Annotated in this window: 97 protein-coding genes (2 of these 97 running past the window's edge); 49 read left to right on the top strand and 48 right to left on the bottom strand. The window is 50.0% G+C overall.

Annotation, left to right across the window (positions count from 1 at the left end; all coding sequences use genetic code 11):
* From LZD49_RS26295 to LZD49_RS26220, 16 genes are all read right to left on the bottom strand, one after another.
* Positions 1-150 carry the 5' end (the start) of a hypothetical protein gene (locus LZD49_RS26295; RefSeq protein WP_234670676.1) on the bottom strand. It extends 207 nt beyond the left edge of the window, so only the first 150 of its 357 coding nucleotides appear in the window; its start codon is at positions 148-150; the stop codon falls past the left edge of the window.
* A 103-nt stretch (positions 151-253) separates the two neighbouring features.
* The gene (locus LZD49_RS26290; protein WP_234670675.1) at positions 254-487 is read right to left on the bottom strand and encodes a hypothetical protein; all 234 of its coding nucleotides are present in this window, start codon (positions 485-487) and stop codon (positions 254-256) included.
* Positions 487-741 (bottom strand): hypothetical protein, encoded by a 255-nt coding sequence (locus LZD49_RS26285; protein WP_234670674.1) that lies wholly within the window; start codon positions 739-741, stop codon positions 487-489. Before LZD49_RS26285 ends, LZD49_RS26290 begins: the two co-directional genes overlap by 1 nt.
* On the bottom strand, positions 731-1,225 hold the full coding sequence (locus LZD49_RS26280; protein ID WP_234670673.1) for a hypothetical protein: 495 nt from the start codon (positions 1,223-1,225) through the stop codon (positions 731-733). The genes LZD49_RS26285 and LZD49_RS26280 overlap by 11 nt, the downstream gene beginning before the upstream one ends.
* A 9-nt stretch (positions 1,226-1,234) precedes the next feature.
* Positions 1,235-2,152 (bottom strand): hypothetical protein, encoded by a 918-nt coding sequence (locus LZD49_RS26275; protein WP_234670672.1) that lies wholly within the window; start codon positions 2,150-2,152, stop codon positions 1,235-1,237.
* On the bottom strand, positions 2,149-3,060 hold the full coding sequence (locus tag LZD49_RS26270; protein ID WP_234670671.1) for a hypothetical protein: 912 nt from the start codon (positions 3,058-3,060) through the stop codon (positions 2,149-2,151). Before LZD49_RS26270 ends, LZD49_RS26275 begins: the two co-directional genes overlap by 4 nt.
* 28 nt (positions 3,061-3,088) lie before the next feature.
* Positions 3,089-3,394 carry a hypothetical protein gene (locus LZD49_RS26265; protein WP_234670670.1) on the bottom strand — a complete coding sequence of 102 codons (306 nt, stop codon included), beginning with the start codon at positions 3,392-3,394 and terminating at the stop codon, positions 3,089-3,091.
* Between the two features lie 79 nt (positions 3,395-3,473).
* Complete coding sequence (locus LZD49_RS26260; protein ID WP_234670669.1) at positions 3,474-3,854, bottom strand: hypothetical protein; 381 nt, start codon at positions 3,852-3,854, stop codon at positions 3,474-3,476.
* Between the two features lie 31 nt (positions 3,855-3,885).
* The gene (dnaN, locus tag LZD49_RS26255) at positions 3,886-5,040 is read right to left on the bottom strand and encodes a DNA polymerase III subunit beta (RefSeq protein WP_234670668.1); all 1,155 of its coding nucleotides are present in this window, start codon (positions 5,038-5,040) and stop codon (positions 3,886-3,888) included.
* 6 nt (positions 5,041-5,046) lie between these two features.
* Positions 5,047-5,853, bottom strand: a complete 807-nt coding sequence (locus tag LZD49_RS26250; protein WP_234670667.1) for a hypothetical protein — start codon at positions 5,851-5,853, stop codon at positions 5,047-5,049.
* A 5-nt stretch (positions 5,854-5,858) separates the two neighbouring features.
* Positions 5,859-6,020 (bottom strand): hypothetical protein, encoded by a 162-nt coding sequence (locus LZD49_RS26245; RefSeq protein ID WP_234670666.1) that lies wholly within the window; start codon positions 6,018-6,020, stop codon positions 5,859-5,861.
* 39 nt (positions 6,021-6,059) lie between these two features.
* Positions 6,060-6,779, bottom strand: coding sequence for a hypothetical protein (locus LZD49_RS26240; protein ID WP_234670665.1), 720 nt, complete (start codon positions 6,777-6,779; stop codon positions 6,060-6,062).
* Between the two features lie 63 nt (positions 6,780-6,842).
* Positions 6,843-7,178 (bottom strand): hypothetical protein, encoded by a 336-nt coding sequence (locus LZD49_RS26235; protein ID WP_234670664.1) that lies wholly within the window; start codon positions 7,176-7,178, stop codon positions 6,843-6,845.
* Between the two features lie 105 nt (positions 7,179-7,283).
* Complete coding sequence (locus LZD49_RS26230) at positions 7,284-7,538, bottom strand: hypothetical protein (protein ID WP_234670663.1); 255 nt, start codon at positions 7,536-7,538, stop codon at positions 7,284-7,286.
* Between the two features lie 24 nt (positions 7,539-7,562).
* Positions 7,563-8,339: an antA/AntB antirepressor family protein gene (locus tag LZD49_RS26225; RefSeq protein WP_234670662.1), complete on the bottom strand. Its 777-nt coding sequence runs from the start codon at positions 8,337-8,339 to the stop codon at positions 7,563-7,565.
* 725 nt (positions 8,340-9,064) lie between these two features.
* Positions 9,065-9,289, bottom strand: coding sequence for a hypothetical protein (locus LZD49_RS26220; protein ID WP_234670661.1), 225 nt, complete (start codon positions 9,287-9,289; stop codon positions 9,065-9,067).
* Between the two features lie 340 nt (positions 9,290-9,629).
* Here LZD49_RS26220 and LZD49_RS26215 point away from each other — a divergent pair, with 340 nt between their 5' ends.
* Positions 9,630-10,400 (top strand): helix-turn-helix transcriptional regulator, encoded by a 771-nt coding sequence (locus LZD49_RS26215; RefSeq protein ID WP_234670660.1) that lies wholly within the window; start codon positions 9,630-9,632, stop codon positions 10,398-10,400.
* A gap of 83 nt (positions 10,401-10,483) precedes the next feature.
* Complete coding sequence (locus tag LZD49_RS26210) at positions 10,484-11,029, top strand: hypothetical protein (RefSeq protein ID WP_234670659.1); 546 nt, start codon at positions 10,484-10,486, stop codon at positions 11,027-11,029.
* 19 nt (positions 11,030-11,048) lie between these two features.
* On the opposite strand, the gene LZD49_RS26205 is transcribed toward LZD49_RS26210, so the two are convergent.
* The 9 genes from LZD49_RS26205 to LZD49_RS26165 all read right to left on the bottom strand — a co-directional run bounded on the left by LZD49_RS26205 (position 11,049) and on the right by LZD49_RS26165 (position 25,455).
* Complete coding sequence (locus LZD49_RS26205; RefSeq protein WP_234670658.1) at positions 11,049-12,287, bottom strand: site-specific integrase; 1,239 nt, start codon at positions 12,285-12,287, stop codon at positions 11,049-11,051.
* 234 nt (positions 12,288-12,521) lie between these two features.
* Positions 12,522-13,943 (bottom strand): efflux transporter outer membrane subunit, encoded by a 1,422-nt coding sequence (locus tag LZD49_RS26200; RefSeq protein ID WP_234670657.1) that lies wholly within the window; start codon positions 13,941-13,943, stop codon positions 12,522-12,524.
* A 53-nt stretch (positions 13,944-13,996) separates the two neighbouring features.
* Positions 13,997-17,158, bottom strand: coding sequence for an efflux RND transporter permease subunit (locus LZD49_RS26195; protein WP_234670656.1), 3,162 nt, complete (start codon positions 17,156-17,158; stop codon positions 13,997-13,999).
* A 131-nt stretch (positions 17,159-17,289) separates the two neighbouring features.
* The gene (locus LZD49_RS26190; protein ID WP_234670655.1) at positions 17,290-18,471 is read right to left on the bottom strand and encodes an efflux RND transporter periplasmic adaptor subunit; all 1,182 of its coding nucleotides are present in this window, start codon (positions 18,469-18,471) and stop codon (positions 17,290-17,292) included.
* Positions 18,472-18,563: 92 nt separating this feature from the next.
* Positions 18,564-19,163 carry a TetR/AcrR family transcriptional regulator gene (locus LZD49_RS26185; protein WP_234670654.1) on the bottom strand — a complete coding sequence of 200 codons (600 nt, stop codon included), beginning with the start codon at positions 19,161-19,163 and terminating at the stop codon, positions 18,564-18,566.
* 135 nt (positions 19,164-19,298) lie between these two features.
* Positions 19,299-20,984 (bottom strand): murein L,D-transpeptidase, encoded by a 1,686-nt coding sequence (locus tag LZD49_RS26180; RefSeq protein ID WP_234670653.1) that lies wholly within the window; start codon positions 20,982-20,984, stop codon positions 19,299-19,301.
* Positions 20,985-21,522: 538 nt separating this feature from the next.
* Entirely contained in the window at positions 21,523-24,252 is a 2,730-nt protein-coding gene (locus LZD49_RS26175; protein ID WP_234670652.1) for a right-handed parallel beta-helix repeat-containing protein, read from the bottom strand.
* A gap of 473 nt (positions 24,253-24,725) precedes the next feature.
* Complete coding sequence (locus LZD49_RS26170; protein WP_310590505.1) at positions 24,726-25,022, bottom strand: tyrosine-type recombinase/integrase; 297 nt, start codon at positions 25,020-25,022, stop codon at positions 24,726-24,728.
* A gap of 226 nt (positions 25,023-25,248) precedes the next feature.
* The gene (locus LZD49_RS26165) at positions 25,249-25,455 is read right to left on the bottom strand and encodes a hypothetical protein (RefSeq protein ID WP_234670650.1); all 207 of its coding nucleotides are present in this window, start codon (positions 25,453-25,455) and stop codon (positions 25,249-25,251) included.
* A 151-nt stretch (positions 25,456-25,606) separates the two neighbouring features.
* Between LZD49_RS26165 and LZD49_RS26160 the strand changes: the two genes are divergently transcribed.
* From LZD49_RS26160 to LZD49_RS26140, 5 genes are all read left to right on the top strand, one after another.
* Positions 25,607-26,920: a Gfo/Idh/MocA family oxidoreductase gene (locus tag LZD49_RS26160; protein WP_234670649.1), complete on the top strand. Its 1,314-nt coding sequence runs from the start codon at positions 25,607-25,609 to the stop codon at positions 26,918-26,920.
* A 17-nt stretch (positions 26,921-26,937) separates the two neighbouring features.
* A complete protein-coding gene (locus tag LZD49_RS26155; RefSeq protein ID WP_234670648.1) occupies positions 26,938-28,062 on the top strand; it encodes a YncE family protein in 1,125 nt (374 codons plus the stop codon).
* 118 nt (positions 28,063-28,180) lie between these two features.
* Positions 28,181-28,846 carry a cation transporter gene (locus tag LZD49_RS26150; RefSeq protein ID WP_234670647.1) on the top strand — a complete coding sequence of 222 codons (666 nt, stop codon included), beginning with the start codon at positions 28,181-28,183 and terminating at the stop codon, positions 28,844-28,846.
* The gene (locus LZD49_RS26145) at positions 28,821-29,099 is read left to right on the top strand and encodes a hypothetical protein (protein ID WP_234670646.1); all 279 of its coding nucleotides are present in this window, start codon (positions 28,821-28,823) and stop codon (positions 29,097-29,099) included. The genes LZD49_RS26150 and LZD49_RS26145 overlap by 26 nt, the downstream gene beginning before the upstream one ends.
* Before the next feature lie 89 nt (positions 29,100-29,188).
* Positions 29,189-30,172, top strand: a complete 984-nt coding sequence (locus tag LZD49_RS26140; RefSeq protein WP_234670645.1) for an NAD(P)-dependent oxidoreductase — start codon at positions 29,189-29,191, stop codon at positions 30,170-30,172.
* A gap of 74 nt (positions 30,173-30,246) precedes the next feature.
* Here LZD49_RS26140 and LZD49_RS26135 read toward each other — a convergent pair whose 3' ends face one another.
* Positions 30,247-31,746 carry an arylsulfatase gene (locus LZD49_RS26135; protein WP_234670644.1) on the bottom strand — a complete coding sequence of 500 codons (1,500 nt, stop codon included), beginning with the start codon at positions 31,744-31,746 and terminating at the stop codon, positions 30,247-30,249.
* A 111-nt stretch (positions 31,747-31,857) separates the two neighbouring features.
* Between LZD49_RS26135 and LZD49_RS26130 the strand changes: the two genes are divergently transcribed.
* Positions 31,858-33,603: an ABC transporter ATP-binding protein gene (locus LZD49_RS26130; RefSeq protein WP_234670643.1), complete on the top strand. Its 1,746-nt coding sequence runs from the start codon at positions 31,858-31,860 to the stop codon at positions 33,601-33,603.
* A complete protein-coding gene (locus LZD49_RS26125; RefSeq protein WP_234670642.1) occupies positions 33,548-35,344 on the top strand; it encodes an ABC transporter ATP-binding protein in 1,797 nt (598 codons plus the stop codon). Before LZD49_RS26130 ends, LZD49_RS26125 begins: the two co-directional genes overlap by 56 nt.
* A 240-nt stretch (positions 35,345-35,584) precedes the next feature.
* Here the strand turns inward: LZD49_RS26125 and LZD49_RS26120 are convergent, their stop codons facing one another.
* From LZD49_RS26120 to LZD49_RS26100, 5 genes are all read right to left on the bottom strand, one after another.
* Positions 35,585-36,580, bottom strand: a complete 996-nt coding sequence (locus LZD49_RS26120) for a TolB family protein (RefSeq protein WP_234670641.1) — start codon at positions 36,578-36,580, stop codon at positions 35,585-35,587.
* Positions 36,581-36,645: 65 nt separating this feature from the next.
* Complete coding sequence (locus LZD49_RS26115) at positions 36,646-37,365, bottom strand: hypothetical protein (RefSeq protein WP_234670640.1); 720 nt, start codon at positions 37,363-37,365, stop codon at positions 36,646-36,648.
* A 74-nt stretch (positions 37,366-37,439) separates the two neighbouring features.
* Positions 37,440-37,688: a hypothetical protein gene (locus LZD49_RS26110; RefSeq protein WP_234670639.1), complete on the bottom strand. Its 249-nt coding sequence runs from the start codon at positions 37,686-37,688 to the stop codon at positions 37,440-37,442.
* 9 nt (positions 37,689-37,697) lie between these two features.
* A complete protein-coding gene (gene xth / locus LZD49_RS26105) occupies positions 37,698-38,471 on the bottom strand; it encodes an exodeoxyribonuclease III (protein ID WP_234670638.1) in 774 nt (257 codons plus the stop codon).
* 12 nt (positions 38,472-38,483) lie between these two features.
* Positions 38,484-39,029 (bottom strand): ATP-binding protein, encoded by a 546-nt coding sequence (locus LZD49_RS26100; RefSeq protein WP_234670637.1) that lies wholly within the window; start codon positions 39,027-39,029, stop codon positions 38,484-38,486.
* 73 nt (positions 39,030-39,102) lie between these two features.
* On the opposite strand from LZD49_RS26100, the gene LZD49_RS26095 reads away from it, so the two are divergent.
* Positions 39,103-39,303, top strand: a complete 201-nt coding sequence (locus LZD49_RS26095) for a hypothetical protein (protein WP_234670636.1) — start codon at positions 39,103-39,105, stop codon at positions 39,301-39,303.
* Here the strand turns inward: LZD49_RS26095 and LZD49_RS26090 are convergent.
* From LZD49_RS26090 to LZD49_RS26080, 3 genes are all read right to left on the bottom strand, one after another.
* Positions 39,269-40,294, bottom strand: a complete 1,026-nt coding sequence (locus LZD49_RS26090; RefSeq protein ID WP_234670635.1) for an ankyrin repeat domain-containing protein — start codon at positions 40,292-40,294, stop codon at positions 39,269-39,271. The two genes, LZD49_RS26095 and LZD49_RS26090, sit on opposite strands and share 35 nt — an antisense overlap.
* Before the next feature lie 79 nt (positions 40,295-40,373).
* Positions 40,374-40,856 carry a hypothetical protein gene (locus LZD49_RS26085; protein WP_234670634.1) on the bottom strand — a complete coding sequence of 161 codons (483 nt, stop codon included), beginning with the start codon at positions 40,854-40,856 and terminating at the stop codon, positions 40,374-40,376.
* Positions 40,857-40,985: 129 nt separating this feature from the next.
* Positions 40,986-41,555, bottom strand: a complete 570-nt coding sequence (locus LZD49_RS26080; RefSeq protein ID WP_234670633.1) for a collagen-like protein — start codon at positions 41,553-41,555, stop codon at positions 40,986-40,988.
* Positions 41,556-41,722: 167 nt separating this feature from the next.
* Here LZD49_RS26080 and LZD49_RS26075 point away from each other — a divergent pair, with 167 nt between their 5' ends.
* From LZD49_RS26075 to LZD49_RS26035, 9 genes are all read left to right on the top strand, one after another.
* Positions 41,723-44,776, top strand: coding sequence for a metallophosphoesterase (locus LZD49_RS26075; RefSeq protein ID WP_234670632.1), 3,054 nt, complete (start codon positions 41,723-41,725; stop codon positions 44,774-44,776).
* A gap of 359 nt (positions 44,777-45,135) precedes the next feature.
* Positions 45,136-48,264, top strand: coding sequence for a SusC/RagA family TonB-linked outer membrane protein (locus LZD49_RS26070; protein ID WP_234670631.1), 3,129 nt, complete (start codon positions 45,136-45,138; stop codon positions 48,262-48,264).
* Positions 48,265-48,280: 16 nt separating this feature from the next.
* Positions 48,281-50,035: a RagB/SusD family nutrient uptake outer membrane protein gene (locus tag LZD49_RS26065; protein ID WP_234670630.1), complete on the top strand. Its 1,755-nt coding sequence runs from the start codon at positions 48,281-48,283 to the stop codon at positions 50,033-50,035.
* Positions 50,036-50,120: 85 nt separating this feature from the next.
* The gene (locus LZD49_RS26060; protein WP_234670629.1) at positions 50,121-51,818 is read left to right on the top strand and encodes a polysaccharide lyase family 1 protein; all 1,698 of its coding nucleotides are present in this window, start codon (positions 50,121-50,123) and stop codon (positions 51,816-51,818) included.
* A 7-nt stretch (positions 51,819-51,825) separates the two neighbouring features.
* Complete coding sequence (locus tag LZD49_RS26055; RefSeq protein ID WP_234670628.1) at positions 51,826-54,981, top strand: DUF6298 domain-containing protein; 3,156 nt, start codon at positions 51,826-51,828, stop codon at positions 54,979-54,981.
* 26 nt (positions 54,982-55,007) lie between these two features.
* Positions 55,008-56,531, top strand: coding sequence for an MGH1-like glycoside hydrolase domain-containing protein (locus tag LZD49_RS26050; protein ID WP_234670627.1), 1,524 nt, complete (start codon positions 55,008-55,010; stop codon positions 56,529-56,531).
* Positions 56,532-56,581: 50 nt separating this feature from the next.
* On the top strand, positions 56,582-57,670 hold the full coding sequence (locus LZD49_RS26045; RefSeq protein ID WP_234670684.1) for an exo-alpha-sialidase: 1,089 nt from the start codon (positions 56,582-56,584) through the stop codon (positions 57,668-57,670).
* Positions 57,671-57,679: 9 nt separating this feature from the next.
* A complete protein-coding gene (locus tag LZD49_RS26040) occupies positions 57,680-58,570 on the top strand; it encodes a sugar phosphate isomerase/epimerase (protein ID WP_234670626.1) in 891 nt (296 codons plus the stop codon).
* 117 nt (positions 58,571-58,687) lie between these two features.
* Positions 58,688-60,928: a DUF5703 domain-containing protein gene (locus LZD49_RS26035; protein WP_234670625.1), complete on the top strand. Its 2,241-nt coding sequence runs from the start codon at positions 58,688-58,690 to the stop codon at positions 60,926-60,928.
* Here the strand turns inward: LZD49_RS26035 and LZD49_RS26030 are convergent.
* On the bottom strand, positions 60,921-61,241 hold the full coding sequence (locus LZD49_RS26030; RefSeq protein ID WP_234670624.1) for a hypothetical protein: 321 nt from the start codon (positions 61,239-61,241) through the stop codon (positions 60,921-60,923). The two genes, LZD49_RS26035 and LZD49_RS26030, sit on opposite strands and share 8 nt — an antisense overlap.
* Positions 61,242-61,387: 146 nt before the next feature.
* On the opposite strand from LZD49_RS26030, the gene LZD49_RS26025 reads away from it, so the two are divergent.
* The 4 genes from LZD49_RS26025 to LZD49_RS26010 all read left to right on the top strand — a co-directional run bounded on the left by LZD49_RS26025 (position 61,388) and on the right by LZD49_RS26010 (position 66,654).
* The gene (locus LZD49_RS26025; RefSeq protein WP_234670623.1) at positions 61,388-62,899 is read left to right on the top strand and encodes a glycerol kinase GlpK; all 1,512 of its coding nucleotides are present in this window, start codon (positions 61,388-61,390) and stop codon (positions 62,897-62,899) included.
* Positions 62,900-62,901: 2 nt separating this feature from the next.
* The gene (locus LZD49_RS26020; protein WP_234670622.1) at positions 62,902-64,488 is read left to right on the top strand and encodes a DUF5060 domain-containing protein; all 1,587 of its coding nucleotides are present in this window, start codon (positions 62,902-62,904) and stop codon (positions 64,486-64,488) included.
* Positions 64,489-64,663: 175 nt separating this feature from the next.
* Complete coding sequence (locus LZD49_RS26015) at positions 64,664-65,335, top strand: aspartate/glutamate racemase family protein (protein ID WP_234670621.1); 672 nt, start codon at positions 64,664-64,666, stop codon at positions 65,333-65,335.
* Complete coding sequence (locus tag LZD49_RS26010) at positions 65,332-66,654, top strand: bile acid:sodium symporter family protein (RefSeq protein ID WP_234670620.1); 1,323 nt, start codon at positions 65,332-65,334, stop codon at positions 66,652-66,654. The genes LZD49_RS26015 and LZD49_RS26010 overlap by 4 nt, the downstream gene beginning before the upstream one ends.
* On the opposite strand, the gene LZD49_RS26005 is transcribed toward LZD49_RS26010, so the two are convergent.
* Genes LZD49_RS26005 through LZD49_RS25990 form a run of 4 tightly spaced genes read right to left on the bottom strand, consistent with a single transcriptional unit; the run spans position 66,635 to position 70,027 of the window.
* Entirely contained in the window at positions 66,635-67,081 is a 447-nt protein-coding gene (locus LZD49_RS26005) for a DUF86 domain-containing protein (RefSeq protein ID WP_234670619.1), read from the bottom strand. The genes LZD49_RS26010 and LZD49_RS26005 overlap by 20 nt on opposite strands.
* Entirely contained in the window at positions 67,068-67,346 is a 279-nt protein-coding gene (locus tag LZD49_RS26000) for a nucleotidyltransferase family protein (protein WP_234670618.1), read from the bottom strand. The genes LZD49_RS26005 and LZD49_RS26000 overlap by 14 nt, the downstream gene beginning before the upstream one ends.
* Before the next feature lie 36 nt (positions 67,347-67,382).
* Complete coding sequence (locus tag LZD49_RS25995) at positions 67,383-68,768, bottom strand: four-carbon acid sugar kinase family protein (RefSeq protein ID WP_234670617.1); 1,386 nt, start codon at positions 68,766-68,768, stop codon at positions 67,383-67,385.
* On the bottom strand, positions 68,765-70,027 hold the full coding sequence (locus LZD49_RS25990; protein ID WP_234670616.1) for a ribulose-bisphosphate carboxylase large subunit family protein: 1,263 nt from the start codon (positions 70,025-70,027) through the stop codon (positions 68,765-68,767). The genes LZD49_RS25995 and LZD49_RS25990 overlap by 4 nt, the downstream gene beginning before the upstream one ends.
* A 248-nt stretch (positions 70,028-70,275) precedes the next feature.
* On the opposite strand from LZD49_RS25990, the gene LZD49_RS25985 reads away from it, so the two are divergent.
* The 5 genes from LZD49_RS25985 (at position 70,276) to LZD49_RS25965 (ending at position 80,366) form a co-directional block, all read left to right on the top strand.
* Positions 70,276-73,422, top strand: coding sequence for a TonB-dependent receptor (locus LZD49_RS25985; RefSeq protein WP_234670615.1), 3,147 nt, complete (start codon positions 70,276-70,278; stop codon positions 73,420-73,422).
* Between the two features lie 10 nt (positions 73,423-73,432).
* A complete protein-coding gene (locus LZD49_RS25980) occupies positions 73,433-74,845 on the top strand; it encodes a RagB/SusD family nutrient uptake outer membrane protein (RefSeq protein ID WP_234670614.1) in 1,413 nt (470 codons plus the stop codon).
* Positions 74,846-75,035: 190 nt separating this feature from the next.
* The gene (locus LZD49_RS25975) at positions 75,036-76,460 is read left to right on the top strand and encodes a glycoside hydrolase family 140 protein (protein ID WP_234670613.1); all 1,425 of its coding nucleotides are present in this window, start codon (positions 75,036-75,038) and stop codon (positions 76,458-76,460) included.
* Positions 76,461-76,464: 4 nt separating this feature from the next.
* Complete coding sequence (locus LZD49_RS25970) at positions 76,465-78,300, top strand: exo-alpha-sialidase (RefSeq protein WP_234670612.1); 1,836 nt, start codon at positions 76,465-76,467, stop codon at positions 78,298-78,300.
* Between the two features lie 44 nt (positions 78,301-78,344).
* Positions 78,345-80,366, top strand: a complete 2,022-nt coding sequence (locus tag LZD49_RS25965; RefSeq protein WP_234670611.1) for a glycoside hydrolase family 127 protein — start codon at positions 78,345-78,347, stop codon at positions 80,364-80,366.
* Between the two features lie 15 nt (positions 80,367-80,381).
* Here the strand turns inward: LZD49_RS25965 and LZD49_RS25960 are convergent, their stop codons facing one another.
* From LZD49_RS25960 to LZD49_RS25950, 3 genes are all read right to left on the bottom strand, one after another.
* Positions 80,382-80,582, bottom strand: coding sequence for a hypothetical protein (locus LZD49_RS25960; RefSeq protein WP_234670610.1), 201 nt, complete (start codon positions 80,580-80,582; stop codon positions 80,382-80,384).
* An 8-nt stretch (positions 80,583-80,590) separates the two neighbouring features.
* On the bottom strand, positions 80,591-80,884 hold the full coding sequence (locus LZD49_RS25955; RefSeq protein WP_234670609.1) for a type II toxin-antitoxin system HigB family toxin: 294 nt from the start codon (positions 80,882-80,884) through the stop codon (positions 80,591-80,593).
* A 102-nt stretch (positions 80,885-80,986) separates the two neighbouring features.
* The gene (locus LZD49_RS25950; protein WP_234670608.1) at positions 80,987-81,748 is read right to left on the bottom strand and encodes a DUF1080 domain-containing protein; all 762 of its coding nucleotides are present in this window, start codon (positions 81,746-81,748) and stop codon (positions 80,987-80,989) included.
* 251 nt (positions 81,749-81,999) lie between these two features.
* Between LZD49_RS25950 and LZD49_RS25945 the strand changes: the two genes are divergently transcribed.
* The 18 genes from LZD49_RS25945 to LZD49_RS25860 all read left to right on the top strand — a co-directional run bounded on the left by LZD49_RS25945 (position 82,000) and on the right by LZD49_RS25860 (position 103,527).
* Positions 82,000-82,767, top strand: a complete 768-nt coding sequence (locus LZD49_RS25945) for a DeoR/GlpR family DNA-binding transcription regulator (protein WP_234670607.1) — start codon at positions 82,000-82,002, stop codon at positions 82,765-82,767.
* A gap of 85 nt (positions 82,768-82,852) precedes the next feature.
* The gene (locus LZD49_RS25940) at positions 82,853-84,313 is read left to right on the top strand and encodes an L-fucose/L-arabinose isomerase family protein (RefSeq protein ID WP_234670606.1); all 1,461 of its coding nucleotides are present in this window, start codon (positions 82,853-82,855) and stop codon (positions 84,311-84,313) included.
* Between the two features lie 59 nt (positions 84,314-84,372).
* Positions 84,373-85,200, top strand: a complete 828-nt coding sequence (locus LZD49_RS25935; RefSeq protein WP_234670605.1) for a transketolase — start codon at positions 84,373-84,375, stop codon at positions 85,198-85,200.
* Positions 85,201-85,243: 43 nt separating this feature from the next.
* Positions 85,244-86,206 (top strand): transketolase family protein, encoded by a 963-nt coding sequence (locus LZD49_RS25930; protein WP_234670604.1) that lies wholly within the window; start codon positions 85,244-85,246, stop codon positions 86,204-86,206.
* Positions 86,207-86,291: 85 nt separating this feature from the next.
* Positions 86,292-87,740 carry a DUF1593 domain-containing protein gene (locus LZD49_RS25925; RefSeq protein ID WP_234670603.1) on the top strand — a complete coding sequence of 483 codons (1,449 nt, stop codon included), beginning with the start codon at positions 86,292-86,294 and terminating at the stop codon, positions 87,738-87,740.
* A 27-nt stretch (positions 87,741-87,767) separates the two neighbouring features.
* The gene (locus LZD49_RS25920; protein WP_234670602.1) at positions 87,768-88,724 is read left to right on the top strand and encodes a D-ribose ABC transporter substrate-binding protein; all 957 of its coding nucleotides are present in this window, start codon (positions 87,768-87,770) and stop codon (positions 88,722-88,724) included.
* A gap of 2 nt (positions 88,725-88,726) precedes the next feature.
* On the top strand, positions 88,727-89,365 hold the full coding sequence (locus LZD49_RS25915; protein ID WP_234670601.1) for a DUF2291 domain-containing protein: 639 nt from the start codon (positions 88,727-88,729) through the stop codon (positions 89,363-89,365).
* Positions 89,362-90,927 carry a sugar ABC transporter ATP-binding protein gene (locus LZD49_RS25910; protein WP_234670600.1) on the top strand — a complete coding sequence of 522 codons (1,566 nt, stop codon included), beginning with the start codon at positions 89,362-89,364 and terminating at the stop codon, positions 90,925-90,927. The genes LZD49_RS25915 and LZD49_RS25910 overlap by 4 nt, the downstream gene beginning before the upstream one ends.
* 15 nt (positions 90,928-90,942) lie before the next feature.
* Positions 90,943-91,992 carry an ABC transporter permease gene (locus LZD49_RS25905; RefSeq protein ID WP_234670599.1) on the top strand — a complete coding sequence of 350 codons (1,050 nt, stop codon included), beginning with the start codon at positions 90,943-90,945 and terminating at the stop codon, positions 91,990-91,992.
* A gap of 319 nt (positions 91,993-92,311) precedes the next feature.
* Positions 92,312-92,842, top strand: coding sequence for an HD domain-containing protein (locus LZD49_RS25900; RefSeq protein WP_234670598.1), 531 nt, complete (start codon positions 92,312-92,314; stop codon positions 92,840-92,842).
* A gap of 230 nt (positions 92,843-93,072) precedes the next feature.
* Positions 93,073-93,684, top strand: coding sequence for an RNA polymerase sigma factor (locus LZD49_RS25895; RefSeq protein WP_234670597.1), 612 nt, complete (start codon positions 93,073-93,075; stop codon positions 93,682-93,684).
* A gap of 93 nt (positions 93,685-93,777) precedes the next feature.
* The gene (locus LZD49_RS25890) at positions 93,778-94,887 is read left to right on the top strand and encodes a FecR family protein (protein WP_234670596.1); all 1,110 of its coding nucleotides are present in this window, start codon (positions 93,778-93,780) and stop codon (positions 94,885-94,887) included.
* Between the two features lie 173 nt (positions 94,888-95,060).
* The gene (locus LZD49_RS25885; RefSeq protein ID WP_409021354.1) at positions 95,061-98,405 is read left to right on the top strand and encodes a TonB-dependent receptor; all 3,345 of its coding nucleotides are present in this window, start codon (positions 95,061-95,063) and stop codon (positions 98,403-98,405) included.
* A 19-nt stretch (positions 98,406-98,424) separates the two neighbouring features.
* Positions 98,425-99,945: a RagB/SusD family nutrient uptake outer membrane protein gene (locus tag LZD49_RS25880; RefSeq protein ID WP_310590504.1), complete on the top strand. Its 1,521-nt coding sequence runs from the start codon at positions 98,425-98,427 to the stop codon at positions 99,943-99,945.
* Between the two features lie 502 nt (positions 99,946-100,447).
* Positions 100,448-101,002 (top strand): carboxymuconolactone decarboxylase family protein, encoded by a 555-nt coding sequence (locus LZD49_RS25875; RefSeq protein WP_234670594.1) that lies wholly within the window; start codon positions 100,448-100,450, stop codon positions 101,000-101,002.
* 67 nt (positions 101,003-101,069) lie between these two features.
* Positions 101,070-101,975 carry an AraC family transcriptional regulator gene (locus tag LZD49_RS25870; RefSeq protein ID WP_234670593.1) on the top strand — a complete coding sequence of 302 codons (906 nt, stop codon included), beginning with the start codon at positions 101,070-101,072 and terminating at the stop codon, positions 101,973-101,975.
* Between the two features lie 80 nt (positions 101,976-102,055).
* Positions 102,056-102,955: an oxidoreductase gene (locus tag LZD49_RS25865; protein ID WP_234670592.1), complete on the top strand. Its 900-nt coding sequence runs from the start codon at positions 102,056-102,058 to the stop codon at positions 102,953-102,955.
* 107 nt (positions 102,956-103,062) lie between these two features.
* Positions 103,063-103,527 (top strand): hypothetical protein, encoded by a 465-nt coding sequence (locus LZD49_RS25860; protein WP_234670591.1) that lies wholly within the window; start codon positions 103,063-103,065, stop codon positions 103,525-103,527.
* A 64-nt stretch (positions 103,528-103,591) separates the two neighbouring features.
* Here LZD49_RS25860 and LZD49_RS25855 read toward each other — a convergent pair whose 3' ends face one another.
* A complete protein-coding gene (locus tag LZD49_RS25855; RefSeq protein ID WP_234670590.1) occupies positions 103,592-103,975 on the bottom strand; it encodes a hypothetical protein in 384 nt (127 codons plus the stop codon).
* 214 nt (positions 103,976-104,189) lie between these two features.
* Between LZD49_RS25855 and LZD49_RS36150 the strand changes: the two genes are divergently transcribed.
* The 3 genes from LZD49_RS36150 to LZD49_RS25845 all read left to right on the top strand — a co-directional run bounded on the left by LZD49_RS36150 (position 104,190) and on the right by LZD49_RS25845 (position 110,120).
* On the top strand, positions 104,190-104,513 hold the full coding sequence (locus tag LZD49_RS36150; RefSeq protein ID WP_409021353.1) for a DUF6660 family protein: 324 nt from the start codon (positions 104,190-104,192) through the stop codon (positions 104,511-104,513).
* 83 nt (positions 104,514-104,596) lie between these two features.
* The gene (locus tag LZD49_RS25850) at positions 104,597-108,958 is read left to right on the top strand and encodes a CusA/CzcA family heavy metal efflux RND transporter (RefSeq protein WP_234670682.1); all 4,362 of its coding nucleotides are present in this window, start codon (positions 104,597-104,599) and stop codon (positions 108,956-108,958) included.
* Positions 108,948-110,120: an efflux RND transporter periplasmic adaptor subunit gene (locus LZD49_RS25845; RefSeq protein ID WP_234670589.1), complete on the top strand. Its 1,173-nt coding sequence runs from the start codon at positions 108,948-108,950 to the stop codon at positions 110,118-110,120. The genes LZD49_RS25850 and LZD49_RS25845 overlap by 11 nt, the downstream gene beginning before the upstream one ends.
* 60 nt (positions 110,121-110,180) lie before the next feature.
* Here LZD49_RS25845 and LZD49_RS25840 read toward each other — a convergent pair whose 3' ends face one another.
* From LZD49_RS25840 to LZD49_RS25820, 5 genes are all read right to left on the bottom strand, one after another.
* Positions 110,181-110,783: a TetR/AcrR family transcriptional regulator gene (locus tag LZD49_RS25840; protein WP_234670588.1), complete on the bottom strand. Its 603-nt coding sequence runs from the start codon at positions 110,781-110,783 to the stop codon at positions 110,181-110,183.
* 60 nt (positions 110,784-110,843) lie between these two features.
* On the bottom strand, positions 110,844-112,082 hold the full coding sequence (gene fahA, locus LZD49_RS25835; RefSeq protein ID WP_234670587.1) for a fumarylacetoacetase: 1,239 nt from the start codon (positions 112,080-112,082) through the stop codon (positions 110,844-110,846).
* Between the two features lie 13 nt (positions 112,083-112,095).
* Positions 112,096-112,824, bottom strand: coding sequence for a phenylalanine 4-monooxygenase (phhA, locus tag LZD49_RS25830; protein ID WP_234670586.1), 729 nt, complete (start codon positions 112,822-112,824; stop codon positions 112,096-112,098).
* 18 nt (positions 112,825-112,842) lie between these two features.
* Positions 112,843-113,973 (bottom strand): 4-hydroxyphenylpyruvate dioxygenase, encoded by a 1,131-nt coding sequence (gene hppD, locus LZD49_RS25825; RefSeq protein WP_234670585.1) that lies wholly within the window; start codon positions 113,971-113,973, stop codon positions 112,843-112,845.
* A 211-nt stretch (positions 113,974-114,184) separates the two neighbouring features.
* Positions 114,185-115,343 carry the 3' portion of a homogentisate 1,2-dioxygenase gene (locus tag LZD49_RS25820; protein ID WP_234670584.1) on the bottom strand. It continues 5 nt past the right edge of the window, so the window shows 1,159 of its 1,164 coding nt (coding positions 6-1,164); the start codon falls outside the window, past its right edge; its stop codon occupies positions 114,185-114,187.

The following is a 115,343-nucleotide window of genomic DNA, read 5'->3' as shown; positions in this document are numbered from 1 at the left end:
GTAGATTTCATTGCCGGGCACGGTGCCAAACATGTAAGATATCCAGGTGGTGCCACTAAATGCCGGGTTCTCCGGTGTCAGCAGAGGTTTGTCTTTGCATGCTGAGGCAAGGATTGTCACCAGGGCGAGGATCAGCGTTTTCTTTTTCATTGAGTGAACTGTTTTTAAGTTGTTGGAAATGTTTTTCGTAATTATCCCACGAGCCGAATTCGTCGAGGATGTCGTCGATGTGCCGGACGATACTACCCATAGGTCAAAACTTGTATTCGTTGATCGTCCAGGTCGGATGGCTTTTCCGGAGCTGATCGAGCGCCCTGCGCGAATGGACTATGTAAGGCTTTTGTCCTGGCTCGATGACTTGAAATTTTGGAGCCGATTCATAGCTACGATTGATAAGTCCGTCGAAGGTTTCCCTGTGCTGGATGAAGTTTTGCTTTGGCGCTGGCGTGGTGGGCTTTACAGTGCCGCGTTTTGTTTTCTGTCCCATTATTGTTTTTCGCAGAAGATCGGTATGTACTTATTGATGAATTTGTCTAGGTCTTCCTGGTTTTTCAGTTTCCACTGTTGCGACTTGATTGAGGCATAGGCAACCGGCTCGGAAAACTGTATCCTGGGCACCGGATCCCAGCCATGCAGGACAAGCAGTCCAGTTTCTTTTTTCTCGCCGGACCAGTGCGCCACTGTTTCGGTTTTGAATCCCGCAGCTGATAGCGCTTCGGCTGTGATAGGCTTATTTTCCATTTTGTTTTGCTGATTGAATGATTGATTGTTTGCGCATTAGGATGAGGTAGATGGCGTCGCGCTCTTCGTCATTGAGCCTGCCGGTGATGCCGGAGTTTTCCTGGATGAATTTGCGTCCTGCCTCCGTCCATGATTTCCCTTTTAGCGGGCCCTTTGGCAATGGCTTTTGCTCGATGACCTGGTATCCGGATGAGGACAGTACTTCGGATAGGTTTTTTCCGGTAGCCTGATTCTCTCCGACGTTCTTGCTGATGCGGTCTGACTTCTGCCTTGAAAATCCCTTTCGGAAGTTTGATTTGGCATTGAGCCAACCGGCTTCGAGGACGATTACTGTGTCTTCTTTTTGACAGAGCATTGTTACCCGTAAAATGAGCTCTGAGAACGAAACGGCTTTATGGAACACCCATTTGCCCGACACGTCCCAGATCGCGAGGCCAGAGCGATTTAAATCGGGGTCTATGCCGACGATGTGCTTTACTTGCATGAAGGAATTTTAAGATTGTTGATTGTACTGTTCTGGTGATTTGAGATCGATGCACAGGTATTCGACCCGTTCGGCAACCAGTTCCAAATAGGCGGTCTGGTCTTCTTCATACATTTCGATTAGATCTGCAAGCCTTTGGGTGACCAGTAGCCGGCGCGCCCGGTCAATGATTTCGTTGCCTTGGTATCCCAAGTCGGATTGTGAGACAAGCTGTGATACCCTTCTGACCTCTGATTTTCTCACGGCGACGTCCGGACTCTCCAAAGCATCTTTCATCATTTGCCGCTTTGCGAATTCAAAAGCCTTCCACTTGTCCTCCTTTTGCACGACCATAAAGCCGATATTGTCCAGGAATGTGTAAACCGAGTTGCCCCAATCCTCGTAGTCTTCGCCTGCGAGAACGCGCTTCACGACCGACAAAAAAAACTCGTGGGAAACTTTCAAACGCTCGGATTCAGGTATGATCCATTCATCATCTTTCTGGTCCTGCGCGAGCCGCGCAAGCTTCTTCTGAACGGGCGTTTTTGTTTGGGCTATGTAAGCCTTAATCCACTGGACAAAGTTTGATGGTGTGAAGATTATGGGGTCTTCCGGGCGTCTCTGGTATTCGCCGTCGAGGCCGTTTTCGAGCGCCTCCATAACTTCCCTTTCGGTGAGCGTCGGGAATTTTTTGATCAGGTCCCTGTTTATTTCCATGTCGATCAAGTCCTGTTCTTCTTCTTCAATCGGCTTCCTGCCAAGGCGAACGGCCACTTTAAGCCCAATTGCGGAAATAATTTTGGCTATTTGCGGCCCGCCCATGCTCGAAATTCTCGGGTTTTCGATTGATGCAAATGAGCTCATCGCCGTTCCGCATTCCGATCGCGTCAACTTTCCAGAAGCGTAAGCGGGCATTCCGTCGTTTTTGATTACTGTGAGATTGTTCATTGGTTGAGATCGTCGAAGGTTAAGAATTTGTCACTCCTGCTTGCTGTCCGGGCGGCGGCTTCCACTGATTTGGTTAGTTTCCCCTTTTTGTCGCCGACGTCAGGTTCTTCCCAGAGGCGCTTTCGTGACCAGTTCATGAAATGCTGAGTGATATCCTGCTCGTTTTTGGCTTGATGGTTGACGGCCCGTTTATCTGCGAAGAATTTTTTAACTGCTTTCCGGAAACTTTCCTCTGAAATTTTCAAGCTCATGCAGGTTGTTTCGAGCAAGCCTCGGTTTTCCGTCAATTTGACTTCGTACTCGTCGAGGGTAAGGGGGGCGGCGCGCAACTCGGGGGGATCAATTTTTTTTCTTAATTCATCGAGCTCGTCGCGAACAAACGACGGCGGCGAAAAATCCTTTTCTTCTTCGTTTATTGGTTTGTTGGTTTGTTGGTTTATTGGTTTAATTATACTACTACTGCTTTGGCAAGTGCTTTGTACAGTGCGTTGCAAGTGCGTTGTCAAGTGCGTTGTCAAGTGCTCTGCATCTGCGTTGTCAAAAAATGACAGAGCATCACCTTGCTTTGTCAAGTGCGTTGTCAGTGCTTTGTCAAGTGCGTTATCAAGTGCTTTGTCAAAATTTGACAACGCAATGATGCAAGCGGAGTGCTGGTTTTTTGACTCCTGAACTACTTCTATGAATCCCCACTGAACCAGGTCTGAGAATATCTTTTTGTAGGTATTGTAGGATTTAATTCCGTTTGCCATCATTGCCTGTGAGGCGGGTGAAGCAAACTTTTTTACCCACCCTAAGCGGTTATTCAGCTCTACATTCCATAAGTATACACCGGTGTGGTTTCCACTGACGACATCAGTATTTTCAAAAGCAAAGTCGAACCATGCCCGTGTAAACTCGTAACTGTTCATAAAAAACTACTGATATGGTAGGTTATCGCTATTTCTTAATTCTTAATCCGAGGCTTACCGCCTCTTCCATACTCAGGACGTCGTGAATGATTCGGTGGCAGTTGGGGCATACGGGACGCCAAAGCCTTTTCGCATTGAGCAGGGATCCGCGACCAGCCAGGTGATGCACTTCGGTAGATCGCTTGGTGCATCCTTCGAGCGTGGCAAAACAACCCGTGTTGAGGCGAATGAATTCTTTTGCGTCAACACGGTATTGATCTAGTTCTTTGCGGTACTTTTTACTTACTCTCCTGATAGGCTTGCGCTTGACTCCCTTTTTACAAGAATGCTTCATTGCATATCGTTTCCCGCAATGCTCACACACCTGCCAATTAACGAACTCGATCATAAGGGTTCGACGCTGTTAAGGATTATCAATCGTGAATAAGGATGTAAGGCATTCCTCCTGGTAGATACGACCACATTTCACGCGGCATAGGAAATGATACTTTCCCGATCGCTGATCCGAGGCATACAAGTTGATCCATTGTTCGATGCGCGCCTGTCCATAGATTCCCCTCTTTGCTCTCGCACATATTCATGAATGACATACCGCCCCCACCTGATCTCTTGAATGTATCCGGGAGCTCCGAAAGCATCGCGTCGATTGTTTTAGCCTGGGCCAACAGCCTATCTGGATGAAACCCTACTTTGATATTTACGCCATACCCAACGATGTAATTGTCGGTTCCCTCGCCGTCCTGAAAGAGGCACGACTTAAATACTTCGTTTACTTTATCGGCATTTAAAATCATGGGTTCGACTCGTTTAAGGTTAAAAACCTGATTACTGATAGGGATGTCCTAACATCACCGGCATTAATAGCAACTGCACGGACTTTGCATGTTTGGCCTGGGGAACAAATACGGCCGGTCTGTTCGGTGCAGACATTTGCAGTTTAACAGTGCCGCTAAACGGGGCCAGTATCGTAGTTATAAACCTGGCATTGAAACCAATTTTTATATTGGGTGCGGACTGATCAACATTTATCGACTGTTTGCTCTTTAATCCGTAATCGAAGTATTCGGATTCGAGGCTAAGCTTTCCTTGCGAGAAATTGAAGGCCATTTGGGAGGTGGTTCGATTTGAGAAGAGTATCCCAATTTGAATTCTCGCCTTGACTTGCGCGATATCGAGCTCGACTTCATGTTCGAACTTAGATGGCATTGCGGCTTTGTAGTCGGGAAAGAATGTGTCGATAGCGCGGGAAAGCACTACGCAGCTTTCAAACCTTACTACAACGTTGATGCCTTTCAACCCGAAAGAAACTTCTTTGTCTTTCAGCGATGTACTGTGCAGCAAAAAGTCCGCAAAGTTGGCCGGCAATGTAAACGGCAGGATTGTTTCGCATACCGGAGCCGTGGTTTCGTACTTGGTCAACCGGTGGCCGTCTGTTGAAACTAGTTTAATATTGCCCTCCGCGATATCAAAGTGGATACCGGTCATTCCCGGGCGCAGATCGTCGGTAGAAACTGTTTTCCGCGTCAGTAGAAGTCCTTCTCGGAGTTCGCTCATATTGATGCGGAAATGAGATACCGGCGACCAGGAAAGGGCTGGATAGTCGCCAACCTTGTCGAGGCCGCCAAATCTAAATTCTCCGTATTCGGTTGTGATCGCCACTTCGATATCATCCTCTTCGGTGCCAATCGCCTGGAAAACCATTTTTCCGGCTGGCGAAAGGGATACCAACGCTTTGATTCGACGGTAAGGGAGCAGGAACGATCCAGCTTTACAAAAATCTACCTCCTGAATAGAAGTAAATACCGTTGTGACCAGGTTTGATGCGGTCAGGTGAAGGGTGCCCAGCTCGAAATGAAACAGCACGTTATCGAGAATAGGCAGGATAGGGGAGTCGCGCACCACCTTTGTGAACAGGTTTAGGGCGCGTTTGAGATCGGCGGTCTCAACAGATCCGCCGATTACGATTTGTTCTGCAACCATTTAAGTCTATTTATTTTGTGTTTGAGATTTGATTTCCTCCTCAGCGCAGCGCTTCATATCGGCCATGGCCACTTCGTTGGTCTCGTAGAAACGTGTAGGGCTTACGCGTATCTCCGATGAGGCCTTGTATATCATCATCGCTGCGAATCCGGTGGTAGTCCGCCGTTCAAGCTTGCGGCCCTCTTCACCGGCCAATGTAACTACCCAGCCAGCACGGCAATGCGTTGTGTCGCATGTATGCCATGTTGCCATGTCCAACGCATCCGGAGCAGAAACCGCATCTAACACCTTTTGGTGTATGTTTTCAATTACCGGATAGTACGGCGCTTCTGACTTTTCAGCCGAGGCAACCGGCTTTGCATTTTCCAAGTCGGAGCAGCCGGAGCAGCCGGAGCAGTCGGAGCAGTAGGAGCAGCGGGAGCAGCCGGAGCAGTCGGAGCAGCCGGAGCAGTAGGAGCAGCGGGAGCAGCCGGAGCAGTCGGAGCAGCCGGAGCAGTCGGAGCAGTCGGAGCAGCGGGAGCAGCCGGAGCAGTCGGAGCAGCCGGAGCAGTAGGAGCAGCGGGAGCAGCCGGAGCAGTCGGAGCAGCCGGAGCAGTCGGAGCAGTCGGAGCAGCGGGAGCAGCCGGAGCAGTCGGAGCAGTAGGAGCAGCGGGAGCAGCCGGAGCAGTCGGAGCAGCTCCAGCAGCCCTTATTCGTTTCGTTTTGCTTTTCAAATTCCGGGTTTTCGGCGGCAAATTCAGTCGAAACACCGTTCACGGTCTTATCTTCCCTTTGATAGAAATCAAAGTAGCTTTTAAAAATTTGTGTTGACATTATTGTTAGAAGTTAGAGAGAACGTAATTGATGAAACTGTCGGGGGCTATGTACTGAACAGCCAGTATGCCGATCCCGACTATGAATACAGCGCAGGCGATGATTGCTGCGGCCTGAATAAAATAATAGATCAGGACGATCGATTTCCAGTCGTTTGGCTCATTCATGTAACCGGGTTTTAGGGTTGATGAAATGTAATTGACACGCTAAAAAGGCAAATCGTCGTCGTCTGAAACCGCAGCGAATGGTAGTGTAGTAGCTGCGGCGGTAGGCATTAACGTTGCCGGAGCTATCGAGGTTGCGGATGTTGCAATGGGTTGAGCCTGTGGGGCGCTGATCCCTTTGTAGTACTCCTCCAATTCTTTGTACAGATCATCGCTGCGCTGCCACATTTCTTTCGATATTGATCCGCCAAATTCAAAGGTCGGCCAGGAGAATGGCTTTTCGTCGTAAAAGTCCTCTTGGTAGCCATTTACAACTATCCATTCATCTCGCTGACGTCGCTGGCTCTTGCCGATCGTGTCGCCCCACGCCTGTAATCCTTTGCCACGTATGCGCAGGCAGATCATTGATCCAGCAGCATCCATCGCAAAGATTATCTTAGTATAGTGACCGCCGAACGAATTGACCTCCTCTTTAATTTCGGACCAATATCCGGTAGATAATACCTTGCCGTCTCTCAGGCGAACGTTCAGTGGCTCCTTACTTACGCTGCGCACCTCGTTGCTGAGGATCTGCTGGTTTGTCTGTTTGTCTACGCCTGTAATCCGGATCGATTGGCGAAGGATGAGGAAATTGAAGGGCAATGGCTCTGCAATGCGCGCCTCGGACTCTTTGTCGTAGAAGCAAAATGCATTCTCATCGCTGCGCCAATCATAAAAGCGCTCGGCAGGGTTTGACGGTCGAAATTCGTCGGCTCTTCCCATTTCTGTATTTGGTTATAGATTTTAAATGATTAAAAAACGGATTTATATATACGTAAAGACTTTTTACGATAATTCGGATGATCTGCGGCTGATCAGGCTCTTGATCTCGGCCGGTGTCAGGAAGGTGTACTTTTGCTTTTTGAGCCAGAGGATTTCCCGTAGAAGGAACTTGTTTGCCCGGCACTGAGGATTGTCGTGGTGGCGAATGATCCCGTACCTGGTCCACATGATCACGGTCGGCGCAGAAACCGAAAGGATCCGCTGCACCTCACTGGCATTAATGAATATGTCGGGTAGCTGCTCCGGCTTCGGATGCATGCCTATCAGGGATGAGTTCAACGACTGCATGAATGCCGCGTTTTGGCTCATGTGCTGCTCGATGCGTTCAAGTACGTCCATGGTATTCGTGTTTGCTTCAATGAGATTTCTTAAACCGTTCTGCGATGAAAGGAGCGGCTATAACTGCGGATAGCAGGATGACGGCGATCAATGACCAGCTCATCACTATGCGGCCGCTAGTGCCCTGCGCTTTTTTCTGGCCTCCTTTTCTCTCTGCGCCTTTACCTTTTTTATGATTCGGTAAATCTGCTCGTAAGAGTGAAGGAATGTTCCTCCAATGCTTTCAGAATGCTGCTGGATGTGCTTAACCGCGGCGTATGATGGCGTTCCCGCCGACATTAGCCTTTGGTATTCAGAATAGATTTTGTCATTTCTGATAGCCAGCTTTTGGGTTGCGGTAAGTTCGACTGTTGCCTCCATTGGGTTGTACGATTGATAAATTTATTACGATGCTTGTCTGCGTGCCACTTCCGAGAACTGTTGTAACATCGGGTTCAGTAGGCGGTGTATGAATTCTTTGCCGATTTCAGTCCACACCAGGTATGTTCTGGTATGCGTCTGGCTGGTCGATTTGCTGACAAATGGGAATGTCCGCTGTCTTGCAAATCCTTTGTCCTGGTACCGGGAATAAAGCATGTAAGTGCCGTCGTGTTTGTACTGAACCTTCATTTGGCAGAGCAGGCTGTTCAATTGTGCCGCCGACATATTCAGGCCCTTGGCGATCGTTGTCGTCGTCCACTCATCAACCGAGGAAAGGACCATATCCGTGTAGGCGGCTTTCGGGCGGAGCTCTGCGTTTTCCTTCAAAAGTCGGTCCTCGGACTCTACTTTCTCGGCCAGCTGCCGGAGAGCGTCAGCGTAGGTCGCGGGTAGCTGGTGGGTTGGCGTCATTGATGTCAGCATCTTTTCGCAGGCGATGAAATATTTCCGGGCCTGCTTGCCTCTTTCGTTTCCCTCTACCATTGCTAACTCTTTGGCCATGTCCAGGGTAAGCGCGAAATCCGTCTCCACCGTAACTCCTGTTCTTCCCTGTGCTGTTTGGGTTACTCTGTTTTGAGTAAGCCTGGCGTAGTCCTCGTGCTCGGAAAATCCGTACTTCTGGATCCTGCGCTCAATCCAGTCGTTAAACCTGGTTCCGATTTGCAGGAATTCGTACAGCTCCCGGGCGGAAACGACATTCTTGCCGCCTTTGCTTTTCTGAATCTGAATTAGCTCTTGCATTGTGCTTGATTGATGAAGTGAAATCCCGGTGTTCTTGGTTGCGGCACACCGGAAAGCCTACTCTCGGTCCAATAAGGAAAACTCCACAATGTCCGTGGCGGGAATTGAACCCGCGGCCTCCTCCATTATGCATGTGTTGCTCTAACCATCTAAGCTACACGAGGCACTGCAAAGCGCATCTGGCGTTTTAACGGATCACCAGTAACCTTTTCTCGCCTTTTCGTCTTACAACTTGGTAGGCCAGCTGAACCAGATGTTTAATTTCTTAGTGATTTTATGCGTCCGCTCGGCGGCATTGATGTAGATTTTAAAAACTTTAAAATGAGTCCAGAAAACAAGCCATTGAAAGGCGGTCCTCGGTAGTGTAAACTTCATAGTGTAAGCGTTGATATACTTTCCGCGCTTGACGACGTGCCGAATTGTTCGTCTGTTTTTCAAATAATCGGCTGCCGAATCGGCATACAGGTCAAAGTCCATTTGAAATTTGCTTTTTTTGTAAAAGTTGGCGGCATTCAATCGATCGCCGCCAAGCTGTTCCAATATATATACCACAAAATTCCTAGTACACGGGGCAGGACCCGAACCTGCAAACCTTGCTCTCCCGACCGAACGGGCTTAATCTATCACCAAGTTCTTATGTTTATGGTGCAAGGTTTAGGATACTTTCAGCGTCTACCAATTCCGCCACCTATGTGTTTTGCCTTCGCCCCGTCGGCTCTTAAATACTAGTCCTTCCAGGTAAGCGCTTTTACTGCCCACATTTGCGCGCTCTGCGTTTCAGTGATCGCGATCGAAGCCAGGCGCTTTACCTCCGGCGTTCCTGTATTGCGAAGCTCATTGAGCTGATCGATCGCGTCTGCAAATATTTGCTTTGCTTTCGAAACCGCGTCGTCGCCTGACGGATTGAATGATAGACCTACCGCCTTCTGTCCAAATGATTGTTGACTCATTGTTTATGAAAATTTATTGATGAAATGCTTTTCTGGTATTTTTTTAAACTGGTAGCAGGAAAATCCCGCTACCAGTGTCAATCTATTCCTCAACTCACCTTTAACTCGTTTTTTGGCGTGTTTTCCGCAGAAAACAACATGTCACTATTCATGTCAAAAATACCAATCAACAAACCGCAGTACCGTTCGGCCAGAACGTTTGCCTATACGGCGCTTCTGATATACATTTGTCAGTAATTCGATCATGACATATGCAAATATAATTATCGAATACTAACATTTGCAAGTAGTGTGCTACTATTTGTACTAACATTTGTGTTATTTATATTAATTCTAAACAATGAAGTCATTTGGAGAGCGTTTAAGGCATATTATGGAGCTTAAAAGTCAAAGTGCCTATATCGTCTCCAAGCACACAGGAGTTTCTGAGGCTACTATCGGGCGCCTTTTGAAGGATAGTAATAAGCCCAACCAAGCGACAATATCAACGCTGGCCGGTCATTTTGGTGTAAACGTGTCATGGTTGGGCGAAGGAGAGGGGGAGATGATGAAGGAGCCAGGCTCAAAATCGGCAACTGAATCAAATGCGGTGCCTATCAACATTCCAGAAACGCCATTTGAGACTATTAAGCGTGAAGATGGAACCGAATTTCTGGATATCGGCGAAGGTAGGTTTTTGATGGTTACGCCTTTAGTAGAGCAGGTTGGGTATGCTGGATATGTTTCAGGCTGGGCGGATCCTGAATATGTTGAGGAGCTACCAAAGCATGCGGTTGTAGTTAATAAGCTGCACTTTGGGACGTACAGAACCTTTCAGGTAAGAGGAGATTCGATGAATAATGAATCAATAGGTTCGATTGCGAGCGGTGACCTGGTGACTGGTCGGCGACTTCAAAGAAAGCATTGGACAAGTAAGCTTCATTTCAATAAGCACCCGTATTGGGTAATTGTGAAGTATGACGGCATTATCATCAAGAAGATCGTTGGGCACGATGTTGAAAGTGGTGTCATTACCTACGAATCACTGAACCCTAATTATGGCGGAGGGGCTGTCCACTTGGATGAGGTGCAGGAACTTTATAATATCCTTTTGATAACTCGCGAAACATAACGTGTTTATTTGATATAATCGATTGTACTATTGTACTTTAACTCATGAAATGAGTAAGTAATTAACTCAACTGTAATGATAATATGAAGAACATTTTTTTTGTACTATTCCTCTTCCTTTCGATTGATTCAATTGGTCAAAATTCAAGTGCTGAGCTTCCATTTAAGTATCTTAAGAAGGACAATAATCAGATATTTTTCGAAAAGGTATTTGAGGTAGATAGTGCAAATTCTTCTCAGATAGAACAGATGTTGATAGCTAATATCCCAAAAACCAAGGATGTTAGAGACTTTCAAAAAAATTCAAATGTTATAACTGCCTATATATCAAACTGTCTGATAGATTATAAAAAATATGGAGGCAAATGGGGGAATACTCAGGTTTTTATGAATCATCCATTTTTTAGCAATGTAACGGTGGTGTGGAAGGATGGCAAGTACAAGGTGACTTTGTCTAATATGGAATGGCACACAAGCTTAGGGAATCTTACCATGACTGAGGCTCTGACAAAGTGGGCCCAAGGGAAGGAGTGGGACTTGTCAAAAAGTAAAGTAAAGGCAGGCCAATACGTTGAGCAGTATTTTTCAGATTTGTTTTCATTTTCCGAAGTGAATAAAAGCGACTGGTAGTGTCAACGTGCTGTCTCCTTCAAGCTTTCTTAAAAAACGGATGGCTGGCGAGCTTGGTCGCGGTGTCTTCCTCTGCGATATCGATGTATCGATTGAATGCGTCTTCTGTGGTCCATCCACCGACTGTCATCACGTCGCTGCGCGCGATGCCCTGCTTGATCATGTTGGTGGCTCCTGACCGCCTGGCGGTGTGAGTGGTCACGGTCTCGAACTTTGATTTTATTTCATGGATGCGCTGACCTCCGCGAGTGGAGGAAACTACGACCTCGTTCGTAATGCCGGCCAGCTCGGCAATTTCTTTGATCCTCGCGTTGATAACATTCCGGTGCATCTGTCGAGGAAGTTCGCCGTTTCGTTTGTTGAGGATCTCCTGGACGATCCAGTGTACAGGGACCACCACGTTTGCGCCCGTCTTTTGGGTCTTCCGGTATATTTTACCGTCCTGGAAGTGTGCTCTGTTCAGTGTGCTGTAATCCGATACGCGCATAAGGGAAAACGCTCCGATGAGGAAGGTGTCGCGGACCTCTTCAAAGCTCTTCGGGAGGCCGGACAAATCCACCTCGTAGATTTTGATCAGCTCTGATTCTTGCAGGGCGTAATGCTTGACCTTTTCCGGCCGTGCTGAAAATTTCTTGCTGCGAAAGTGGTGGTGTGGGTTGAGTCCTTCCTCCTGTGCCTGGATGAGGATGATGCGCAGCGCGGAAAAATAGGTTGATATCGAGTTTTGCCTGAGGCCTTCCTCTTCCAAATAAGCATTGAATTGATCCCGAAATGTCAGGGTCATGTCTTCAAAGCTGAGTGGTTTTCTGGTCTGTTGGCAGTACTTTTTAATTTTAGTGACACAGGCCTTGATAATGCGCACATCCGAGGTGTTGACGCGCTCTTTGAACTCGACAATGTAGTCGAGGTACTGCATAAAATTAAGTGGCTTGGCGGTCTTCTTTTTGTCCTTATTGAGCTCCTTGTCCATCGCGGCTTTCAATAGCTCCCTGTTGACTTCATTGTTTTCGGTGAGAACCCGGAAGTAGACTTGGCTTGCCAGGGCTTGCAGCTTGCTGAGGAAGGCATTGCATTCGACGCAGTCGGGAATGCTTCGTTTTTCCCTGACGCGCTGTCGGTCAATATTCCAGTCGGATGGAAGAACAGAGAAGCCGGTGGCGTATTTGAAAGGAGAGCTTGCGCCGTAGTTGAGGAATAAATTAATCGGCGTTTTTTTGGAGGATTTGGGATCCTTCAAGTAGAAGTTTATGGTAGCCATTTTGGTTTGTGTTTGGTGATTCGGGGGATTGAATTGGGGAATCCTCCTTCTCAAAACTACCTAAAATGGTTTTACATATGCAAGAGGTGTGTTTTTGTAGATAGCTGGTTTTGAGCCTGTTTTTATGTTTATTTAAAGACTTTTATATACAGCCGAAAAATATTTTCGGCTGTATATCCTAACTACACTTAACAAAGTTGTTTATCATAGTGTGTACCAGTCTGATTGGAATTTTTATTTCCAGCCGCCGCCGAGGCTGCGGTAGAGGTCTACGCGTGCTACGAGCGACTGGCTCCGGATAAATGCGAGGTTCAGTTCGGCCTGCAATGCGTTGCCTTGCGCGGTGATCACTTCCAGGTAATTCGCCATATCGCTTTGGTAAAGCAGTTGCGCATTGGAAATGGCTTGTTGCAGGATATTGACCTGATTGCTCGCAATGGCTTCCTGCTCTTTCAGTTTTTTGGTTTGAACCAGTGAGTTCGAAACTTCTCCTACCGCATTCAACACCGACTGACGAAATTCCAGTACCGATTGCTCGCGCTCGATCTTGGCGACTTCCAGGTTGGTTTTCAGCTCTCTCCGTGCAAAAATCGGACGGGCGATGGTTCCAGCTGCAATACCGAACAACGATCCCGGAATATTGAACCAGTTGCTCGATTTGAACGATTCGATACCGCCGCTCGCCGAGATGATCAGCGAAGGATACATGCTCGCCTGCGCCACGCCTAGTTGTGCATTCGCGATGAGGACGGACATTTCGGCGGCGCGCACATCCGGCCGCCGGCTCACGAGCGCTGCCGGAACACCGGTGGCAAGGCTATCCTGAGCTTTAAAATCGGCCAGTTTCACTTTACGGTCGATCGCATTGGGCATCTGTCCGGTCAGGATTTGTAACGCATTTTCCTGAATCGTAATGTCCTGTTCCAACTGCGGGATGAGCAATGCAATGGCCTCACGCTGCGCTTCGGATTGCTGCACGGAAAGCGATGTTACTTCGCCGGCATCTTTGAGCAAGGTTGTCAGTTTCAATGTGTTATTGCTCAGTTCGAGGTTGTGTTTGGCCACTTCCAGCTGCTTATCGAGCATCAGGAGGTTGAAAAAGCCTTTTGCAATATCAGCGACCAGGCGCGTTTGCACGGCCTTGGTGGCTTCATAAGTTTGCAGGTATTGGCCCAATGTCGCTTGTTGCTGGCGGCGGATCTTGCCCCAAATATCAGCTTCCCATGACAGATCGAAAGAAGTAATGTAATTTTCGATGTGGTTCGATTTGAGGAAACTGCTGGCGCTGATCCCGTTCAAGCTGTTTTTCGACGGGCGGTTGTATGTTCCGGCCAGTCGCAGGTCGAGGCTTGGCAGTTGCAGCATTTTGGCCTGTTTTACTTGCTGTTGCGCGATATCAATGCGTTTCAGCGCGATTTGCAGGTCATAATTGTAAGTTACTCCACGTTCGATCAGCTTTTGCAGCGTGGTATCGGGGAAGAACTCTTTCCAGCCCATGTCCGCGATGGTAGCGGTGTCGCCATAAGGCACATTCCGGTATTCGTTGGGCAGGGTGAGCTCGGGGCGCTGGTAGTCCTTGCTCACCTTGCAAGCGGCGAGCAGGGTTACCAACGTGAGCAGAACGGGTATTTGCGTTAATCTAAATATATTTTTCATGATGTTTTTTGAATAAAACCAGTCATCGCTTTTCGGTGCCGGGAGAGGCGCCACTAGTGCGCGTCTGCCTCCGCCAGTTTTGGCTGAACCGGTTTTTTGACGACTTTTTCCTGCAAATACTGGAATATCACGTACAGTACCGGGATTACGAATATCCCTAAGATCACACCTGTGAGCATTCCACCTACGGCACCGGTTCCGATAGAACGGTTACCAAGCGCCGAGCCACCCGTTGCGCGCATCAGCGGCAACAGACCGACGATGAATGCGAAGGACGTCATCAGGATCGGGCGCAGCCGGAGGCGGGAGGCTTCCAGTGCCGATTCGACGATGGTCATACCGGCCTCACGACGCTGAACAGCGTACTCGATAATCAGGATCGCATTTTTCGCTAGCAACCCGATGAGCATGATCAGCCCGACCTGTACATAGATATTGTTTTCAATACCCATCCAGTTGATAAACAGCATGGATCCGAATACCCCCAGCGGGATTGTAAAGATCACGGCGAGTGGCAGAATGTAGCTTTCATACTGTGCTGCGAGCAGGAAGTACACGAATACCAAACTGAGTACGAAGATCAGGATGATCTGCGAGCCGGAGTTGATCTCTTCACGTGTCATACCCGTCCATTCAGTTTTGTAATTATTAGGCAAAACCTTCTCAGCAGTTTCCTGCACAGCGCGGATGGCGTCACCGGTACTGTAACCGGGTTTCGGCGTTCCGTTAATCGCTACGGCATTATACAAGTTGTTGCGGGTCACGGTTTCAGGACCGAATACGCGTTTCAAAGTCACGAGCTGATTCGCCGGTACCATTTCGCCCTCGGTGTTTTTAACATAGATACCATCCAGCGACTGTGGATTCTGACGGTACAAAGGATCGGCCTGTGCCATCACACGGTAGTATTTTCCAAACCGGTTGAAGTCTGACACGAAGCTGGAACCGTAATAGATTTGCAGCGTTTGCAGCAGGTCGTTCACAGGAACATTCAGCTGTTTAGCCTTCGCATTGTCAATTTCCAGTTGGAATTGCGGGTTACCGGTCGCGAAAGTGGTGAATGCATAGGCTATCTCCGGGCGTTGCATCAATGCGCCGAGGAATGCATTGGTCGTCGTGCTGAGTTTTTCCAAGGAACCATTTCCACGGTCTTGCAACATAAACTCGAAACCACTGACGTTACCGAAACCATCCACGGTAGGGAATGTAAAGAAGAATGCATTCGCATCGTTCACCGCCCGTACCTGCTGCGACATCATACCCACGATCTGGTTGAAATCCTGTACTTCGCCACGCTCTTCCTTCGGTTTCATGCGGATAAATCCTACACCGTAAGGCGATGCGTTGGAGTTAGAAATGATGTTCATACCTTCCACAATGTAGCGGTGGTCGGCAATAGGGGACTTTTTCACAATGCTATCCACCTGTGCCATCGCTTTTGAAGTACGGTCGAGGGAGCTCCCCGGAGGCGTGTTGAGCGCATATAGGAGGAAGCCCTGGTCTTCGGTTGGGATAAAGCCGGTAGGGGTTGTTTTGGTTAACCAAAGTGTCGTTCCTGAGATTACTAACAAGCCAATGATGGTCACCCATTTGCGGCGGATCAGGAATTGCAGGCTTTTCACATAACGACCGGTCATCGATTCAAACCCTGCATTGAATGCGGAGAAGAAACGGGCCGAGAAACCTTTGCGGCCATGCGTACCGTCTGCTCCTTCTGCATGGGGATTTTTCAAAAATAATGCACAGAGCGCGGGGCTGAGCGTCAACGCGTTCAATGCGGAAATCAAAATGGCTATGGCTAACGTAAATGCAAACTGCCGGTAAAACACCCCCGCTGGTCCCTGCATAAAACCAACCGGTACGAATACCGCGGCCATTACCAGGGTGATCGAAATGATCGCGCCTGAGATCTCATTCATGGATTCGATCGTAGCGGGCTTGGCGGCCAGGTTCGTTCGCTCCATTTTCGAGTGCACCGCCTCCACGACCACAATCGCATCATCGACGACAATACCGATAGCCAGTACCAATGCAAAGAGCGTCAGGAAGTTGATCGTAAACCCGAAAAGCTGCATAAAGAAGAATGTACCTATAATGGCCACCGGAACCGCGATGGCAGGGATCAACGTAGAACGGAAATCTTGCAGGAATATAAATACGACGATAAACACGAGGATGAATGCTTCCAAAAGCGTCGAACGAACCTGGTTGATCGACTCGTCGAGGAAGTCCTTCGAGTTGTACATGATGGTCGTTTTCAGGCCTTTGGGTAGCGTTTTGGAAAAATCCTCCACGAGTTTTTCGGCCTGGATCAGAATGTCGTTCGCATTGGTACCGGCGGTCTGGAACACAGCCACACCGGACGACGCATTGCCATCCAGTTTACCATTGGAAGAATAAGTGTAAGAACCGAACTCGACGCGCGCTACATCTTTGAGGCGGATCACAGAGCCATCACTGTTCGCTTTGATGATAATGTCCTCGTACTCTTTATTTTGCGTCAGTTTTCCTTTGTATTTCAAGACATATTCAAAAACCTCCTTGCTGGCTTCTCCCAAACGGCCCGGAGCGGCTTCAAGGCTTTGCTCGCGGATGGCTGCGGTTACTTCCTGAGGTGCAAGTCCCAATGCTGCGAGGCGGTCGGGTTTGAGCCAGATACGCATCGAATAATCGCGTGTGCCGAACGGCTGTGCCTGACCGACCCCCGGTATACGTTGCAGCTGGGGCACGAGGTTTATCTTAATATAGTTCAGCAAAAACGTTTCATCGTAAGTGCTGTCCTCACTAGAAAGCGCAACGAACATGATGATCGAGTTCTGTTGCTTTTGCGTGGAGATACCGGCTTGCACCACTTCCTGAGGAATTTGGCTTACAGCTTTCGAAACGCGGTTTTGTACGTTTACGGCAGCAATATCAGGATCGGTACCCTGTTTGAAATACACATTCAGGGCCATGGTGCCGTCGTTATTGGACGACGACGTCATATAAGTCATGTTTTCAACCCCGTTCACGGCCTCTTCAATGGGCGTCGCTACCGCACGGGCTACGACTTCTGCGTTTGCTCCCGGATAAACGGCTGTCACCTGTACGGTCGGCGGCGCGATGTCGGGGAATTTGGTGATCGGTAACGTTGTAAGCGATATGATCCCGAGTAGTAATATCAGGATTGATATTACCGTCGAAAGGACGGGCCTTTCTATAAATTTCTGAAACATAAAATTTGGATTTGTCCCCGTTCGCGGGGCTAATGTTCAAGTTTCTTGGCAAAGCGGGAGCGGTCCATCGCATTTTTCAATGCGATGGTGCTCAGTCAATTGGTGTAGATAGTTGTAAACTGCTCTGGTACTCAGATCGGATTCGCTTGCAGCAGACTGTCCATCGACATTTTCTGCGGAGCGATGGCCATACCGTCACGCAGCCTGTCCATGCCGGCGTATACGATCTTTTCTCCCGGTTTTAAGCCTTTGGAAATCAGATAGTAGCGTCCGCTGCGATCGGCAATCGTCACCGGGCGGCCTTCCACCTTGTTGCTGTCGAGCACGGTGTAAACAAACACCTTGTCTTGCAACTCAAATGTAGCTTCCTGCGGGATCAGCACCGATTTGGCAAGCAAATGCGGAATGCGGATCCTCCCGGTATTACCCGAGCGCAGCAGCCCGTTTCCGTTCGGGAATGTCGCACGGAAGTTGATGGCACCCATTGTCTTGTCAAACTGACCTTCAACGATCTGTACCTTCCCTTTTTGCGGATAAACGCTGTTATCGGCGAGTACCAGTTCCACAGGAGGCATCTGCTTGATTTTTTGCTCGATGGTATTGCCCTCAAATTCCTGCTTGAAATCGAGGAAATCGAGTTCGCTCATTGAGAAGTATACGTGTATGTCCTTTGTCTCGGACAGGACAGTAAGCGCTTCCATCGTGCCCTTACCCACCAGGCTGCCGGTTTTAAAAGGAATTGTCCCGATGTAGCCGTCGGCCGGAGCGGTGATTGCGGTATATCCTACGTTGATCTTCGCTGCATCTACGGCCGCCTGTGCCTGAGCGACATTCGCCTTGGCGGCATCATAAGCTGCCTTCGCACTTTTCAGCTGAACATCCGATACAACCTTGTTCGCGACTAACGGCGTTAGCTTCTCAACGTTGATCGAAGCACTTTCCAGCGAGGCCTTCGCCGATTGCAGGCTGGCCTTGGCGGTATTCAGTTGCTCGGTGTACGGGCGTGCATCGATATGAAAAAGGACCTGACCTTTACGGACATAAGCACCTTCGTCTACGGAAATGCGATCCAGGTAACCATCCACCTGTGGGCGGATTTCGATATCGCGGCTTCCCTGGATGGAAGCTGTGAACTCACGGTGTGAGGTAACTTCGTGATCGCTCACGGTCAATACCGGCAACGCCTGTGCAGGCGGTGCCGAGGCGGGTGCATTGGCGGTGGTTGAACCACAGCTGTATATGGCTGCGGAGCCCGCGGCTAGTAACAGGAGTGTAGCTAGTCCCTTGGCTGTTTTTACTCGGTTCATTTTCATGGATGTGGACTTTTGTGGTGATAATCAGTTAATTATGAATAGGTAGTGAAGTTATTAATGCTAACGGTGTTAGCCAAAATTCAAAAAAATAATCAGAGGTTTTTGATGAAAGCGTCAACAGATTCATCCATTACTTTTTTGTTCATTTGTGAGTCGTCAATATCAGAGCAGCGCATCATTACGATCGAAATCAAGCCGTGTATTACCGACCACAACGCATGAATTTTAAAGCAAGTTTCCTCCTTGGAAGTTTTTTTATCTTTCACGATTCCTTCAATCGCTTCTCCTATGTGGTCTCGGAAGCTATTAAACTCCGGTTTTGCCTTACCCGGGCTCGAACAGGGCATGCCGAGGCCGTACATCAATTGATAGTATTCCGGATTTTTAAAAGCAAAGTTCCAGTAAGTTTCGGCGTGGGCCCTTAGCCGTTTTTCCGGATCTGCATATTTTCGCTTGTCCTTTTCCAAAGATCTATCGAGTAACCGGAAACCATCCATAGAAAGTTCAAACAAGATCGCTTCTTTATTTTCGAAGTGATCGTAGATCACCGGTACGCTATATTCGATGGCATCGGCTATCTTCCTGATTGACAGTGATTGCCAACCTTCTTCTTTGACCAATTGCAAGGCTACCGCCAGGATATTGGTCCGCATATTTTCTTTTTGCCGTATTTTTCGTTCGAGGATTCCCATGGTAATTTACATCTACCTAACGATGTTAGCAAAGGTACTGCGGGTTTTTCACAATAGCAATCCACAGGTCGGTAACATCCCGGTTACCTTTGCCTCGTTCAGGTGTTGGACTAAAACCATGCCGGGTATGGAGTGTCAGCGAGGCAATGCCTGTGCGACAGGCATTGCGGTACTTCCAAAGAGCCTTTCCTCCATTTTGCGATCATGGCCATACACATCTTTGCGAAACTGCAAATTGCCATACTGATCGACCCAGGAGGTGAAATAGCCGATAAAAACCGGTATTTCGTTTTTGCCGCGCAGTCGCACATATTTTTCTTTACCTGCATTCATCGCAGCGGTGATTTTTTCGCTGGTCCATGTACTGTCGCGGCGCAAGAGCCATTCCGCCATTTTTTTTGGTTCCGATAACCGAATGCAACCATGGCTGAATGCACGCTGGCTTTCATTAAAGAGGCTTTTGCTCGGCGTGTCATGAAAATAAATACTGTAGCTGTTCGGGAAAAGGAATTTTACAAGTCCCAGCGAATTCGACTTACCGGGTTTCTGCCGCACCGAGCCGCCATTCCATTCCATATTGTGCCGTGCCAGGTAATTGGGGTTCTTTTTAATGCCCGGCAAAACTTCTTTTTTCAAAATGCTTGCTGGCACATTCCAGTAAGGACTGAAAACGATCTGATTGAGCGTGCCTGAAAAAATGACAGTACTATTTGCCTCTGAACCCACCACAACTACCATATCGAATGACAATTTGCCATCCTCGTAGGCATGGAGCGTAAACTCGGGAATGTTGACAAGCACATAATCGGTAGGAGGGGCAGCAGGCATCCAGCGGATCCGCTCCATATTGACGAGCATCTGGCGGATTCGACTCGCTACTGGGACATTGAGTTCCTTAAAGAATGCGGGGCCGGTGATGCCAGTTTGTTTCTGGCCAACTCGCTGCTGGAAATGCTTCACGGCGCTGGTGAGCGTGGTGTCAAAACGCGTGGTACTGTCCGGCTCAGGAAAATCGCCCAGCAAATGCAGGCGGTTTTTTAATGCAACAATGAGTGTATCGCGGTCGCCTTCACGGAATTTCTTTTCGGTATCGACAGTGGCCGGCTCGCCGTTTTTGGTCAGTGTGTAGTATTGTAATACTTTTTCTTTCAACTGGTTGTAGTGCCGGTTCACGGGCTCGTAGGCCGCTATGTTCTGCCCTTTGTTTTTTAAAAGTGAATCCAAAAAAACTTCCGGGTTCAGCTTCCGGCGCGGTATGAACCAGTTGAGCTCCTGCGTATTGATCTGGTGGTCGCCGGAATAGGCACGGTCGGTATAGCGAAAGAACTGCTCCGTTAGCGCAAGCTCTGCATCAACGACCAGTGGATTATCAGGCGTGATCTTTTTCAGTTGTGCCAATGAATCGATGGTCTTGTCAAGCGACGGACTGTACAACGAACTATCGCCGGAATAATGAATATAATCGTTTCGCAGACTCCTGAAAATCGGCACAAATTCGGCCATGCCATCAGGGAAGAACCAGGCATACTGATAATTCCTATGGTTGTAAAAACTGCGCAGTTTACTGGTAAGGCTGTCGTCGAGCGCATGCGCGGTGACGTAGGAGGCCAGCGCTGTTGTATCGATAAACAGCTCAGTAAAAGAGTTTTCAATCGTAATGGTGGTGTCGCGTTTGGCGATCTCCGTTTTCTTTTCCGAACCTTTGCGGCAAGCAGTGCCAGCCAGGGCAAGGACAAGGAACAATGCGATTTTCTTCATATTCAAAAAAGCGTCACAGACGGTAGCCAATATAGCCGCTTTACCGTTAGAAATCTCATTCAAACCAAAGGATTATCAAAATCCTGTCAATTCGATGTCATAGATATCTTAGCAGGAGATTTGGTTTTTTTGTTGTTGATTCTACCCGGACACCATGGTCCCCATGCCTGGTTCCGGGTTTTTTATGGATGGAATGCAATGATCCTGTCAAAAAACTCCGGGTCCCAATTTGCGGAACATGCCATGGCCTTTAAATCGGCATTGTCGTATTTATTGAAAGGAAGTTTTTTTCAACCCCACCCATTCTTTTCCATCCACTCTTTAAACTCAATCAGCTTGTTGATGCCGTGGATCCGGATTGGCTTTCATTGAAGAAAGCCGCCCTTCAGCAAAAAAGGCTGGATCGGTGATTCAGGTAGATTTAAGCATCCATACCGGCTCTTCGCTGGCTCCCGGCCTTTAAACCATTTTTCAATTTCCTGTGCTGTAATCACTCAAATGTTGTTTCAAAACCAAAAGCAATTCGGTCATCCCGTAGACCTTTCAGGGGATCCGAAATCGAACCCTTAGGATCGATTTCGGATGATTTCTCGACATTTCCTTATAGAGCCAAAGCCTTATTTCCTGTCGACCACTGTGTTTGAACCCAGTCGGAGGTATTGCTGTCCGACAATTTTCTATATTCATACGCCCCTGTGGGAATCGAGTTGCACGTAATTGTACTCCCTGCTTTTAGTGTTCCATAATTAGCGTTCAAAGTTGCCTTCGTGAGAGCCGTGTTTGATGGGTCTGAAATAAAGCTTGGAGGAGTAGTAAGCAACACCCACTCTGAACCATTCCAATATATCTCTTTATTCAAGGTTGTGTCGAAATAAAGGTAACCAACTTGCGACGTTGAAGGTCTTTGAGCCGTTGTTCCTCGTTGTAGGCTTATACTTTGTCTAGCGGCAGATAAATTTCCATCAGATAGTGCGATTGAATAAAACAGGTTGTGCCCGGCCGAGAAATCTGCGACTCCGCTCGCAAATTGAATAGGTGTGACAGTATTCGTTTTGGAAAACCGGCAACCAAAAACCTCAACCTTTGAAACTTGGATTACTGTATTTTCAAACAGACCTTGCGAAAGATCATATCCGTCGAAGTCGGAATTTTCCAAAACAAACTCAGTCCCTGCTCGCCTTATGTCGTGAAATCGGACATTTCGGAAAGTACTGTTTGTAACCTTCGTCTTGGAAAATCCGCTGTCTCCATAAAAAATTCGTGTTGGGGATGAAGATGAGATTCTACAATTATCGATGGTTAACTCATTTCCACAAGCGCCAATTTGAGCGACATTAGGCACAATCATATCGCAGTCCGTGAAGGTTGCTTTTCCGCTGCCTGATCCGCTGACGTTTGCAAAAAAATACAATGCGGAAAGTGACGAATAGTCTAAGAGAGTGTTTGAAACTTTAATATTGCCTGTCATTGCCCTGTTGCCTAAAACAAATGCAAAGTTTCCAACACAGTCACTGATTGAGATATCACCCTGCTGTCCGAACACGTCTGATATGCGTAAAGGTAACCTAGTAGTATAATTTATGTTGTTAATACAATTGGATATTTTGAAGACCGATTGCCACGTGTGTGCCGAAAGCGACGGAAGTAGAAATATATTATCAACAAACCAGGTTTCAAGCTGTTCTTTACGGTCGAAGGTGTTGCCAATTATATTACATACCTTGGGATACCCGACTTCCATACCTCGCCGACAATCAGTTATAATGTTATTGCTAACTGTCATAACCTGATTTTCGGCAGAACTCATGGCGATACCAGTGCCCGTATATCCAGGCTCATCCACTACGCTGGTTATCTTGTTTCCGGAAATTATGTATTGAAATGATTCAAAGTCTCCAATATTTGGTGTAACAACAATGCCTCTTGCATGTAGACCAGAAACAGTGTTATTCGATACTATTGCGCCGGCAACGTTTTCGCACCAAATGCCACCGTTCGTGTAAGGATTTGGCTGTGAAGATTGTATGGAATTAATAACTGTATTGCCAATAATGGAAGCATCGCGCGTATATATTCTTGTGGTGCCTCCACCGCTAGTATCATCACCCTCACAAATTATTCCAATACGAGTAAACTCGCTTACATGGTTCCCTATAATTAACGGATTTAAACTGTATCTAATGTAAATTCCATCTCCATTAAGGCCCCGACAGTTCCTAATGGTGCAATTTGCCACTTTGATATTAGATCCGCCGATGATGTAAAAGCCGCGCTCTACGATATTGGAAACTGTAATATTATCGAATATGACATTGTTCCTTGATTGGCAATAAATAGCCCTTCCAGAAGGTGCACCCGCTGCGGAACCGTCAATTGAGCCATTGAGGCTTATGTTCTTAACTACAATATTATCGACAAGGATTTGAAGTTTGCCCGCCCCTCTGGTGAATATCGTTCCGGACCCGGAGACATTACAGGTTACATCAACTGTATTGTCGATCATATAAGTAGAGACTAGGAATAATTCTGCCCTTCTAGCCGATGCAGCAAAAATAGCTCGACTTAGTGGCCTTAAGTCGTTTGCAATCCCATCGCCAACAGCTCCCCACCATTCAGGATAGAAAATATTGTCGTGTTTTCTTTTGAATCTCGCCTGGCCATACATTGTGCTTGATCCGAGAATAAGTGCAGTATCCGCAGTCGTGGTAGTATCAGAAGGATCTTTGATGAAAATGCCCGACCTCTTTCCTTCATTGATGTAAATCACCTTGGAAGTGTCTGCCATTCCCGCGTTAAACTGGGTAATGGTCATGTATGGGATATATGACTGGATGATGGCTGTAATGCGAGCCTCATATTCCTCTTTATTCCCGAGACCGGTTTTAAATGCGAAGAAAGCGATTTTGCCGACAAGAATAAACTCACTGTCAGCATGTGCATTTTTATTCCCTCGTAGCAGCAAGAATGATCCATCCTCAGACTCTTTTGTGAATTTTCCTTTGACTGTGTATGACACCGAAGGTTGTGATGACGAAAGGTCAGCCCCGATAAAGTCATGATATGTTCCTCCTGTTTGTTTGAACCCATCCGGAAAAACTACTTTTACTTTAAAGGAATTGGCTCCCTCGAAGACGTATGCAATATTTGGGCTGATGTTCTGATAAGTGGCAGTGATTTTAAATTCGAATTCTTCGTTTAGAGCAATCGATTCTGCTACTGTTGTTAAGGTAAATTTGATTGGGTCCAATTTTGGAGCAGCCGCATTGACGTTTACTTGCAGTAGTACGGCAAATACCATTTGCAGAACAATGGAGATAACGGATTGTTTCATAGCGTATTTGTTTCGTGAAGTAGAAATATATGAAACGTTCGGTTACTTTCAATAAGTAATTATTAAGTGATAATTTTGAATTAATTTAATAGTCTCTCACAGTTATTTATGGACGCCAAAGACATCGCCAGAAATCGATCAGAATTGCAGGAGGCGATTCGTGAATCGAGGATCGTGGAGATTATACTTTTGCGAGCTGAGTTTGACCGAGATCCCCAAACGGAAGGATATGAAACTTTTGAATTCCGCCCAATAGCTTATTTCAGGAGAGATGTATATGAAATGTAAAAACATCTTGAAAACGGATCGACGAACCACCCCTATCCCAGAGTCCTTTGTTATTTTTCTGTCTTGACTATACGTTTAACTTTACTATCAGGAGTTGAAGCTCTGCTCACACTAATGGTTTAATATCGCTATTTTCTTGTTTCCGAGGTATCAACGCACTCAAATACTTCTGCGTCTGCTCATACTCAACTGAACCCAGGTATTTCTTCAGTGGTGGTTAGGCTCGAATGTCCCAATCCTTGTGATATAAACGCTAAGGGCACCTGCGCCCGCGCTAGCATTGTCGCGTAGCTGTGGCGGGCTTCATAGGTTCGAATTTTGGCCTGAATGCCAAGTTCTTTCAAGATGAGAACGAGCATGCGGTTGACGCGCTGGGTAAGATTATAAACAGCCAGGTAGATTTCCTTCTCGTTCACTTGTTGATTCAGCTCCGGAAAAACGAACTCATTTTGATCGCTACTTGATTGTCCCCATTTTTTGATAATTTAGTTAGTCTCGGGAACTAGGGGAAGAGCGGTCTCCAAACCTGGGTTGGCCTTGTTGGTCCGTGTCTTTCTCCGAATAAATGAAACTTGGTTGTGGATCAAATCTATGTTCCGCCATTTTAACCGCGCAAGGTCAGCCATGTTCATCCTGCCGCAGAAGTAAGGGAGCTTCCGAATACCTAGACAATAATCGTCACCTGATTTCTCAATGCTAGACTTTATTTCACAAATTACGAAGCCCTTCATCGCGAACCTTTCCCGTGAGGCCGGCTTTATTTTTAGCTAGAAAATCAAGCTGCTTGTCATTAAGTATAATTCCGGTAGCGTATTGTTTTTGTTGTGAGTTGTAGTAAATCGACAGCTTGACGGACGCGCATCCCCCCTCATCCTGCGCTTGTCGAAGAAAACTGTCGCACAAGGTTTTTTTCATCTAAGTAAAGGTCTGATAGGTGGATTTTTCACAATGTAAATATAACAAATGGCCCTATTTTGATTACAATTTATAGAATGGTAGAATTTGAAAATGTCCTTTTCGGCTTAATTAAGGTTTTTTTATACGTTCTTGTATTTAACCACATATTATGACCCATTCAAGACGCGACTTCCTCAGCACCGCAACCACCCTCGCGGCTGGTGCCGGCCTCTCGGCCATTGTTCCTTCCCCTGTTTCTGCATTTGCGCAAGTTTCAGCGGCCGATAAGATCTGCATCGGTGCCATTGGAGTCAATGGGATGGGCTGGTCAGATTTGAATGCGATCCTTAAAAATCCGGGGACGGAATGTGTGGCGCTTTGTGATGCCGATAAAAATGTCCTCGACAAACGTGCCGCCGAATTGGCCAAGGGTGGGGCCAAAGTTAAGACTTATGGAGATTACCGGCAGTTGCTCGCGGATAAAGATGTCGATGCGGTTGTGATCGGCACGCCCGATCACTGGCATTGTCTGATGATGGTCGAGGCGTGTCAGGCAGGCAAAGATATTTATGTTGAAAAGCCAATCGGGAATTCCATTGCCGAATGCCGTGCCATGGTGGCGGCGCAGCAACGGTACAACCGTGTGGTGCAGGTGGGGCAATGGCAGCGCAGCCAGAAGCATTTCCGCGACGCTATCGATTTTGTGCATTCGGGCAAGTTGGGGAAAATCCGGCTGGTGAAGGTCTGGGGCTATTTCGCCTGGGTAAACCCGATCAGCAAATTGCCGGATGGTAACCCACCGGCGGGCGTCGATTACAATATGTGGCTCGGACCGGCGCCAAAACGGCCGTTCAACCCCAACCGTTTTCATTTCAATTTTCGGTGGTTCTGGGATTATGCCGGCGGCCTGATGACCGACTGGGGCGTGCATCTGCTCGATTATGCATTGCTGGGCATGAAAGCCGCTAACCCCAACAGCATCATGGCGGCCGGTGGCAAGTTTGCCAACCAGGATTCCGGTGCCGAAACGCCCGACACGCTTACGACCGTTTTCGAATTCGACGATTTCAATATCCAGTGGGAACACGCGATGGGTATTGATGGCGGTCCTTACGGTCGCCAGCACGGCATTGCCTACATTGGCAACAATGGCACCCTGGTCCTGAGCCGCGATGGCTGGGAGGTGATACCAGAAGGCAAGCGGATGGAATCCGTTCCATTCCAGAAATCGATCGATAACGGACTGGACCTGCACGCGAAGAATTTCATCGACGTCATCAAATCGCGGAAAATGGCGGATCTGAATGCACCCATCCAGGTTGGCTCCGACATTGCGGTGTTTTCTCAAATGGGAAATATCGCTTACCGGACCGGCAAGAAGATTTATTGGGATAAAGAAAAGGGGAAATTTACAGATGACGAAGCCAACAAGCTCATTACGAAAGAGTATCATAACGGCTATAAGATACCTTCTGTTTCATGATTTTTAGTATTTCAAAAATGAAGAGGATTTGTTCTGTAACGCTATCCCTGCTACTTTGTGTCAGTCAGCTGGTTATATCCCAATCTGCTAAAAAGCCGGCTACAAAGCGGTACCTCTATGTCGCTACACCGGGAGTCCGCGATTACCTGGGCTATGGCGGGCATGGGCTGCTGGTTTTTGATATGGATAACAATCATCGTTTCGTCAAAAGGATCGCCACAGGTGGTTTACATCCTAATGGAAAACCATCGAACGTAAAGGGAATTGCCGTCAGCTTGCCGCTCAATAGCATTTATGTCAGCACGCTGGAAGGCCTGCAACGCATCGATCTGACGACGGAAAAAGTGATTTGGGAAAAACCGTTTGAAGGCGGCTGCGACCGGATGGCGATTTCTCCCGACGGCCGCACGATGTATCTTCCTTCCCTGGAAAAAGGGTTTTGGAACGTGGTAAATTGTGAAACGGGTGATATTATCAAGAAAATCAACGTCCACAAAAGGGCGCATAATACGATTTACGGAGCTTCGGGCAATGCAGTTTACATGGGCGATATTGCGAGCCCCTGGCTGCATATCGCCGATCCTAAAACACACGAACTGAGCCGAAAAGTCGGTCCGTTTGCAAACTATGTGCGTCCATTCACCATTACCGCCGACGAATCGCTGGCTTACATCACGGTCGACAGCTTACTTGGTTTCGAAGTAGGGGATATTCAAAAAGGCACGAAAATAGCCCATATCGGTGTGGAAGGATGGGAGCGCGGCCCGGTACGGAGACACGGCAACCCTAGCCACGGCATTGGCCTCACGCCCGATGAGTCAGAGATCTGGCTTTGTGACGGCCATAATATGCGGATGCACGTTTTCAGCGCAAAACCACCTTACCAACAACTTACCACTATTCCCGTTCAGGATATGCCGGGCTGGGTAACTTTCAGCCTGGATGGGCACTATGCCTATCCTTCGAGCGGAGAGGTGATCGATGTGAAAACGCGCAAAATCCTGATGATATTAACAGACGAATTTCATAACAGCGTAGGAAGTGAGAAAATGGTAGAGGTACAGTTTGTTGGCGGGAAACCTGTACGTGCGGGCGATCAGTTCGGTGTCGGGCGACGAAGTTCGCAGGTGAGCAGGAAATAGCCTCGGCACGGGAATTTCCCAAAATGGTAATGCACCCTTTGGAACTTGCTTTGAGCCTCAGGTCTTTTTAACTTATTCAGGGTGATCGCGCCGATATTCCTGCGCTCGCCCAAACGCCATGAATGAGAGACAAAAACGCCTTCGTGAGCGACGGCTCATAAAGCTTTCGATCGTCACCGGTTCGGTATTTACCATCTGGGCTATCATCGTCGGGATAGCGGGTGGTTCGAAATCGATCATTTTCGATGCCCTGTTTTCGATGGTTGGCATCAGCCTGTCGGGTGTATCGTTACTGGTCAACAACTTCGTCCGCAAGCCCGATGACGATGATTTGCCATTCGGCCGGGCGCAGTTCGAGCCGTTCTCGATGACGCTGCAATCAGCCGTGATCATTTTCCTTTGTTTGTATTCGCTCGCTACCTCGGTGATGGACATCATCAATGGAGGGAAGCTTGTCGAGCTCGATATTGCATTGCCTTACCTCATTGCCTCTATCGTCGGTTGCTTCCTGCTTTGGCTGTACTTCCGGAGAATGGCGCTGCAAATCCGTTCCGAATATGTGCGCATCGAAGCCACTGAATGGCAGCTCGACGCATTGTTGAGCACGGGCGTGCTTATAGTTTTGTCGCTTGGATATTTTTTGCGCGAAACATCGCTGTCGTATCTAATCCCCTATCCTCGACCCCGGTATGGTCATTATCATTTCCATTCTTTTCCTGCGAATCCCCGTGGGCACATTCTGGAAAAACATCCGCGAATTGCTGCAATTCGCACCCGACGATGAGGTGGAGGAAATGATCCATCAGCAGGCGGAAGGGATTTCGAAGCGTTACGGTTTTATCGACGAATACGTGCGGGTAGCCAAAACCGGTGGCAGTTATACCGTTGAAATTGATTTTCTGTTACCCCAAGCGCTCGCACATACACAGGTGAAAGAGCTGGATGGAATCAGGCAGGAGCTGTATGACCATATCCGGGGCGAATATAAAATGTGGCTCACTATTTCTTTTACCACCGAGCGAAAATGGATGATCTGACGGTCATTGCAAGCGATTTTTATCGGCTATCCCAGTATTTTCGATGTCGGACGCACATACCTTTGCCGAAAATTAGTTTTAAAACATTCATGAGTATTTTAATAACGGGCAGCGCGGGTCATTTGGGCGAGGCGCTGATGCGTACGTTCCGGGCGCAAAACGTGCGGGCAATCGGGTTGGATATTAAACATTCAGCCTGTACGGATATGGTCGGCAGCATTGCAGACAGGGATTTTGTAAAAAATGCCATGAAAGGCATCCGCACCGTCATTCACACTGCTACATTGCATAAGCCGCACGTGGCGACACACAGCAAGCAGGATTTTGTAGACACCAACATTACAGGGACGCTCAATTTGCTGGAAGAAGCTCTTTTACAAGGCGTTTCGGCGTTTATCTTCACAAGTACGACCAGCACATTCGGCGCTGCCATGAACCCGGCAAAAGGCGAGCCGGCGGCCTGGATCACCGAAGAAGTGGTGCCGCAACCCAAGAACATTTACAGTGTCACCAAACTCGCCGCGGAAAGCCTTTGCGAGCTGTTTCACCGCAAAAGCAAACTGCCGGTGATGATCCTGCGCACGTCGCGTTTCTTCCCGGAAGATGATGATAATGCCCAAACCCGCGAGCTTTATGAAAAGCCCAATGTCCAGGCCCTCGAACTGCTCTATCGCCGCGTTGATATTGCTGACGCCGTCACAGCGCATCTCTTAGCCATGGAGAAAGCCGGGTCGATCGGATTTGGCAAATATATCATCTCGGCTACCACGCCGTTTTTGCCCGCACATCTGGCAGAATTACATACGAATGCAGCAGGAGTGATTCGCGTACTCTACCCGGAAAGCGAAGGACTTTTTGATGCAGCAGGCTGGAAGATGTTTACAGAAATCGATCGCGTGTATGTGAATGAGCGCGCGCGGCACGAACTGGGCTGGGAGCCAGTGTATGATTTTACGTATGTGTTGCAATGCCTGCGCGGCGGAACGGATTTCAGAAGTGAGTTGGCACGGGAGGTTGGTAGTAAAGGGTATCATGAAGAGGAGTTTGAGGACGGGCCGTTTCCGGTCGATTAGATAATGTGTTTGTCGACCAATATTGCGTGCCCGACGGTACTTGCATTGGGTGATGCCTGTGGAATCTGCCAGTTCTACTTATTACTCGCCGCAATCACCGGCATTACAAACTGCCACGCCGCATTGGCGGGTTCCTGATGTTCCTTTTTGACAATTTCGTCCATTTTTTTCAGAAGATCGGGATGTTGGGCGGCGAGGTCGGTGGTTTCGTTGCGGTCGGCCTTAAGGTTGAAGAGCTGCCACGGGTTGCCCGCATTTTTGCGTAGATCTGTTTTGACGCCTTTCCAGTCGCCTATCCGAACGGCTATCTGTCCGCCTTTTTCGGGATATTCAAAATAGAGGTAGTCGTGCTTTTTCTGCCGGTTGGTCTGTCCCAGTAATTCGGGCAGGAAGGAAATGCCATCGGTTGGCGGGGTGGGTTGGGCGGTTAGCTCGGCAAGCGTTGCCATCAGGTCGAATTGGGCGGAAATATGGTCGCTTACCCTTCCTGCTTTGATTTTTCCGGGCCAGCGCGCGATAAATGGTTCGCGTATACCGCCTTCATAAACATCCATTTTGAGCCCGCGTAACCCAGCCACGCTGTTAAAAAACTGCGGATTTACACCGCCATTGAAAGTGGCGCCATTATCGCTGCTGAACATAACAATTGTATTATCATCCAAACCCAGGCTCCTGAGTCTTTCCAAAATAATACCAACCTGATCGTCGAGATAGGTAATCATGGCTGCATAAGTCGACAGCGGGTATTTGGTAGAAGCGTAATTCTTCTCGCCATAATAGGGCTTTTCGTCGAATAGGCCGATGTACTTTTTAACGTATTCATCCGGTGCCTGCAACGACACATGGGGGATGGTGTAAGGCATGTAAAGGAAAAATGGGCCGTCTTTGCTCCGTTCGATAAATGCCAGCGCTTTTTCGGTCATTTTTGCCGGCGCATATTCTTTTCCTTTGAAAGATTCAAAATCGGCGTCGGTGGCTGTGGCGGGATCGAGTTTGCGATGGACATCCTGCCAGGGTTGTGCGAGCGTGTCCCATCGGTCGTTTTCCCACAAATGGGATGGGTATTGGTTATGGGCTTGTTTCTGGTCGAGGTAGCCGTAATAATAGTCGAAACCCTGCTTGGTGGGCGTGCCTTCGGTGTTGTTCATGCCCATGCCCCATTTGCCCGTTAGTGCCGTGGCATAGCCTTTTTGTTTGAGCAGTTCGGCAACCGTGAATTCATTTGCCGGCAAAGGCATCTGGCCGCGTTCCTCATCATCCTTGAAAGTTCCCAGCTCAAAATTGCCGCGAATGGCAGAATGCCCCGCGTGCTTGCCTGTCATGAGCATCGCGCGTGCTGGCGCGCATACTGGCGTACCTGTGTAATGCTGCGTAAAGCGGATGCCCTCTTTCGACAGCCGGTCAAGGTTCGGTGTTTTGATCTTTTGCTGGCCATAACAACCCAGCTCGCCGTATCCAAGGTCGTCGGCGTAGATATAGATGATGTTTGGAAGCCGCGTCTGGCTTTTGTTTTTTTGAGCAAAAACGGCAGTGGTAACGAATAGTGAGAATAAAAACAGGTTCAGGGATCGCATGGGGTATGGTTTTGACGGACGGGAATTTAACCAAAATTTAACCATCACCACGGAGAGTGATTCAAAAACATACCTTGCTATATTTGTCGCCGCATTTAATACTAAACCCATATGTCTGAAAAGGCCACTCCGGGCATTCCTAAGCAACCGGGCATATTTAGTTTGCTGACTCCCTACAAGGGTTTGATAATCTCGCTTTTACTGTTTGCATTGCTCAGTAATGGCATTAATCTATGGCTTCCCAAACTGGTGGCCGACGGCATCGACGACTACACTCACCGGCGGTTCGACCTGAACAAAATCCTGATCGAGTTTACCGGCGCGGTGATCTTTGTATTTTTGTTTGCCTATCTGCAAAGCATTATTCAGACTTATGCATCAGAGAAAGTCGCGCGGGATTTACGCACGAGGCTTTCTGACAAGATATCCAAGCAGAGCCACGCGTTTATTGAACAAACCACTGCCGCAAAGCTGCTGACCAACCTTACAGCCGATATCGATTCGATCAAATTGTTTGTGTCCCAGGCTATTGTTGCAATCGTATCCTCTATATTCATCATCATCGGAGCGAGCATTTTGCTACTGACTATCAACTGGAAACTGGCATTGACCGTGCTGGCGATCATACCGATTATCGGTGGGATGTTTGCCATTACTTTGAAAAAAGTCAGGACGCTCTTTGTACAAAGCCGGGAGGTAATAGATTGGCTCAACAAGATCATCAACGAGAGCATTCTAGGTTCGGCGCTGATCAGGGTCGTTAACTCCCAGCAGCTTGAATATGCGAAGTTTCTCGAAGCGAATGCCAAAGCGAAAGGCTTCGGCCTCGCCATTCTGAACCTTTTTGCGGGATTGATTCCCGTGATCACTTTTACGGCTAATGTGGCTGGGCTGACGATACTGGTCATGGGAGGGCATTTTGTGATTGAGGGGGATATGACTTTGGGCAGTTTCGCGGCGTTCAACAGCTATCTCATGATGCTGATTTTCCCGATTCTCGTGATCGGGTTTATGAGCAACGTCATCGCACAGTCGACGGCTTCCTACCAGCGGATTTCGGCCGTTTTAAACACCGACGAGCCGGTCGCGGGCGGCTCGTCCAAAGAATTGCTGCAAGGTGAAATCGAATTGCAGAATATAACTGTGCGATATGGCGAAAAGCCTGCATTGAAGGGTGTCAGTCTTTCTATTCGTGCGGGCTCACATATCGCGATCATCGGGCCAACGGCGGCTGGGAAAACACAATTGCTGTATTTACTCACTGGCCTTATCCAGCCGCAGGAGGGGAGCGTCGCGTTCGATGGTCATCCTATCGATTATTTCGATAGCGAATCGTTTTACCGGCAGGTTGGTTTTGTGTTTCAGGACAGCATCATCTTCAACATGAGTATTCGGGAGAATATCGCATTCAGCACAACGGTAAGTGATGAGTCCCTGCAAAAGGCCATCGATACCGCCGAACTGACCGCATTCATCGAAACCCTTCCAGATGGGCTGGATACCATTGTATCGGAACGTGGGTCGAGCCTCTCAGGCGGACAAAAACAGCGTATCATGCTCGCCCGGGCATTGGCAATCAATCCGAAGATATTGTTGCTCGACGACTTTACGGCACGTGTGGATGGCAATACCGAAAAGAAGATCCTGGAAAATATGGAGCAGAACTATCCCGGTATTACGCTGATTTCGGTAACCCAAAAAATTGCGGCCATTGAACATTACGACCAGATCGCCGTGCTTATGGAAGGCGAGTTGATCGGCTGCGGCACGCACGACGAGTTGATGCAAACAAGCCCGGAGTATGTTCAGATTTACCATTCGCAACAAAGTACCAGCAACTATGAACTACGATCTTAACAAACTTTCGGAGGAGCAGCAGAAAACCTCTACAATCAAAGCGTTGGGAAAGTTGCTAACCTTGATTTCCCACGAACGGGGCAATCTCGCGCTGGCGATCGGGGCCATTACGCTGAATACGACCGTGAACCTGGTCGGTCCCTACCTGATCGGTCACGCGATCGACCGTTATGTAGTGACCAAACAGTTTCACGGTTTGCTCGTTTTCGGAGGCATTTTGCTGGCTATGTACCTGCTCGGGCTTGTCACAGCTTACCAGCAGACCAAACTTATGGGCGGGGTAGGACAGCGGTTGTTGTTTACGCTTCGTAACGCGATTTTTAACAAATTACAGCAATTACCCGTCGCATTCTTTAACCAGAACAAAGCCGGAGACCTGATATCCCGCGTCAATAACGATACCGACAAGCTGAACCAGTTCTTCTCGCAATCGCTTATGCAATTCATCGGCAGCATTTTCACAATGTTGGGTGCCGGGATTTTTTTGTTGGTCATTAATATCAAACTGGGTGCGGCGGCATTGGCTCCTGCGATGGTTATCCTGGTTTTTACGCTGTTGCTTTCGCCATGGGTAAAAGCTGCCAATGCCAAAAACCTGAAAAGTACCGGTGCGTTGAGCGCCGAAATCCAGGAAAGTCTGAACAACTTCAAGGTGGTGATCGCATTTAACCGGCGTGATTATTTCCGGCAACGGTTTCAAATAGCAAACCTTGAAAATTACCGGACGGCAATCCGGGCCGGCCTGGCCAACAATATTTTCCTGCCAACGTATTCTTTTTTTTCCAATGTCGCGCAGCTTGTCGTGCTGACGTATGGTATCTACCTGATCAGCATCGGAGAATTCAGTATCGGGTTGCTGGTGAGCTATATCGCTTATGCGGTCAATTTTTACAACCCGCTGCGACAACTGGCGGCATTGTGGACGAGTTTTCAGGTGGCCATGGCGGGCTGGGACCGCGTTTCGCAAATCCTGGCCCTTGAAACCGACCTGGTTCCGGTGGCAGCAACAGTCCCTGAAACCGATGCCGCGTTACTGGAATTCCGCGACGTGCGGTTCGGATACGACAGCCGGGAAATCCTGCATCAGGTCAATTTTAAACTCGAACGCGGGAAAATATACGCGCTAATCGGCCCGACCGGTGGCGGTAAAACCACCACAGCCTCGCTCATAGCTCGCCTGTACGACCCGCGTGAAGGATCTGTCCTGCTCGACGGCCGAGACATACGCACCTACACGCCGGAAGAACGGACGCAAAAAATCGGTTTCATTTTACAGGAGCCATTCCTTTTCACGGGCACCATCCGGGACAACATCCTTTACGGCAACGAGCGGTTGGAGGAGTATTCCAATGAGAAGCTGGAAGAGGTAATCCGCGGTGCAAATCTGGGTGAGATACTGGCCCTTTTTGAAGACGGGCTTGAAACCAAGGTATCCGCCACGAGCGATAGCACGAGCCTCGGCCAAAAACAGCTCATCGCATTCATGCGGGCAGTCCTCCGCAGCCCCGAGCTTCTTATCCTCGATGAAGCCACTGCCAACATCGATACCGTCACCGAAAAACTGCTGGGCAATATCCTGAAACAACTCCCCGAATCCACCACGCAAGTGATCATTGCCCATCGCCTGAATACCATCGAAAGCGCCGACGAAATCTTCTTCGTCAACTCCGGCGAAGTAAACCGCGCCGGGTCCCTGGACGATGCGATGGCGATGTTGTTGAAAGGGAATAGGGCAAGCTAGGTGTTACAGGCGGATGAGCACCAGCGGAGATTTTCTTCGGCAATATGGGACAGCTCTCAAAGTCCATGTCACTAACTTCCCTAGTTATACGTTCAAATAAAATGATGGACGAATCATGGCTCGCAATGCCGGCACCTTCCTTTTTCCTGCCTGGATACCCGCCGCACCGGCGTTTTTGGCCTGTCCGGCTTTCTGCCGGACAAGCGAGGGTAATGGCTTTATAAACTGGTAATGGCCGGTTTAGTACCAGTTTTGTTTCAGGCCGGTCATGTGGAGGTCGTAACCTCCCTTGCCACCGGGACGGTTGGACGAAAAGATCATTAATGGATAGGTGAAGTTGTACCCCCGTGACAGGATAGGCCGGTATTCGTTATATGCGGTGTTTATTCTGGGACCTGCATTGATGGGTGTCGACCATTTGCCGTCTGCATATTCAGAGTAATAAATATCTTCACCACCTTGCCCGCCCGGACGGTCCGAAACGAACACCATCAGGTCCTCTACCATATACGGACATTTGTCGTTATGGGGCCCTGAAAGTTCTTCCACTTTCCTCAGCTCATACTTCGCCGGGTTGATCAGGCTTTCCAGCGTAATTTTTTCCTGCTCTTCCCGTGGGATTTTTACTTCATAGATATCGAAATTGCCGTCGCGGTCAGAGCAAAAGTATATACGGTCGCTCATGTTGGAAAAGGTCGGGTAGGCATCGTTCGCGCTGGAATTGAGGTATTTGACTGGCTCGGGATCGGATGTGCCTTGCTTTGTATATTTGATGTCCATCTTGCCGGAAGCGTCGTCGGCATAAAACAGAAAAAGGTCGTCTTCGCCGTCGTAATTGTGTAAATCGTCGTGGAGGGATAACATCCGAGGGCCATACACATTGAAATTCCCATTGACCTTATTGATCACATGCTGCGCGTTGTTGTAAACACCCATATAAGTTCCGGACGAGTTACTACCTTTTTTTAGGTTCAACCGCTTGTCATATTCCAGATACGCAGGCATGTACACGAGGTTAAGGACATCTTTTCTCTCGCGTCTCGATGAAAATACCAGCCGGAATTGTCCGTGGCGGTTGCTCGGCAGGTCCGAATTGTAGTCATCAAATTCCGAGTTGATCTCTTCCAGATTCACGACCTCGGAAAGGAATTTGCCGTCTTTCTTGTCGGGATCCATACCTGGCGGCCAGCAGCTGAACACGAGAAACAGGACGATAACGGGCGTGAATTTTCTCATATGCGCATTGGTTAAGAGCTTGTATACGCTGAGACACAAAATTACCTTGAAACGTTGCAGTGAAACTACTTTGGTAAGCTGCTGCAATGGGCCAACAGCCGCAGCAGATCTTGCTCTTTGCCGAAGTCGACCGGATTTTCTTTCAGATACCGATCGATCTGCTTCTTGTTCGCGGGGTAAAGTTTCCGGATACTTCCGGGTGTAGGGATATAGAAACGGTTATTATTGTCGATCAGGTAATGGCCTGTGCGATAGGTAAAGACGCCTTCTGCGTTGAGATTCAGTTTCTTGCTGGTCGCAGCCTGGTCGCTGGAATAGGAGCGGTAGGTCGTAACCGATGAAGCTGTGTAAGAAATGCCGTAAGGACCACCCTTTTCGGTTCCTATCCTGGCCAGTACCTGGCGCTTTCCAAGACTCGCCCTGTCGAATGTTGCGACTATTTCGCTGTAACCAAAGCGTTTATCGAACCGGTACGACTTTTCTCCAACCGTTATTTGTTTTAGTAACGCCTGGTCTATGATTTCAAGCGTATCCCGTTTTACATCTATAAAAAGGATATGTCCGCCGATATAGTTGTAGTTAAAACGGGCCTGGGAGCTGCGGCCATCGATGAACTCCGCTTTGCCTGGCACAAATTCGCTGAACTGGTACCGGTCGGCATAAGGAATAACCTTGTCGGGATACTCGCCGGCCTTTACTTTGAAAACTTTGGGCACCTGTGCCTGGGCCAGAAAGGGGTAGCATGCCAGTACTGCGAGGAATGTCCGGACAATCATGGTTTTCATGGCGAGTTATTGGAAGTGTTATTCCAAGAAGGAACTGCGGGCTGCAATCTACGCGCCTGTATGCCCACTATTACTCAGGTAAAACTGATAAATGCCAGATAAGCGATGATGATCACCGGAAATCCGCTTACGGTGAGTGCCCAGCCCGCATGCCCGGCTCCAAGCAGGAAATACGCCCCGACTGCACACGCGATCAGCGCCAGGATCGGCAGGAAGACCATTCCTTTTCCCGCGGAATCCTGCCCGCTGCTGAAAAGTGTAAAAACCAGGAACAATGCCGTAATGGCATCTACCAGCATACATCCGTAAACGATTGTTTTCATAAGGAGGTTTTAATCTTTTAATTCGATCCAGACAGGCGCGTGATCACTGGTTTTTTCCCAGCCGCGTACTTCCCTGTCTACACCCGCTGCCACGAGCCTGGGAGCAAGTTGCGGGCTAAGCAGAAAATGGTCGATACGAAGGCCGGCGTTGCGCGCGAACGCATTGCGGAAGTAATCCCAGAAAGTGTAAATTTTTTCGTTCGGATTGAGCGTGCGAAGAGCGTCGGTCCATCCCTGGGCGGCGAGTGCTGCGAAAGCAGCGCGGGTTTCCGGGCGGAAAAGCGCGTCATCGACCCAATTTTCGGGCTTATACACGTCCATTTCGGTCGGCATTACGTTGAAGTCCCCTGTGAGCAGTGTGGGTTTTCCGGCCGCCAGCAGACCTTCGGCATGGGCAATGAGCCGGTCGAACCATTTTAGCTTATAATCAAACTTGGGCCCTGGTGCCGGGTTGCCATTGGGCAGGTATAGCCCGCCGATCGTCAGTCCGCCAATTTCCGCCTCAATATACCGGCTGTGGGTATCTTCAGGGTCGCCTGGGAGAATGCGGCGTATTTCCCGGGGCATTTCACCGCGCGAAAGTATCGCTACGCCGTTCCAGCTCTTCTGCCCGTGCCAGATTGCTTTATAACCAGCGTCGATAATGGCCTGCTCCGGGAATTTTTCCTGCGGCGCTTTCAATTCCTGTAAACACACAATATCGGGTGTTGTCTCGGTCAGCCAGCGAAGCAACACAGGCAGGCGACCGTTCACACCATTGACATTATAGGTAGCTACTTTCATGTGATAAGGCTTTTAGTTGGGTAATGGCAGCGTAACCACAAATGTTGTGCCTTTTCCGGGATTGGGCTCGGCTTTAATGATACCCTTATGGTTACGTACGATCTTACGGCAATAGGCCAGCCCTACCCCTTCACCCTGTTTGAAATTCCCGGTTGGCAACCGTGCGAATATATCGAATACTTTTTCCAGTTGTGTATCGTCGATCCCAATTCCATTGTCTTCGACCCTGATCTGCGCATAAGTCATTTGTAGTGGTTCAGGCAGCAGGTCCTCAATTTCATGTAATGCCAGTTCCTGGGCGGAAATGCTGATACGCGGAGGCTGTTCGTGGCCTGCGAACTTGACGGCGTTGTGCATGAGCTGGTAAAAGAGTTGCTCTATTTGCTCGGGTATGGCTTGCACGGCGGGCAGTGGCCCGGTTTGTAAAACAATGTTCCGGCGTTCGATGTGTGGCAGCAGCTGGGTGGTGACGTCGGCCACAATGTCACTGAGTTGTACTTTTTCAAACGGGCTGTTGTTGTTGAGGTTGGAAAGGTCGGAGAGGTCTTTGATCATCATCGAAACAATATTCCATAGTGGGTGGATTAGTAAATTTAGGTGCCGGGTTCCGGATAACCTACACTTACTCCTCATGAAAATTTTCCTTCTCTCCCTGCTTATTGCAATCGCGGCGTATCTGGTTGCAGCCGGGGGATATTTTCTGATCACGAAATTGTCGTCCAACACCCACGACAAGTCCATGGAAGCGAGTGTGACCACAGCCTTTGTGCTTGGCCCCATTGCAGCCATTTTTGCATTTATTGTAGCGTTTCTGATGTTAAGGGCAAGTTGAGCCGTTTTGCCAGCCGGGTCAGGTCTTCGGGTGGCATTTTCCCCCACAAATGGTGCTGGTGCAGCTGATATTTCACCCTGTCGGCGATTGTAGAACCTCCGGGTGTCCTGTAACCGGCGTCGGCACCATAGTCTAGCAGCATTTCGCATATGGTCCAAAGCTCCATATCGGCAGCGGTCATTAATATCGACGATTCGATCGTAAGGTCGTCCTGTTTGGGGACATTTGCATTGGGATCGGCCCCATGTTCGAGGAGCATCCGCACTCTTTCCATTTTCAACGGCCGGGCAGGTTCAGAATTTTCACCGCAAACGGCCAGAAACAGAATGGGGTGTTGGGTTCTGGCTTCCCGAGCGCCGGCATCGGCTCCGTTTTCAAGGAACCATTTTAGCAGGGATGGGGAATATTCCAGTATGCGGAAATGGGTAGGGGTGTGCGCAGGATCGCCGTTGTCGATCTTTGCACCGCTTTTCAGTAGTATTTCAAAACATTCGACCATTTTCGCGGGGTCTGCGTTCAACCCTTGTTTAGCTGCGAAATCGAACAGGGTGATCTGCTCCCGGCCTGTCTTATTCAGCTCCGCTTCCGACTGTTCAAGGTCTGTACGTAGTTTTTGGTTGTCAAGGACGGCGATATCGGCAGCCAGTTTTTGCAGGTTCTTATCTCTAAAATAATACGAACCATTTTCCTGCGCAGCGTCCTCCCGTGCCCAAATCCCCTGTCGGACCTTACTTACAATCGGAGTGGCTATGAGCATCAAAGTGCCCATGACCACCGGAGCAATGCAAAGCACCAGCACCATGACCCGCGTAAACTGAAAGGGCAGCAGGTTAATGACCGCGAGAATGCCTAGCGGCACAAAAAGCAACATGACATAGCCACTGGCCATGCGGTTATCGGACGTGCCTGTCCGGCCGAAAAGCAGCAGTCCGACGAGGATCGCAGCGTAGAGCGCGAGCAGGCACCAACTGGCGAGGGTAATTGTTTTCATACCCCAAAATTAACCAGTCGGTATCGCGCCTAGCGATTTGTAAATCAGTTTCTTATTTAGCGGCTCAGTGCCTTCGCCGCTATTGCGCGGCAATATACTGATCGAGTAGCGCCTTCACAGGATGGTAATAAATCTCGGCCCGACGGCTTGGGCGGATGTCCCAGCCGCGGTCGTAATTGACGATGCAGGCGCCGATGAAATTGTTGGTGGCTTTCCTGACGGCCGGGTCCCAGATCGACAGTTTGGAGATCCGGCCCCTGTCCATGCCTGTTTTGGCAGGCGTTTTGAGGATTAGTGCCGAGAATTCGTATTGGTTTACAGTACCCGACACCCACACCGCACCTTCGATCTGTGGATCGTTGCTTTGATCTTTTACTTTTGTCCGGATCTGGGCCTGGCTTTTGGCCGGTACGTCCGTCTTTTTGTTTTTCAAATAAGCGTCGATCGCCCGCATGGCATGTTCCGCCGGGTCGACTCCGTCGAACTCACTGAGTTCATATAATTTTTTAACTTGAAAATCAGTCAGTTGTATGTGTTTTCGATAGACTTTTTGCTTTACCATATCCCTTCTTAGTAGCGTCTATTCCAAACATACGCAGCTTCCCGGCAGGATTCAATGGGTGAAGTACTTTTTGTGCGTTATGGATAGAAATTTGGATTTATACCGATTCTTGATAAGCCGGTCGGGTTGTCAATCCACCAATCCGAGGTCGGAGCGCACCGCTTCGTAGTCCGTCCAGTCAACCTTTTTTATCCGTCCACCGGCATCAGGTGGGACGATGATCCAGCGGAATTCAAGATCGAAATCGATGGGTTCTTTCCGGGGCTCGAAAAAAGTGAGATCGAAGTTGATCCTTCCCTGGTTGTTGAGAAATTCCATGTAAAAGCCCAGGCTGAGTTCATTGGTTACCGATGGCAGGGGGAAGACAATGTTTTCTCTTCCAAAGTTGCGGTAGTAGGCCATTACAAGGCTACTGTCGAGCATCTTGCGGTTAAGTCGTGTGTCGGTCACAGATACCAGGTAATACGTACAATCGCGGTTGGCGACCCAGGCCGAGTCCGGGACTTTGGTCCACGGGGAAGCGATCACATTGGCATTGCCAGGTTTTCCCTGGATGCCTTGCGTACCCTGGGCTCCTTGTGGCCCGGCCGGCCCCGCAGGACCCGTCTCGCCATCGGGGCCTTCACAAGAGATAGTAAATAGAATGCTGCAGAAGAAGAGCAAAATCAGACTGATACGGATGGAGAGATGCTTTTTCATGAGTGTGATAAGTGAGGGGTGATAATGCAGGAAATTGCAATGAGGTTACATATAAATATACCAATAAATATTTGTATAATTTCTTATAAACGGTTATATTTTCTTTGCTTTCCCGCCTCCTACCGAGAGACCCGAATCCGTATCATCAACCTTCATACCTCTCTATCATGAAAGCACCTTTATACCTCGTATTGCCATGCATGTTGTGCGCCGCTGCTGCGACCGCGCAGAACCCCGTATTGACCCGCGGCCCTTATTTGCAGATGGCCACTCCAGAGCAGAATGAAATAGGAAAACCTTATGTATCAGCGGGTATAACCATTCGCTGGCGAACGGAGCTGGCTTCGAAAGGACTCGTGATGTATTCCACCGATCCTGATTTTCGTACCAACGCAGTTGTGAAGGAACCAGCAGCCGTTAAAGACCATTCGGTACGGTTGACCGGCCTGAAATCCGACACCCGCTACTACTATTCGGTGGAAGCTTATGATCCGTTCTGGAAAATCGAGTCCACGGAAGAGCATTACTTTACCACACCGCCTGCCAAGGGCGTCCAGAAGAAGACGAAAATCTGGGTACTTGGCGATTTCGGCACCGACCCGCCTACTGTATTCAATTCCCGGCAGGACAGCACGATAGACGCCATGAAAGAGTATATGCGGCTCAATAACACGGGGCCAATGGATTTGTGGCTTTGGCTCGGTGACAACGCTTACGACATTGGGTCCGATACGGATTTCCAGCGGAACGTTTTTGACAAAACCAGGGCCCGGTACGATTGGGCTTTCCGGCAAACGCCTTTTTATGCCACACCCGGCAACCACGATTATCGCGATGGTGGGGAACCCAGCCGGCTATCGCACCAAATACACTATTTCTCCATCGTGGACAACTTTAAGAATGGGGAGGCCGGCGGTGTGCCGTCTGGCAAGGAGGAGTACTATTCTTACGATTATAGCAATATCCATTTCGTGAGCCTGGACAGCTACGGTTTCGAAAAGGCCGGTGACAATGATTACAGCATTTTAGCACCCAAAACTGTGCAGTACCGCTGGTTAAAGGCCGATTTGCAACAGGCGCGTGCAAATCCTGCCATTAACTGGATCATTGTGTATACACACATGCCCCCATATACGGGCGGAACGCATAATTCGGATACCGAGGATCAGCTGATTGCCATTCGACAAAATCTGGTGCCGTTACTGGACTCCAACAAGGTAGATCTCCTGATGACCGGCCACAGCCACAACTACGAGCGGTCGAGGCTGATGCGCGGGCATTACGGGCTGTCTAACACATTCCGGAAAGCGATCCATAATCCGATGGATGGCAGCAATGCCAAATCCAGCGGAAAATACGATGGTACGGCCAATTCCTGTTTTTACTACAAAACCAGCGCGGCTGTGACGAACGAGGGCATTATTCATATAGTTAACGGCGGCGGCGGGCGAGGGGAGTATTTTACGCGTAACCGTCCCTTGATCGATTCGGTGATGTACATGTCTTCGACGACGGGTGGTTCCATGTATATCGAAGTTGAGAACAAGAAGCTTACCGCCAGATATATCGGTACTAACAAGAAGGTCGTCGATCAGTTCGTAATTTATAAAGACCTGGATAATTTCACAGTACCAGCCACGGAAGGGACAGCCAAAACCGCCGTGTGCGAATGCACGGAAGATCTGGGGGGCAACCTGAGCTTTACGCATTATCTGGACAGCAAAGCAAACGTGCTGTTGTCCATTAATAAACACGGCACGAACATTGGCAAAACCGGTGTGGCCCCTTTTGAAGTCAAACTGGATGGTGCTGCGGGGCGGACGAACGTCGGGGCCTTTTACCCGTCCAATTATGTAAGAGCTGTCCAAACGAGGACTTTCAGTTCGGGTTGGAGGGTTATGAACCGCTTCTGGTCTGTCAAGCCGGCCGTCGAGCTCCCGGCAGGCAGCCAGGTTACTGTAAGGCATTATTTTAAATCCGCCGACGTAGCGGCACTCAGTTCCACGGACGTCAACGACCAGTTGCATGGACAGATGCTGAAGTTTTACAAAGTGAACCAAACGGCGGCCACTTACAACCTCGATCCACGCAGCGGAAGCCATGCCGCCATGTCGGGAGCGACTGCGTATAACAGGGATGGCATTTGGGTTTATGACGGAGCCTTCGTGGCGACGCCCACGCAATGGCAAAGCGGCTTCATAGGGAAAACCTATACATTGAAAACGGATTCCTATTACGGCGAAATGGTAGTAGGTAAACTGAGTGGCGGCGGCGGGATCGGCGGACAGGCGAGTTGGACGAGCCCGCGCGGTTCCGTGACGATCTTAAGGGCGGGCGACATGTGGCATTACCTCGCCAAAGGCACGGCCCCGGCGAAAGGAACCTACACCTGGAAAGACGCCAATTTTAGCGTAGACCGCTATTACGACCTCTCGGCCTGGGAGGAGGGAAACGCACCGTTTGGCTATTCTACTAATGGTGAGGATGGCGAAAAACGGATTATACCCGCCTGCCAGGCCGAGCTGAATTGTTATGAAGCCGACGAGGACGAAGCGCATTTCATTCCCGGCTGTCTGACCGGCCCTTGTGCTTCGAAATGGATCACGTCGTATTACCGCAATGCGATGTTCAATTACTGGGGAGCCGATCCGTTCTATAAATCTGTGATAATCCATTACAGGCGCGATGATGGCGTCATTATTTACATCAATGGTAAGGAACTACTCCCGCGCGACCCGAATATGCCTGCTACCACCATTACAGATGCGACGACAGCCAACAACGCGGCGTCCCCGGAACATCAGTGGCATACGATTGTAGTGCCGAATGATAACCAGTATTTTAGGTACGGATTGAACATTATCGCTGTAGAATTACATCAGAACAACGACACGAGTTCGGACGCATATTTCGATATGGAAATTGTACTTAGTCCGGATGTGCTCACCTCGCCCGCACGAATGGGAATTGCCGAGGAATCACCGCAGGAGCCGGTGGCGACCTTATATCCGAACCCTTCGGATGGCAGAAAGGTATACTTTAATGTACCGCTGATTTATGACAAGTTTCAGATTACAGATGAGAAGGGGATTGTATACCGGCGCGAGGAAACACCGGGCAATTTGAGCGAACTGGACATATCCGCCCTGCCGGCGGGTATTACGATGCTTAGCAGCTGGAACGGTGGTAAGGTGGTGACGTACAAAATCTTAAAAAAATAGCCAAAGCTGGCTCGTACAGGGGCTGAGAGGTTAAAAGGTGTGTTGCCCGGGAAAAATGCCGGGTGGTACACCTTTTTCTATGATGTTATTCGAATAGTGCAATAATTATTTCGTTTTGTTTTTAATTTTCTACTAAAAATAAATAATCGAAATTGTGTCTACTTCACACTAATGGGCCATCAAGTAGAAGTTATACTATCCATTGCAAACGTTCCCGGTATCGTGTGCAGAAAAAAATCTAGGCAAATGTTTGGCAAGAATATGACATGTAAATAGACTTGATCGTGGTTTCGATTGGACTTTATCAATGAAATCCGGCGATTGTATTGAAATAGTTATATTCTAAATGACCCAATTACATGAAAAGAGGACTTCTACTCATCTTCACTCTGTGTCTGGTAGCTTTTGCTGCACAGGCACAGAACCGCGTACTGAAAGGCGTTGTGATCGATGACGTTTCGAAGGAACCGATGCCCGGGGTTTCGATCCTGCTTTCGGGCACTACTACCGGAACGGCCACTGATGCAGAAGGGAAATTTGTTTTGAATGTGCCCGAAAATGGCGGCACAGTGATTGTCAGCTACGTGGGGTTTGTGAAACAGACGATCGACGTTGCCAACCGGGGCTCGCTCACGGTGGTGCTCGAACAGGATGTGAAGGCATTGGAAGATGTGGTGGTGGTAGGTTATGGCGAGCAGAAACGTTCACATCTCACAGGCGCTGTGGCTACCGTTAGGATGAAGGATGTAGACGAACTGCCGGTGGGTGATATCTCTTCCGCATTGGCCGGAAAACTTCCCGGCGTCAACATCAGTGGCGGTACAGCGCGGCCAGGTACACCTGCCTCTATCGTAATCAGGAACCCGACGAAGGCATCCAAAGACGGAGGCAGCAATTCGCCGCTGTACATTATCGACGATGTGATCCGTTCCGAAGCCGATTTCCAGTTACTGGATGCCTCCGAAATCGAGAACCTTTCGATCCTGAAAGACGGTGCTGCAGCCGTGTACGGAGCGCGGGCGGCTTTGGGTGTGGTGGTGGTCAGGACAAAGCGCGGGAAAGCGGGCAAACCCACTGTCAACTACACGACCACAGTGGGCGTTTCGGATGCTTCTTATAAATCCAAAATGATGAATGGCAGCCAGTTGGCGACTTATCTGAACGATTTCAACCGCAGTCGCGGACTCGCACCGACTGATCCCGAATACTATTCGCCGGATGAGCTCGAATATTTCAAAAACAACAATCATAACTGGTTCGATATGGCCTGGAAACCTTCGCTGAATACGCGCCATGCGGTGAATATCAGCGGTGGTACCGAGCGGGCGACTTTCTTTGCAGGTGCCACTTATTTTTATCAGAATGGGAACGTCGACAATATCACCTACAAGAAATGGAATTTCCGCGCGAGTACGGATGTGAATGTGACGAAGCATATTAAAGTAGGTCTGGGCGTGAGCGGCAACCTGTCCGACAACAAGCTGTTTTACCTCAAACAAGGTGGTGAGAATGCCGAAAAGGACGTAACCAACCTGCTTAATACACCCCAGTTCATCCCGCCTTATGTGGACGGTCTGCCGGTGCTCTTGCCGGGTGGATCCGGGACGACGGGTTTCCATTTCTCCGAAGCCCAGAAGCTGAACAACTACACCCGGGCGCGCAATGTGGTGCTCAATGTGAATGCTTACCTCGAATACAATGTGCCGTTTATAAAAGGCCTGAAACTGCGTACGGTTTACAACAAAAACCTGGGCAACGACTGGGGCAAGCAGTTTGGGACTTATTATAAGACCTATGGTTTTTCGATGCTGGGTGATAACAAACACATTTACGGAGGCACGCCCAATGCGCCCACGCGCCTGAACAACGGCGACCGCCTGCGCTTCAACCCCGGTTATACCGACGGCTACCAACTGAACTTCAATCTGAGCTACGCACGCGATTTCGGGCGGCATTCGGTGAGCGCGCTGGCGCTCGTGGAGCAGTCGGAGATTTATACCGAAAGCATTGCCACGATGAAGGAAGGTATTTTTGAAGGCGGTAACGATTACCTGATGTCGGCTTTCGGAGCAAAGGATATTGGTCCTAATGCGGCGAATGAAAGCGGCATCCTTTCCTATGTGGGCCGTTTGAATTATAGCTTCGCGGACCGCTACCTGTTTGAGGTTTCGTTCCGTCGGGATGCTTCCACCAAGTTTGCACCCGAATATCGCTGGGGCACATTCCCACAGCTCTCGGCAGGGTGGGTGATGTCCGAAGAACGCTTTTTCCGTGAAAAATTACCTTTCATCAACAACCTGAAACTACGCGCCTCGATCGGTTTCCTCGGTGGCGACCGCACTGCCGCCTGGCAATGGCTCCAACGCTACACCCCCCAAGCTTCCAATGGTGCGGTATTTGGCGGCAACAGCGACCGTACGGTGGGTATCAAGCTCGAAAAGCTGCCCAACTATTACGGGCGCTGGGATGATGTTACGAAAAAGAACGTCGGTATCGATGCGGCTTTCCTGAACAACCGTTTGTCGACGACCATCGATGCGTACCACGATCATGGGTATAACCTGCTGACGACACTCGCTTCGTCGGTTCCGCTCACAATCGGCTCGGTCATGCCAGCTGAGAACTATGAGACCGTGAACTCGTTCGGGCTGGAATTTGCGACCGGCTGGAGTGACCGCATTGGTAAGAATCTTGACTACAACGTCGGCGCATTCCTCGCGTGGAGCGACAATAAGAACATTCTTGTGGATGTAGCTGCCACCAACCGTAATACCTGGCTCGATCCGACGGGCCAGTCCAGCGACCGGGGTTTGCAGGGGTATCGCTACCAGGGCATGTTCCGCTCGCAGGAGGAGGTGGACCGTTACCTCGAAAAGAACCCCGATTACACCATCATGGGTTACGCGCCCAAGCCGGGTATGCTCTATTATCAGGATTTGCGCGGACCGCGCCAGACCGACGGAAGCTATGCGGCACCCGATGGCAAGATTACCGAAGACGACCAGGAATTTCTGACAAAAAAGGAAAACAACCATTATACTTTCGGCCTTTCGTTCGGATTTGGGTTTAAAGGATTTAAGGTAGATGTGGTGACGGCGGGCTCATTCGGCGGGCAGGGTATTGTGGACGGCGACGCGCGTAAAAAGGCCGCGAAAGACATTTCCCGCCCGGTTTTCTGGGCAGATCATTACACTGCCGAAAACCCGGGAGCGAAGTATCCCGATCCTTACTATGAAGAAACCTATTCGATCGTTTCCTCATTCTGGTTCCGCAATGCATTCGCATTCAATATGCGCAGCCTGAATGTATCTTATCAGCTGAATCAGAATGTGGCTAAAAAACTGGGGATCAGTTCGATGAAGATCATCGCTGTGGGTATGAACCCGTTCACTTTTGTCAACCCGTTTGACTACAAGGCTGCTTCGGGCGCCTACAATGTATACCCGCAAATGCGGACCTGGTCACTGGGATTAAACCTTTCACTTTAATTAAATCGGGATATCCATGAAAAAGCATTGGATAATAGCAGCATTGATCGGCATTGTATTGACAGGCTGCGAAAATATATTGGACAAAACAGACCTTTCCGCATTCAACGAGGAGGAGGTTTTTAACGACACGCTGCTCGCGAAAGGTTATGTGGATTATGTGTATGACCAAAATCTGCCAACCTGGCCATCGACCGATTTTCTGAAATGCACCGATGAAATTGGTGGGGAAAGCCGGTTTTTCGAAGGCACCGTGCAGGTTAATACTGTTCAGGACTTCGGGATAGGCGTAAATGCGACAAACAATTATGGTAAGATACGCTCTATCAACCAGTTCCTGGTCAAGTTGGCGTTGGGCTCATTGAGTGAGGATGTCAAAAACCGTTTGATGGCGCAGGTTACATTCTTCCGCGCCCATCGCTATTGGGACCTGGTACAACTCTACGGAGGCGTTCCAATGGTGCTTCAACCGCTTGAAGGTGTGGGCGAAGAGGCCAAAGAAGAAGCCGCGATCCCGCGCAGCAGCACGTCTGAGAGCATTGCCCTCATCGTGAAAGATCTCGATTACAGCATTGCCAACCTCCCGGGCCGGTGGGGCAACACCAACGACTGGGGCCGTATTACCAGCGGCGCGGCGGCAGGCTATAAGGGTCGCATTCTGCTGACTTTCGCCAGTCCGCAGTTCAATCCGAATGACATGCCCGAGCGCTGGCAGGCGGCTTATGATGCCAACAAAAAGGCTATCGAACTGCTTTCCGCTAACGGGTTCAAGTTACACGGCAGTTTTAGTGATCTCTGGTTTCAGGAGGTGAACAACCCCGAAGCGGTGTGGGTGACCTGCTATAACAATAAGGTCGGCGACCAGATCAATAAAAACATGACCTGGGACAACAATACCCGTCCTTCTTACCTGGGTACCGCTGGTGGCTCCAACCAGCCTACCTGGGAAATCACACAGGCGTTTGCGATGAAAAATGGCAAGCGTATCACCGAAAAGGGTTCGGGTTACGACGAAAAGCTATTTTACAAAAATCGCGACCCGCGTTTTAACCAAACTATCGCATTCAATGGTGCTACCTGGCAGATGAACGGCAATACGAACTATCGTTTGTGGACCTATTTTGTAAACAACAAAACCGTGGAGCAGAAAGCCACGACTACCGGATTTTATTGTCGCAAAGCCATTGATCCGAACCTTCCTGCGGGATCGGTCGCCAATGCAGGCACCGATTGGATCGAAATGCGCTATGCCGAGGTCATGCTCAATTTTGCCGAAGCGGCTTGTGGGGTGAACAAGTTGGATGAGGCCTACGCACAACTGACCGAGCTTCGCAAGCGGGCCGGTATCGAGCCGGGCGCGGATGGGTATTATGGTTTGGACCCTAAAATGTCACGTACGGAGATGTTTGAGGCTATTTTGCACGAAAGACAAGTCGAGCTGGCATTTGAAGGAAAGCGCTTTTACGACCTGCGCCGGTGGAAGAAATTTGAAACCGTGTTGAATGGCAAAAGCCGAAACGGGGTGACCATTAATCTGAAAACCAATGCCATTACGCCGGAAGAGTTTGCGACAAAACGCGACGGCATGAACCTCGATTCCGTTTACAAAAACTATTTTGAAATAATACCTAAAAAACTGGATACCAAATACCTGGTGAACTGGAAACCAGAATATTACTTCTTCGCACTCCCGCAGCAGGCATTGACCAATAATCCAAAATTGGAACAAAACATAGGCTGGCCATCGGGGACGTTCGACCCGTTGAAGTGATGTTCAATTTTGGTGTGAGAAAATGTACAATGTCGGTCTGAGCGCACTCGACAAATAATTACAAATCCTAAGACTTAAAATAAATATGACATCTATCCCAAAACTTTCACTCCGACTTGCATTAGCCAGCTTCCTGCTCGGCCACAGCGCATTTGCCCAATACCCGAAAATCCCTGCTGCGGCTAAAAAAACGAGCGATTCGCTGCTGGCGGAAGCTGAACGCAAGTCGGAAATCGCGTGGCAGAAAGCATTGCCTATTATCGAAGCCGAGGCAAAAAAGGGCAAGCCTTATATTCCCTGGGCGGCGCGGCCGGTGGATTTGCCGCAGTCCGACATTCCGGCGTTCCCGGGTGCGGAGGGCGGAGGTGCATTCAGTTTTGGCGGTCGCGGAGGCAAGGTGTATGTGGTGAAAAGCTTGGCAGATAGCGGTCCGGGAACATTGCGCGATGCGTGTGAGCAGGGCGGGGCGCGCATTATCGTGTTCAATGTGGCAGGCATTATCCGTCTGAAAACGCCGCTCATTATCCGCGCTCCTTACATTACGATTGCCGGCCAAACTGCGCCTGGCGACGGCGTTTGCGTGGCGGGAGAAAGTGTGTGGATCAACACCCACGACGTGGTGGTGAGGCATATGCGTTTCCGCCGGGGTGAGACTTTCGTGGGCCGTCGCGATGATTCGATTGGTGGTAACCCTGTGGGCAACATCATGATCGACCACGTTTCGGCCAGCTGGGGATTGGATGAAAACATGTCGATGTACCGGCATATGTACAACGACAGCACCGGTGTGCAAGAGCAGAAACTCCCGACCGTAAACATTACCATTCAGAACTCGATCTTCTCCGAGACACTCGATACCTGGAATCATTCATTTGGCAGCACATTAGGCGGGGAGAACTGTACGTTCATGCGGAACCTCTGGGCGAATAATGCGGGCCGCAACCCATCGATCGGTTGGTTCGGGGTATTCAATTTTGTAAACAATGTGGTGTTCAACTGGGTGCACCGCTCCATCGACGGCGGCGATTACCGCGCGATGTATAATATCGTCAATAATTACTTCAAACCGGGTCCGCAAACGCCAACGGACTCGCCGATCGGTTACCGCATTTTGAAACCGGAGGCGGGACGCAGCAAACTGAAATACCAGGTTTACGGACGTGCCTTCGTGAATGGCAACATCATGGAAGGCCACGACAAGATCACCAAAAACAACTGGGACGGCGGCGTGCAGGTGGAAGATCTGCCGAACGCAGGCAAATACACTGACAATATCAAATGGGGCGAGCCGCTGCCTATGCCACAGTTTCCGATCATGAGCGCGAAAGAATCGTTCGATTATGTGATCGCGAATGCAGGTGCCACGCTCCCAAAACGCGATCCGGTGGATGCGCGCGTGACCACACAGGTACGTACAGGAAAGATCAATCCGATCGATGGCGTAAAATTGCCGGAGAAGCAGTTTGAGCACCGTCGCCTGCCGATCGATTCTTATAAAAACGGCATTATCACCGACATTTCGCAGGTAGGAGGCTATCCCGAATATAAAGGCACGCCTTATCCCGATTCGGACGATGATGGTATGCCCAATGACTGGGAAATGAAATACGGTTTGAATCCGAAAGATCCATCAGATGCCCGGAAAGACATGAGCGGGGACGGTTATTCCAATATTGAAAAGTTCATCAACGGCATCGATCCCAAGAAGAAAATGGATTGGAAAAACCCAAAAAACAACCACGATACCCTGGCATCGCTGAAAGGTGCGCCGGGTCAAAAATAGGATTCCATTGGACAGACTGAGATACTTGGTTAAGGTGATGAAACCGGATACGGTCCTGTCTCTGGCAGGATTGTATTTTCTTTTGATGCCCATGGCCTTCTGCCAGAAAAAGCCAGGGAAGCCTTCGCCAGTTGCATTGGCCGAAGATGGCCGGTTAAATTACGCACCTGATTCGCTTGGCAATCGCATTGTCGATTTTTCGTTCGCAGGCTATATGAGCGGGTCGCTGGCGATCCCGGATGCAGCCGTCCGCGTCACCGTCCCCGCACGCGAGGGCGATGCCACGGCGCGCATTCAGGCCGCAGTCGATTACGTGGGCGATTTACCCCTGGACGTGAACGGCTTGCGGGGCACGGTGCTGCTGGGTGCTGGTATGCATCGTGTTTTGTCAGGGGTTGTCATTAGGAAGTCAGGTGTTGTTTTACGGGGCGCTGGAATGGGCGAGGGTGGCACGGTGCTACTCGGGGACGGGCGTACGCGGGAGACCATGATTCGTGTTTTGGGAGAAGATGATCTGGTATTAAAACCAAAAATGCGGGTTACAGATACTTATGTGCCTGTCAATGCGCTTTCTTTTGAAGTTGAAAATGCAAGCTTGCTCAGAGTCGGCGACCGTGTTCGCATTGTGCGGCCTTCTACGGTTGAGTGGGTCAAAAGCCTGCGAATGGAGGAGTTTGGAGGCGAAACCGGTTGGCTGGGCTGGAAACCCGGACAGCGCGATATCACCTGGGACCGGACCATAACCGCCATTTCGGGCAAGCGCATTACCATTGATGCGCCTGTTACAACCGCATTGGACACCGAGTTTGGCGGCGGGTTTGTGATTCCCTATCAATGGAATGGGCGCATTAGTCAGACAGGTGTCGAAAACCTGCGGATCGAATCTACATTTGACCAGAAGAATTTAAAAGACGAAAACCATCGCTGGATGGGCATTACCTTTGAAAATACCGAGAATGCGTGGGTGAGGCAGGTTACTTTCCGGCATCTGGCGGGATCGGCGGTGGCTGTGTATGAATCGGCTTCGAAAGTTACTGTGGAGGATTGCAAATCATTGCAACCGGTTTCTGAGATTGCGGGGCAACGGCGTAATACATTTTTTACACAAGGTGGGCAAACGCTTTTCCAACGTTGCTATGCTCAAAATGGTGTTCATGACTTTGCAACCGGCTTTTGCGCGCCGGGGCCGAATGCATTTGTACAATGCGAATCGCATTTGCCGAACGGGTTCAGCGGGGCAATGGATAGCTGGGCTTCGGGTGTGCTGTTTGATATTGTGAATGTTGATGGGCATGCCTTGACTTTCAAAAACCGGGGCCAGGACGGCCAGGGAGCAGGATGGACCGCCGCTAATTCGGTGTTCTGGCAATGCTCGGCGTCGGGGATCGAGAATTTCGCTCCGCCTGGGGCTCAGAACTTCGCATTCGGGGCGTGGGCGCAGTTTGCCGGGGATGGTTTTTGGGAGAACGTAAATGAGCATATCCAGCCGCAGAGCTTGTATTACGCGCAACTGGCCGATCGGCTGGGCAAGCCGGTTTTGGCTAAATCTTTTTTAGTACCCAAAGCAACCGAAGCGTCCAGCAGCCCGACCCTCGAACAGGCGGCTGCATTAGTCGCAGGTTCGCAACAGCCTACTATTTTGCTTACTGACTGGATCGATCAGGCCCCGCAACGCAATCCGATTCCAGTAGTTTCGGCCACTGCCAAATCCATTGATGAAATTGGTTTTACCAAAACTGACAATACAAAAATGTTACCCGCATTGGCAGTCTATAATGGCTGGTTGGTGCGTGGCAACGAGGTCGTTACCGGTAGTCGCCATGAAGTGCCCTGGTGGCGTGGGAGCATCCGTCCGCACGATGTGAATGCTGCCAAGCCACACATTACCCGCTATGTGCCGGGCCGCATCGGTAAGGGTTTTACCGATGATTTGCGATCAATGACCGATTCACTGAAAACACAGCATATCACCGTTGTAGACCATAATTATGGCCTTTGGTACGACCGCCGCCGCGACGACCACGAGCGTATCCGGCGCATCGATGGTGAAACCTGGCCACCATTTTACGAACAGCCGTTTGCCCGAAGCGGAATGGAGGCAGCCTGGGACGATCTCAGTAAATATGACCTGAAACAGTACAATGAATGGTACTGGAACCGCCTGCGCGAGTTTGTAACGCTGGCCGACCAGAAAGGCCTTTTGCTCTACCATCAAAATTATTTCCAGCACAATATCCTCGAAGCCGGTGCGCATTATGCCGATTTTCCGTGGCGCACGGCCAACAATATTAATGCGACCGGCTTCCCCGAACCTCCGCCTTATGCCGGGGACAAACGCATTTTTATGGCCGATCAGTTTTACGACATTGCTAACCCCGAAAGAAAGGCATTGCATCGGGCCTACATCCGGCAATGTCTCGACAATTTCGCAGGGCAGAGCGGCGTGATCCAGTTCATCAGCGCCGAATATACCGGCCCGCTGCATTTTGTGCGGTTCTGGCTGGACGTGATCGGAGAGTGGGAGCGCGAAAAGGGTAAAAATGCATGGGTAGCATTGAGTACGACCAAAGACGTGCAGGACGCTATTCTAGTAGATCCGAAGTCTGCCGCGCTGGTCGATATCATCGACATCCGCTACTGGCACCGCCGGGAAAACGGCACCGACTATGCGCCGGAAGGAGGCAAAAATCTAGCGCCGCGCCAGCACGCGCGCATTCAGAAAACGGGTAAGGTGTCATTCGGTTCAGTTTATGATGCTGTTTTGGAATACAAAAAAAAATACCCCGGAAAAGCGGTGCTGTACAATGCCAATGGCGCCGATCAGTACGCATGGGCGGTCTTACTGGCAGGGGGCTCGGTAAGCGCGGTTCCTGCTTTGCCGGAAGCGTTTTTGGAGGCTATCCGGGAAATGCAACCTGTGGTAGCCAGGGGCCGATATATTTTGTCTAAGGAAAGTGAAGCGCTCGTTATTTATCAGGAAAACAATGCTTCTATCGAGGCTGATCTGACGCGATTTGCCGGGACTTATTATTTGCAACGCATCAACGCACGCAGCGGCGCTATTTTGGGCAAAACTGAAAAGATAAAAGGAGGGAAAGTAATCGCATTGCCGAACAAAAACGGAGAGTCGGATCCGGTAATTTATTGGTTTTCAAAAAAGTGATGAGGTATTTAAAAACAGGATTTGGGATGATATGCATCGCCCTGGCGGGGCTGACGGGCTGCGCGCGCAAGGCTGTCGGCCCGGCAGTTCTGAAAGCGGAGGATTACCGGCATCATGTGGCGTATTTCAACCGGATGGAGGATGAGAATAAAGTCAATGCGATCCCGAATGCGCAGTCGTGGGATTGGATGAAGGCCAATATTCCGCTGTTCGACTGCCCGCAGGATAATTTCCGCGAAATCTATTACTACCGCTGGTGGACTTACCGCAAGCACATTCACAACACGCCGCAGGGCTTTGCGATCACCGAATTTCTCGTCGACCGGAATTATGCAGACCAATACAATATGATCAGCTGCGCCCTCGGCCATCACATTTATGAAGGTCGGTGGCTGCACGATCAGCGTTATCTGAACAACAATGTGCATATCTGGTACCGCGGCAACCACGGCGGGCGTATGAAAAAGCTGCTCAATTTCAGCAGCTGGACAGCCGACGCATTGTATAATCGATACAAAGTAACTCAGGACAAGGCCTTCCTGCTCGATATGCTGCCGGACTTGGATTCGGAATACAAAGCATGGGAGAAAGACCGGCGTACGGAGAGTGGTCTCTTCTGGCAAACCGATGTAAAAGACGGCATGGAAGAGTCGCTGAGCGGTGGGCGTCGGGAACAGAATGCGCGTCCTACGATCAATAGTTATATGTATGGTAACGCGAAGGCGCTTTCCGCGATTGCTGCATTGAAAGGCGACCAGGCGCTGGCTGGGCTTTATGATAGCAAGGCGGATACGTTGAAATGGCTGATTGACAATAAATTATGGCATGCCGATAGTGCTTTTTTTGAAACAGTAAAGAAACGTGGGAAAGGGCCTTTTGCCGGCGTGCGCGAGGCGATCGGGCTTATTCCATGGTATTTTGATCTGGCAGAAGAAAAACACGACGGTGCCTGGAAGCAGGTGTCGGATCACACCGGCTTTAATGCGCCATTCGGCCTCACTACCGCCGAGCGCCGCCATCCGGAGTTCCGTACGCACGGCTGCTGCCAATGCGAATGGGACGGTGCAGTATGGCCGTTTGCCACTGCACAGACATTGACCGGCCTCGCCAACCGCCTTAATGCGCCGAAGCCGGAAGTAGTGGCGGATACGGTTTATTTTAGTTTGCTGGAAAAATATGTGGAGTCGCAATATTATCGCGGAAAGCCCTATATCGGTGAGTATCTGGACGAAAAGACCGGCTACTGGCTTAAAGGCGATCAGGAGCGCAGCCGTTACTACAACCATTCGACATTCAATGATCTCATTATCACCGGTCTGGTGGGTCTGCGCCCACGTGCGGATGAAGTAATCGAAGTAAACCCGCTCATTCCGGAAAGTCAATGGGACTGGTTTTGTCTTGACGACGTCCATTACCATGGCAAGCGCCTCACCATTATTTGGGACCGCGACGGCAGCCATTATAAAAAGGGCAAAGGCCTTCAAGTGCTGGTTAATGGCCAAAAAGCGGGCTCGTCCGACCAAATTTCAAGAATTTTAATTAACCCATAAACCCTGCATTGCAGCTTTAACCAAACATTACAATGCAAAGAACCCGATTAATGCGAAAAACACTGTTTACATGGCTTGTTAGCGGAGCGCTGGGCCTGCTGGCCCTCTCTACTTCCGCCCAGAATTTTAAGGACGGCATTACCGTTGATGAATTCATTTTTGAAACGGCGCCTTTCCCTGAAAGTCACGCCTCGACAATCGCTGAAACACCAGCCGGGCTTGTGACAGCCTGGTTTGGCGGCACCAAAGAGCGTAATCCGGACGTGGGCATTTGGGTTAGCCGCCTCGAAAACGGCAAATGGACAGCGCCAGTGGAAGTTGCGAATGGCGTTGTGAACGAGAAGCTGCGCTACGCCTGCTGGAACCCGGTTCTATATCAGATCCCCAAAGGCGACCTCATGCTTTTTTACAAAGTAGGGCCGAATGTGCCGGGTTGGAAGGGCTTTTTAATCACTTCCAAAGACAATGGGAAGACATGGTCGAAGCCAGCGGAATTGCAGGATGGATTTTTGGGACCTATAAAAAATAAACCGGTGTTACTGGCGAATGGCGAGCTTTGGTGCCCTTCGAGTACCGAGGGCGAAACCGGCTGGCGGGTGCACTTCGAAGTGACGCCCGATTTTGGAAAGACCTGGCGGAAAGTAGGGCCTTTGAACGACGGCAAGGCGATCAAAGCCATCCAGCCGAGCTTACTAACCTACGCGAATGGCGATATGCAGATACTTTGCCGTAGCCAAAGCCGCTCGATCGTCGAATCGTGGTCGAGAAACGGGGGCAAAACGTGGTCGGAAGTGGCACCATCGAGTTTACCAAACAACAACTCGGGCACTGATGCCGTCACATTGAAAGATGGTCGGCAATTGCTGGTCTATAACCATGTGAAGCCGCCTGCCGGGCAGCCCAAAGGCCCGCGCACGCCGCTTAATGTGGCGATTTCCAATGACGGCAAGAATTGGGAAGCGGTGCTGGTTCTGGAAGATTCGCCGATCAGCCAGTATTCGTATCCGTCCATTATCCAAACCTCGGATGGCATGGTGCATATCGTGTACACCTGGCGTAGGCAGCGCATCAAGCATGTGAAAATCGATCCGGCCAAGCTGAAAGGCAAGCCTATCATGGCGGAACAGTGGCCTATTTAATTTGCATTCATGAAAAGAAGAAATTTCCTGACGACCTGCGCTGCCGGAATGGTAGCGCTGCCATTATCGTCGTGGGCGGGCGGAATGCTTGCCCCGGCGAAGAATTCACGCTATAAAATCGCGGTGATCGACCTGATGATCCTGAAACGGCAGAAAATAAGCGCATTGCCGCTTGCCAACGAGATCGGGGCCGATGGCCTGGAAGTGGATATGGGCGGGCTGGGCGACCGGCCGACCTTCGACAACAAGCTCGCCGACCCGGCTGTGCGGCAGCAATACCTCGATAAAGCCAAAGAGCTGAATCTGGAAATCTGTTCGCTGGCCATGACTGGTTTTTATGCGCAATCATTCGCTAAGCGTGAAGGGGCTGAAAAAATGGTGAGCGATTGCATCGAGACCATGAAGCAAATGGGCATTAAGGTCGCATTTCTGCCGCTGGGTATTCAGGGCGATTTGGTCAAAAATCCGGAATTAAGGCCTGCCGTTGTGGAAAGGCTTAAAACCGTTGGTAAAATTGCCGAAAAAGCGGGTGTAGTTATCGGCATCGAAACCGCGTTGGATGCAAGGGGCGAGGTGGAACTACTGAAAGAAATCGGTTCAAAATCCATTCAGATCTATTTCAATTTCTCCAACCCGCTCGAAGCCGGTCGCGACCTTTGCGAGGAGTTGCGCATTTTGGGTAGGGACCGCATTTGCCAGATCCATTGTACCGATAAAGACGGTGTTTGGCTCCAAAACAACAGCCGGCTGAATATGAAAAAGGTAAAGGGCACGCTCGACAAAATGGGCTGGAAGGGCTGGCTCGTCATCGAACGCTCGAGGGATGCCAGCAAGCCGCGCGATGTGCGGGGTAATTTCGGTGCGAATACCGCTTTTATGAAAACTGTTTTTCAATCCTGACCCATCATCGCCTTGCTGATTCCCGCAATAAAAAAGAGCCTAACAATTCTGCTATGCGCCAGTTTGCTGGTGTTTACCCTTCCAGGGCCACTGGCTGCCCAATCTTTTTCGCCTTCCGTGTATAATTTGAAGTGGACTTCCCAGAGTAGGAACTCCGGTGAATCGATGCCCTGCGGTGGCGGTGATGTGGGTTTGAATGTTTGGGTTGAAAAGGGTGATTTGCTATTCTACATGTCGCGCAGCGGGGTTTTTGATGAAAACAACATTTTTCCCAAGCTTGGGCGCGTGCGTGTGCGCCTTTCGCCTAACCCATTTGAGGAGGGTGGTAGCTTTCAGCAGGAATTGAAGTTGGAGGAAGGCTTTGTGAAAATTACCGGTACAAAAGGCAAATTGAGCGCCTCGGTGAATGTTTGGGTGGATGTTTTCAGGCCGGTCGTTCATGTCGACGTGCAGGGTAGCAGCCCCGTGTCCGCACAGGCGTGGTATGAGAGCTGGCGTACTGCGCCGAGTGAGCTCACGGGCAATGCCAGAAGTGCCAGTTCTTACAAATGGGCAGCACCAAAGGTTTCCGTTTTTCCGGACAGCGTCATACAGGAGAGTAACGGCGTCTTTTTTTATCATCAAAACCGTGACTTAACCCTGTTCGACGTGATCGTGCGCCAGCAACAGCTTGATCCGATCAAATCAAAACTTTGGAACCCGTTGAAAAACCTGACTTATGGTGGCTGGATGAGCGGACGGGATATGGTTGTTGATCGAAAGGTAGTGATTGGTAAATATGCGGATGCGCCGTTTAAGGGTTTTGGATTGAAGACTAAATCGCCTTCGAAGAACATTCAGCTGAGCATTTATTTTCACACCGATCAGCAAGAGGATATTGCTGTTTGGAAAAAAGGGCTTTTGGAAACGGTTAGCAAAGCACAGCAATCGTACAAAACAGCTTTCGCGAGGACGCGGGAATGGTGGAAACAATATTGGCAGCGGAGCTATATTGCATTGAATGTCAGTAAGAAAGATAGTGCATCGCCGGTTTGGCAGGTAGGCCGTAACTACCAGCTATTTCGCTATATGCTGGGATGCAATGCCTTCGGTAACTATCCGACCAAATTCAATGGCGGTTTATTCACTTATGACCCGGTTTTTGTAGATTCTTCGTATCATTTCACCGCCGATCACCGCAACTGGGGCGGGGGAGTTTTTACGGCGCAAAATCAGCGTCTGGTGTATTGGCCGATGCTCAAAAGTGGCGATTTCGACATGATGAAGCCGCAATTCGAGTTTTATCAGCGAATCCTGGGAAATGCCGAAGCGCGTACAAAACATTACTGGGGGCATAATGGGGCTTCCTTTACCGAACAAATCGAGAACTTCGGCCTGCCGAATTACGCGGAATATGGCTCCAAACGTCCGGCGGGCTATGATCCGGGCATGGAATACAACAAATGGCTGGAATACCTTTGGGATACTTCGCTGGAATTCTGCCTGATGATCCTCGACCAGCAGCATTTTACGGGTGTGGATATTACAGAATATCTGCCGCTGATCGAAAGCTGTGTGGTTTTCTTTGATGAGCATTATCAATACCTGTCAGCTAATCGCAGCGCTGCAAAGCTCGACCAGAATGGAAAGCTGGTTTTGTTTCCGGGAAGCGCGGCGGAGACTTATAAAATGGCTTACAATCCGGTAACGACCGTTGCTGGTTTAAAAACAGTGCTGGAGAGAATGCTGGCATTGCCGCCGCAATACGGTAGTAAAGCACAACGCGGACGCTGGAACGAAATATTGACGCGCGTACCACCGCTAAGTTTCCGGGAAATGCAGGGCCATCGCACGATCGCACCCGCACAAGTCTGGGAACGTATACAGAACACCGAAATCCCTCAGCTCTATCCGGTTTTTCCCTACGGAATTTACGGAATTGGGAAGCCTGACATTGAGACGGCGATTAATACCTGGAAATATGACACCGAGGCGATCCAAAATCGCAACCACACCAGCTGGCACCAGGATAATATTTTCTGCGCAAGGCTAGGTCTTACCGAAGAAGCTGCCGCCCTGACCATCAAAAAGCTGCAAGATTCAGGACGTCGTTTCCCGGCATTCTGGGGCCCCGGCCACGATTGGGTACCAGACCACAACTGGGGCGGCTCGGGGATGATCGGCTTGCAGGAAATGCTTTTGCAGTATGTGGGAGATTCTCTTTATATTTTACCCGCATGGCCTGATGATTGGGATGTACAATTCAAGCTCCACGCGCCGAAGAATACGGTTGTTGAAGGAGAATGGAAAGCCGGGAAAATGGTGAGCCTGAAAGTGACGCCAGAAGATCGGAAAAATGATGTAATTTTCTCTAAATGAATGCGAATACAGAAAGTCGGTACGAATTGGCAACACCTCTTACGTTTGGTATGGCCTTTGGATTTTGGTAAGCCCAATAGGTAGTCCCGTTGTTGCAATGGCAGCGTTTGTCATAGGGGCTGGCCTGGGATTCTGGTTTGATAAAACGCAAAGTACTCCCGTCAAAATCGAAGATGAGGCGTCGAGGGAATGCTTTCGACGTGACGATCTGTCGGCCTGAATCGAAGATAGATCTAACATTTCTGGCACTCGGAGGTGTTGTGATCGCGTTGATTTCCGCTAAAAACATCGCGTCGAAATTCAAACTGCTCAATTCACCAGAGAATTGCACCCAAGGTCATACACTACATAAATAAATCAATATTTTTTCCTTCAAATTTAGCTTTGTTTTCGATTGTTTTTCTTTTCTTTGTTATTCTTAATGAGGAATGATTTAACAAGTTAAACAAGGCTTCCTGCATGTTGAATGGCCCATTTGTGCTGGCGATCGATCAGGGTACGAGTAGTACTAAATCCGTCATTTTTGATGATGCAGGAAAGGTGGTAGCTCGCGGGAGTGAGCCATTTCGAACTGCGTATCTCGACGGCGGGCTGGTGGAGCAGGATCCGGAGGAAATTTATACGAATGTCCTCGCTTCTGTGTCCAAATGCATTGCTGATCTGACGTCTAAAGGTGGACGTATACAGGGTATCCGTTCGTGCGGGATTTCTAATCAACGCGAAACTTTTGTGCTTTGGGATCGTGACGGCAGGCCGTTGCATAATGCGGTGGTATGGCAATGCAAACGCTCCACATCCGTATGTGAACAGCTTCGTGCAGCAGGTCTGGAAGAAACGATACGGCGGAAAACCGGCCTGTTGGCTGATCCTTACTTTTCAGGCTCCAAGGTGATCTGGCTGAACTTGTATAATGAAGCGGTGAAAAACGCCATTTTGGAAGATAATGCATATTTTGGAACTGTCGATACCTGGTTGCTTTACAAGCTGACGGGCGGAAAATCTTATCTCACGGATCACACCAATGCCTCGCGGACGCTTTTTTTCAATCTCGAAACGCTTTCGTGGGATAACGAGTTGGTTCAATCGTTCGGGTTGGACGGGCTGCAATTGCCAGCTATACAGTCATCTTCGTCTTACTTTGGCGATACTGATTTTCAAGGTTTACTACCAAGCCCGATACCCGTTACCGCTATGATCGGCGATTCGCATGCTGCCGCTTTCGGCGAGGGTTGTTTCGGCCCCGGCATTGCCAAGGCTACTTTGGGAACAGGTTCATCGATCCTGATGAACATCGGTCCGCAGCCCAAGCCTTCGCAGCAAGGAATGGTTACCACGATCGGGTGGAGCGCGGGCGACCGCGTCGAGTATGCATTAGAGGGGGTGATCGTGACGTGCGGGGCGACAATAGAATGGCTGAAAACGCATCTTGGACTGTTCAGCGATGTTCATGAAACCGAATCGATGGCACGTTCGGTAAAGGATAGCGGCGGTGTTTACCTGGTTCCGGCGTTCAGCGGGCTGGGTGCGCCGCATTGGGACATGAATCGCAAGGCGTCTATTACGGGTCTGACATTCAATTCCAACAAAAATCATATTGTACGCGCAGCTCTGGAATCCATTCCTTACCAGATCAAAGACGTGATCGTAGCGATGGAATCCGACACAGGCATTGCCTTGCAGGAGCTTAAAATCGATGGCGGGTTGACATCCAATGGCTTTGTGATGCAAATGCTGGCGGATTTGCTGGAAAAGCCGGTTACCAATCTGGGTTTTCCGGAGGTCTCCGCATTGGGTGCAGCCTATCTTTCCGGATTGTATTCGGGGGTGTATCCAAGCATCGATTTCCTGCAAAAACTGAGTGAAAATCACTCGTCGCTGTCGCCTGAAATGCCCAATGATCTTGTAAAGTCAGCCTATCGTGGCTGGCAGGAAGCGGTGGGCACTCCTGCTCAGGTTTTTATAACACATTAACTATGAAGTATTTATTTTCTTTTTTGCTCTTAGTCTGGAATGTAATGCTTGTATCCGCTCAAAATCAGGTTGAGCGGTGGGAACGGTTCGAAGTGACTTTGACTGGGCCGCAGGCGGGTAATCCGTTTGCAGATGTGAATTTGTCGGCCGAGTTTACAAATGGCAGTGAAAAGGTGAAAGTAGCTGGTTTTTACGATGGAAACGGTCAGTATAAAATCCGTTTTATGCCAAAGCAAACCGGTGGGTGGAAATATAAAACCATTAGCAATAACAAATCACTGAATGGTAAAACGGGTGGATTCACATGCATTGCGCCCGGAAAGGATAATCACGGGCCCGTACAAGTTGCTGACACCTACCATTTTAAATATGCGGACGGCAAACGTTATTATCCTTTTGGTACGACATTGTACGCCTGGACGCATCAGCCCGAAGGTTTGGAAGAAATCACCCTGAAAACGCTGAAAAACGCACCTTTTAACAAGGTCAGGATGTGTGTTTTCCCAAAATACTACTCACACGTTGAAAGTGAGCCGCCGTTTTATCCCTACGTGAAGAAATCCGAAACAAAAGACGCGAAAGGTAAGCCGAAGTTCCAGTGGGATTTGTCGCAGTTTGAGCCTGCATTTTTTCAGCATCTGGAAAAACGGATCGATGACCTGAAAAAGCTGGGGATCGAGGCGGATGTGATTATTTTTCATCCCTATGATAAGGGGCACTGGGGATTTGACAGTCTGGGTAAAGAAAATGACCTGAAATACATTCAATACCTCACGGCCAGGTTGAGTTCTTTCCGGAATGTTTGGTGGTCGATGGCCAACGAGTTCGATTATATTAAAACAAAACCGCGGGCGGATTGGGACATTTATACAAAGGCCGTGGTGAATGCGGACCCTTACGGCCACCTCTGTTCGATCCACAACGGCAGTGTTTACTACGACAACTGGAAGCCGGAATTTACACACGTCAGCATTCAGAACGGTTCTACGGTGGAGGATTTTGGCCGGGCGACTTTGCTAAGGGATGTGTTTTTCAGGCCGATGGTTTACGACGAAGTGTGTTATGAAGGCGATTTGCAGCAACGTTGGGGACATCTGAGCGGGGAGGAGATGACCGAGGCGTTCTGGCAAGGCGTGATCGCGGGTACGTATGTAACACATGGGGAAACTTATAAAAATGTGGGTGACACCATTTTCTGGGCAAAGGGCGGCAGGCTGATCGGCAGCAGTCCGGCCAGGATCGGGTTTCTGAGAAAGATATTGGAAGAGGCACCAGGGCCATTGGAGCTGTCTGATCCATGGAAGGATCACCAGACTTCGACCGCAGACAGTAGTTATTACCTGATTTATTTTGGCAAAAACATGCAGCCAGAATGGGAATTCAATTTGCCACGTAAAGGAGGGCCAAGAGCCGGTCGTAAGTTTAAGGTCGAGGTAATCGATACCTGGAATATGACGATCGACGAGCGGCCGGAGATTTTTGAGGCAGCCGAAGCTGCTGATTACCGCATATTTGATAAAAGGCAGACTTCGATCCGTTTACCGGTGACACCTTACCTTGCCTTGCGTATCAGGGAATATAAACCCTGAGAAAGACTTTGATTGGTTAACATAGATAGTAAAGGATTAAAAAGACCGGATCATGTCCGGTCTTTTTTTAGTAGTGTATTTTATTAAATTTCGAAATAAATCGAATATAAACGAAAGTATATGACTATTATCGCCTGCTTTATGGGGTATCAACTGCGTGTTCCATAATTCCAATATGAAGCCAATAACATTAGGATTGATCCACACTTCGGCTACGCTTGTGCCCATTTTTCAGCAATTGTGCAATGAGTATTTGCCTGGTGTAAACCTGTTTAATATCGTCGACGACAGTCTGATCAAGGACGTTATCGCGAAGGGAAAACTAACGCCGGCTACCGCCCGCCGCGTGGTCGATTATGTGTCATCGGCCGAAGCAGCGGGTGCCGACCGCATTTTGGTGACTTGTTCATCAATCGGGAGGGCGGTAGAGGCAGCGGCGGCGCTGGTCTCCGTGCCGGTACTGCGCGTCGACCAGCCCATGGCCGACCTTGCCGTTTCAAAGGGCCGACGCATCGGTGTGGTGGCAACGTTACCTACGACATTGGAACCGACTGCCGACCTTGTGAAACGCCGCGCGCAAGCAGCTGGTAAGGAAATCGAACTGACGAGCAGATTGTGTGAAGGGGCTTTTGATGCGCTTATGGGCGGTAATCCCGAGCTGCATGACCAGATGGTTGCACAGGCTTTGCGTGAATTGTCCAGTCAGGTGGATGTGATCCTGCTTGCGCAGGCCTCGATGGCGCGGGTTGTCGATACTTTATCCGAAGCGGAAAAAACGGTACCTATTTTGGCCAGTCCGCCGGAAGCGGTACGATACCTTGCTTCTGTTATCAATCAGTTGAAATGATGCTGGTAATCAGAAAGATATGTTTGGTGCTGGCAGTGCTGGGGCTCGGACTGCTATTGGTTGCCTGGTTTACCGGATCGGGTGAGTTATTGAAAGCCGCGGCGCTGGGTACTGCGGTTGCGTGGGCAATAGGCATTGGTGCGATACCATTTTTGCGTGGTTACCAGTACACCGTCTGGATTGCCGCGGCCGTAGTGGCCGGCATGACTTACCCGCAATCTATCCTGCACATCGGTGATTTTGATTTGAGAAATAAATGGCTGATTCTCGTCGTAGTGCAGTTTGTTATGTTCGGAATGGGCATTCAAATGAGCCTGCGCGACTTCTCTGAACTCGCTACTTCCGGTAAAGGTGTGCTGGTAGGTTTGTGCAGCCATTTCACTATTATGCCATTGACGGGCTTTGCATTGACCAAAGTCTTCCACTTCGATCCTGAAATCGCTGCGGGTATCATTTTACTCGGCTCCTGTTCGAGTGGGCTGGCTTCGAATGTGATGGTCTACATCGCACGGGCAAATCTGGTGCTATCGGTAGCCGTTACGGCCATGACAACACTCGCTGCGCCGTTTCTTACGCCTTTTCTGATGAAAATCCTGGCGGGGACGCTCATTCACATCCGCTTTCTGGATATGATGATGGAGATTATCAAGATCGTCATCGTGCCCATTGGCGCCGCATTGATTCATGATTTTTTGAAAACAGCCACACCCCGCGGTCGACGTAATCTTTACGCGGCGGCATCGTTCGCGCTCATTTGGCTCGGGGCGTTGCCGCTGGGATTATGGTCGTGGTTCGCAGAAAGTGTTTCCGAAGCCGGGTTGCAATCGCTGGAAGTGCTTTCGTTTTTTGCGGGTGCCGTGTTAGTAGGGTTAGTTTATCATTTAATTACCCTGTCATTCAAGAGCCTCGACCGATATATGCCCTACGTTTCGATGTTCGGCATCATCTATTTCACCACTGTAACAACGGCTGCTGGGCGTGACAATCTGATGCAGGTCGGATTTCTGCTCTTTTTTGTCTCAGTCGTGCACAATTCGGCAGGGTACTTCTTTGGTTACTGGCTGAGTCGGCTTTTGGGACTCGATAAGGCGTCTGCCAGAACAATGGCATTCGAAGTGGGTTTACAAAACGGCGGAATGGCTTCCGGGCTTGCCGGGACAATGGGTAAACTCGGGACCGTAGGGTTGGCGGCAGCGGTTTTCAGTCCATGGATGAATATTTCCGGGTCGATTCTGGCGAATTATTGGCGGAAGAGAGAGATTGAGAAGCAGAATGGAGAGGGGAGTGTGACGGAAAATGTCAAAGTGCAAACGCCGTAAAATCGACATGTTTGTAAAATTGGCTCTGTCGCGCTGCATTTAGTTCTTCGGGATCAAAATTTCCAGCTCCGAGTTCGGAGCGCAGTAGGTAAATAAGGTGTGGTTTTAACTCGGGGAGATCTTTGGTAACTATTTCAAACACCATTTCGTAGTCGATGCCTGTATAATCATGGGCTACGCGGTTCCGCAATCCTCTGATTTGTTGAAACGGGATGAGGGGATAATTGTTTCTTAGGTTTTCGGACAATCTGTTAGCATGCTCGCCAATGTTAATGATTAGCAACAAGCTTGCATTGAACTGCATTTGATCGTCCTTTTGAAAGAACTCAATTGCACTTCTGAATTGATCTGTATAGACTTCAATTTTTCCGATCGACTCCATAATTACCAGTATCGGTAAAAGGTCTCGCGAATCAGCGTGTGACATACTTCAAATCTTTACGGGCACGGTAAATGATGATTGGATCCGCGAATTTTTCTGGGACAAGATCTATTTTAATGTTCAGGATCAATTGTAGCTTGTTCTTTAATTCTTCACGGACGCGATATTCCATATTTTGTTCGAGCAGGATATCGATATCATGGTATTTTTCACCTCGGGCGAATGACCCGAATAATCCTAGCCTATTGATCCCGAATTCCTCGAAAACCCTTTCCTTTCTCAGTATCGATTCCAGTTCCTGTAAAGTCATAGCGTTTTTTTTTTCGAAATATACCAAATTGTAACTTCAAAACTTACCAAGTCTCACCACCTCAAAATACTCCTCCCCTCCAACCTGTCCGCCCTTAAACACAACCTCCGACCCGTCCACAGCCGCCCCAGGCGCAAATGCGAGGCATAGCGGCGCGCCGGGGGATAATGGGGTCATCATACTCACTGCCTTAATGCCTAATGCGCGTGCGACAATCCCGGAGGTATCCCCGCCAGCGATTACAATTCGATGTAAATTCGTTGTGGAGGCAATTTCGCGTGCGATTGTGCCTAGTGCGCCGCCATATAATGTAGCGGTTATGGATTGGATATCGGTTGCATTTAATCCGTTCCGTTTTAGGATTTGATGTGATTGAACAAATCTGTCATCCTGCGTGCTTTTGCTGGTGTGGATGATTACACTTTTCCCTTTTCTGATCGATTGAATGCCTCTTTCGATGTCATCGGCAAATGTCTGATCGTGCGTTCCAGCGGCAATGGCTGGTGTGTCTAAGGCAATTTCTTCAAAACCATTGGCCAGTGCATAATCAATTTGCCGGGCCGTGACGGGAGAGCAGCTTCCAGAAAGTACGAGTAATGGCGAAGCCTCGCCCGGTTCAGGCCATGCAGCGGGTGGTTGTATGATTCCCTGATCTTTCCAGAAACCTGTCAAGGCCATTTCAATACCGGATGAGCCGACGGAGAAATGCGGTTTGTCAGGCGTTCCGAATCGGTCGATCAGCTCGCCGATAGTACGCATCTGGTGGTCATATAATGCATCGAAAAGAACAATATCGTTGTTTTGGACGCAGTTTTGCAGCGCAGCTAACGCAATGTTTTGATCGCCTTGGATTTGCAGGATGTCGATGAGGCCGCAGGATTTTTTGGTTTGTTTAGCCAAATGCATTCGCAAGTCACTTTCATCGGCTGGCGTGGTTGGGTGCTTGCTCATGCTCGGGTGGCGGTCGAGGCGGTGGATCTGGCCGTCGCTGCCGATGCCCATTCTGGCAAACAGATTCCCGAATGCGCAATAGCGGCCCAGTGGCGGCGCGGCTACGACGAGCGATATAAAATCCGACCGGAATATTTCAGCACCTACATCAATAGCTTTACCAATGCTGCCGATTGTCGGCGATGAATCGAAAGTGGAGCATACTTTATAATGAATGTGCCTTGCGCCGGACCTCCGGAGTCTTTCGAATGCAGGGCGAAGTGCTTCTTCCATTTGTGCGGGCGCCATAGCGCGTGTCATGCCTGCAATGCCGAATGCCTGTATGTCGGGGAAGCGGGCGAGGTCTTCGGGGCCTGGCGGATCGATGAACAAGGCGGTTCGGATTCCCGCACGTTCCAGGATTTCCATGGTGTCGGTAGAGCCGGTGAAATCGTCGCCGTAAAATGCCAGAAGGATATTAAGGTCGCTCATGCACGGTTAAATTGCAGTTTGCCAAATTTTTCAACAGACTGGCCGAACTCCTTGTACTGTCGTGCCGCTTCTTCGAGCGACAGTCCGTTCACCGCCCCTTCCCATGCTTGCTGCAAGGCGGTTACGCCCGCTGCCGAACCACCCGGATGCGCCATAATGCCGCCACCGGCCATGTAAAGGAGTTCGGTGGTTTGGGTACGACGGTAAGTTTCGAATGCCTGTCCACCCCATTGACCGGATGAAACTACCGGCAAGACCGGTTTGCCGAGTAGCGTCGGATCGAGGCAGGACACGATCGACCGGACCACGGAATCGTCTGATTCCCAGAATTTGTTTTGAATGCCATTCACGTGTAGCTGGTCTACACCGGCAAGCCGCCAGAGTTTTTGGTAGGCCGGAAATTCGATTCCCAGCAATGGATGACGGTTAAGCATTCCCCAGCCGTTTCGATGACCGTGGATCGCCAGTTGACCTAAATCGCAAATACGTTTGGCTGCCGAAAGGCCTACACTATTGAGGCTGATCATCGCACAGGTCCCGCCCGATTTCACCACATATTCATATTTACGGAGCATGGGCTCCATTTCATCGCTGATATTGAATGCGTACATCACCTTTTTACCGGTTCGGTCGGCGTGACGGTTGATGACCGCCATGACCGCCTCTACACGGTCTTCGAAGCGCGAGTTGGCGGTTGAGGCCATCAATTCATCATCCTTGACGAAATCGATACCGGCTTCGGCTAGCGCGCGGACAATTTCGGCGGTTTGCTCGGGTGTAAGCCCTATGCTGGGTTTTACAATGGTGCCTATCAGGGGCCGCCCGGGCACGACTTTCGTTAGGGAGCGGCAACCATCGATGCCGAAGTTGGGGCCGCGGTAATGGTTTGCATAAGATTCGGGGAAATGGATGTCCATCAATTTAAGCCCAGTGAACTGCGTAATTTCATACAAATTCCCCTGTAAGGTCGAAACGAGCGTCGGCAGGTTATAGCCAAAGTTTTCGATTGACCAGGATACTTCCACGTATGCGCGCCGGTATTGTCCATCGGGCGATGGCGCACCGGGCATCGCAGGTTCGAACACGGTTTCCAGGAGTTCGATATGCTCCACCCGGGCAGCGAAACGGTTTTTGAGCTCCTCGGTCTCGCCTGGTACTGCCACAAATGTTCCCGATGACTGTTCACCAGCCAGTACCGCCGCCGCTTTCTCCACTGCGTGCGGGGTTTCGATGTAGTACTGTGCCTTGATTCTTTCCATTTATTTCCTGCGGATCTATTTATGCTTGCGAATGTAGTTCTTTTTGATTCGAATGAAAGGCCTATAAGTTGGTTTTTTACGCATCGACAAGTAACATAAATCAGTTTTTACCAATTTTTTATAAAAATAAGTCATTAAATACTTTCAAATATTTTTTTAAAATAAAATTGTTCATACTTTTCGTAAAAATTAGAATATAAAAGAAATAAAAAGAAAATCACATCTTTCCCTAATCGTTCGAAATGTCTATGAAACAACTCTTACGCATCATTCTGGCGTGTTGGCTGGTAGCCCCGGCATTGCATGCGCAGACACTGTCGGTCAAAGGCAGGGTAACGGGTGTGAACGATGCCGACCCGCTTCCGGGTGTGAGCGTCGTGATCAAAGGTACGCAGCGTGGTACTACAACGACCTCCGACGGGACATTCCAGATCGACGTGCCCGATCAGGCTACGGTGCTGGTATTCAGCTTTGTCGGGTACAAGTCGGTTGAAGAGACGGTCGGTGCCCGCACCGAAATCGGCGTGAAGCTTGTGCCGGAAAACAAATCGCTGGAAGAAGTGGTCGTGGTCGGCTATGGAACGCAAAGCAAGCGGGCGGTAACGGGGTCGGTGATTTCCGTTAATTATGACAAATTCAAAGACCGTTCATTCAGTAATGTTACCCAGTCGCTGGCAGGAACATTACCGGGTGTCAATATTTCGCAGTCGCAGGGAGCGCCGGGGGCTTCGCCGGTCATCAAAATCCGGGGGATCAGCTCGATTACGGCAGGTACCAATCCGCTGATCGTGGTCGACGGGGTGCCGCTGGAAAACTTTAACCTGAACCTTATTAATCCGCAGGATATCGAATCGATCGAGGTATTGAAAGATGCTTCATCGGCAGCTATTTACGGTTCGCGCGGGTCGAGTGGGGTAGTGATTGTGACAACAAAAACCGGTAAGCCGGGCAAGGTGAATGTGAGTGCGAATGTTGAATATGGCTCGCAGAAGGTGACGCGCCGAGTGAAAATGATGGACGCGCAGCAATATATCGAGACTTACATCGATGCTAAAAACAATGCATGGACGGCACAGGGAGGGAATGCGAGCGACCCGAACAGCGCACGGCCAGCCACTTTACGCATCCCCGAAGATTTCACCAGTAATCCCCAGCAATTCGGCAAGGGTACCGACTGGCAGGATGTAATGTTCCGTACCGCGCCTTCATTTAATGCACAGTTAACGGTAACAGGCGGTACCGAAAAGACCCAGTATATGTTTTCAGGAGCTTATCTGGATCAGACTGCCGTGCTGGATGCGAATTACTATAAGCGTCTTTCCTTACGATCCAACCTCAAAACGCAAATCAGCAAGCGGCTTAGCGCAGGTTTGAATATCGGTATTACTTCCATTTTCGACCGTACGGAAGGTACGCAGGGCAAAAGCGATGTCATCAGCCTTGGTTTGCAAAGCGATCCGATCTTCCCGATCTACAACGAGAATGGCAACCTTGGTTTCCGTGACCCGAACTCGACCTGGTTCCGCTTTACATCTTATGCCGACATGAACCTCTGGCACCCGTACTCGCTCACCCGTGAGGCCGAAAAGGGAAGAAAATCGTTCAACACCCTGGCTACGGGCTATCTGGAATATGAAGTGATCGATGGCTTGCGGTTCCGCACGAGTTTGAGCGGTAACCTCTATAACATGCGAAGCAATTTTTACTGGAAGGATAAGCAGGCTTATGGCTACTCGGCAGTACTTGCGGCGCAGGGCAATGCAGGCGATGCCTACATGCTGAACTGGTTGAGTGAGAATACATTGGCATATGATAAAAAAATAGGGGAACATTCCGTGACCGGCCTGCTCGGCTACACCAGCCAGAAGCAGCGCGACGAAACCATGTACGTGGCTGCGAACAATTTCCCGAACGACCTTGTACAAACTTTGAATGCAGGCACAGTGACCGCAGGTAACACCACGGCCAGTGAGTGGTCGTTGCTTTCGTACCTTGCCCGTGTCCAGTATAATTTTAAAAATCGCTATTTCCTGACGGGCGCCCTGCGTCGTGATGGCATGTCGCGGTTCGGAGAGAATAACAAATGGGGATATTTTCCTTCTGTTTCAGCCGGTTGGTTGCTGTCCGACGAGGCATTCATGTCGGGTGTGACGGCGGTTAACAATCTGAAACTCCGTGCGAGTTATGGTGTGACGGGTAACAACCAGATTCCCAATTACGGTGCGATCAGCCTGCTTGCCGCTGCGCAATATGTGAATGGTGCAAACCTCGCTAATGGTTTGAAAGTGAGTAGTCTGGCAAACCCGGATTTGAAATGGGAGAAAACCAATCAATTCAATGTCGGCGTGGATCTGGGTCTTTTTAATAACAGGATCAATCTCTCGGCCGAATTTTACAACTCGGTTACCCGTGATATGCTGCTATTTGTGCCCGTTCCCGACATTACCGGTTTTTCGACACAGTTGACAAACATCGGTAAGATGCGCAACCGCGGCGTGGAATTGAACATTTCCTCCAAGAACCTCACCGGTGCATTCACCTGGGCGACGGATTTTAATATTTCCAGAAACCGCAACAAAGTGCTGCAACTCGGATCCGGTAATGCGCCGATTCAGTATGTCGACAACGTCGTGACCGTTCGTACCGAGGTAGGTCAGCCTGTTTCGAACTTCTACGGCTATATTTTCGATGGTGTTTTCAAAAATCAGGCGGAAGTGGATGCTTACCCGCACCATGCGAGCACTACGCCGGGCGATCCGAAAGTGCGCGATGTAAATGGCGATGGCAAGATCACCGATGGCGACCGGACTATTTTGGGCAATTATCAGCCGGACTTTATCGCGGGAATTACCAATACGGTGGGCTACAAAGGTTTTGAGCTGTCGTTCCTTTTTCAGGGCTCATTTGGCGGAGAGATCGCTAACAATAATGTGCGTTACCTCGGCACCTGGGACAACGGACGGAATTTCTTCGAAAGCATGTACAACTACTGGCGTTCGGAAAGCAATCCGGGCGATGGCAAGCATTTCAAGCCATCGGTGAATTACCTCGGTTTGCAAAAGCAGTTCTCTTCGTATTGGGTTGAGGACGCGTCGTTTGTGCGGTTGCGGAATGTGCGGGTGTCTTATTCGCTGCCTGCGAAATGGGCCTCGAAGCTGAAAACGAGTAGTGCAAGGGTGTATGTAAATGCAGAGAACGTCCATTTGTGGAGCAAATACATTGGGTATGATCCCGAGAACACCACCTATGGAACGACTTCCTATTCGAGCAGCATGGAAACGTCAAGCGCGTATAGCAGCGGCAACGCACCGGTTCCGGGAGCATTTCAGGGGGTTGACTACGGGTCGTATCCTTTGCCTCGGGTGATTACTATTGGGATTAAGGCTGATTTTTAAAAGACAAGAAATGAAAAGATACATCAACTCCATAGCCCTCGCAGCGTTGATAGCCACAAGTTGGAGCTGCAAGGATTCCTTCCTCGAACTGGCACCGGTTTCGAACCCCAGTGCGGAAAATTTTTACAAAACAAAGTCGGATTTCGACATCGCCACCAATGCGGCCTATAACACGCTTTACACCGTGTACCATCCGCAGGGCCCGGTTTCTTATGCCGGTGAGCTGATGTCGGATAATGTGACGATCTTCAACATTTCGGGCAATCAGGCCGATAAATGGCAATTCCGCGACTACACGCTGGCGCCAGCGAACACCATGGTATACCAGTTCTGGCAGGACTTCTACCGGTCGATCTACAATATCAATATCATTCTCGACAAGATCCAGAATGCCGACCTCGACGCCACTTACAAGGCGCAAACCCAGGGCGAAATGCTCTTTTTGCGCTCGTTGTATTACTTCAATATGGCCCAGCTTTGGGGTGATGTGCCGCTGGTAACCCGGCCGGTAAGCGCGGCCGAAGCCTACGACATCCTGCGTACGCCAACAGCGGAGATCTACGCCCAGATCGTCAAAGATCTCGCCGAAGCGAAATCCAAACTGCCGGCAACGTCGACCATCACAGGCCGGGCTACGAAGGGTGCCGCGCAGACGTTGCTGGGAAAAGTGTACCTGACCATTGGGGACAAAACCAACGGCGTGAAGGAGCTGAAAGAAGTGTACGACAGCAAACAATACGACCTGCTGCCTGCATACGCATCGCTTTGGGACCCTAAAACCAAGAATACCAAAGAGTCGATTTTTGAAATCCAGTTCCTCGGCGGCTCGGCAACGGCACCTTACAGCAACTATTACCTCGAATTTTTCCCCAATTCCAATGCCTTGGGCTTCTACGGCGCGGGGATGAACCAGGTGGTGGAAGATGTCTGGAATGAGTACGAAAAAGGCGACGGTCGTCGTGAAGCGTCGATCGACACCGGCTTTACCGATGCGAAAGGCAATTTTACCAAAGCCAAATTCCCTAAGAAATGGCAGGATAAAACGGCTCCGCTGATCAATCAGAATATCGCTGCCAATAACAATTTCATGGTGCTGCGCTATGCCGATGTGCTGCTGCTGCTGTCGGAAGCCACCGGTGACGCCACTTACCTAAACCACGTACGCAAACGGGCCGGGCTGCCATTGTACGGCGAAAGTGGTTATCCTGCTAAATACAGCACATTGGCACTGGCCGTAGAGCACGAGCGCCGCGTGGAACTTGCATTCGAATTTCACCGCTGGTTTGACTTGAAACGGACCAACCGCGTAGTCGATGTGCTGACTGCAAAAGGCAAACCCGTAACTCAGAACAAGCTGGTTTTCCCTATCCCAAACATTGTGCGGGACCAAAATGCGAAGATCACTCAGAACGCCGGATATTGAGAGTTCATGAGTTTAGAGTTCATGAGTTTAGAGTTTATGAGTTTAGGGGTTCGTGAGTTGAGAGTTTATGAGTTCTTAACCTTTAAATTCTCAACTATAAACTCCGTACTATAAATTCTATACCCCCAAGATTTAGACTCCTGGACTCCTGGACTCCTAGACTCATGAACTCATAAACTCAAAAAAACTCATGAATATTAAACTTCTAATCCTTCTTTGTGTCGGCCTTATCGTCGGCACAAAGCCTGTTTTTAGCCAGTCGAAGACATTAAAAGTATCGGAAAACAGGCGGTTCTTTACCGATGGACAGGGAAAACCATTTTTCTGGCTGGCAGATACCGGCTGGCTGCTTTTCACGCGCCTTAGCCGCGAGGAAGCGGATCGCTATCTCACTGATCGGCAACAAAAAGGCTTCAATGTGGTGCAGGTAATGGTGGTCCAGGCGTTGCGATCGGTGAATGTCTATGGCGACTCAGCTTTGATGGACCGGAACCTGGGCGCGCCGAATGTGACGGAAGGCGCATCTTTTGAGGACCAGCTGCAATACGATTATTGGGACCATGTCGATTACATTGTCGACAAGGCAGCGGAGAAAGGCATGGAAATCGGAATGGTGCCCATTTGGGGTAATGCGGTGAAAAACGGAAAAACCAGCGCGGAACAAGCCAAAGCATACGCGCAGTTTCTAGCGAGGCGGTACCGCGACCGTCCCAATATCATTTGGATCAATGGCGGCGATATTCAGGGCGATGTCGTCCCTGAGGTCTGGGAGGCGATCGGCAGCACGCTGAGGGCCGAAGATCCGAATCACCTTATTACATTTCATCCGTTTGGAAGAATGCAGTCTTCAAAATGGTTTCACGATCGCGACTGGTTGGATTTCAATATGTTCCAGTCGGGACACCGCACTTATGCACAGGATAACGAAGCCAAAGATTTGCGGTACGGCGAGGATAACTGGCGCTATGTCGAAGCTGACTACGCCCGCCAGCCCGTAAAACCGGTGCTCGATGGGGAGCCTTCCTATGAAAATATCTGGTATGGCCTGCACGATAAAACGCTGCCGGTGTGGACGGCCGATGATGTTCGGCGATATGCCTATTGGTCGGTGTTTGCAGGTGCATGCGGTTTTACCTACGGGAACAATTCGGTGATGCAAATGCGCAAACAACGTGTTCAACCTGCCGCAGGACAGGCTAGCGCTGGCATTCAACAACCTGCTCTTTCCGTTACTGAGCCGAAAGTCGCATTATGGGACGAGGCGATCAACGACCCCGGTGCGGGCCAAATGATGCATTTGAAAAACCTCATGCTTTCAAAACCTTACTTCGATCGCGTGCCGGACCAATCACTTCTCGCAGAGAATGGCGAGCGTTATAATCGCCTGCTGGCAACACGTGGGAAGGATTACGCATTGATATATACCTGGAATGGTCGTGAAATGAAGGTGAATATGGGTAAAATCGGCGGTAAACAGGTTACCGCAAGCTGGTATGATCCACGGATTGGCAAACTTTCGAAAATTGGAAAAACAGAAAACAAAGGAATCAAAACATTTAACCCTCCCGGAGAGGTTAGAAATGGAAATGATTGGGTTTTGGTTTTGGAAAAATAGCGCTATGCGAAAAGAATTGTTACGAATTGCGGCTTTATGCCTGGCTACCGGTGCTGCTTCGAACGGGCAGGATACGATCAGGTACACGGGTAAAACGCTCGTGAATGTAGACTATCATCACGGGCAGCTGAGCCCGGCTATCGGCGTGCATTCTTACCAGACATTACGGGCCAACCGCACCGACGCCAGCAAGGATTCGGCCGTAACCTGGACGTACAACCACGCGCCAATGCTGGCTTACTGGAACGGGACATTTTATTTAAACTATCTCAGTAACCCGGTAGGCGAACATATTCCGCCCGGACAAACATTGTTGCAAACTTCAAAAGACGGCAAAACCTGGACGAAACCGGTCGCGATTTTTCCACCTTACAAAATCCCGGACGGCACAAAGAAGGAGGGCCACCCGGGCGTCGCGAAAGATTTATATGCGGTAATGCATCAGCGCATGGGCTTTTATGTTTCCAAAAGCAACCGGCTACTTACATTAGGCTATTTCGGAGTGGTACTCGATGCCAAAGATGATCCGAACGACGGCAATGGCATCGGCAGGGTAGTGCGGGAAGTAAAAAAGGACGGCAGCTACGGGCCGATTTATTTTATACGCCATAATGCTTCCTGGAAACAACCGTCGGATTACCCGATGTACACCGAAAGTGCTGATAAAGGTTTTGTGGAAGCCTGTGACGAACTGCTGGCGAATAAACTTGTTACCCAGCAATGGGTCGAAGAAGCTGATCGTAATGATCCGGTGGTTAGTTTGAAAGGTGAATATAAGGCATTTAGTTACTATCATTTGCCGGATGGACGAGTGGTCGGGCTCTGGAAAAATGCATTGACCAGCATCAGCAAAAATGAAGGCAAAACCTGGCTCTATAATCCCAAACGTGCGCCGGGTTTTGTGAATAGCAATGCGAAGATCTGGGGACAGAAAACTTCCGATGGCAAATACGCGACGGTGTACAATCCGTCGGAGTTCCGATGGCCGTTGGCGATTTCAGTGAGTGACGATGGTCTGAATTACAAAAACCTGTTACTCATAAATGGCGAAATCACGTCAATGCGTTACGGTGGCAACTATAAATCGTATGGCCCGCAATATGTTCGTGGCATTTCCGAAGGAGACGGTACGCCGCCTGACGGCAATCTGTGGGTGACTTACAGCATGAACAAAGAAGACATTTGGGTTTCGAAAATCCCTGTCCCAGTGCGGGATAGGGCTGAAAAACATGCCGCCGATCGGTTTGCCGGAATGCCTGAGGGCAAGGAATTGGCCGAATGGAATGTTTACAGCCCATTGCAGGCACCGGTTGCTATCGGAAAGGGACAAAATGGCAAGGCATTGGTCATCAAAGATGCCGATCACTTCGATTATGCGCGGGTAGAGCGCGTGATTCCCGTGACAAAGAAACTGGCCGCCGAATTTTCCGTAACACCCGGCCAGAACAATTCTGGTTTGCTGGATATAGAATTCCTCGATGCCAAGGGTACGCCGGGCATTCGTTTGTCTTTTGATTCAACGGGTGTACTCAGGACAAAGGCGGGCTATCGCAACAAAAATCTGCTGAATTATCAGAAAGGTCAGCGTTACGACATTAAAGTCCAGGCCAACACCGAGACGCGGCTTTACAGTATCATTGTGAACGGCAAGCAGGTAGGCACGGGAGTACTCTTCGCGCCGCTCGAATCCATTTGCCGCATTGCCTTCCGAACCGGCGACACCCGCCGTTTCCCGGATGCCGACACGCCGACAGATCAGATGTATGACCTGCCGAATGGCGGTTTAAAAGACCCGGAAGCCGTTTTTGAAATTGACTATTTAATTACAAAGCCATTTTAAATGCATGCATTCCTGAAAAGAGGTGCCAATCGAAATGATTCTTTATGAAAACCACTAAAATCATCATAGCGCTCTCACTTGGGCTCGGGCTACATGCTTTCGCGCAGGAAAAAGCACTTGTGAATACATCTCAAAGCAAATTTGCCAAACTTCACGGTGCCGACATGACCGCGGTGGAATGGACACAAGGCTTCTGGGCCGACCGCTTTAAAGTTTGCCGCGAAACGATGGTTCCGCAGCTCTGGAAAACCTATACAGACCCAGATCTGAGCCATTCGTTCCGCAACTTCGAAATCGCCGCGGGTTTGGAGCCGGGAAATTTCAAAGGACCTTCCTTTCATGACGGGGATTTTTATAAAACATTCGAAGCCGTAGCAAGCCTTTATGCGGCTACCAAAGATCCGAAGCTGGATGAGCTGATGGATAAAACCATCGCCGTGATCGCCAAAGCCCAGCGCGAGGACGGCTATATTTATACCAAAGCTATCATTGAGCAAAAGCAAAATGGCGAAGGTAAAATGTTTGCGGACCGGCTCAGTTTCGAAGCCTATAACTTCGGGCATCTCATGACCGCCGCCTGCGTGCATTACCGCGCCACAGGCAAAACGACCCTGCTGAATGTCGCCAAAAACGCGGCCGGTTTTTTGATAACTTTCTATAATTCAGCCACGCCGGAGCAATCGCGCAATGCCATATGCCCTTCCCATTATATGGGCCTTTCGGAACTTTACCGCACTACCCACGACGAAAAATATCTCACGCTCGTAAAACACCTGATCGCCATCAAAGGCGCCAGCGAAGGCACCGACGATAACCAGGACCGCATTCCATTCCTGAAACAAACCAAAGTAATGGGCCACGCCGTCCGCGCCAATTACCTGTACGCGGGTGTGGCGGATGTGTACGCAGAAACAGGTGACGAGGCGCTGCTCGCGCAACTGAATACCATGTGGGAAGACGTGACCCAGCACAAAATGTACGTAACCGGCGGTTGTGGCTCGCTTTACGACGGCGTCTCGCCTGATGGCACGTCCTATAAGCCCGACGACGTCCAGAAAATCCATCAAGCCTACGGTCGCGATTACCAGCTCCCCAATTTCACCGCCCACAACGAAACCTGCGCCAACATCGGCAATGTCCTCTGGAACTGGCGCATGCTGCAAATTACCGGCGATGCAAAATATGCGGATGTTGTAGAGCTGGCATTGTACAACTCAGTGCTGTCGGGTATCAATTTGAAAGGGGATAAGTTTTTGTACACCAACCCATTGGCCTATTCCGACGCATTGCCATTCAAGCAACGTTGGGAAAAGGACCGGCAAGCTTATATTTCGAAGTCGAACTGCTGCCCGCCCAACGCGGTCCGCACCGTCGCGGAAGTGAGCCAATATGCTTACAGCCTTTCCGATGCGGGCGTGTTTTTCAATTTGTATGGTGGGAATAAATTTCAAACGCAATGGAAAGGCGGCCAACTACGGCTCACGCAAACCACTGATTACCCCTGGAATGGAAAGGTAGTGGTGGCTCTCGAAGAAGCGCCGAAGGAAGCACTATCGCTGTTTTTCCGCATTCCCGGCTGGTGCAGCAAGGCGACTTTGAATGTTAACGGTAAAAGTGAGTCCGTGAAACTCGTATCGGGTGCTTATGCCGAAGTGAAGCGTGCCTGGAAATCAGGCGATAAAATCGAGTTGGTGCTGGATATGCCCGTCAAATTGATCGAATCTAATCCACTGGTTGAGGAAACGCGTAACCAGGTTGCCGTCAAGCGCGGACCGGTGGTCTACTGCGTTGAATCCATTGATTTACCCAAAGGCAAGAGCATTTTCGACGTGGCCATTGCGGCCAGGAATAATTTCAAACCAGCCTTGTTAACCATCGAAAACAGCCCGGTAATGAGCTTGCAGGGCGATGCGGTGCTGGTGAATGAGTCGGATTGGAGCAAAAAGCTTTATCGCGAAGTGTCAGCCGAAGCGCCTAAAACAATTCCAGTAAGACTTGTGCCGTACTATGCCTGGGGTAATAGAGGGCATGGGGATATGTCGGTTTGGCTGCCGCTGGTGCGGTAGATTATTGCTGCGTAATTATTTGTGCCCGACGAGTTTAGGTGCATTTTTAGGCATTGGGAAAGGGTAGTAAATCTCTTCATATGCCTGAATTGCCAATGCGAGCACTTCGATTCTGTCTGCTTCTGCATCGGATATGTTTTCTTCACCCTTTTTCATTAGGGTGTTGAGCTCTTCAAGTGCAGCCTCGTATTCTTCTTCTGAATGCAAAGTTTCCATATGGTATCCTACAATGTTGACAAATCTAATTCATCATATTGCTTGTGTGTGCCTATGAAGCGAATATAGAGTGTTCGCTTTCTAAAAAATATCCTTGCCACCAGTCTGCATTTGTTGCCGCCAATGTTAAAGACAAACAAACCGTTGCCTACGGAATCTGTGGCATTGAATGTCTGCCGTAGTGCGGAAAAACTAGCCCAGTCGGCTTTCCGGCTCTCTTTGTACCATTTGTCCAACGCTGTTTCCAGTTCCGGACTGTGCGTACAGAATGATCTGATCGCTCTGCGAGAAACAACAACCACTGGTTTACTATTTGAAGTTACTGCTTCAATTTGTAAAATCTTCTTGCTGTGACTCAAATTTGCTTCTCAAATGCCATGTTTTAGTGAATAAACGGTATCTACCTACAACTCCCTCACCCAAATATTCCGAAAACTCACCCTGCTCCCGTGCTCCTGCAATTGCAAAGGCAGCTTCGCGTCGTGATACTGATACTTCGGATACCCCTGATACACCATGGGTCCCTTCAACTCCACATGGTTTAATATCAATACATTATTATGGAAAACCGTCATGTAAGCCGGCTTTTCTAACGTCTTGTCGGCGCGGAAAATGGGTGCTTCGAAGATGACGTCGTAAGTCTGCCAGGTTTGTGGTTTCCGGGCGGCGTTTACGAGGGGAGCGTGTTGCTTGTACACGCTGCCGGCCTGGCCGTTGTAGTAGATCCTGCTGTTGTAGTTCCACGATTCGTAAATCTGTAATTCATATAATCCCATGATAAGCACGCCGCTGTTGCCGCGGTTAAAATCCTTGTCTTCGGACGGGTCGGGCGTGCGCCATTCGAGGTGGAGCTGGATGTTGCCGAATTTTTGTTTGGTACGGATGTCTGTGGCTTTGGGCACAATGGTCAGCGCGTCGCCGTCGGATTGCCATTTGACCGGGGAACCGTTCGGGTGTTCCCATTTGGCCGCGTCGCCCGTGCCGCTGTATAATAGGATAGCGTCCGACGGAGGTTGCGGGTAGCTTTCGCCGGGTGTGACGAGCGGTGGTTTTACCGACCAGTCTTCGGTAGCCGACGGTGGCGGTAGTTTCTCTTCCTTTACAGATTGTGCGAATGCTAATCCGCTGTTATACAAGAACAAGATGCTGATCAGTAGCTTTTTCATTGCGCATTACGATGAAGGTGCCTGATTTCCGATGAAGTGCAAATCAGGACGTGTGGTTATACAGAGAAATAATAGCACAATAACTCACTATTATTTTCAAATTTCTATTTTTATTTTCTTTTATTTACGTAAATTTGCTTTTAATGAGTTTAGGTATTCTATTTGACCTGTAAATAGGTTTATTTTTTGTTAGTATGTGACGAATTGTTTCTTTTCCCTCTATTTTTAGGTAAAAAACAAAAGTTAATACCATGCTGGCAAATCAGAGAAGGGAAAAAATACTTGAACTGTTGAAAGAAGACGGCTCGGCGAAGGTGATTGATCTCGCCCGGCTTTTTAAAGTGACCGAAGTGACCATCCGGCAGGACCTGGACAAGCTCGAAAAGGACGGTCTGGTGATCAAAGAACATGGAGGGGCATTTTTGAAAAATGTGGAAGACCAGGTTCGCAATTTTTCACTGGCTAACCAGGAAAATCTGGATAAAAAGGAATTGATCGCCGCCAAATGCCTGGAATTTATTTCCAATGGTGACACGATCATCCTCGATTCGGGTTCGACAACGACCGAGATCGCGAAAAAGCTGCGGGGCAGCAACAAGCACCTCACGGTGATCACCAATGCGCTGAACATCGCGTTGATCCTCGGGGCTGAAACAGGCATTGAGGTGATTATGACCGGAGGCGAGTTCAAGCCACCAACCTTATCGCTGACGGGCCAGAAGGCGGCGGACTTTTTCAAAGGCCTGAATGTGCAGAAATTGTTCCTCGCCACGGCAGGATTATCACTGAAAGCAGGGCTTACTTATCCGAGTATCAGTGATTTAGTAGTAAAAAAGGCAATGATCGACGCGGCAGATACGACCTATCTCGTGGCGGACTCTACCAAAGTTGGGAAAAGTGCATTTGCAAGCCTTGGGGCTCTGTCGCTGATCGATTACATCATTACCGACGCGGGGATCGAGGAGAAGCATCAGCAGTTGTTTCATGATAACGAAATAGAACTGATCATTGCGGAGTAGGGGAATTGTGAATGAGCCGCGGTGGAACCGGGAATGGATCTGAGGGAGGATGGAGGTGGGAGGATTTTTTATACATACCATGAACATGAAAAGTATCGGAGTCATTATTGGTAACAGGGATTTCTTTCCGGACCGGCTGGTGGCCGAGGCGCGGGTGGAGATCGTTGATTTGCTTAAAAAATTGAATATCAACGGGGTTATGCTCGATACCGGAGCTACTAAGCTCGGGGGCGTCGAGACGTTCCAGGACGCGCAGAAATGTGCTGCCCTTTTTCGGGCGCACCGGGATGAGATTATCGGCGTGCTGGTGGTGTTGCCCAATTTTGGTGATGAACGCGGCATTGCTGAGACGTTGAAATTGGCAGATCTTAATGTGCCCGTCCTTGTGCAAGGCTATCCCGACGATCTGGACAAGCTCGATGTGGCCCGCCGCCGCGACTCGTGGTGCGGGAAGATCTCGGCCTGCAACAACCTGTATCAGTTTGGCATTAAATATACCCTGACAACGAAACACGTCGTGCATCCAAGCGATCCTTCATTTATCAGGGATTTAAACGATTTTGTGGCGGTTTGCCGCGTGACGAAAGGCTTGCGCAATGTCCGGATCGGGGCGATAGGCGCTCGTCCCGGTGGCTTTAACACGGTGCGTTACAGCGAAAAAATATTGCAGCGCAACGGCATTTCGGTTGTGACAGTCGATCTGTCGGAGATTTTGGGCAATGCGAATAAGCTGACTGCCCAGGATTCGAAAGTGAAGGAACGTTTGGATAAAATCACCTCCTACGCCTCACGGGGGCGCACACCGGATGAGGCATTGATCCAAATGGCCAAGCTGGATGTGGTTTTGGGAGATTTTATTGAGGCTAATGCATTGGACGCAACGGCGATACAATGCTGGACCTCGGTGCAACAGAACTATGGTTGCAATGTGTGCACGAGCATGAGCATGATGAGTGAAAACATGATGCCTAGCGGCTGTGAAGTGGATGTAACGGGTACATTAAGTATGTATGCATTACAACTGGCGTCGGGCTCGCCGAGCGCGCTTGTGGATTGGAATAACAATTATGCCAACGACGATAACAAATGCGTGCTGTTCCATTGCGGTAACTGGGCAAAGTCGTTTTTGCCGGATATCGAAATCGCGACAGCGCCGATTTTGGGCACATCGGTGGGAGAGGAGAATACCTGGGGCGCATTAGCGGGCCGCACACCCGCGATGCCGCTTACGTACGGGCGCATCAGCACGGATGACCCGCGTGGCGTGATGAAGGCGTACATAGGCGAGGGGCGGCTGACGGACGATACGTTGAAAACATTCGGTAACCGCGCCGTGGCCGAGATTCCGAACCTGCAAAATCTGATGAATTACATCTGCCGCAACGGTTTCGAACACCATGTAGTGATGAATGCGTCGAAGACGGCAGGCATTTTAAAAGAAGCTTTGGGCAACTATATGGGCTGGGAAGTGCAGGTTTTTGATGAACCCGCACAGCAATCGCATCCCACCCGCGTTCCCGACCGCGAACTCGTTTCGCAAAACTGAACCCTGAACTATCGGAAATTACGAATATCGGCCGCAATGCCGGGCTAATACTAAAAGTCATGTCGGAAAAGGAGCTGGCGCAGAAATCGGTGGAGTACCGCAAGAAAATACTCAAATATATCTACCAGGCCAAAGCGGGCCACACCGGCGGTAGCCTGTCGTGTATCGATATTTTGAATGTACTCTACAATTATACGATGAATGTCGACGCTGCCCATTTCGGCTCGCCCGACCGTGACCGGTACATTCAAAGCAAGGGGCATACCGTGGAAGCATTGTATGTGGTACTCGCATCGCGGGGCTTTTTTCCGGAGTCGGACCTTGATACGCTTTGCAAATACCAGTCCCATTACATCGGTCATCCGACGCGCAAGGTACATGGCGTAGAGCAGAATACCGGCGCATTGGGCCACGGCCTGTCGCTGAGCGTAGGCGCAGCCATTGCCGGAAAGCTTGATAAGCGCAACTACCGCGTGTTTACAGTCCTTGGCGACGGCGAGCTGCCCGAAGGATCCAACTGGGAGGCGGCATTATCGGCCTCGCATTACAAGCTGGATAACCTTTGCGCCATTTTGGACAAGAACAACCTACAAATCACCGGCCCTACCAGCGCCGTATGCAATACCGATCCGGTGGATGAAAAATTCGAAGCATTCGGATGGTCCGTGCGGCATGTGGACGGGCACAATGTAGGTGAGCTCATGGCCGCATTCGATGCGCTGCCGTTTGAGCCGGGGAAGCCAAGCATGATCATCGCGCATACCGTGAAAGGTAAGGGTGTGAGTTACATGGAAAATCAATTGAAATGGCATCATGGCGTACCCGACCACCAGCAGTACGCCGATGCAATACAGGAGCTGGATTTACTGGAAGAAACACTATCCTGAGCCATTCCCGGAAACCTGACAATGAATTTAAACCGAAGAAATAGTGGATGCGACTATTGAGAACATTGCGGTAAAGCAACGCGCCAACCTGGAAGTTTTTTCAGGCACATTGCAGCAACTCGCCCAGAACGACAGGGACATTATCGTGGTAACGAGCGACTCGCGTGGCTCTGGGAAGCTGGTGCCATTCGGACAGAAATTTCCCGAGCAGATCGTCGAAATAGGCATTGCGGAGCAGAACCTGGTGGGGGTGTCGGCCGGCCTGGCTTCGGCGGGAAAAAAGGTATTTGCTGTTTCGCCTGCGTGCTTTCTCACGGCCCGTGCTTTGGAACAGATCAAAAACGATGTGGCTTATTCCAATAATCCGGTCAAACTGATCGGCATCAGCGCCGGTGTGAGCTACGGTGCATTGGGCTCCACACACCACAGCCTGCACGATTTCGCGGTCCTGCGCACCATTAATAACCTCATTGTAGTGGCACCGGCAGACAATTTCGAGACCGAACAGGCCATTTTGCTGGCCGCCGAATCCGACATTCCGGTTTACATCCGTTTTGGGAAAAAACAAATGCCATTGCTTTCCGAGGACGAAAAGACCTTTGAATTTGGAAAAGGCCGCGTTGTGCGCGAGGGAAGGGATATTACCATTATAGGAACAGGCGAAACGGTAGCGCCCGGCCTGCTGGCCGCCGAAAAGCTCGAACGCGAGTACAATGTATCGGCAACCGTGGTGAGCATGCATACGATCAAGCCTTTGGATTACGGTCTTTTGCAAAATATCGCAGCCACTGGCCGACCAATCATCACAGTAGAAGAGCACAGCGTTTACGGCGGTTTGGGCGAAGCATGCGCTTCATTTCTGATCCAGAACAATTACCACAATCGGTTCAGGATCATTGGTATACCCGACGAATACACGGTTACCGGCTCCCAAACGGAGATTTTCAATCACTACGGTATTTCAGAAGCGGGCATCGCTGGGGCGGCGCTTGGCCTGGTTCAATAGGCTTTCGTTTGTCAGTGCAGATGCGCGATAAACAAGTCGTTGTCAAACCAGGTCTTTTTCAAATAGGGTTATTTGGTCAAAATTTATGAAACTGATAAGGCAAATGATCTGTGGTGCCGCGCTGCTTTTTACGGGTGTGGTATCTGCCCAGGAGACGCCCGGCGTGGAGACGCCCGGAGTGGGAATGCCCGGCGTGGACACGCCCAGACACCGCGTGCTGGTGCTGACGGACATTGAAAACGAGCCGGACGACACGCAGTCGATGATCCGGTTTTTGACTTACTCCAACCAATGGGATGTCGAAGGGTTTGTGGCGACGACTTCCATTCACCAGAAAAACCGCATTGCGCCCGAGAAGATCAAACAGCTGATCAATGCCTATGGAAAAGTGCGCGGCAATCTGCTGCTGCACGAAAAAGGTTATCCCGAAACCGAATATTTGCTGAGCATTACCAAAAGCGGCTATCCCGAATTTGGGATGAACGCGGTGGGTAAGGGCAAGGATTCGGAAGGTTCTGAATGGATTATTAAGGTTGTAGATAAAAAGGACGATCGTCCGGTTTGGATTCCCGTATGGGGCGGGGCTAATTGCCTGGCGCAGGCACTCTGGAAGGTAAAGATGACGCGTTCGCCCGAGGATTTGCAAAAATTTGTATCCAAAATCAGAATGTATACGATTTCTGACCAGGACGATACCGGTCCGTGGATCAGAAAAACCTTTCCTGAATTGTTTTACGTCGGCAGTCCGGGTTACCACGCGGCGGGGGCTTACCATTATGCAACGTGGTCGGGCATCAGCGGCGATAAGTTCCACGGCCGCTTCACCGGCGCCAATTTTGAAATCGTAGACAATCCCTGGCTCGACGAAAACGTGCGCAGTCACGGCCCGATGGGCGCGGAATACCCTTTTACCAAATTCCTGATGGAAGGTGATACACCATCATTTTTGGGATTGGTCAATAATGGTCTCAACGACCCTGATCACCCTGAATACGGCGGCTGGGGAGGACGGTACGAACTTTACACGCCACGCACACTCAAATATTTTTACGAACCCGAAACCCGCCCGATCTACACCGATGCAACAGATGAGGTGAAAGGCGTCGACGGCGCTTTCCACACCAGCAACAAAGCTACGCTCTGGCGTTGGCGGGAGGCATTTCAGCACGACTTCGCCGCGCGGATGGACTGGACCATTAAACCTTACAAGGAAGCCAACCACCCGCCGAAAGTGGTTGTAAAGGGTGGTAGACGCATTCAGGCGAAAGCGGGTGAAACAGTGCAACTGAATGCCGAAGGTTCGCAGGACCCCGACGGCAATGCACTGGCCTACGAATGGATCTATTACCCCGAGCCGGGCAGCTACAACAGCAAAGAACCCATCGGCATCAAGGATATAAAAGCGGCCCAGACGTCTTTTGTGGCTCCAAAGGTGGAAAAGCCGGAGACCATTCACGTGGTACTCGCCGTGACCGACAATGGCGCGCCGTCGCTGACGCGTTACCAGCGCGTGATCGTGACCGTGTACCCATAACCACCGGGTGCCTAAACCCATTACAGCATGAAAATCAGCATACTTTACCGAACAGCGCTTTTTTGCATCTTTTTCGGACTTGGATTTATCGGTTGTAAAACAAAAGAATCCAAAGATCGTCCGAAAAAAATCGCGATTGTGATCTCAACGCTCAATAACCCGTGGTTTGTTTTCCTAGCCCAAAAAGCGGAGGAAAAGGCGAAGCAGCTTGGCTACGAATCCAAAGTTTTTGATTCACAAAACAATACAGCCCAGGAAACCGACCATTTCGATAATGCGATTGCCTCGGGTTACGACGCCATACTGTTTAATCCAACGGATGCCGATGGCTCTATTGTGAATGTTAAAAATGCCGTTTCAGCAGGCATACCCGTGTTTTGCATGGACCGCGAGGTGAATGCGAATGGCATTGCCACATCCCAGATTTTGTCCGACAGCTATTCAGGCTGCGTCGCGATTGGCAAATACTTTGTTGAGACTTTGAATAAAAAGGGCAAATATGTCGAGATCCTGGGCATGGTGGGGGACAATAACACCTGGAACCGCTCGAAGGGCTTTCACAGCGTGGTCGATTTTTACCCCGGCCTCAAAATGGTTGCCCAGCAAAGTGCTGATTTTGATCGGAATAAGGCCATGGAAGTGATGGAGTCGTTGCTGCAAGCGCATCCGGACATCGACGGAGTGTTTTGCGGAAATGATGCCATGGCGATGGGTGCTTACCAGGCTTTGGTAGCATCCGGAAAGGCCGATCGCGTGAAGGTTTTTGGTTTTGACGGGGCCGAAGATGTGGTCAAATCCATTCAGGATGGCAAAATATTGGCGACGGGCATGCAGTTCCCGGAAGTAATGGCGCAGACTGCCGCCACATTTGCCGACGAGTACTTCAAAGGCAAACGCGATTTCCCGCGTAAAATGCCGGTGGCAGTGGAGATGGTGCGGAAAGATAATGTCGAAAACTATGCCGCTTACGGCGAAAAAGAATAGCTATGCCTAAACCGATCCGATACCTGATTTACGCGGCAGCCATTGCATTGCTGGCTTACAATTCGGTGTATTTCAAAAAACTGGATGAGGTGAAAGCCGGTAACACCGTTTTCGATGCTGCGGGTTATGCCAAAGATTTCTGGGAAAAGAAGCTGACGCCCGGCTTATCAAAAGCCATGAACTTAAACGCATTGACCTCGCTTTTAAAAGCCGACAAAGAGAAGGCATTTAATGAGCATTCGCACGCATTGGGCATTGGTAACATCCGCTATTTCCTGGTAAAGGGGCGGGGCGTTGTAACCGATGTAGATGAAAATGAAGTTTCGGTGCAATTGACGGATGCGAATGGAAAGGCAGTCACGCCTCAGGTGCGCATTGCGACGGAATACATTTTCGGGAACGCTGTCCGCGATGCCTCGGGCGCGATCGATATCAATGCATTTGCCAATTCGATGGATTTCAATAACGTGTCGGCGGAAATCAACAAGATAATTCGCGAAAAGGTAGTACCGCCATTTAAATCCAAAGTCCAAAAAGGCGACCGTGTTGCATTCCACGGCGCTATTGAACTGAACCGGGCGCATTTGCAAACCGGCAACATTGAAATCATTCCGGTAAGTCTCCAAATCGAAAAGCCATGACGGACACAGCGACATTGTTGGAAGTGAAGCAAATTACCAAGCGGTTCCCGGGCGTAATTGCCCTGGACGACGTTTCGTTATCGATTGAAGCAGGAAAAGTGACGGCGCTGATCGGGGAGAATGGCGCAGGAAAGTCGACGTTGATGAAAATCCTTTCGGGGGTTTATCCTGATTTTGAGGGTGAAATCCATTACAAAGGCGAGCCTGTGCGATTTACTGGCCCGAAAGATGCTCAGCAACAGGGTGTGGTCATTATTCATCAGGAGCTGAACCTCATCCCCTATCTCACTATTACCGAAAATATTTTCCTGGGCCGTGAACTGGTGACGCAATATGGTACCATGGACAAAAGCCGGATGCGCAAAAAGACGCAGGAAATCCTCGACCGGCTTAAACTCAAAGTAAATCCAGAGTCCCAGGTTTTTAAACTTAAAGTAGGCCAGCAGCAGATCGTCGAGATCGCCAAAGCATTGCTCTCCGATGCCGAGCTCATTATCATGGACGAACCGACTTCGGCCATTACCGGCAGTGAAGTGGAAGTGTTATTCGATATTATCGCCGACCTCAAAGCACAAAATAAAGCCATCGTTTACGTCTCCCACAAACTCGACGAGCTTTTCCGCATTGCCGACAACTACGTGGTGCTCCGCGACGGCAAAAGCATCGAATCCGGGGAAATGGCCGGTATGACGCAGGACAAGCTGATCAGCAAAATGGTAGGCCGGAAAATCGAGGTCATGCGTAAAATGGCAGACCGTGGCGCATGCGAGCCCTTGCTGGAAGTGAAAAATCTGAACCTGAAAAGTAGGGCGAAAGCGGGGAATGTGTTGCATGATGTATCTTTCAATATAGGTAGGGGAGAGATTGTAGGGCTTTTTGGTCTGATGGGAGCAGGGCGGACGGAACTATTGGAGTCGATTTTCGGCCTGCACCCGGCACACACGAGCGGGCAGGTGCTCATTGATGGTCAGCAGGTTTGTTGCGATTCGCCTTCGCGTGCCATTGCAGCCGGACTCGCGCTCGTGCCAGAGGACCGTAAGAAGGATGGTTTGGTGCTCGGTCTGGACGTGAAAAACAACATCAGCCTCACCACATTAGAGCAAATGGAAAACCTGGGCACGCTCAGCGACAGCAAAGAATGCGACCTGGCCGACCATTACATCGGCGAACTGCGCATTAAAACTCCTTCCAAATCGCAAAAGGCCCAAAACCTCAGTGGTGGTAACCAGCAGAAAATCGTTCTCGCCAAATGGCTCGCGACACGCCCGAAGTTGATGCTCCTCGATGAACCGACGCGCGGTATTGATATTAATGCTAAAACTGAAATTTACAAACTCATTATCCGTCTTGCGAACGATGGATTGGGCATTCTCGTCGTATCCTCCGAGCTCCCCGAAATCCTGGCCCTTTCCGACCGCATATTGGTGATGACCGAAGGCCGGATAAATGGCGAATTCTCAGCCAGCGAAGCCACAGAAGACGGAATATTAAAAGCGGCTATCGGCGCCACCCATACCGCAGTCGGCGGTCAGTGGTCGGCCGTCGGCGGTCAAACCCCATAGAACGAACAATCGCATATGCCACAAAACATACAACCAATAGCGGGGGAGAAGTCTGCGGCTGACGGCCGACCATCGGGTGCCGACGGCCGATCGCTTGCATTGCAGAACCGGTTTCCGATCGCGCGCTTTCAGTCTTTGATCGCGCTTTTTCTGCTATGCCTTGCATTAAGCATCCTGTCGGACAAGTTTCTGACTTTTTCCAACCTCTGGAACGTCATGCGCCAGATTTCTGTCAATATCTGCATTTCCGTAGGCATGACTTTGATCGTTCTCACGGCCGGAATCGATTTATCGGTTGGCTCGGTATTGGCATTATGTGGGGCCATCACAGCCGGCTTACTGAAAAATGGCATTGAGATACCTTCCCTAAACCTTTTTATCGGCTTTACGCTGCTTGGCGCTACTCTGGTCGGCGCGGTCACCGGCTCGGCGTTAGGTGCATTCAACGGCTGGGCCATTACACGTTTCAGCGTGCCGCCGTTTGTCGCCACACTGGCCATGCTCACGGTAGCGCGGGGGCTTACCATGCTTTGGACCGGCGGTTTTCCGATCAGCGGGCTGGGGGAGACGTTCCAGTTCATCGGTACAGGCTGGTTTCTGGCCATTCCGGTGCCGGTCTGGATTTCAATTGTCGTGGTAGCGTTCGCCGTTTTCCTCACTGAGAAAACGCGCATAGGTCGCTACATTTACGCGATCGGTGGAAATGAAAGTGCCTCGCGGTTGTCGGGGATTCATGTCAGCAGAGTTAAAATAATCGTCTATACCATTGCCGGAGCGCTCGCCGCGGTGGGCGGGATCATGGTCACTTCGCGCCTCGACTCCGCCCAACCGAACGCGGGAATCAGCTACGAACTCGACTCCATCGCCGCCGTTGTGATCGGAGGCACATCGCTCTCAGGCGGACGCGGGAGCATTCTGGGTACTGTGCAGGGGGCAATTATTATTGGTGTATTGAATAATGGGCTGGTGCTTTTAAATGTGTCACCGTTCTGGCAGCAGGTGGTGAAGGGCTTGGTGATTTTGCTGGCAGTGATTATTGATAAGGCAAATGCTAAGAATGAGTAGGGCGTTTATGTGTGGAAACCAGGACTTATGCTTTTATAATTACTTCTCTAACTTAATGCTTTTTTGCCACCCGACTCACGCAATCCTATTATTAACGGCATGAGATCAAAATACATGGACCGAAACCGGTTATGCGGGTTCGAAGGATTTGGTGCATTGGCCGGCGCAGCGGTCCATTCTGGTCATGGAGCATAAGCGGGAGGTTGTGAATGTGTGAGCTTACAGGTTTCCGATGCGGATTACACGATAAATTAATGTCGGGATTCGCGCTGTTCTCCTGATTATCTGTAAATTATCGCATTCACTCAAAATTTGCGCAATGCGAGATCATGAACCGCTCATCGACGAACTGCTCGGACGTTTCAGGCAGGAAATCGGTGTTGACCTTGAAAAGTATTCCAACCACGTTTACAGAGTTTTCGAAACCTGCCTCATGCGTGACGCAAATCCTGAGAACCGCGATAAATACGCCATAGCAGCAGTATTCCACGATATTGGCATCTGGACAGACCACACCATTGATTACCTGCCCCCCTCCATTTTGCAAGCGGAACTTTATCTGAAAGACACTAAGCAAGAAGCGCTCATTTCCGAGATCACCGACATGATCTTTTGGCACCACAAAGTCCGCCCTTACCGCGGGGCATTTTCCATAACCGCCGAAACTTTCCGAAAGGCTGACTGGACCGATGTGTCGTTGGGTGTGCTCACATTCGGAGCCAACCGGAAATTGCTCAGTCAGCTGCGCCAGCAGTTCCCTAATGCCGGCTTTCATGTTTTTCTGCTCCAAAAGATCGGGGCGAATTTCTTCCGCCATCCACTCAATCCGTTACCTATGTTTAAAAAATAGCTGCAATGGCCACAGCTTGCTTCTGCGCTTTTTGCGTATATACTTTGCAGGTAGAGAAAATAAAGGATTAGGATGAATAAAAAAGTCGATCTGTACGCACCACGGCTCGGTTCCAAGCGCTGTCTGGTTGATATAATTAAAGTCAGATAAAATAAGACGTATATAGTAAAAATGCGGGAATATCAGCTTCTAACCATCAAAGCCTGACTAAAATTCATAAATCCGCATTCATGGGAACCACTATCCGTCCGGAACTGCATTTCGAAGAAGAGCAAAATCTGTGGCGGAAAATGCTTGCAGGGGATGTCACCAGTTATGAACAACTGATCAACCGGACCTACGACCTGCTCTTCCATTACGGTACAAAATTCAATAGCGACCGGGAACTGATTAAGGACTGTATCCAGGATATATTTCTGGAAATTTGGGAAAAACGGAATGGATTAAACTCCGATATCCCACCAAAACCCTATCTGCTTGCTTCGCTTCGTCGGAGGTTGCACAGGGTCGCATCGCGCCTGCGCATGGATTGCATGGACTATTATAGCGAGGCGGATATGGTTTTCGACGTGGAATTCAGCGCTGAATACCGGTTGATCGCATCCGAGAGTGACTGGCTGCTGGCCTCACGGATGACCGAAATGCTCAATGAGCTTCCCAAAAGGCAGAAAGAGGCCGTTTATCTCCGTTTTTATAATGATATGGAACGCGAAGAGATCGCGATGGTGATGGACATTCAGCCTCAGTCTGTCTCGAACCTGCTGCAAGAAGCATTCAAGTTTATCAAATCGCACTGGAAGGCCATTGTGTCGGCGTTCCTGGCCTGGCCCTTTTGGATTTGAAATACCTCATTTAAAAATTTCAAAAAAAATCAAAAAAATACAGTATCCCGCTGCGGCGGCGGTCTAATGGTGTTTGAAAGCTAAATTTTGAACATGGACCGTTACCGCGATTTTAGTCTGGAAGAGTTTGTATGGGATAAATCGTTTCGCAACTGGGTACTGAACCCCACGCGTGAGGACGACGAGACCTGGCAAAACTGGCTTACAGCTAATCCGGACAAACGTGAGATCGCCGAAAGGGCGCGGCAACTGGTGATGTCCATCAGGCCGGCTGACGCATCTTTGTCCAACCCCGAAAAGCGAAAAGCGGTCGAACGCATTGTGGAACGGCTCGAAGCCAGAAATGCGGACCAGGCCGAAAGCCCGCGCTCACCCTGGTACATGCATCGCGCGCTGCGCATTGCCGCGGTGCTTGTCGTACTGGCAGGGATGAGCTGGGCATTTTGGTTCCGTGATCAGCAACAGGCGGTCAACTACGAGCTGCTCGTAGCCTCAGCAGGTGTCGAAATGCGCGAAACGACTAATACTACTGCACAACCACTAACGATCAGTCTCGAAGATGGCAGCCGCATTACGCTCGATCCGGGTAGTAAAGTCGGCTATCCCGCTCATTTCAAGCCGGAACTCCGGGAAGTGTTTCTTTCGGGAAAAGCATTCTTTGACATTGCCAAAGATCCTTCCAAGCCATTTTTTGTGTATGCCAATGAGTTGGTTACGAAGGTGTTGGGGACCAGTTTTACAGTACGCTCCTATGATAATGAGCAAAATGTATCGGTGGCTGTGAAGACAGGAAAGGTAGCCGTATTTTCCAGGGAAGACCCTGATGCGATAGCGGTGCGGAGCTCGCATGAGCTGACGGGCGTGGTTATCGAGCCCAACCAGCAGGTGGTGTTCGTGCGCAAGACCGTGAAAATCACCAAAAGCATTGTCCCCGAGCCCGAAGTGGTGGTGGATGGCAAAACAGCGCCCCAACTGGAATTCGACGAGGCACCTGTTTCGGATGTACTGGCCGGACTGCAAAGTGCTTACGGTATCGAAATCATTTACGACAAGAATATCATGGACGAATGCCCGATCACCGCGCGGCTCACGGAAATGTCTCTTTACGAGCAGCTTGACCTGGTTTGCAAAGCCGTGGGGGCCAGCTATAAGAGCATCGACGGGAGAATTGTGGTGGAAGGAAAAGGTTGCAAAAATAATTAAACAAAAAGCCGTCCATGCGTCAACATGGCCGGCTTGAATATCCTCAGTGGTTAGCAGACCGTCACATCTCATGCAAATGGGATGAGGAGGAAGATTTTGCCAAGTTTCAATTAACAAAACCGTTCAAATGTATGAAAATACCGGTACAGTTCCATCGTAAATGGTTAGTTCTTATGCGGATAAGCGTCGCGCAATTGGTAATGTCGGTTTGGCTGGTCGGGAATGCGCTCGCGGCGGACGTGCGTGCACAGGAGCTGCTCAACAAGCGCATTAGCCTGCAAGCGCAGGATCTTGAAATCAAGAAAGTCTTGCACCAGATCGAAAAGCAAGCAGGCGTCCGGTTTATTTTCAGTTCCAAAATGATCCAGTCGGGGCGCAAGGTGACCATTCAGCAGTCCAATCAGGAGCTTTCCAAAGTGCTGGAAGACTTTCTGGTACCGCTGGGCCTTACCTATGAGGTTTCGGGCAAGAATATCGTGATCCGTCCGTCGGAAACACCGAAATGGACTTCCGGTGAGCCGGAAGCTTCGGTGAGAGCCGGTTTACAGGTTGCGAATGAGATCGTGATCAAAGGCCGAGTGACCGATTCTGAGAGTAAGGAGCCTCTACCGGGTGTGAACATCCTTGTTAAGGGTACGCAAACGGGCACGTCCACGGACGCAGGAGGAAACTATTCCTTTTCGGTTGAAAATACAAACATCGTGCTGATTTTCAGCTTTGTAGGGTACGAGCCGCAGGAGATTCAGCCGGGCAGCCGCACTGAGATCAATGTCAGCCTTAAAACCGACCAGAAATCACTCGAGGAAGTGCTGGTGGTAGGTTATGGAACTGTCAAAAAAAGCGACGTGACCGGCTCGGTAGCATCCGTCAAATCGCAGGAGCTGACAGCCTACCCGGCATTAGGAACCGTGCAGGCATTGCAAGGCCGGGCAGCAGGGGTGCAAATCCAGGCCAATAACGGGGAGCCGGGTTCGAATTTCAAGGTACGTATCCGCGGGGGGACGTCCATTAATGCGAGCAGCGACCCGATTTACGTGGTGGACGGCTTCGTAGGGGGCACATTGCCTCCGCCGGAAGACATTGAATCTATCGAAATCCTGAAAGATGCTTCGGCCACAGCCATATATGGTTCGCGCGGTGCCAATGGCGTGATCATGGTAACGACCAAGAAAGGAACTACCGGAAAACCACGGATCGATTTCAATACTTCGATTTCCAGTCAGAAAGAGATCAACCGGCTTGACTTGCTGAATGCTTCGCAATTCCTCAATTACGTGCAGGAAGCCCGGCCCAATATCGTTTCGCAAGGCGCGGACACTGACTGGCAGGACGAAATCTTCCGTCGCGGCGGCATTCAGAACCATCAGTTGTCGGTAGCAGGCGGCAGCGAGGCGGTGAAATACTACGTGTCAGGGGCCTATTATGACCAAAAAGGGATTATTCTCAATTCGGGCTACAAACGCTATTCGATTACGAGTAATATCGACATTCAGGCAGCTAAAAGGCTGAAATTAGGGTTGAACCTTTTCGCACAACGCGTGTCACGTCAGCAGTCACGTACGCAGGAAGGCTCGGGAGGCCTCACGCCGGGCGTGATGTCGGCAGCGTTGAAATTCGAGCCCGACCAACCGATCCGTGATGCGAATGGACGTTTTACTGTCGGACGGTTGAGTGATCCCATCGACAACCCGTATGCGATTGCGACGCAGCTGGAAAATGAATCGCTGGCGGATCGTATCCAGGGCAACCTTTATGCTGAATATGATATTTTCAAAGACCTGAAATTCAGGGTGACGCTCGGGGCAACGACCAATAGCGGCCGCACCGGCACATTTACGCCCACCACATTGAACGACGGCCGGAATGTAGGCGGAGCCGCAACTGTAAATGGCTCGAAAAGCACATTGTTACTGAATGAGAACTATTTGACCTACAATAAAAAAATAGGTTCGTTGCATGACTTGTCGGTGATGGCGGGCTATTCCTACCAGAAGTCGTCGAGCGAAACCTGGGGTGGATCGGGACAATCGTTTATTACAGACGCGGTTTCATACTGGAACCTGGGCGGTTCATCTGTTTGGCAAAGCCCGAATTCGGGGTTGACAGAATGGGTTTTAGCTTCCTATTATGCGCGACTGACCTATTCTTTAGCGGACAAATACCTGTTCACGGCGAATATCCGTCAGGACGGTTCTTCCAATTTTAGCAAAAACCACAAATGGGCTACGTTCCCGTCGGGCGCATTTGCGTGGAAAATGTCGAGTGAGCCGTTTATGCAGCACATTTCGGCGATCAGTCAATGGAAATGGCGGGCAAGTTACGGGTTGACGGGCAACCAGGCGATCGAGCCTTACCAGACCATGGCGCGTTTCTCGAATGTGTATACGATCATCAACGGCACGCCGGTGAACGCCGTCCGTCCAACCACCGTCGCGAACGACGATCTCACCTGGGAAACGACCCATCAGTTCGACGTCGGTACGGATGTGAGTTTGTTCAATAATCGCATTAACCTTGTAGTCGATTACTACCGCCGTGTTACCAAAGATTTGCTGTTCAGCGTCCAATTGCCTCAATATTCGGGTTATACCAACCAATTGCAGAACATCGGCGAGGTGGAAAACAAAGGGTTTGAGTTTACATTGAACACCCGCAATCTCGTAGGCGCATTCAAATGGAGCACGGATATTAACTTCTCATTGAATCGCAACAAAATCCTGACACTGCCCGCCGGAACGGACATTCTCTACGGCTCTGCGCCGGGCCACATGGTAGGAATGGGGCAAACCCAGATCCTGCGCGAAGGTTATCCCGTAGGTAGCTTCTATGGCTGGATTTATGACGGGGTGTATCAGGAAGGCGATAGCTTCATCCCCGGCGGTGGCTTCGAAACTGTGGCCGGCGGGGAGAAATTCAGGGATATCAATGGTAAAAAGGATTCAAATGGCAAACTGACCGGCGAGCCTGACGGCGCACTCAACAGCGACGATCGTACGATTATCGGCAACCCGCATCCGAAATTTACCTGGGGCATGAACAATGATTTCAGTTATAAAGGGTTTGATCTGAATGTGTTCTTCCAGGCTTCGAAAGGCAACGATATGCTCAGCTACACGCTTATGGAACTGAACCTGCTTTCGGCCATCAACAATGCGACCACCGAGGCATTGAACCGCTGGACGCCTTCGAATACCAACACCGACGTGCCCAAAGCAGCGGTAGGCCGCACGCGCCGTGTTTCGACGCGCTTCGTAAAGGATGGTAGTTTTATCCGGATGAAGAACCTGGCAATAGGTTATAATTTTCCAAAACCCATGCTCGAAAAGCTCAGGATCAGCAAGCTGCGCATCTATGCGAGTGCCCAGAACATCCTGACTTTCACCAAATACAAGGGCTACGATCCCGAGGTGAACTACTCTTCGGATGGCAATACCGACAGTAACCGTAACCTCGGCCTCGATTACGGTAGCTACCCGAATGCCAAATCCTACACCATCGGTTTGAACCTCGGTTTTTAAGCATTAAACGGACATGAAAATGAAGCATTTATTCAATAGATCAATATTCCTTACGGCGGCTGTTTCGCTGCTGCTAGGCTGTGCCGACCTGGACGAAAAGCCCGTGGGGCTGCTTGCGCCCGAAGCCTTGTTCCGGACTTCCAAGGATGTGGAAACGGCGATTATGGGTGCCTATGGGTGGATGGCTACGGAGCGTCTTTATGGCCGCCAGTTTGTTTCGGCACTCATGCTGCGAAGCGATATGGAAGACATCGGTGACCGTGGTACTCCTGCCGAGCGGCAGCAGGTGAACGATTTCAATATGGATGACAACAACAATATGGTCAACCAGTTCTGGCCGGTGTGGTACCAGGTCATCAGCGGTACCAACGCGGCCATTTTCGGTGCTCAGACTCTAAATTTACCCGAAGCAACGGGAAATCCGCTCATCGCCGAAGCGCGGTTTATCCGGGCATTCGCGTATTTCCACCTCGTGCAGGTTTTCGGGGATATTCCTTATATCGATTATTTTATCAGCAATCCGGAGTCGGTGAAATCGATTTCAAAAACGCCTGCTGCGACGGTATACGCCAGTATTATCGCCGACCTGGAATTCGCCAAGCAATGGCTGCCGGACAAGCAACCTGCGGAGGTTCGGAGTCGCGCTTCAAAGGGAACGGCGGCGGCGTACCTGGCCTCGGTGCACCTGACCATGGGCCAGTACCAAAAGGCTTACACCGAAGCGAAATGGGTGATCGATAACAAAGACAAGTTTGGGTACGCGCTCGAAGCAGATTTCCAGACGCTCTTCAAAGCCCCGCAAGCCCCGAACATGAAGGAACACATTTTCGACATCGACTTTCTGGGATTAAAAAGTGGTGAGGGTGGTGCCAACGACGACATTATGGCACCTATGACTGGCGTTCGCGGGGGCGATGCACCACGTAGCGGATGGAGTGTGATCGTGCCGTCGCTGAAAGTGTACAGCACCTGGGACGACCGAGATTACCGCAAGGAGGTGAGTTTCGACGATTCATTGCTCGTAGGAGGGAAACTCGTTCCTTACACCGAATTTACAAACACAAAACGCCCGCATATCGCCAAGTACGCCCGTTTCGCAGGTAATTCCAATTCCGAAGGCCGCTATTCCGACCATAATTATGCCGCAATGCGCTACGCAGAAATACTGTTGATCGCCGCTGAGGCATCAGTCGAAGTAAGCGGACCGAATGCCGAGGCGCTGGGTTACATCAACGAGATCCGGGCTCGGGCCAGAAACTGGGCCGGAAAACAAGTGACTTTTCCGGAAGACGTGAAAGTAGGGCTGGCGAAGGACGCAATGATCGACCTGATTCTCGAGGACCGCCGCCTTGAACTGGCATTTGAGTACAAACGCTGGTACGACATCAAGCGCCGTAACCTGGGAGAAAAGGTTTTCAAAGGCACAAATTCTCTCGAACCGCACGAAAGTTTTAGTGCGAATCGGGATTATCTAATGCCTTTGCCCCGCGTGGAATTGCAGGTGAACCCGAACCTGGCACCACAAAATCCGGGGTATTAATTTTAGTTTTGAATGACCCGCCGTGGAACGGGGAATGATCGAAGGAGCCGTCGTGGGATGGGGAATGAGAAAGTTTTCAAGCGAGTGAATCACCGTGAATCTTCGGATGTGTGAGTTTTGTTCCGCGGAATGCCTTAATCGCGTAGTGATGTAATATCGGTAGAAAGAAACAGGTATGATATATCCGCAAATCCCGGCAGGGGTGTAACAACAAAAAGAAGGCGGGGTGATAACGCTGCTTTGTTGTTGCATGCCTCAGGGTATTTTGGGTAATTTAACTAGATAATGCATGAAACCCGCTCTGTAATGATTCAGAGTGGGTTTTTTGTGCCTTTGTGGCCGTGTTGTGAAACGATTTGGGAGGACATCCGGCGGGGGTAACGGGTATTTTTGAGTATTGCCGATGTTTTAAACCTACGGATCGAAACACCGGGCAGTACGCGACCTGCTCGTGTAAGCCGCCGAATTCCCTCATCCAACATTCACTCATTCAAAATTAAAAATGCCACATATCCCATTCGAAGAAGGCTTCCCGGGTATCCTGGGACCAATGCGGTTCAGTCCTAAAACAGCTGAGCCGATGAACTTGCTTGCCAACGCGCTCATGCAGAGCGATGAAGGACTTACCCGCGGCGAACGCGAGCTTATCGGAACTTATGTTTCCTCGCAAAATGACTGTTTTTTCTGCCAGACCATCCACGGCGCCATTGCCAGTGACTATTTGGGAGACGAAGACTGGTCTCTGATCAAAAGCGTGAAGGAGAATTATACGGAAGCGGAGTTGTCCGACAAAATGAAAGCATTGCTATCCATTGCCGGTAGCGTTCAGCGAGGCGGCAAATATGTAACAGCAGAACAAATCGCACGGGCCCGTGAGCAAGGCGCAGATGATCGCGACATTCATGACACTGTGCTGATTGCCGCCGCATTCTGCATGTTCAACCGCTATGTCGACGGCCTTGCGACGACTGCGCCGACGGATCCGGATGTGTATCGTGCCAGGGCGAAGAATGTGATTGAGAATGGGTATTCGGCGGTGAGGGGGTATCATCAATGATTGGAGAGTAATCGGAGCGCTGTTGATAGCAGTGCTACGTCTCATTTGATTTTCGTACCTTTGTCCCATGTCTACATTCCTCGAACTTAAATCATTCTACAAACACATCAACCGCGCACCGGAAAGCGGGGAGAGTGGGGTGGGGCATTTCAATATATTCAGGGTTGAGGACCTGATTGTTTCCCGGAACAAGCCTGCTACTTACAGCAGGAGGAATTTTTTCAAGGTCAGTCTGGTGAATGGGCATAGCAAGATCCATTATGCCGATCAATGCATTGAGGTGACTGATTCGGCGCTCGTTTTTACTAATCCGATGATCCCTTACCATTGGGAGCAGATCGATGAGCAGCAACGTGGGTATGTCTGCATTTTTACGGAGGCATTTTTTAGTGGATTCGGGACTTTGAAGGATTATCCGGTGTTCCAGTCGGCGGGTGCGGCGGTAATTAGTCTGAAACCCGAGGATGTGCAATTCTATAATGAGCTGTTCCTGAAAATGCTTGCCGAGCTGCAGGGGGATTATGCATTTAAATACGATTTCCTGAGGACGATGCTCATGGAACTGGTCCATAGCGCCCAAAAAATGATGCCTGTTGCAGGTCAGCCTCATGCGGCATCGAATGCTGCCGAACGCATTACCTCGCTGTTTGCCGAGTTGCTGGAAAGGCAGTTTCCGATTGAGCTGAGTAATCAGGTGATACTGTTGAATTCCCCTTCGGCATTTGCCAGGCAGCTGAATATCCATGTCAACCACCTCAATAAGGCTTTAAAAGAAACGACCGGGCAAACCACTTCGCAACTGATCAGCGAGCGGATTGTACAGGAGGCCAAAATCCTTTTGAAAAGCACCAATTGGACGATCAACGAAATTGCCTGGGGCCTGGGCTTTGAGGAGCCTAATCATTTTTCGAGCTTTTTCAAAAATACTATTGGCATGACGCCGAAACAATTCCGGCAAGCCGACATAGATTGATTTTTGTAGGTTTTGACTTCGATACGGTATAGGCCGCCCGCCGGTTTTCCGGAATTTTGTTCCATTAAATATTCGATATTATGTGGACAAAGAAGAACATCGGAGATCTGACCGGCAAGACGGGGATCGTGACCGGAGCCAACACCGGAATAGGTTATGAAACCGCGCTGGCGCTTTACGAGGCGGGCGCAGATGTGGTACTCGCATGCAGAAGCGAGCAAAATGCACAGGATGCGGAAGCACGTATGCGTGCACAAGGCGGAAAAGGACAGCTTGAAATCGCTGTTTTGAATCTCGCCAACTTCGGAGCGATCCGCGAATTCGCTCAAACATTTATCCAAAAACACGACAAGCTCGATATTCTGATCAACAATGCAGGAGTAATGATTCCTCCGGGTTCCAAAACCGATGATGGCTTTGAGCTGCAGATCGGCGTGAACTTCCTCGGTCATTATGCATTAACGGGCTATTTGTATCCGCTTTTGAACGCAACCCAAGGCGCACGGGTCGTAACAGTCAGCAGTATGGCTTACCTGCATGGAAAGATCGATTTCGATAACCTGCGTTCGGAGCATTCGTATGACGCTTTCCGGGAATATGCCCAGAGCAAGCTGGCTAACATCCTGTTTTCAGTGGAATTGCAGCGACGGATCGAGGCGGCTGGCGATCAGGTCATGTCGGTTGCGGCGCAGCCAGGGGCCAACAAAACCGATCTCTCCCGTTTTATGACCGACGAAGAATATGGTGCAGCGGTGGAGAGGATCGGTGACCTCATGGATCCATGGCAGGGTGCGTTGCCTTCCCTATACGCTGCCGTGGCCGAGGATGTGAAAGGCGGTGATTTTTACAGTCCAAACGAGCCGGGTGGCTATCGCGGCTATCCCGAAAAACTACCGATCGAGCCGCATGGACTGGATGTGGCCGTGGCGCGACGATTGTGGGAATGGGCCAGTGAGGTAACCGGGATTTCTTTCCGGTAGAGAGCGTTTTGAATTATCGGGTTGGAGCTATGAAAATAGTGGGTTTTTATGGATTTTGGCTGAACTGTTTTATTCCATTGATCTTAAACCCGATAATTCAAAACACAATGAAATCAGTTTTCCCTGCACTTTTCCTGGCCGTACTCATGAGCGCATGCGACCGTACAGCAAGCGGAACCAAAGAAGCATCTGCCGCCACACCGCTACAAGGCACATGGAAGCTCCTGAGTGGCACGTTGATCGAGAAAGGCGACACAACCGTAACCGACTATACTCAGCGTGTTTCTTTTATCAAAATTATTAATGATAGCCATTTCGCCTTCTTGCAGCATGATTTGAACAAGGGAAAGGATTCGACCGCGAGTTTTTCAGCGGGAGGAGGTACTTACACGCTGAAAGACAGTGCCTATACCGAAAAACTGGAATATTGCAACGCCCGTGAATGGGAGGGGAACGAATTTCATTTTACGATTTCCATTCAAAATGATACGCTCGTCCAGCGGGGTGTCGAGAAAGTGGAAGCTGCCGGGGTAGAACGGTTAAATATCGAAAAATATGTACGCGTGAAGTAGAAAGAAATTATTTTTCAACAAAAAAGGGTAGCATTTTGCTACCCTTTTTGCTAATGCATCCTAATCAATTTTTGGCCTCTTTCACCGCCGTGATCGGAAACTCGCCGTCTTGCGATACAATAGTGCCGGTTAGTTTGTCGCCTTCCTGTGTCATGGTAACGGTTAGTACGCCGCCCTGGAAATCGAGTTTGAAGGTAATTTTACCTTGGTCTACGGTCAGTTCCTTCATGTCCATGCGCTCTTGCTGGCCGAAGTAGCCGGTGGTTTTGTTGTCCTTCTGTTCGAACGTCATCACGCCGGTTTCGTACTCAGGTGGTACGTTGGAAACGGTGTATTTCCACGTTCCGACGAGGTCGCCGGCTGTATTAATGTTTTTGGCCGAAGCCACGTTGGCGACCGTGAAGAATGTCACGGCCAGGATCAAAGTAAGCAAGTGCTTTACGCTCATTGTGTTAAATGGTTTTTGTTTGAAAGACTGATTATAGATTAGCAATGCGCCACAATTTAGAAAAAAGCGCATAGTCAGCGATCCAGGCAATGTTATATTTATGGTAACTAAATTACCATCGGCCTTAACGGCTGATTAACGGTAACCACCGGTTATTTGCCGTCATTTCATTTTTGCCTACCTGTTGCATTGCCATTTGGCCTACTTTTGAAGCATGAACGGCATCGTCGCATACTTACTGGCTTTCTACGTGCTTGCACTCTCCTGCATACCTTGTCAGGACGAAGCCACGGCATTGCCGCACAGTCGCATTGCATCGGTAGCCGAAGCGGGAGACGGCCCTCAGGAGGCCATCGACCTTTGCTCCCCCTTCTGTATATGCGCTTGTTGCGCAAGCGTGACGGTCAGCCCGGTCGCCGCAGCACTCCCAGAAACCCCGGTTGCGCAATTGCTACCAGCGTCCGGTTTTTCGTATCTGAACATATTCCCCATCGGCGGCTCCGCCGGGATCTGGCAACCGCCACAAGAAAGGGTATAATCCGCTCATTTATCGGACAAATCATCGCCTGGCTGCTTTCGGTATCCGGCACGATGTGCTATATCCATTCTTTTATTGTCAAAATGTTAGATAGAATCATTCATTTTTCGATCCGCAACAAGCTGGTGGTCGGAATATTTACATTGGCCCTGGTGGCTTGGGGAAGCTATTCCCTTACCAGGCTGCCCATCGATGCTGTGCCGGATATTACCAATAACCAGGTGCAGATCATTACCGCAAGTCCCTCCCTGGCCGCGCAGGAAGTGGAACGGCTGGTCACGTTCCCCGTCGAAACGGTAATGGCTACCATCCCGCATACGGAAGAGATCCGGTCGATTTCGCGGTTCGGATTATCGGTGGTAACCATTGTTTTTGAAGACGACGTCGACGTGTACTGGGCGCGTCAGCAGGTTTCCGAACGCCTGCACAGCGCCGTGGAGCAAATCCCGCCCGGCACAGGCACGCCCAGCCTCGCGCCGGTTACGACCGGCCTTGGCGAGATCTATCAGTATGTATTACATACCAAACCAGGTTACGAAAGTAAATATTCGCCCATGGAGCTTCGCAGCATCCAGGACTGGATCGTGCGAAGGCAGTTGCTCGGTACCTCAGGTGTAGCGGATGTGAGCAGTTTCGGCGGTTTTTTGAAACAATATGAAATCGCGATAGACCCATTAAGATTGCGAAGTGCCGGATTGTCGATAGCCCGTATTTTCGAGGCATTGGAACAAAACAACCAGAACACCGGCGGCGCTTACATTGATAAGAAACCCAATGCCTATTTTATCCGTAGCGAAGGGTTGATCGGTACGCTCGACGATATCCGCAAGATCCAGGTGGGCGAGACGGCCGGCGGCTTGCCGGTAACGATCCGTGACATTGCCGATGTAGGTTTTGGGAGCGCGGTTCGTTACGGTGCCATGACGCGCAACGATGAAGGCGAGGTGGTAGGCGGCCTGGTACTCATGCTCAAAGGGGCCAATTCCTCCGAAGTGATCGGGAATGTGAAAGAACGTATTATCCAAATCCGCAAAAGCTTGCCGGAAGGCATAGTGATCGAACCGTTCCTCGACCGGACGAAGCTGGTCAACAATGCGATAGGCACTGTTTCAAAAAACCTGATCGAAGGGGCTCTGATCGTCATTTTTGTATTAATCCTGCTGCTCGGTAACATGCGCGCCGGGCTAGTGGTAGCCTCGGTGATCCCGCTGGCGATGCTTTTCGCGGTGAGTATGATGAACCTTTTCGGGGTGTCGGGCAACCTGATGAGCCTCGGCGCGATAGACTTTGGTTTGATCGTGGACGGGGCGGTCATCATTGTGGAAGCAACCTTGCACCACATTGTCGGGAAGCGCTATACCCACCGGCTGACGCAGGAAGAAATGGACCGGGAAGTGTATGAATCGGCATCCAAAATCCGGAATTCGGCCGCATTTGGAGAGATCATCATTCTCATCGTGTACCTGCCAATACTCGCTTTGGTAGGGATTGAAGGCAAGATGTTCAGGCCTATGGCGCAGACGGTCAGCTTTGCGATCCTCGGTGCATTCATTCTCTCATTAACCTACATTCCTATGATGTCGGCCCTGTTTTTAAGCAAGAAAAACGAATATAAACCAGGCATTTCCGACCGGATCGTTGGCTTTTTCCGCCGCATTTACCTGCCCGCGCTGGTTTTTTCATTGAAAAGGAAATGGCTGGTTTCGATCCTCGCATTTGTATTGCTTGGCGGTAGCCTTTGGCTGTTTTTACGAATGGGCGGAGAGTTTATCCCGCAGCTCGACGAGGGAGATTTCGCCGTTGAGCTCCGCGTACTTACCGGCAGCTCGCTTTCTGAAACCGTGGATGCCACCCGTAAAGCCGCCACCGTGCTTCGAAAACATTTCCCCGACGAGGTAGTGGAAGTGGTTGGTAAAATCGGTTCGTCGGAAATTCCAACTGATCCAATGCCTGTTGAAGCGGCGGATATGATGGTGATTTTGAAAGAAAAATCGAGCTGGACGAAAGCGGAAAATCGCGAGGAGTTGGCAGAAAAAATGCACGCAGTACTGTCTGAATCCATTGCGGGAGTGACATTCGGTTTCCAGCAGCCAATTCAGATGCGTTTCAATGAGCTTATGACCGGTGTGAAGCAGGATGTCGCGATCAAGGTTTTTGGCGAAGACCTCGATGTGCTTGCGCGCTACGCAGGGCGCATAGGCAAGCTCGCTGGCTCGGTACACGGAGCCGAAGATATTTATGTAGAAGCCGTTACCGGCCTGCCGCAAATCGTAGTTCGTTTCGATCGGGATAAGTTGTCACAATTCAATATCCCGATAGCCGATGCCAACAGGACGCTGAATGCCGCATTCGCAGGCGCAGGGGCAGGTTTGGTTTTCGAAGGCGAAAAGCGGTTCGATCTCGTGGTGCGTTTACAAAAAGTCGATCGCCAAAGTATCGACGACGTACGTGGCCTGTTTGTGACCAATGCTGAAGGCCAGCAGGTGCCGCTCGACCAGATCGCGGCCATCGAAATGAAGACCGGGGCCAACCAGATCCAGCGGGAAGATGCAAAACGGCGCATTACTGTGGCATTTAATGTGAGAGGCAGGGATGTGGAAAGCATTGTTAACGAAATCAGAAACCGCATTGACCGGGAAATTAAGCTGTCGCCGGGCTACTTTGTCACATATGGAGGTCAGTTCCAGAATTTGCAGGAAGCTAACAGCCGGTTGGGTGTGGCGGTGCCGGTAGCATTGATGCTCATTTTTGTGCTCCTCTATTTCACGTTCCGTTCGCTGCGCCAAAGTTTACTGGTACTCACAGCCATTCCATTTTCAGCGATCGGCGGGGTGCTGGCACTTTGGGTGCGGGATATGCCGTTCAGTATTTCGGCCGGGATCGGTTTCATTGCTTTATTCGGCGTGGCGGTGCTCAATGGGATCGTGCTGATCGGGGAGTTTAATCAGCTCCGGAAATCGGGGGAGACAGATTTGCGCAAAGTGATTTTCGAAGGAACAGAGACCCGGCTGCGGCCTGTTCTGATGACCGCGCTCGTGGCGTCACTCGGATTTTTGCCGATGGCGTTATCATCCAGCGCAGGTGCAGAGGTTCAGCGTCCGCTTGCGACCGTGGTGATCGGGGGACTTGTGTCGGCCACATTGCTCACGCTGCTGGTGTTGCCGGTTTGGTATTGGATCGTAGAGAGGCGATGGGGAGGGAGGGGTGCCGTTGCATTGCTGGCACTATGGCTCTTACCGGCCGGTGCTCACGCGCAGCCACCTGTATCGAAAAAAATCACGCTCCGGCAGGCCATCGACGAAGCAATGAGCCGCAACCCACAGATAAAAGGTGGGCTATACAAGATAGATTATCATCAAGCGCTCACTAAAACGGCAGCCGATTTAGCCAAAACTGAATTTTCCTGGATGGGAGGGCAGTATAACAGCGTGAAGTTTGACAACCATTTTCTTTTATCTCAAAACCTGCCCAATCCCGTAGCCGTTACCCGCCGGAAATCGCTCTTGACGGAGGAGGTTGCAGGGGCGCGGGCAGAAATGGAGGTAACCAAAGCAGAACTGGTAAGGCAGGTAAAAACCAACTACCAGCAACAGATTCTGCTGAAAACCAGGCATCGTCTGTTGGCTGCGGAACGTGGGCGGACAGAACGCTTTGTGAAAGCGGCCGAAATGCGTTTCAAAACGGGCGAAACCAATCAGCTCGAATTCGCTATCGCACAAAGCCAGCTCGGGGATGTTCGCGCGCAGCTAATCCGCAACGAAGGTGAGCTGCTGAACCTGCAACGCGCATTGCAAGCCCTGGTGAATGGCAGCAACCTTGCCGAGGCAGAACCCGATTCGCTCGTACGTCGGGATCTTGCATTGCCCACACCCGACACAGCTGCATTGCATGCTAATCCTTATCTGCGCTACCTCGCACAGCAAGTGGTGGTCGGTAGTAGGCAAACCGCCCTGCAAAGGGCGGCGATCCTGCCTGAATTTAATTTGGGGTATTTCAACCAGTCTCTCACCGGGTTTCAGAATACGGGTAATGGCGAAGTGTACTACGGTTCCGGGAAGCGGTTTCAGGGAATACAGGTCGGTGTGCAATTCCCAATATTCAATAGTGCTTCGAAAGCACGCGTGAGGGCATCTGAGGCCAGCGAGCAGGCGGCCAGGAATCGTCTAGAAGCGGCCCGGCTACAACTTAGCAGCGATTTGCAGCAAGCCGTCCGAAGCTGGGAAACGGCCCGGCAAAATCTGGATTTATACGAGGAAAGCACATTGGCACTTGCGACAACGATCCAGGACAATGCAACCAGGTCTTATGAAGCTGGCGAAATAGGGTATATCGAATATGGGCAGGCCTGGAACCGCGCACTGGGCGTCCGATTAACCTGGCTTGACTTGCTTTACACTTATAACCAGTCCGTAATTCAAATTGAATTTCTTTTAAATGAGCCATAAATCCATGAAAAATATCGCATTGTTCCTGATGCTGGCCTTCGCTCTGGGTGCCTGCAAATCGGGAAAGGAGAAGGACGCCGAAGCAACGCAGGAAGCACCGGTGGCTGAGGAAAGCAGTCAAGTTGAGCTTACCGAAACGCAGTATGAAACGGCCGGTATCGAAACCGGTGGTTTCTCTGTCCGGAAATTGAGCGGGACAGTGATCGCGAATGGAGTAATCGACATCCCGCCGCAGAATCTGGTCAGTATTTCAGCGCCGCTCGGCGGGTTTGTGCGGAAGTCGGAACTTTTGCAGGGGATGAAAGTCAAGAAGGGAGAGGTTCTCGCGATAATCGAAAACCCTGATTTTATCTCCATACAACAAGACTACCTCGAAACGCAGAGCAAGCTGGAATATGCCGGGCAGGAATACCAACGGCAAAGCGACCTGAGCAAGGAGCATGTAAATGCGCAAAAAGCATTGCAACAATCAGCTTCGGAGTTGAAAATGCTGCGGGTCCGGCTGGCGGGTTTAAGAGAACGCGTCCGCACGGCGGGAATCGACCTGGCTGGGTTGGACAAGGGAAATATCGTAAGCACCGCGGCGATCCGCTCGCCGATTTCAGGTTCGGTGACGGTCGTGAATGTGAATTTGGGTAAATATGTGAACCCAACCGATGTCATGTTCGAGATTGTGGACACCGATCATTTGCATGTAGAACTGTCTGTTTTTGAACAGGATATTCCCAAAGTAAAGCTGGGACAACTAGTACGGTTTCGGGTGAGCAACAATCCGTCGCAGGAAGACGTGGCGAAAGTTTATCTCATCAACCAGAAAATCAATGACGACCGCACGGTGCGCGTGCACTGCCATCTTGAAAACGAGGACCATAGCTTGTTGCCACAGAATTTTGTGAAAGCCATTATCGAGACAGGCGCTAATGCTGTGAACGCATTACCGGACGAGGCCGTGCTCGATTTTGAAGGCAAACCCTACGTTTTTGTCAAAAATTCGGAAAAGGCAAGGAGTTTTGAGATGGTGGAGGTGATAAAGGGTATTTCTGAAAATGGTTTTACGGAAGTGAAAATGCCTGCCGGGTTTAAAGAGAATCCCGAATTTGTTTTAAACGGGGCTTATGCATTGCTGTCGAAACTGAAAAACGCGGACGAGGAAGAGGAGTAACGCGCGATATGTTGGCGGGAGGGTGATATCTGGTTGTATCCACCCTTCCCGCCGACTTTGTCAGGCTTTGATCTGATTAACAAGTAATTGTACCGTCAGCAGAACATGATCCATATTGCTGTAATCGTTGGTAACCTTGGACATCATCACCCCGCCTTCAATCAACGCAATGATCGAAACAGCCATGGCTTCCGCATTGACGCCTGGTTGAAATTCCCCGGCTTCCGTACCCTGCACGATAATATTGACCAAATTCTTTTTCCAACTGAACAGCGCTTTGGCTGCACTCAATTGCAGTGGGATATTGGTATCGTCTGCTTCTACCGCCGTATTCAGAATGGGGCAGCCACCACGATTGCCCACCGTAGCGATGACTTCTTTATAAACACGTCCATACACCATCAGTTTTTCGTAATAGCTTCGTGCTTTTTCAAGTTGTGCCTGCACGCTGTTGAAAACCAGCGACCGGTTGTATTCAAACACCGCCAGGGCCACTTCTTCCTTGTTTTCAAAGTTTCCGTAAATGCTTCCTTTCGTGAGGCCGGTTGCCTCGGTAATATCCGACATGGATGTGCCTGCGTATCCCTTCCGGTTGAAAATTTCAGCGGTTTTCTCGATGATGAATTGACGGGTACGCTCGGCTTTGGTTGTTCCTACGTTCATAATACAAATATACCAACTGGTATTTATTTTTACAAATGAAGTGGTTTTGTGTAAATGGCGTTAACCCTGGATTGCTGGTAAAACTTTTCCTCGTAGTTCTCCAAAGCCGACACGGATCTTTTCTTTTTGACCAAAACCCCGCATAACCACCTCGTCGTTGTCTTCCAGAAAACGTCTTTCGACACCGTCGCCTAGTTTTACACTTTGCCGGCCATTCAACGTCGCTTCAAGCAGGCAACCTTTCTGCGAAATGCCGCGGCCGCTGATTGTCCCGGTCGCGAGAAGGTCTCCGGTTTGCAGGTTACAACCGGTAATCGTGTGATGTGCGATCTGCTGGGCAGCAGTCCAGTAAAGGTGCTGCGCATTGGTTTGGCAAACTTCATATTCGCTGCCATTTTCGGGCTTAATACCTACGGAAAGCGAAAGATCGAAATTCAGTCGTGGTTCAATTGAGAGATAAGGAAGTGGCCTGGGCAACTGCGCTGGTGCCGGTACACGGAAAGGGTGCAAGGCTTCCCAGGTGACGATCCACGGAGAAATGCCGGAAGCAAAATTTTTGCTCGTAAATGGCCCCAGTGGCTGGTATTCCCATCGCTGGATGTCCCGTGCCGACCAGTCGTTGAAAAGCAGCATTCCAAAAATATAATCCTCCGCTTCCCCGACCGGAACAGGTCGGCCAAAGGTCGAATCCTTACCTATCACAAATGCCAGTTCCAGTTCATAGTCCAGCGCACGGGTCGCGACAAATGCGGGATTACCGCTCGCCTGCCCCACTTGTCCCTGTGGACGGTACACCGGTGTACCCGACGCGACGATCGATGACGCTCGGCCGTGGTAGGCGACGGGCATTTGTTTCCAATTGGGAAAAAGGGGGTTATCGGGTCTGAAAATCTGCCCGACGCTGAATGCATGTTCCTCGCTGGAATAAAAATCGGTGTAATTTCCGACTTTCAGCGGCATATGCATTTGAACATCCTTTTGCCGGATCAGCAAATGGCCGGCATACTGGTGCAGGACCGAATCGTGATCAAACAGCGCGTCCTGGATCGTTTTGCGTACATATTCCGAAAACTCCCTGCCAAGGCCGATGAGGTCATTCAAAACCGGTTTTCGAAAAGCACCGCCGGCTTCGGGATAATGGGGGAAGAGGTTTAATGCATAAGCGGCGGTCAGGTCCACGACCCATTCGCCGATGGCCACACCAGCCCGCGCCGGACGCTCATCACTGAATATCCCGAACGGCAGGTTATAAATGGAAAAGTCGGAATCGGGCGGCACGGGAAGCCAGGATTGTAACATAAGGGCGACGTTTTTATGCCTGCTGGGCCAAATAAGCTTCCAGCAATGGTTCAATGCGGGTTACCGATTCGTAAAGCTGGTCATAAGAATGGATGACAAAATAATGGTCCTGATAGCGATCGATATGGTAGGGCGTATCGAGCACCAGCGCCAGGTCAAAATCGATTTTCGGAACATCCTTTCCCAGGCAATACCGGCTTTCACCCGATGACGAAATAATGCCGCCTCCATAGATTTTCAGGTCACCATTCTCGCGGATCAGCCCGAATTCGACGGTGTACCAATACAGTCTCGAAATGCGTTGCAGGATTTCCTCTTGGTCAATATGCTTCAATGCAACCTCACTCAAATGCGCCATGAAATCGCAAAATAGCTGGTTGCTAAGCAGCGGCACGTGTCCGAAAGTGTCATGAAACATGTCGGGTTCTTCCAGGTAATCGATCTGTTCAGGCTTGCGCAACCAGTTCGATGCCGGGAACTGGCGATTGTATAAATGCGTGTAAAACTCGCGGTGGGGGATCAGGCCGGGCACTACGTACACTTCCCAGCCGGTCAAGGCGCGCAATTTGGGATTGGTTTCCCGTTCGAAATCCGGGATATGATCGGCCACAAAACCCACTTTCCCGATCCCGTCCAGATAAGCCCGGCTGGCAACGCGCGGGAGCTGTTCCATTTGCCGTTCGAAAAGCTGTTTCCACATCCGGTGGTCAGTTTCGGTGTATCGTTTATAGTGCTGGTTCATGGTTGACGTGGGTTTACATTAGAGTGTGCCCCGCAGCATTTGTTCGCGTTCAATAGCTTCGAATAATGCTTTGAAATTGCCTTTGCCAAACGAATGGGCTCCTTTTCTCTGAATAATCTCAAAAAACAAAGTAGGGCGGGGCATGACGGGTTTGGTGAAAATTTGCAGCAAATACCCTTCATCGTCCCTGTCCACCAGAATGCCGAGCTCGCGAAGACTGGCAATGTCCTCGTCGATATGGCCAACACGACTCAGCAGTTCGTCATAATAGGCAGCCGGCACACGTAAAAACTCCACGCCCCGGTCGCGCAGCGCCCGCACGGTATCCACGATGTGATGGGTAGCCACGGCAATGTGCTGCACGCCCGGGCCGCCGTAAAAGTCGAGGTATTCTTCGATCTGTGACCTCTTTTTCCCCTCTGCCGGCTCGTTGATCGGAAATTTGATACGCCCGTTGCCATTGCTCATGACCTTGCTCATCAGCGCTGAATAATCAGTCGAAATATCCTTATCGTCAAATGAAACCATCATCTTGAATCCCATCACCTCCTCATAAAACTTCACCCACCGGTTCATTTCGTTCCAGCCCACATTGCCGACCATATGGTCAATGTATTGCAATCCGGCGGACTCCGGCGAATGTTCTGGCCGCCATGGCGCGAACCCGGGCAGGAAAATACCGTCATAATCCTTCCGCTCGACAAAAACATGCACAGTATCTCCATAAGTGCATATTCCCGACCGGACCGTTTGCCCGTCTTTATCCTTTTCTGCAATGGGTTCCAAAAACGGCCGCGCCCCTCGGCTGACGGTTTCCTGATAAGCCTTCCGCGCGTCATCGACCCATAGCGCAATGGCCTTCACGCCGTCGCCATGTCGATCAATATGCGCCCCAATGGCAGTACCACCATGCAAAGTCGAAGTAAAAACCAGCCGGATCTTGCCCTGAACAACCACATAGGATTCGCGGTCGGTGAGGCCCGTTTCAAGTCCCGCCATCGCCAGCGGCTGAAACCCGAAAGCATTCCGGAAATAATGCGCTGATTGCAGGGCATTGCCGACGTACAGTTCGACATAATCGGTGCCGTTAATGGGTAAGAAGTCGGGCGATGCTGTCGCGGGAGCGGTGGGGGCGGGTAGAGTGGACATTGTGAATGAGTTAATGAGTTGATGAGTTGATGAGTTGATGAGTGAATGAGTTGATGAGTTAATGAGTTAATGGGTGAATGAGTTGATGAGTTAATGGGTGAATGTTGAATGAGTAAAGAAAGTGATGAATGAATGCGTGAAAATTCGGGGTAAGTTTCCTTGATTAACTCGTTTGAAAACGAGTTACTTAACCATTCACTCATTCAGTCATTCAAAACTCCTCCGCCCAGCTCGAAAAGTAGCGTCCGTCATCAATCGCCATGGCCTCTTCCGTTAGCATCAGCGGGCGGAATGTGTCGACCATGACGGCTAGTTCTTGCGTTTCTTTTTTGCCGATGCTCCGCTCGTATGCGCCTGGGTGCGGGCCGTGGGGGATGCCGCCGGGATGGAGGGTGATATGCCCCTGCGCGATATCGTTCCGGCTCATAAAATCACCGTCGACGTAATAGAGCACTTCGTCGGAATCAATATTGCTGTGGTTATAAGGCGCTGGAATAGCCAGTGGGTGGTAGTCGTAAAGTCTCGGACAGAAGGAGCATACCACGAATGCGTCGGTCTGGAAGGTCTGGTGCACGGGTGGCGGCTGGTGGATGCGGCCGGTAATAGGCTCGAAATTGTGGATCGAAAAAGCCCAAGGGTAATTGTAACCATCCCAACCGACGAGATCGAACGGATGGGCTTCGTACGTTACCGGATGAATATGGTTCTGCTTCTTGATCCTGATCAGAAAATCGCCGTGCTCGTCGTGCGTTTCGAGGTCTCCCGGCAGAATATAATCCCGCTCGCAATAGGGTGAATGCTCCGTCAGTTGCCCGAAATGGTTTCTGTAACGTTTTGGCGTATAAATTGGGGAATGTGATTCCAGGTAGAGCAAGCGGTTGTCGGAGCCATCGAACTCGATCTGGTAAATCGTGCCGCGAGGGATGATTACATAATCGCCATAGGTGAATGGTACTTGTCCGAATGGGGTCCGAAGCCTGCCGGAGCCACGGTGGATGAAAAGCAGCTCGTCGGCATCTGCGTTTTTATAAAAATAGCCCATTTGCCCGCCTGTCGGGGCCGCTAATCCCAGGATAATGTCGCGATTGACAAGCAGCGGCACACGGCTATCGAGGTAATCGGCTGCGGGGCGAATGTCGAAGCCGATCAGCTTCCGCATGGTCATATTGTTGTCTATCGCAATGCGTGGCGACACGTCATAAGGCTCGCCAATGGATTTTACCTGCGTAGGTCGCCAGGTATGATAGAGGAGGGAAGACATGCCTTCGAAACCGATCGTCCCAAAGAGCTCCTCATAGTGAAGCCCGCCATCGCTTTTGCGAAATTGCGTATGGCGCTTCGGCGGAATGGTTCCTCGTTGTTGGTAGATC

This window comes from Dyadobacter sp. CY261 (assembly GCF_021440085.1).
In the GTDB taxonomy this organism is placed as follows: Bacteria; Bacteroidota; Bacteroidia; order Cytophagales; family Spirosomataceae; genus Dyadobacter.
This window is presented reverse-complemented; position numbering and strand designations above follow the sequence as displayed.

Excerpts from the sequence above, each read along its gene's own strand:
- LZD49_RS25890 (WP_234670596.1), top strand. The coding sequence starts at position 93,778 with ATGGACCGTTACCGCGATTTTAGTCTGGAAGAGTTTGTATGGGATAAA.
- LZD49_RS26275 (WP_234670672.1), bottom strand. The coding sequence starts at position 2,152 with ATGAACAATCTCACAGTAATCAAAAACGACGGAATGCCCGCTTACGCT.
- LZD49_RS25850 (WP_234670682.1), top strand. The coding sequence starts at position 104,597 with ATGTTAGATAGAATCATTCATTTTTCGATCCGCAACAAGCTGGTGGTC.
- LZD49_RS25965 (WP_234670611.1), top strand. The coding sequence starts at position 78,345 with ATGAAAACCACTAAAATCATCATAGCGCTCTCACTTGGGCTCGGGCTA.
- LZD49_RS25960 (WP_234670610.1), bottom strand. The coding sequence starts at position 80,582 with ATGGAAACTTTGCATTCAGAAGAAGAATACGAGGCTGCACTTGAAGAG.
- LZD49_RS26110 (WP_234670639.1), bottom strand. The coding sequence starts at position 37,688 with ATGAAAACAATCGTTTACGGATGTATGCTGGTAGATGCCATTACGGCA.
- LZD49_RS26265 (WP_234670670.1), bottom strand. The coding sequence starts at position 3,394 with ATGAAGCATTCTTGTAAAAAGGGAGTCAAGCGCAAGCCTATCAGGAGA.
- LZD49_RS25935 (WP_234670605.1), top strand. The coding sequence starts at position 84,373 with ATGTCGGAAAAGGAGCTGGCGCAGAAATCGGTGGAGTACCGCAAGAAA.
- LZD49_RS26290 (WP_234670675.1), bottom strand. The coding sequence starts at position 487 with ATGGGACAGAAAACAAAACGCGGCACTGTAAAGCCCACCACGCCAGCG.
- LZD49_RS26080 (WP_234670633.1), bottom strand. The coding sequence starts at position 41,555 with ATGAAAAAGCATCTCTCCATCCGTATCAGTCTGATTTTGCTCTTCTTC.
- phhA (WP_234670586.1), bottom strand. The coding sequence starts at position 112,824 with ATGAACCAGCACTATAAACGATACACCGAAACTGACCACCGGATGTGG.
- LZD49_RS26075 (WP_234670632.1), top strand. The coding sequence starts at position 41,723 with ATGAAAGCACCTTTATACCTCGTATTGCCATGCATGTTGTGCGCCGCT.
- LZD49_RS25995 (WP_234670617.1), bottom strand. The coding sequence starts at position 68,768 with ATGAGCGACCTTAATATCCTTCTGGCATTTTACGGCGACGATTTCACC.
- LZD49_RS26205 (WP_234670658.1), bottom strand. The coding sequence starts at position 12,287 with ATGGCTACCATAAACTTCTACTTGAAGGATCCCAAATCCTCCAAAAAA.
- LZD49_RS25945 (WP_234670607.1), top strand. The coding sequence starts at position 82,000 with ATGCTGGCAAATCAGAGAAGGGAAAAAATACTTGAACTGTTGAAAGAA.
- LZD49_RS36150 (WP_409021353.1), top strand. The coding sequence starts at position 104,190 with ATGAACGGCATCGTCGCATACTTACTGGCTTTCTACGTGCTTGCACTC.
- LZD49_RS26200 (WP_234670657.1), bottom strand. The coding sequence starts at position 13,943 with ATGAAAAATATATTTAGATTAACGCAAATACCCGTTCTGCTCACGTTG.
- LZD49_RS26095 (WP_234670636.1), top strand. The coding sequence starts at position 39,103 with ATGAAAATTTTCCTTCTCTCCCTGCTTATTGCAATCGCGGCGTATCTG.
- fahA (WP_234670587.1), bottom strand. The coding sequence starts at position 112,082 with ATGTTACAATCCTGGCTTCCCGTGCCGCCCGATTCCGACTTTTCCATT.
- LZD49_RS25845 (WP_234670589.1), top strand. The coding sequence starts at position 108,948 with ATGAGCCATAAATCCATGAAAAATATCGCATTGTTCCTGATGCTGGCC.
- LZD49_RS25910 (WP_234670600.1), top strand. The coding sequence starts at position 89,362 with ATGACGGACACAGCGACATTGTTGGAAGTGAAGCAAATTACCAAGCGG.
- LZD49_RS25915 (WP_234670601.1), top strand. The coding sequence starts at position 88,727 with ATGCCTAAACCGATCCGATACCTGATTTACGCGGCAGCCATTGCATTG.
- LZD49_RS26010 (WP_234670620.1), top strand. The coding sequence starts at position 65,332 with ATGATGCTGGTAATCAGAAAGATATGTTTGGTGCTGGCAGTGCTGGGG.
- LZD49_RS26175 (WP_234670652.1), bottom strand. The coding sequence starts at position 24,252 with ATGAAACAATCCGTTATCTCCATTGTTCTGCAAATGGTATTTGCCGTA.
- LZD49_RS25985 (WP_234670615.1), top strand. The coding sequence starts at position 70,276 with ATGAAACAACTCTTACGCATCATTCTGGCGTGTTGGCTGGTAGCCCCG.
- LZD49_RS25970 (WP_234670612.1), top strand. The coding sequence starts at position 76,465 with ATGCGAAAAGAATTGTTACGAATTGCGGCTTTATGCCTGGCTACCGGT.
- LZD49_RS26235 (WP_234670664.1), bottom strand. The coding sequence starts at position 7,178 with ATGGACGTACTTGAACGCATCGAGCAGCACATGAGCCAAAACGCGGCA.
- LZD49_RS25940 (WP_234670606.1), top strand. The coding sequence starts at position 82,853 with ATGAAAAGTATCGGAGTCATTATTGGTAACAGGGATTTCTTTCCGGAC.
- LZD49_RS26210 (WP_234670659.1), top strand. The coding sequence starts at position 10,484 with ATGAAGAACATTTTTTTTGTACTATTCCTCTTCCTTTCGATTGATTCA.
- LZD49_RS26065 (WP_234670630.1), top strand. The coding sequence starts at position 48,281 with ATGAAAAAGCATTGGATAATAGCAGCATTGATCGGCATTGTATTGACA.
- LZD49_RS25905 (WP_234670599.1), top strand. The coding sequence starts at position 90,943 with ATGCCACAAAACATACAACCAATAGCGGGGGAGAAGTCTGCGGCTGAC.
- hppD (WP_234670585.1), bottom strand. The coding sequence starts at position 113,973 with ATGTCCACTCTACCCGCCCCCACCGCTCCCGCGACAGCATCGCCCGAC.
- LZD49_RS26130 (WP_234670643.1), top strand. The coding sequence starts at position 31,858 with ATGTCTGAAAAGGCCACTCCGGGCATTCCTAAGCAACCGGGCATATTT.
- LZD49_RS26085 (WP_234670634.1), bottom strand. The coding sequence starts at position 40,856 with ATGGTAAAGCAAAAAGTCTATCGAAAACACATACAACTGACTGATTTT.
- LZD49_RS26040 (WP_234670626.1), top strand. The coding sequence starts at position 57,680 with ATGAAAAGAAGAAATTTCCTGACGACCTGCGCTGCCGGAATGGTAGCG.
- LZD49_RS26285 (WP_234670674.1), bottom strand. The coding sequence starts at position 741 with ATGGAAAATAAGCCTATCACAGCCGAAGCGCTATCAGCTGCGGGATTC.
- LZD49_RS25925 (WP_234670603.1), top strand. The coding sequence starts at position 86,292 with ATGAAACTGATAAGGCAAATGATCTGTGGTGCCGCGCTGCTTTTTACG.
- LZD49_RS26045 (WP_234670684.1), top strand. The coding sequence starts at position 56,582 with ATGCGAAAAACACTGTTTACATGGCTTGTTAGCGGAGCGCTGGGCCTG.
- LZD49_RS26195 (WP_234670656.1), bottom strand. The coding sequence starts at position 17,158 with ATGTTTCAGAAATTTATAGAAAGGCCCGTCCTTTCGACGGTAATATCA.
- LZD49_RS26100 (WP_234670637.1), bottom strand. The coding sequence starts at position 39,029 with ATGATGATCAAAGACCTCTCCGACCTTTCCAACCTCAACAACAACAGC.
- LZD49_RS25895 (WP_234670597.1), top strand. The coding sequence starts at position 93,073 with ATGGGAACCACTATCCGTCCGGAACTGCATTTCGAAGAAGAGCAAAAT.
- LZD49_RS26165 (WP_234670650.1), bottom strand. The coding sequence starts at position 25,455 with ATGAAAAAAACCTTGTGCGACAGTTTTCTTCGACAAGCGCAGGATGAG.
- LZD49_RS26150 (WP_234670647.1), top strand. The coding sequence starts at position 28,181 with ATGAATGAGAGACAAAAACGCCTTCGTGAGCGACGGCTCATAAAGCTT.
- xth (WP_234670638.1), bottom strand. The coding sequence starts at position 38,471 with ATGAAAGTAGCTACCTATAATGTCAATGGTGTGAACGGTCGCCTGCCT.
- LZD49_RS26005 (WP_234670619.1), bottom strand. The coding sequence starts at position 67,081 with ATGTCACACGCTGATTCGCGAGACCTTTTACCGATACTGGTAATTATG.
- LZD49_RS25855 (WP_234670590.1), bottom strand. The coding sequence starts at position 103,975 with ATGAGCGTAAAGCACTTGCTTACTTTGATCCTGGCCGTGACATTCTTC.
- LZD49_RS26215 (WP_234670660.1), top strand. The coding sequence starts at position 9,630 with ATGAAGTCATTTGGAGAGCGTTTAAGGCATATTATGGAGCTTAAAAGT.
- LZD49_RS26220 (WP_234670661.1), bottom strand. The coding sequence starts at position 9,289 with ATGAGTCAACAATCATTTGGACAGAAGGCGGTAGGTCTATCATTCAAT.
- LZD49_RS26160 (WP_234670649.1), top strand. The coding sequence starts at position 25,607 with ATGACCCATTCAAGACGCGACTTCCTCAGCACCGCAACCACCCTCGCG.
- LZD49_RS26155 (WP_234670648.1), top strand. The coding sequence starts at position 26,938 with ATGAAGAGGATTTGTTCTGTAACGCTATCCCTGCTACTTTGTGTCAGT.
- LZD49_RS26270 (WP_234670671.1), bottom strand. The coding sequence starts at position 3,060 with ATGAACAGTTACGAGTTTACACGGGCATGGTTCGACTTTGCTTTTGAA.
- LZD49_RS26050 (WP_234670627.1), top strand. The coding sequence starts at position 55,008 with ATGATATGCATCGCCCTGGCGGGGCTGACGGGCTGCGCGCGCAAGGCT.
- LZD49_RS25980 (WP_234670614.1), top strand. The coding sequence starts at position 73,433 with ATGAAAAGATACATCAACTCCATAGCCCTCGCAGCGTTGATAGCCACA.
- LZD49_RS26140 (WP_234670645.1), top strand. The coding sequence starts at position 29,189 with ATGAGTATTTTAATAACGGGCAGCGCGGGTCATTTGGGCGAGGCGCTG.
- LZD49_RS26240 (WP_234670665.1), bottom strand. The coding sequence starts at position 6,779 with ATGGGAAGAGCCGACGAATTTCGACCGTCAAACCCTGCCGAGCGCTTT.
- LZD49_RS25975 (WP_234670613.1), top strand. The coding sequence starts at position 75,036 with ATGAATATTAAACTTCTAATCCTTCTTTGTGTCGGCCTTATCGTCGGC.
- LZD49_RS25875 (WP_234670594.1), top strand. The coding sequence starts at position 100,448 with ATGCCACATATCCCATTCGAAGAAGGCTTCCCGGGTATCCTGGGACCA.
- LZD49_RS26090 (WP_234670635.1), bottom strand. The coding sequence starts at position 40,294 with ATGAAAACAATTACCCTCGCCAGTTGGTGCCTGCTCGCGCTCTACGCT.
- LZD49_RS26060 (WP_234670629.1), top strand. The coding sequence starts at position 50,121 with ATGACATCTATCCCAAAACTTTCACTCCGACTTGCATTAGCCAGCTTC.
- LZD49_RS26250 (WP_234670667.1), bottom strand. The coding sequence starts at position 5,853 with ATGTCAACACAAATTTTTAAAAGCTACTTTGATTTCTATCAAAGGGAA.
- LZD49_RS26230 (WP_234670663.1), bottom strand. The coding sequence starts at position 7,538 with ATGGAGGCAACAGTCGAACTTACCGCAACCCAAAAGCTGGCTATCAGA.
- LZD49_RS26015 (WP_234670621.1), top strand. The coding sequence starts at position 64,664 with ATGAAGCCAATAACATTAGGATTGATCCACACTTCGGCTACGCTTGTG.
- LZD49_RS25920 (WP_234670602.1), top strand. The coding sequence starts at position 87,768 with ATGAAAATCAGCATACTTTACCGAACAGCGCTTTTTTGCATCTTTTTC.
- LZD49_RS26135 (WP_234670644.1), bottom strand. The coding sequence starts at position 31,746 with ATGCGATCCCTGAACCTGTTTTTATTCTCACTATTCGTTACCACTGCC.
- LZD49_RS26020 (WP_234670622.1), top strand. The coding sequence starts at position 62,902 with ATGAAGTATTTATTTTCTTTTTTGCTCTTAGTCTGGAATGTAATGCTT.
- LZD49_RS26070 (WP_234670631.1), top strand. The coding sequence starts at position 45,136 with ATGAAAAGAGGACTTCTACTCATCTTCACTCTGTGTCTGGTAGCTTTT.
- LZD49_RS25900 (WP_234670598.1), top strand. The coding sequence starts at position 92,312 with ATGCGAGATCATGAACCGCTCATCGACGAACTGCTCGGACGTTTCAGG.
- LZD49_RS26120 (WP_234670641.1), bottom strand. The coding sequence starts at position 36,580 with ATGAGAAAATTCACGCCCGTTATCGTCCTGTTTCTCGTGTTCAGCTGC.
- LZD49_RS25950 (WP_234670608.1), bottom strand. The coding sequence starts at position 81,748 with ATGAAAAAGCTACTGATCAGCATCTTGTTCTTGTATAACAGCGGATTA.
- LZD49_RS26225 (WP_234670662.1), bottom strand. The coding sequence starts at position 8,339 with ATGCAAGAGCTAATTCAGATTCAGAAAAGCAAAGGCGGCAAGAATGTC.
- LZD49_RS26245 (WP_234670666.1), bottom strand. The coding sequence starts at position 6,020 with ATGAATGAGCCAAACGACTGGAAATCGATCGTCCTGATCTATTATTTT.
- LZD49_RS26190 (WP_234670655.1), bottom strand. The coding sequence starts at position 18,471 with ATGAAAATGAACCGAGTAAAAACAGCCAAGGGACTAGCTACACTCCTG.
- LZD49_RS25865 (WP_234670592.1), top strand. The coding sequence starts at position 102,056 with ATGTGGACAAAGAAGAACATCGGAGATCTGACCGGCAAGACGGGGATC.
- LZD49_RS25885 (WP_409021354.1), top strand. The coding sequence starts at position 95,061 with ATGCGGATAAGCGTCGCGCAATTGGTAATGTCGGTTTGGCTGGTCGGG.
- LZD49_RS25990 (WP_234670616.1), bottom strand. The coding sequence starts at position 70,027 with ATGGAAAGAATCAAGGCACAGTACTACATCGAAACCCCGCACGCAGTG.
- LZD49_RS26185 (WP_234670654.1), bottom strand. The coding sequence starts at position 19,163 with ATGGGAATCCTCGAACGAAAAATACGGCAAAAAGAAAATATGCGGACC.
- LZD49_RS25860 (WP_234670591.1), top strand. The coding sequence starts at position 103,063 with ATGAAATCAGTTTTCCCTGCACTTTTCCTGGCCGTACTCATGAGCGCA.
- LZD49_RS25870 (WP_234670593.1), top strand. The coding sequence starts at position 101,070 with ATGTCTACATTCCTCGAACTTAAATCATTCTACAAACACATCAACCGC.
- LZD49_RS25840 (WP_234670588.1), bottom strand. The coding sequence starts at position 110,783 with ATGAACGTAGGAACAACCAAAGCCGAGCGTACCCGTCAATTCATCATC.
- dnaN (WP_234670668.1), bottom strand. The coding sequence starts at position 5,040 with ATGGTTGCAGAACAAATCGTAATCGGCGGATCTGTTGAGACCGCCGAT.
- LZD49_RS26260 (WP_234670669.1), bottom strand. The coding sequence starts at position 3,854 with ATGATTTTAAATGCCGATAAAGTAAACGAAGTATTTAAGTCGTGCCTC.
- LZD49_RS26280 (WP_234670673.1), bottom strand. The coding sequence starts at position 1,225 with ATGCAAGTAAAGCACATCGTCGGCATAGACCCCGATTTAAATCGCTCT.
- LZD49_RS26115 (WP_234670640.1), bottom strand. The coding sequence starts at position 37,365 with ATGAAAACCATGATTGTCCGGACATTCCTCGCAGTACTGGCATGCTAC.
- LZD49_RS25880 (WP_310590504.1), top strand. The coding sequence starts at position 98,425 with ATGAAGCATTTATTCAATAGATCAATATTCCTTACGGCGGCTGTTTCG.
- LZD49_RS26125 (WP_234670642.1), top strand. The coding sequence starts at position 33,548 with ATGTTCAGATTTACCATTCGCAACAAAGTACCAGCAACTATGAACTAC.
- LZD49_RS26025 (WP_234670623.1), top strand. The coding sequence starts at position 61,388 with ATGTTGAATGGCCCATTTGTGCTGGCGATCGATCAGGGTACGAGTAGT.
- LZD49_RS26000 (WP_234670618.1), bottom strand. The coding sequence starts at position 67,346 with ATGACTTTACAGGAACTGGAATCGATACTGAGAAAGGAAAGGGTTTTC.